The sequence below is a fragment of the Dyella ginsengisoli LA-4 genome (assembly GCF_000334915.1).
Taxonomy (GTDB): Bacteria; Pseudomonadota; Gammaproteobacteria; order Xanthomonadales; family Rhodanobacteraceae; genus Dyella_A; species Dyella_A ginsengisoli_A.
The window spans coordinates 1-111,745 of the sequence record NZ_AMSF01000056.1 but is presented as its reverse complement, the minus strand read 5'-3'; the positions used below and the strand labels follow the sequence as shown (position 1 = coordinate 111,745).

109 protein-coding genes and 2 pseudogenes (1 of these 111 cut by a window edge) are annotated in these 111,745 nt (G+C 68.8%); 27 read left to right on the top strand and 84 right to left on the bottom strand.

Features of this window, described 5'->3' with window-relative positions; genetic code table 11:
• From C693_RS0113700 to C693_RS0113570, 27 genes and pseudogenes are all read right to left on the bottom strand, one after another.
• On the bottom strand, positions 1-3,006 hold the 5' portion of the coding sequence (locus C693_RS0113700; protein WP_017462858.1) for a protein kinase domain-containing protein. 717 nt of this gene lie to the left of the window's left edge; 3,006 of the gene's 3,723 nt are visible here — the first part of the coding sequence; its start codon is at positions 3,004-3,006; its stop codon lies off the left edge, out of view.
• 160 nt (positions 3,007-3,166) lie between these two features.
• Positions 3,167-3,847, bottom strand: a complete 681-nt coding sequence (locus tag C693_RS0113695) for a glycine zipper domain-containing protein (protein ID WP_241762674.1) — start codon at positions 3,845-3,847, stop codon at positions 3,167-3,169.
• Between the two features lie 389 nt (positions 3,848-4,236).
• Positions 4,237-5,958: pseudogene (locus C693_RS21830) on the bottom strand (serine/threonine-protein kinase); the annotation flags it as partial.
• 17 nt (positions 5,959-5,975) lie between these two features.
• Positions 5,976-6,695, bottom strand: a complete 720-nt coding sequence (locus tag C693_RS0113685) for a PP2C family protein-serine/threonine phosphatase (RefSeq protein ID WP_017462855.1) — start codon at positions 6,693-6,695, stop codon at positions 5,976-5,978.
• A complete protein-coding gene (tagF, locus tag C693_RS22695) occupies positions 6,692-8,320 on the bottom strand; it encodes a type VI secretion system-associated protein TagF (protein ID WP_017462854.1) in 1,629 nt (542 codons plus the stop codon). The genes C693_RS0113685 and tagF overlap by 4 nt, the downstream gene beginning before the upstream one ends.
• A gap of 25 nt (positions 8,321-8,345) precedes the next feature.
• Positions 8,346-11,876: a type VI secretion system membrane subunit TssM gene (gene tssM, locus C693_RS0113675; protein WP_017462853.1), complete on the bottom strand. Its 3,531-nt coding sequence runs from the start codon at positions 11,874-11,876 to the stop codon at positions 8,346-8,348.
• 4 nt (positions 11,877-11,880) lie between these two features.
• Positions 11,881-13,245, bottom strand: a complete 1,365-nt coding sequence (gene icmH / locus C693_RS0113670; protein WP_017462852.1) for a type IVB secretion system protein IcmH/DotU — start codon at positions 13,243-13,245, stop codon at positions 11,881-11,883.
• Positions 13,246-13,411: 166 nt separating this feature from the next.
• Positions 13,412-14,752 (bottom strand): type VI secretion system baseplate subunit TssK, encoded by a 1,341-nt coding sequence (gene tssK / locus C693_RS0113665; RefSeq protein WP_017462851.1) that lies wholly within the window; start codon positions 14,750-14,752, stop codon positions 13,412-13,414.
• Between the two features lie 25 nt (positions 14,753-14,777).
• A complete protein-coding gene (tagH, locus tag C693_RS0113660) occupies positions 14,778-16,121 on the bottom strand; it encodes a type VI secretion system-associated FHA domain protein TagH (RefSeq protein WP_017462850.1) in 1,344 nt (447 codons plus the stop codon).
• A 58-nt stretch (positions 16,122-16,179) separates the two neighbouring features.
• Positions 16,180-16,719 (bottom strand): DUF6931 family protein, encoded by a 540-nt coding sequence (locus C693_RS0113655; protein WP_017462849.1) that lies wholly within the window; start codon positions 16,717-16,719, stop codon positions 16,180-16,182.
• Between the two features lie 11 nt (positions 16,720-16,730).
• Positions 16,731-18,764, bottom strand: coding sequence for a type VI secretion system Vgr family protein (locus C693_RS0113650; protein ID WP_017462848.1), 2,034 nt, complete (start codon positions 18,762-18,764; stop codon positions 16,731-16,733).
• Positions 18,765-18,787: 23 nt separating this feature from the next.
• Positions 18,788-20,083, bottom strand: coding sequence for a tetratricopeptide repeat protein (locus tag C693_RS0113645; protein WP_017462847.1), 1,296 nt, complete (start codon positions 20,081-20,083; stop codon positions 18,788-18,790).
• Between the two features lie 103 nt (positions 20,084-20,186).
• Positions 20,187-20,477 (bottom strand): PAAR domain-containing protein, encoded by a 291-nt coding sequence (locus C693_RS0113640; protein WP_017462846.1) that lies wholly within the window; start codon positions 20,475-20,477, stop codon positions 20,187-20,189.
• Positions 20,478-20,865: 388 nt separating this feature from the next.
• Positions 20,866-22,035 (bottom strand): lipase family protein, encoded by a 1,170-nt coding sequence (locus tag C693_RS0113635; protein ID WP_017462845.1) that lies wholly within the window; start codon positions 22,033-22,035, stop codon positions 20,866-20,868.
• Between the two features lie 27 nt (positions 22,036-22,062).
• The gene (locus tag C693_RS0113630) at positions 22,063-22,572 is read right to left on the bottom strand and encodes a DUF6795 domain-containing protein (protein ID WP_198506874.1); all 510 of its coding nucleotides are present in this window, start codon (positions 22,570-22,572) and stop codon (positions 22,063-22,065) included.
• 52 nt (positions 22,573-22,624) lie between these two features.
• On the bottom strand, positions 22,625-23,119 hold the full coding sequence (locus C693_RS0113625) for a hypothetical protein (protein ID WP_017462843.1): 495 nt from the start codon (positions 23,117-23,119) through the stop codon (positions 22,625-22,627).
• Between the two features lie 154 nt (positions 23,120-23,273).
• Entirely contained in the window at positions 23,274-24,377 is a 1,104-nt protein-coding gene (locus C693_RS21820; protein WP_017462842.1) for a hypothetical protein, read from the bottom strand.
• A gap of 315 nt (positions 24,378-24,692) precedes the next feature.
• Positions 24,693-25,706: a M35 family metallo-endopeptidase gene (locus C693_RS0113615; protein ID WP_017462841.1), complete on the bottom strand. Its 1,014-nt coding sequence runs from the start codon at positions 25,704-25,706 to the stop codon at positions 24,693-24,695.
• A 144-nt stretch (positions 25,707-25,850) separates the two neighbouring features.
• Entirely contained in the window at positions 25,851-28,586 is a 2,736-nt protein-coding gene (tssH, locus tag C693_RS0113610) for a type VI secretion system ATPase TssH (RefSeq protein ID WP_017462840.1), read from the bottom strand.
• Positions 28,587-28,682: 96 nt separating this feature from the next.
• Entirely contained in the window at positions 28,683-29,705 is a 1,023-nt protein-coding gene (gene tssG, locus C693_RS0113605) for a type VI secretion system baseplate subunit TssG (protein ID WP_017462839.1), read from the bottom strand.
• Positions 29,669-31,552 (bottom strand): type VI secretion system baseplate subunit TssF, encoded by a 1,884-nt coding sequence (gene tssF, locus C693_RS0113600; protein WP_017462838.1) that lies wholly within the window; start codon positions 31,550-31,552, stop codon positions 29,669-29,671. The genes tssG and tssF overlap by 37 nt, the downstream gene beginning before the upstream one ends.
• A gap of 7 nt (positions 31,553-31,559) precedes the next feature.
• Positions 31,560-32,063 (bottom strand): type VI secretion system baseplate subunit TssE, encoded by a 504-nt coding sequence (gene tssE, locus C693_RS0113595; RefSeq protein ID WP_017462837.1) that lies wholly within the window; start codon positions 32,061-32,063, stop codon positions 31,560-31,562.
• Positions 32,064-32,076: 13 nt separating this feature from the next.
• Positions 32,077-32,874 (bottom strand): type VI secretion system accessory protein TagJ, encoded by a 798-nt coding sequence (locus C693_RS0113590; RefSeq protein WP_017462836.1) that lies wholly within the window; start codon positions 32,872-32,874, stop codon positions 32,077-32,079.
• A 48-nt stretch (positions 32,875-32,922) separates the two neighbouring features.
• The gene (locus C693_RS0113585) at positions 32,923-33,423 is read right to left on the bottom strand and encodes an Hcp family type VI secretion system effector (RefSeq protein ID WP_017462835.1); all 501 of its coding nucleotides are present in this window, start codon (positions 33,421-33,423) and stop codon (positions 32,923-32,925) included.
• Positions 33,424-33,632: 209 nt separating this feature from the next.
• Positions 33,633-35,123, bottom strand: coding sequence for a type VI secretion system contractile sheath large subunit (tssC, locus tag C693_RS0113580; protein ID WP_017462834.1), 1,491 nt, complete (start codon positions 35,121-35,123; stop codon positions 33,633-33,635).
• Between the two features lie 6 nt (positions 35,124-35,129).
• Positions 35,130-35,648 (bottom strand): type VI secretion system contractile sheath small subunit, encoded by a 519-nt coding sequence (tssB, locus tag C693_RS0113575; protein ID WP_017462833.1) that lies wholly within the window; start codon positions 35,646-35,648, stop codon positions 35,130-35,132.
• A gap of 368 nt (positions 35,649-36,016) precedes the next feature.
• Positions 36,017-36,586: an ECF-type sigma factor gene (locus C693_RS0113570; RefSeq protein WP_017462832.1), complete on the bottom strand. Its 570-nt coding sequence runs from the start codon at positions 36,584-36,586 to the stop codon at positions 36,017-36,019.
• Between the two features lie 438 nt (positions 36,587-37,024).
• Here C693_RS0113570 and C693_RS0113565 point away from each other — a divergent pair, with 438 nt between their 5' ends.
• The 3 genes from C693_RS0113565 to ggt all read left to right on the top strand — a co-directional run bounded on the left by C693_RS0113565 (position 37,025) and on the right by ggt (position 40,795).
• Positions 37,025-37,546, top strand: coding sequence for a hypothetical protein (locus C693_RS0113565; RefSeq protein ID WP_017462831.1), 522 nt, complete (start codon positions 37,025-37,027; stop codon positions 37,544-37,546).
• A 46-nt stretch (positions 37,547-37,592) separates the two neighbouring features.
• Positions 37,593-38,873 carry a kynureninase gene (gene kynU / locus C693_RS0113560; protein WP_017462830.1) on the top strand — a complete coding sequence of 427 codons (1,281 nt, stop codon included), beginning with the start codon at positions 37,593-37,595 and terminating at the stop codon, positions 38,871-38,873.
• Positions 38,874-39,022: 149 nt separating this feature from the next.
• Entirely contained in the window at positions 39,023-40,795 is a 1,773-nt protein-coding gene (gene ggt / locus C693_RS0113555; protein ID WP_017462829.1) for a gamma-glutamyltransferase, read from the top strand.
• A gap of 158 nt (positions 40,796-40,953) precedes the next feature.
• On the opposite strand, the gene C693_RS0113550 is transcribed toward ggt, so the two are convergent.
• The 14 genes from C693_RS0113550 to C693_RS0113485 form a co-directional block, all read right to left on the bottom strand.
• On the bottom strand, positions 40,954-42,219 hold the full coding sequence (locus C693_RS0113550) for a glutamate-5-semialdehyde dehydrogenase (RefSeq protein WP_017462828.1): 1,266 nt from the start codon (positions 42,217-42,219) through the stop codon (positions 40,954-40,956).
• Positions 42,220-42,221: 2 nt separating this feature from the next.
• Positions 42,222-43,397: a glutamate 5-kinase gene (gene proB / locus C693_RS0113545; RefSeq protein WP_017462827.1), complete on the bottom strand. Its 1,176-nt coding sequence runs from the start codon at positions 43,395-43,397 to the stop codon at positions 42,222-42,224.
• A 125-nt stretch (positions 43,398-43,522) separates the two neighbouring features.
• On the bottom strand, positions 43,523-44,653 hold the full coding sequence (gene proB, locus C693_RS0113540; RefSeq protein ID WP_017462826.1) for a glutamate 5-kinase: 1,131 nt from the start codon (positions 44,651-44,653) through the stop codon (positions 43,523-43,525).
• Positions 44,646-44,993 (bottom strand): cupin domain-containing protein, encoded by a 348-nt coding sequence (locus C693_RS0113535; protein ID WP_017462825.1) that lies wholly within the window; start codon positions 44,991-44,993, stop codon positions 44,646-44,648. Before C693_RS0113535 ends, proB (C693_RS0113540) begins: the two co-directional genes overlap by 8 nt.
• A 12-nt stretch (positions 44,994-45,005) precedes the next feature.
• Entirely contained in the window at positions 45,006-46,301 is a 1,296-nt protein-coding gene (gene argH, locus C693_RS0113530; protein ID WP_017462824.1) for an argininosuccinate lyase, read from the bottom strand.
• A gap of 105 nt (positions 46,302-46,406) precedes the next feature.
• The gene (argC, locus tag C693_RS0113525; protein WP_017462823.1) at positions 46,407-47,366 is read right to left on the bottom strand and encodes an N-acetyl-gamma-glutamyl-phosphate reductase; all 960 of its coding nucleotides are present in this window, start codon (positions 47,364-47,366) and stop codon (positions 46,407-46,409) included.
• A gap of 16 nt (positions 47,367-47,382) precedes the next feature.
• Entirely contained in the window at positions 47,383-48,699 is a 1,317-nt protein-coding gene (locus tag C693_RS0113520) for an acetylglutamate kinase (RefSeq protein ID WP_017462822.1), read from the bottom strand.
• 40 nt (positions 48,700-48,739) lie between these two features.
• Positions 48,740-49,840, bottom strand: coding sequence for an acetylornithine deacetylase (locus C693_RS0113515; protein WP_017462821.1), 1,101 nt, complete (start codon positions 49,838-49,840; stop codon positions 48,740-48,742).
• Positions 49,837-50,280: a GNAT family N-acetyltransferase gene (locus C693_RS0113510; RefSeq protein WP_017462820.1), complete on the bottom strand. Its 444-nt coding sequence runs from the start codon at positions 50,278-50,280 to the stop codon at positions 49,837-49,839. The genes C693_RS0113515 and C693_RS0113510 overlap by 4 nt, the downstream gene beginning before the upstream one ends.
• A 3-nt stretch (positions 50,281-50,283) precedes the next feature.
• On the bottom strand, positions 50,284-51,477 hold the full coding sequence (locus tag C693_RS0113505) for an argininosuccinate synthase (RefSeq protein ID WP_017462819.1): 1,194 nt from the start codon (positions 51,475-51,477) through the stop codon (positions 50,284-50,286).
• Between the two features lie 31 nt (positions 51,478-51,508).
• The gene (locus tag C693_RS0113500) at positions 51,509-51,982 is read right to left on the bottom strand and encodes an OsmC family protein (RefSeq protein ID WP_017462818.1); all 474 of its coding nucleotides are present in this window, start codon (positions 51,980-51,982) and stop codon (positions 51,509-51,511) included.
• Positions 51,979-52,602 (bottom strand): FMN-binding negative transcriptional regulator, encoded by a 624-nt coding sequence (locus tag C693_RS0113495; RefSeq protein WP_017462817.1) that lies wholly within the window; start codon positions 52,600-52,602, stop codon positions 51,979-51,981. The genes C693_RS0113500 and C693_RS0113495 overlap by 4 nt, the downstream gene beginning before the upstream one ends.
• 10 nt (positions 52,603-52,612) lie before the next feature.
• Positions 52,613-53,620, bottom strand: coding sequence for an N-acetylornithine carbamoyltransferase (locus C693_RS0113490; RefSeq protein WP_017462816.1), 1,008 nt, complete (start codon positions 53,618-53,620; stop codon positions 52,613-52,615).
• Positions 53,621-53,985: 365 nt separating this feature from the next.
• Entirely contained in the window at positions 53,986-54,525 is a 540-nt protein-coding gene (locus tag C693_RS0113485) for a glycine zipper 2TM domain-containing protein (RefSeq protein WP_017462815.1), read from the bottom strand.
• A gap of 183 nt (positions 54,526-54,708) precedes the next feature.
• On the opposite strand from C693_RS0113485, the gene cysS reads away from it, so the two are divergent.
• Complete coding sequence (gene cysS / locus C693_RS0113480) at positions 54,709-56,076, top strand: cysteine--tRNA ligase (protein WP_017462814.1); 1,368 nt, start codon at positions 54,709-54,711, stop codon at positions 56,074-56,076.
• A 48-nt stretch (positions 56,077-56,124) separates the two neighbouring features.
• On the top strand, positions 56,125-56,553 hold the full coding sequence (locus C693_RS0113475) for a SufE family protein (RefSeq protein WP_017462813.1): 429 nt from the start codon (positions 56,125-56,127) through the stop codon (positions 56,551-56,553).
• A gap of 83 nt (positions 56,554-56,636) precedes the next feature.
• Here the strand turns inward: C693_RS0113475 and arsH are convergent, their stop codons facing one another.
• The 6 genes and pseudogenes from arsH to dksA form a co-directional block, all read right to left on the bottom strand.
• Complete coding sequence (arsH, locus tag C693_RS0113470) at positions 56,637-57,365, bottom strand: arsenical resistance protein ArsH (RefSeq protein WP_017462812.1); 729 nt, start codon at positions 57,363-57,365, stop codon at positions 56,637-56,639.
• Positions 57,362-58,432, bottom strand: coding sequence for an ACR3 family arsenite efflux transporter (gene arsB, locus C693_RS0113465; RefSeq protein WP_026107413.1), 1,071 nt, complete (start codon positions 58,430-58,432; stop codon positions 57,362-57,364). Before arsB ends, arsH begins: the two co-directional genes overlap by 4 nt.
• Positions 58,433-58,460: 28 nt before the next feature.
• The gene (gene arsC / locus C693_RS24030; protein ID WP_198506875.1) at positions 58,461-58,877 is read right to left on the bottom strand and encodes an arsenate reductase (glutaredoxin); all 417 of its coding nucleotides are present in this window, start codon (positions 58,875-58,877) and stop codon (positions 58,461-58,463) included.
• Positions 58,878-58,991: 114 nt separating this feature from the next.
• Positions 58,992-59,402: pseudogene (locus C693_RS24025) on the bottom strand (arsenate reductase ArsC); the annotation flags it as partial.
• On the bottom strand, positions 59,399-59,749 hold the full coding sequence (locus C693_RS0113455) for an ArsR/SmtB family transcription factor (protein WP_017462809.1): 351 nt from the start codon (positions 59,747-59,749) through the stop codon (positions 59,399-59,401). The gene C693_RS0113455 and the pseudogene C693_RS24025, both read right to left, overlap by 4 nt.
• Before the next feature lie 100 nt (positions 59,750-59,849).
• Positions 59,850-60,989 (bottom strand): RNA polymerase-binding protein DksA, encoded by a 1,140-nt coding sequence (gene dksA / locus C693_RS23450; RefSeq protein WP_100243718.1) that lies wholly within the window; start codon positions 60,987-60,989, stop codon positions 59,850-59,852.
• 124 nt (positions 60,990-61,113) lie between these two features.
• Between dksA and yidD the strand changes: the two genes are divergently transcribed.
• Positions 61,114-61,392 carry a membrane protein insertion efficiency factor YidD gene (gene yidD / locus C693_RS23070; protein ID WP_083868311.1) on the top strand — a complete coding sequence of 93 codons (279 nt, stop codon included), beginning with the start codon at positions 61,114-61,116 and terminating at the stop codon, positions 61,390-61,392.
• An 86-nt stretch (positions 61,393-61,478) separates the two neighbouring features.
• Positions 61,479-62,018 (top strand): DUF4339 domain-containing protein, encoded by a 540-nt coding sequence (locus C693_RS0113440; RefSeq protein WP_157798632.1) that lies wholly within the window; start codon positions 61,479-61,481, stop codon positions 62,016-62,018.
• A 25-nt stretch (positions 62,019-62,043) separates the two neighbouring features.
• On the opposite strand, the gene folE2 is transcribed toward C693_RS0113440, so the two are convergent.
• The 7 genes from folE2 to efp form a co-directional block, all read right to left on the bottom strand.
• Positions 62,044-62,997 carry a GTP cyclohydrolase FolE2 gene (gene folE2 / locus C693_RS0113435; protein WP_017462805.1) on the bottom strand — a complete coding sequence of 318 codons (954 nt, stop codon included), beginning with the start codon at positions 62,995-62,997 and terminating at the stop codon, positions 62,044-62,046.
• A gap of 118 nt (positions 62,998-63,115) precedes the next feature.
• Positions 63,116-63,964 (bottom strand): squalene/phytoene synthase family protein, encoded by an 849-nt coding sequence (locus C693_RS0113430; RefSeq protein ID WP_017462804.1) that lies wholly within the window; start codon positions 63,962-63,964, stop codon positions 63,116-63,118.
• Positions 63,961-64,638 (bottom strand): phosphoglycolate phosphatase, encoded by a 678-nt coding sequence (gene gph, locus C693_RS0113425; protein ID WP_017462803.1) that lies wholly within the window; start codon positions 64,636-64,638, stop codon positions 63,961-63,963. Before gph ends, C693_RS0113430 begins: the two co-directional genes overlap by 4 nt.
• Entirely contained in the window at positions 64,635-65,345 is a 711-nt protein-coding gene (gene ubiG / locus C693_RS0113420; RefSeq protein WP_017462802.1) for a bifunctional 2-polyprenyl-6-hydroxyphenol methylase/3-demethylubiquinol 3-O-methyltransferase UbiG, read from the bottom strand. Before ubiG ends, gph begins: the two co-directional genes overlap by 4 nt.
• A 22-nt stretch (positions 65,346-65,367) precedes the next feature.
• Positions 65,368-65,631, bottom strand: coding sequence for a YciI family protein (locus tag C693_RS0113415; RefSeq protein WP_017462801.1), 264 nt, complete (start codon positions 65,629-65,631; stop codon positions 65,368-65,370).
• On the bottom strand, positions 65,628-66,959 hold the full coding sequence (locus C693_RS0113410) for a TRZ/ATZ family hydrolase (RefSeq protein WP_017462800.1): 1,332 nt from the start codon (positions 66,957-66,959) through the stop codon (positions 65,628-65,630). Before C693_RS0113410 ends, C693_RS0113415 begins: the two co-directional genes overlap by 4 nt.
• 137 nt (positions 66,960-67,096) lie before the next feature.
• A complete protein-coding gene (gene efp / locus C693_RS0113405; RefSeq protein WP_017462799.1) occupies positions 67,097-67,666 on the bottom strand; it encodes an elongation factor P in 570 nt (189 codons plus the stop codon).
• An 85-nt stretch (positions 67,667-67,751) separates the two neighbouring features.
• Between efp and epmB the strand changes: the two genes are divergently transcribed.
• Complete coding sequence (gene epmB, locus C693_RS0113400; RefSeq protein ID WP_017462798.1) at positions 67,752-68,759, top strand: EF-P beta-lysylation protein EpmB; 1,008 nt, start codon at positions 67,752-67,754, stop codon at positions 68,757-68,759.
• 136 nt (positions 68,760-68,895) lie between these two features.
• Entirely contained in the window at positions 68,896-70,941 is a 2,046-nt protein-coding gene (locus C693_RS0113395; protein ID WP_017462797.1) for a GGDEF/EAL domain-containing response regulator, read from the top strand.
• A 91-nt stretch (positions 70,942-71,032) separates the two neighbouring features.
• Here the strand turns inward: C693_RS0113395 and rplS are convergent, their stop codons facing one another.
• From rplS to ffh, 5 genes are all read right to left on the bottom strand, one after another.
• A complete protein-coding gene (rplS, locus tag C693_RS0113390) occupies positions 71,033-71,416 on the bottom strand; it encodes a 50S ribosomal protein L19 (RefSeq protein ID WP_017462796.1) in 384 nt (127 codons plus the stop codon).
• 18 nt (positions 71,417-71,434) lie between these two features.
• Positions 71,435-72,208, bottom strand: coding sequence for a tRNA (guanosine(37)-N1)-methyltransferase TrmD (gene trmD, locus C693_RS0113385; protein ID WP_017462795.1), 774 nt, complete (start codon positions 72,206-72,208; stop codon positions 71,435-71,437).
• Between the two features lie 37 nt (positions 72,209-72,245).
• Positions 72,246-72,761, bottom strand: coding sequence for a ribosome maturation factor RimM (gene rimM, locus C693_RS0113380; RefSeq protein WP_017462794.1), 516 nt, complete (start codon positions 72,759-72,761; stop codon positions 72,246-72,248).
• Between the two features lie 2 nt (positions 72,762-72,763).
• Complete coding sequence (rpsP, locus tag C693_RS0113375) at positions 72,764-73,018, bottom strand: 30S ribosomal protein S16 (RefSeq protein ID WP_017462793.1); 255 nt, start codon at positions 73,016-73,018, stop codon at positions 72,764-72,766.
• A 135-nt stretch (positions 73,019-73,153) separates the two neighbouring features.
• On the bottom strand, positions 73,154-74,536 hold the full coding sequence (gene ffh, locus C693_RS0113370) for a signal recognition particle protein (RefSeq protein WP_017462792.1): 1,383 nt from the start codon (positions 74,534-74,536) through the stop codon (positions 73,154-73,156).
• 114 nt (positions 74,537-74,650) lie between these two features.
• Here ffh and C693_RS0113365 point away from each other — a divergent pair, with 114 nt between their 5' ends.
• Both C693_RS0113365 and purU read left to right on the top strand, forming a co-directional pair.
• Complete coding sequence (locus C693_RS0113365) at positions 74,651-75,451, top strand: cytochrome C assembly family protein (protein WP_017462791.1); 801 nt, start codon at positions 74,651-74,653, stop codon at positions 75,449-75,451.
• Between the two features lie 15 nt (positions 75,452-75,466).
• On the top strand, positions 75,467-76,330 hold the full coding sequence (purU, locus tag C693_RS0113360; RefSeq protein WP_017462790.1) for a formyltetrahydrofolate deformylase: 864 nt from the start codon (positions 75,467-75,469) through the stop codon (positions 76,328-76,330).
• Positions 76,331-76,349: 19 nt separating this feature from the next.
• On the opposite strand, the gene radA is transcribed toward purU, so the two are convergent.
• The 7 genes from radA to C693_RS0113325 all read right to left on the bottom strand — a co-directional run bounded on the left by radA (position 76,350) and on the right by C693_RS0113325 (position 82,345).
• Positions 76,350-77,726: a DNA repair protein RadA gene (gene radA / locus C693_RS0113355; protein WP_017462789.1), complete on the bottom strand. Its 1,377-nt coding sequence runs from the start codon at positions 77,724-77,726 to the stop codon at positions 76,350-76,352.
• An 84-nt stretch (positions 77,727-77,810) separates the two neighbouring features.
• The gene (gene alr / locus C693_RS0113350; protein ID WP_017462788.1) at positions 77,811-78,899 is read right to left on the bottom strand and encodes an alanine racemase; all 1,089 of its coding nucleotides are present in this window, start codon (positions 78,897-78,899) and stop codon (positions 77,811-77,813) included.
• Positions 78,900-78,975: 76 nt separating this feature from the next.
• Positions 78,976-80,373 carry a replicative DNA helicase gene (locus C693_RS0113345; RefSeq protein ID WP_017462787.1) on the bottom strand — a complete coding sequence of 466 codons (1,398 nt, stop codon included), beginning with the start codon at positions 80,371-80,373 and terminating at the stop codon, positions 78,976-78,978.
• 234 nt (positions 80,374-80,607) lie between these two features.
• Entirely contained in the window at positions 80,608-81,057 is a 450-nt protein-coding gene (rplI, locus tag C693_RS0113340) for a 50S ribosomal protein L9 (RefSeq protein ID WP_017462786.1), read from the bottom strand.
• Between the two features lie 107 nt (positions 81,058-81,164).
• Positions 81,165-81,395: a 30S ribosomal protein S18 gene (rpsR, locus tag C693_RS0113335; protein WP_017462785.1), complete on the bottom strand. Its 231-nt coding sequence runs from the start codon at positions 81,393-81,395 to the stop codon at positions 81,165-81,167.
• Positions 81,396-81,412: 17 nt separating this feature from the next.
• Positions 81,413-81,835 carry a 30S ribosomal protein S6 gene (rpsF, locus tag C693_RS0113330; RefSeq protein WP_017462784.1) on the bottom strand — a complete coding sequence of 141 codons (423 nt, stop codon included), beginning with the start codon at positions 81,833-81,835 and terminating at the stop codon, positions 81,413-81,415.
• 183 nt (positions 81,836-82,018) lie between these two features.
• Positions 82,019-82,345, bottom strand: a complete 327-nt coding sequence (locus C693_RS0113325; protein ID WP_017462783.1) for a HesB/IscA family protein — start codon at positions 82,343-82,345, stop codon at positions 82,019-82,021.
• 164 nt (positions 82,346-82,509) lie between these two features.
• On the opposite strand from C693_RS0113325, the gene asnS reads away from it, so the two are divergent.
• The 6 genes from asnS to can all read left to right on the top strand — a co-directional run bounded on the left by asnS (position 82,510) and on the right by can (position 87,415).
• Positions 82,510-83,925: an asparagine--tRNA ligase gene (asnS, locus tag C693_RS0113320; RefSeq protein ID WP_017462782.1), complete on the top strand. Its 1,416-nt coding sequence runs from the start codon at positions 82,510-82,512 to the stop codon at positions 83,923-83,925.
• 18 nt (positions 83,926-83,943) lie between these two features.
• Positions 83,944-84,738, top strand: a complete 795-nt coding sequence (locus C693_RS0113315; protein ID WP_017462781.1) for a MalM family protein — start codon at positions 83,944-83,946, stop codon at positions 84,736-84,738.
• Positions 84,738-85,061, top strand: a complete 324-nt coding sequence (locus C693_RS0113310; protein WP_017462780.1) for a hypothetical protein — start codon at positions 84,738-84,740, stop codon at positions 85,059-85,061. The genes C693_RS0113315 and C693_RS0113310 overlap by 1 nt, the downstream gene beginning before the upstream one ends.
• A gap of 19 nt (positions 85,062-85,080) precedes the next feature.
• A complete protein-coding gene (locus tag C693_RS0113305) occupies positions 85,081-85,869 on the top strand; it encodes an SDR family oxidoreductase (protein WP_017462779.1) in 789 nt (262 codons plus the stop codon).
• 4 nt (positions 85,870-85,873) lie between these two features.
• Positions 85,874-86,665 (top strand): endonuclease VIII, encoded by a 792-nt coding sequence (nei, locus tag C693_RS0113300; protein ID WP_017462778.1) that lies wholly within the window; start codon positions 85,874-85,876, stop codon positions 86,663-86,665.
• Positions 86,666-86,743: 78 nt separating this feature from the next.
• Positions 86,744-87,415 (top strand): carbonate dehydratase, encoded by a 672-nt coding sequence (can, locus tag C693_RS0113295; protein ID WP_017462777.1) that lies wholly within the window; start codon positions 86,744-86,746, stop codon positions 87,413-87,415.
• Positions 87,416-87,425: 10 nt separating this feature from the next.
• Here the strand turns inward: can and hutG are convergent, their stop codons facing one another.
• On the bottom strand, positions 87,426-88,217 hold the full coding sequence (hutG, locus tag C693_RS0113290) for an N-formylglutamate deformylase (RefSeq protein WP_026107410.1): 792 nt from the start codon (positions 88,215-88,217) through the stop codon (positions 87,426-87,428).
• A 181-nt stretch (positions 88,218-88,398) separates the two neighbouring features.
• On the opposite strand from hutG, the gene C693_RS0113285 reads away from it, so the two are divergent.
• Genes C693_RS0113285 through C693_RS0113275 form a run of 3 tightly spaced genes read left to right on the top strand, consistent with a single transcriptional unit; the run spans position 88,399 to position 90,656 of the window.
• Complete coding sequence (locus C693_RS0113285) at positions 88,399-88,782, top strand: BlaI/MecI/CopY family transcriptional regulator (protein ID WP_017462775.1); 384 nt, start codon at positions 88,399-88,401, stop codon at positions 88,780-88,782.
• 1 nt (position 88,783) lies between these two features.
• Positions 88,784-90,028 (top strand): M56 family metallopeptidase, encoded by a 1,245-nt coding sequence (locus C693_RS0113280; RefSeq protein ID WP_017462774.1) that lies wholly within the window; start codon positions 88,784-88,786, stop codon positions 90,026-90,028.
• A gap of 58 nt (positions 90,029-90,086) precedes the next feature.
• The gene (locus tag C693_RS0113275) at positions 90,087-90,656 is read left to right on the top strand and encodes a C40 family peptidase (RefSeq protein WP_017462773.1); all 570 of its coding nucleotides are present in this window, start codon (positions 90,087-90,089) and stop codon (positions 90,654-90,656) included.
• A gap of 72 nt (positions 90,657-90,728) precedes the next feature.
• Here C693_RS0113275 and C693_RS0113270 read toward each other — a convergent pair whose 3' ends face one another.
• Together C693_RS0113270 and C693_RS0113265 are read right to left on the bottom strand one after the other, a co-directional pair.
• The gene (locus tag C693_RS0113270; protein ID WP_017462772.1) at positions 90,729-91,214 is read right to left on the bottom strand and encodes an FKBP-type peptidyl-prolyl cis-trans isomerase; all 486 of its coding nucleotides are present in this window, start codon (positions 91,212-91,214) and stop codon (positions 90,729-90,731) included.
• A gap of 38 nt (positions 91,215-91,252) precedes the next feature.
• Positions 91,253-92,485, bottom strand: coding sequence for an MFS transporter (locus tag C693_RS0113265; protein ID WP_017462771.1), 1,233 nt, complete (start codon positions 92,483-92,485; stop codon positions 91,253-91,255).
• Between the two features lie 228 nt (positions 92,486-92,713).
• On the opposite strand from C693_RS0113265, the gene C693_RS0113260 reads away from it, so the two are divergent.
• On the top strand, positions 92,714-94,273 hold the full coding sequence (locus C693_RS0113260) for a M4 family metallopeptidase (RefSeq protein WP_017462770.1): 1,560 nt from the start codon (positions 92,714-92,716) through the stop codon (positions 94,271-94,273).
• An 85-nt stretch (positions 94,274-94,358) separates the two neighbouring features.
• Here C693_RS0113260 and C693_RS0113255 read toward each other — a convergent pair whose 3' ends face one another.
• On the bottom strand, positions 94,359-94,661 hold the full coding sequence (locus C693_RS0113255; protein WP_017462769.1) for an EF-hand domain-containing protein: 303 nt from the start codon (positions 94,659-94,661) through the stop codon (positions 94,359-94,361).
• Positions 94,662-95,037: 376 nt separating this feature from the next.
• Here C693_RS0113255 and C693_RS0113250 point away from each other — a divergent pair, with 376 nt between their 5' ends.
• Positions 95,038-96,372: a DEAD/DEAH box helicase gene (locus C693_RS0113250; RefSeq protein WP_017462768.1), complete on the top strand. Its 1,335-nt coding sequence runs from the start codon at positions 95,038-95,040 to the stop codon at positions 96,370-96,372.
• A gap of 45 nt (positions 96,373-96,417) precedes the next feature.
• Here C693_RS0113250 and C693_RS0113245 read toward each other — a convergent pair whose 3' ends face one another.
• The 3 genes from C693_RS0113245 to C693_RS0113235 all read right to left on the bottom strand — a co-directional run bounded on the left by C693_RS0113245 (position 96,418) and on the right by C693_RS0113235 (position 98,628).
• Complete coding sequence (locus C693_RS0113245) at positions 96,418-96,969, bottom strand: GNAT family N-acetyltransferase (protein WP_017462767.1); 552 nt, start codon at positions 96,967-96,969, stop codon at positions 96,418-96,420.
• Entirely contained in the window at positions 96,966-97,814 is an 849-nt protein-coding gene (gene fghA, locus C693_RS0113240; RefSeq protein WP_017462766.1) for an S-formylglutathione hydrolase, read from the bottom strand. The genes C693_RS0113245 and fghA overlap by 4 nt, the downstream gene beginning before the upstream one ends.
• 64 nt (positions 97,815-97,878) lie before the next feature.
• Complete coding sequence (locus C693_RS0113235) at positions 97,879-98,628, bottom strand: SDR family oxidoreductase (RefSeq protein ID WP_017462765.1); 750 nt, start codon at positions 98,626-98,628, stop codon at positions 97,879-97,881.
• 114 nt (positions 98,629-98,742) lie between these two features.
• Between C693_RS0113235 and C693_RS0113230 the strand changes: the two genes are divergently transcribed.
• The 3 genes from C693_RS0113230 to C693_RS0113220 all read left to right on the top strand — a co-directional run bounded on the left by C693_RS0113230 (position 98,743) and on the right by C693_RS0113220 (position 103,138).
• On the top strand, positions 98,743-100,572 hold the full coding sequence (locus tag C693_RS0113230) for a DEAD/DEAH box helicase (protein WP_017462764.1): 1,830 nt from the start codon (positions 98,743-98,745) through the stop codon (positions 100,570-100,572).
• Positions 100,573-100,704: 132 nt separating this feature from the next.
• A complete protein-coding gene (locus C693_RS0113225; protein WP_017462763.1) occupies positions 100,705-102,264 on the top strand; it encodes a tetratricopeptide repeat-containing sulfotransferase family protein in 1,560 nt (519 codons plus the stop codon).
• 85 nt (positions 102,265-102,349) lie between these two features.
• A complete protein-coding gene (locus tag C693_RS0113220) occupies positions 102,350-103,138 on the top strand; it encodes a dioxygenase family protein (RefSeq protein WP_017462762.1) in 789 nt (262 codons plus the stop codon).
• Here C693_RS0113220 and C693_RS0113215 read toward each other — a convergent pair whose 3' ends face one another.
• The 3 genes from C693_RS0113215 to ypfJ form a co-directional block, all read right to left on the bottom strand.
• A complete protein-coding gene (locus C693_RS0113215; RefSeq protein ID WP_241762673.1) occupies positions 103,139-103,696 on the bottom strand; it encodes a hypothetical protein in 558 nt (185 codons plus the stop codon).
• An 87-nt stretch (positions 103,697-103,783) separates the two neighbouring features.
• Positions 103,784-104,170, bottom strand: coding sequence for a YkgJ family cysteine cluster protein (locus tag C693_RS0113210; protein ID WP_017462760.1), 387 nt, complete (start codon positions 104,168-104,170; stop codon positions 103,784-103,786).
• Positions 104,171-104,306: 136 nt separating this feature from the next.
• Positions 104,307-105,188 carry a KPN_02809 family neutral zinc metallopeptidase gene (gene ypfJ / locus C693_RS0113205; protein WP_017462759.1) on the bottom strand — a complete coding sequence of 294 codons (882 nt, stop codon included), beginning with the start codon at positions 105,186-105,188 and terminating at the stop codon, positions 104,307-104,309.
• Positions 105,189-105,299: 111 nt separating this feature from the next.
• On the opposite strand from ypfJ, the gene C693_RS0113200 reads away from it, so the two are divergent.
• The gene (locus C693_RS0113200; RefSeq protein WP_017462758.1) at positions 105,300-105,695 is read left to right on the top strand and encodes an MAPEG family protein; all 396 of its coding nucleotides are present in this window, start codon (positions 105,300-105,302) and stop codon (positions 105,693-105,695) included.
• A 14-nt stretch (positions 105,696-105,709) separates the two neighbouring features.
• On the opposite strand, the gene C693_RS0113195 is transcribed toward C693_RS0113200, so the two are convergent.
• A complete protein-coding gene (locus C693_RS0113195; protein ID WP_017462757.1) occupies positions 105,710-107,275 on the bottom strand; it encodes a TerC family protein in 1,566 nt (521 codons plus the stop codon).
• A 150-nt stretch (positions 107,276-107,425) separates the two neighbouring features.
• Here C693_RS0113195 and C693_RS0113190 point away from each other — a divergent pair, with 150 nt between their 5' ends.
• The gene (locus C693_RS0113190) at positions 107,426-108,283 is read left to right on the top strand and encodes a CPBP family intramembrane glutamic endopeptidase (RefSeq protein WP_017462756.1); all 858 of its coding nucleotides are present in this window, start codon (positions 107,426-107,428) and stop codon (positions 108,281-108,283) included.
• 15 nt (positions 108,284-108,298) lie between these two features.
• On the opposite strand, the gene C693_RS0113185 is transcribed toward C693_RS0113190, so the two are convergent.
• From C693_RS0113185 to C693_RS0113155, 7 genes are all read right to left on the bottom strand, one after another.
• Positions 108,299-108,859, bottom strand: coding sequence for a Maf family protein (locus C693_RS0113185; RefSeq protein WP_017462755.1), 561 nt, complete (start codon positions 108,857-108,859; stop codon positions 108,299-108,301).
• A 24-nt stretch (positions 108,860-108,883) separates the two neighbouring features.
• Positions 108,884-109,330 (bottom strand): GNAT family N-acetyltransferase, encoded by a 447-nt coding sequence (locus C693_RS0113180; RefSeq protein ID WP_017462754.1) that lies wholly within the window; start codon positions 109,328-109,330, stop codon positions 108,884-108,886.
• Between the two features lie 54 nt (positions 109,331-109,384).
• A complete protein-coding gene (gene rlmH / locus C693_RS0113175; RefSeq protein ID WP_017462753.1) occupies positions 109,385-109,855 on the bottom strand; it encodes a 23S rRNA (pseudouridine(1915)-N(3))-methyltransferase RlmH in 471 nt (156 codons plus the stop codon).
• A 12-nt stretch (positions 109,856-109,867) separates the two neighbouring features.
• Positions 109,868-110,257, bottom strand: a complete 390-nt coding sequence (gene rsfS / locus C693_RS0113170) for a ribosome silencing factor (protein WP_043598754.1) — start codon at positions 110,255-110,257, stop codon at positions 109,868-109,870.
• A gap of 140 nt (positions 110,258-110,397) precedes the next feature.
• Entirely contained in the window at positions 110,398-110,733 is a 336-nt protein-coding gene (locus C693_RS0113165; protein WP_017462751.1) for a pentapeptide MXKDX repeat protein, read from the bottom strand.
• A 72-nt stretch (positions 110,734-110,805) separates the two neighbouring features.
• A complete protein-coding gene (locus C693_RS0113160; RefSeq protein WP_017462750.1) occupies positions 110,806-111,477 on the bottom strand; it encodes an NrsF family protein in 672 nt (223 codons plus the stop codon).
• A 1-nt stretch (position 111,478) separates the two neighbouring features.
• On the bottom strand, positions 111,479-111,745 hold a 267-nt coding region (locus tag C693_RS0113155; protein WP_017462749.1), incomplete at its 5' end, for an RNA polymerase sigma factor.

Genomic DNA, 111,745 nt, shown 5'->3' with positions numbered 1-111,745 from the left:
GGCTCCCGGATGCGTGGGGACACCCGCCGGCGTCACCGGCGTCGCCCCGGGTGCGGCGGACGGCGGTGCGGCGACCGGCGCAGCCGCCGACGGCGCAGCGGGTGGCTGGCTCGGCTTGAGGCTGTCCAGCAGCGCGGACAGGCTCCCCTGCTGCAGTTGCCCGCGCAGCTTCAGGTCCGATTCCAGCGCTTTCAGGGCATCGGGGTCGTCCTTCTGCACGCGTGCCAGCTGCTGGCGCAGACGCGACAGATCGGCAGAGGACACGCCGCTGGCGCGGGCCTTCATCGCATCGGCCACCAGGTCGTAGCGGGCCTTGGCCTGGCGCAGGTCGTCGCGGTTGCCCAGCGCCTTGAGTCCGCGCGCCAGGGTGTCCGCAGCCGACTGGAACCGGCCACGCCGCATCGCATCGGTCGCCTGGCCGAGGTAGGCATTGGCCAGCAGCTGCGGGCCCGTGCCGGCGAGGAAGGGATTGTCCGGCTGCAGCGTGCGGATGCGCGCCAGGGCTTCCTGCGCCTTGGCCACGTCGTTGGCGGCGGCGGCGCGCTTCATCGATTCGATGCGCGAGGTGACCTCGGCGGCCGCGCTCTCCTGCGCCAGTTGCGCCTGCACCTGCTGCTGCAGCGTGTCGATGCGACTGCGCTGGGCCAGCAGGGGCGCCGACTTCGGTGCGTAATGCAGACCCAGGTCGATCGCCCGCGAAGCCTGCGGCAGCTGCGACGGATCGTTCTGCGGGGCGACCGCGGTTGCGATCGCCGCCGCCAGTGCCTCGACCTGCTTCGGCGTCTGCGCATCGTGGGCGGTCGCGAGCGTGCTCATCGCCCGGGCCACCGCCGTCTGCCAATCGTTGTCCAGGGTCGGCCGGGCGATCAGCGCGGCCAGTGCCGCGTGCGCCTGTGGAACGCTCTGCGTGGTCGCCGGGGCGGCGCGGGCCAGTGCCGGCGCGGCCATCTGCGCCAGCTCGTTCGCACGCTGTTTCAGTCGCGTCGAATCCGGGAACACCGCCTGCGCCTGCTTCAGCTGCGCACGGGCCTCGTCCACGTGGTCCGCCGCCAGCGACTGGCCGATCGCGATGTCGTACTTCAGCTCCAGCTCGGCGTTCTTCAGCAGCCCGCTGGTGGGATCGATGGCGCGGATCGTGGCCAGGATCTGCACCGCGTTGTCCGGCTGGTCGGCGAAGATCGCGCCGTTCTCGATCGCCTTGCTCAGGCGCGTGTCGAGCTGGTTGAGCAGGTCGTTGCGTTCCTGCTCGATCGCGCTGCGCTTGAGGTCGAGCTTGGGCGAGAACAGCTTGAGCTGGTCACGCAGGGCGAACACGTGCTGCGCACCGGCATAGTCGTAACGCTTCTTGGCCGGATTCCAGTACGCATCGACGCGATCAAGCAAGAAGGTCTGGATCACATCGCTCTGGTCGACCACCACGCGCGTGCGCTGGTCGGCACCCAGCGCATCGAGCGCGCCGTAGGCCTGGTCTTCGGTGGTGTAGTGCTGCGGATCGGTCGGCGAGAAGCGCGCGACCACCTCGTTCACCTCGCGCTGCTGCAGGTAGTAGCGCGCGCCCCAGCCGCCGGCGACGAGGATCACCACGCCGATCGCCCCGACTACCACGAACGGGCCGGCGCGTTCGCGCAGGCTGATCTCGCGCAGGCCCTCGACCAGGTCGGCGGCGTTCTTCAGGCGCTTGTCGCTGGTGAAGGCGACCGCATCGCACAGCGTCTGGTACTGGCGCTTGGTCAGGCCCGGCACCGGCGGCGGCTTGCGCCCCTCGCGCATCGCCACCTCGGCACTGACCTTGTCGAACGGGTGCTTGCCGGTAAGCAGCTCGAACGCCACGCAGCCCAGCGCGTAGATGTCGTCGCTCGGCGTGGGCTCCTTGCCCTGGATCATCTCCAGGCTGGCGTAGGCCGGGGTGAGCGCGCCGAGCGTGCCGGCGTCGAACACGGTCTGTTCGCCGGTCGCCTCGCCCATGTGCTTGCCGGCGCGGGCAATGCCGAAGTCGAACACCTTCGGCATGCCGTCGCGGGTCACCATGACGTTGCCCGGCTTGAAGTCCGAGTGCACCACGCCCGCCGCATGCGCGCGCTTGAGCGCCCAGGCCATGCCTTCGATCAGCGGCCGCGCCCTGGCCAGCGGCATGCCGTTGTAGGCCTTCTCGCGGATCAGCGCCTTGAGATCGGAGCCGTCGACGTACTCCATCGTCATGAAGACGATGGTGCCGTCCTTGTCGAAGTCGTAGACGCGCACGATGTTGTCGTGCGCCAGCGACTGCGAGCGGCGCGCCTCGCGCTGCAGCGCGATCAGCGAATCGGGGTGGCGGCGGAACTCGTCGTTCAGCACTTTCACCGCGACGTAGGGATCGCGGTCGCGCGCCTCCACCTTGCGCTCGTCCAGCGCCAGGAACACCACGCCCATGCCGCCGCGGCCGATCTCCTTCTCCAGGTGGAAGCGGCCCTTGAGCACGCTGCCGACCGCCGCGTAGTCGCTGCCCTCGACGGACGCCATGCGTTGCCAGCTGTCGGAATTGAAGGTGCTGCTGGTGCCCGTGCCGGTGGCGCTGCCGGTCACGCTGGTGGCCTGGGTATCACGCGGGACGGGCGTCGAGGCCGGCTTGACCTGGGTCGCCTCGTCGTCCGCATGCGAGGGGCCCGAGGCCGGCTGCACCACGGTGGCATCGCCGTCATGCGCGGCCGGCGCCGTCGACGCCCCGCCCGGCTGGACCACCGTCGGATCGTCCGCGGCCGGCCGATGCGAGGACTGGACCACGGTGGCGTCCTCGCCCGTGACCGGCGCCGCCGCAGCGGCATCCTGCAGCGATCGCAGCGCCCCCAGCAGCGCCGCCGCCGTGTCCGGCGTCAGCGCACCCTCGGCCGCGAGCCGCTCGACCGTCGCCACCTCCTCGCGGTGCACGTCGGCGGGCTGGGCGCCACGCGAGCGCAATACGTCGAGCAGGGTCGACAACTGCAGCTTGTCGGCCTGAAAAGCGGCGATCAGTTCGTTGAGGAAATTCATGAATTGAGGGTCTTGGTCAATCCGGGAGCCGTACCGGGACGGCGAAGAAGTGCTTGCGGGCGTCGGGGATCAAGCCCGTTCGGTTCTGTCCGACGCCCGTGCGCCGCGATCGAGGCGACGCGGAAAAGGGGCCGGCGCAGTCGCCTGCGCCGGCGGGGTCTCAGCTCACCACCAGCATCGGCACCTCGTTGGTGCGCACCTGCTTGCCGTCCATGAACAGGGTCGAGCGCATGGTGTAGCGCCCCTCCTCGATGCCCTTGGGCAGGTTGAAGTTGAAGTTGGTTTCGTATTCGCCGGTGCCGTCGACGGCGGTGGCCGGCTTGCTCACCGTGGACAGCACCTTGCCCTCGGGCGAGTAGAGGGTGAGCTCTTCCTTCAGCTGCGGCGTCGCGTCGTGCGTCCCGTTGATCACGGTGACCCGCGACTGCATCTGCGCGGACGTTCCCGAGCGCACCGTGTTCGACGGCGTCAGCTCGCTGCGGTAGTCGGCCACCGTGTTGCTGGCCGGCAGCGCGCCGCGCTGGCGCGCGTACTCCTGCTCTACCGCCTTGGCGTCCCGCACCTTGCGGACGTGGTAGTTGTACGCGATGCACGCGAACGCGCCGATGCCGGCGCCGATCGCCGCCCCCGCCAGGTGCCCCTTGCCCTTGCCGAACATGGCGCCGGCAAGCGCGCCGAGGGCACCGCCCACCAACGGATTGCACGAGCCGGAGGAGCTTTCGGAACCCGCCGCGGTGCCGCCCGCCCCACTCTTGCTGGGCATCTGGGCACAGCCCGCAGTAACGGTAAGCACCAGGCTGGCCAGCACCAGGCTGGCCGCACGAAATCCACCTGTATTCATGTCCATGGCCCTCATTGGATGGAAATGCTGTTCATGGCCTGCTTCTGGGCCCGCTTGGCCTTGTCCAGCAGGCGTTGTGCCCGGGCGTCCCCCGGCTTCACCGCGAGTGCCGCCTGGGCATTGGCAATCGCCGCCGAATAGTTCTGTCGCGCAAAGTTGCGCTCGCCTTCACTGGTCAGCTTGAGCGCGACATCCTGCAGATGGCCGGAGTCCGGCGCGGGCGCGGGCGCGGGGCTGCGACGGTCGCCCGGCTCGCGGTCCGCCGCCGAAGCCACGCAGCGACCGTCCTGCGGTGCCGTTCCCGCCGGGCAGACGGGTGATCCGGCTTGCGCGCCCGTGCCGGTGGCCGGGGCATTCGCGGCAGCCGCCTTCCTCTCCGCCGCCAGCTGGCGCTCGGCCCGTTCCTTCTCGATCGCTGCCCGCCGGAGGTCCACCTGCGGCAGGTAGAGCTGCAGGCGCTCGCGCAACGCGAACAGGTGCTGCACCCGCGGGTAGTCGTAGAGGCCCTTGGCCGGATTCCAGTACGCGTCCAGCCGATCGAGCAGGTAACGCTGGATCACGTCGCCGTGCGCCAGCATCAACTGCTGGCGGTCGGCCTCGTCCAGACTGCCGAGCGCGCCCAGTGCCAGGTCTTCATTGCCGTAATGGTGCGGGTCATCGAGGTTGAAGCCGGCAGCGACCTGTTCCACGTGCCGGGCATGCAGGTAGCGCATGCCGGCGTAGGCGCCGATGGCCAGCACGGCAACCACCAGCGCACCGTAGGCCAGCAGCGGGCCGACGCGTTCGCGCAGGGTGATCTCGCGCAGTCCTTCAAGCAGCTGGTCGGCGCTCTTCAGGCGGTGCTCCCCGCTGAATGCCACCGCATCGTTCAGCGCCTGGCACTGTCGCTTGGTCAGGCCCGGCACCGATGGCGGCTTGCGCCCCCGCTTCATCGCCACTTCGGCGCTGACCTTGTCGAACGGATGCTTGCCGGTGAGCAGCTCGAACGTCACGCAGCCGAGCGCGTAGATGTCGTCGCTGGGGGTGGGCTCCTTGCCGTGGATCATCTCCAGGCTGGCATAGGCCGGGGTCAGCGCGCCGAGCGTGCCGGCATCGAACACGGTCTGCTCGCCGACCTGGTCGCCCATGTGCTTGCCGGCACGGGCGATGCCGAAATCGAACACCTTCGGCATGCCAGTGCGGGTCACCATGACGTTGCCCGGCTTGAAGTCCGAGTGCACTACACCGGCGTCGTGCGCGCGCTTGAGCGCCAGCGCCATCCCCTCGATCAGCGGCCACGCCTGCCTGAGCGGCATGCCGCCATAGGCACGCTCGCGGATCAGCGTCTTCAGATCGCAGCCATCGACGTACTCCATGGTCATGAAGACCGTGGCTCCGTCCTTGTCGAAGTCGTAGACGCGCACGATGTTGTCGTGCGCCAGCGACTGCGAGCGGCGCGACTCGCGCTGCAGTGCGATCAGCGAGTCGGGATGGCGGCGGAACTCGTCGTTCAGCACCTTCACCGCCACGTAGGGATCGCGGTCGCGCGCCTCCACCTTGCGTTCGTCGCGGGCCAGGAACACCACGCCCATGCCGCCACGACCGATCTCCTTCTCCAGCAGGAAGCGCCCTTTCAGCATGCGGCCGACCGCGACCTGGTCGGCCGGCCCGGCCTCCGCCACCCGCTTCCAGCTGTCTGCGCTGTCGCTCTGCGAGAGCGTCGGCTGGACGGTGCCGGTGCGGTCCGGCGGCGATGACGGCGCGCGGGGCTGCACGCGGGTGACGTCCTCGTCGCCGGGCGCGCCCGGTTGAGGACCCGGCTGCACCACGGTGGCGTCAGGATCGCGCTCGGCAGCTGCAGGCGAGCACGTGGAAGTGTGCAGCGGATGCACCACGGTGGCGTCATCCGGGTCGTCCGCCTGCGCGCCCTGCAGCTCGCGCAGGCGGGCCACCAGCAGATCCGCCAATGACGCCGCGAGCCGTCCTTCCGCGACCCACCCGGCGATCGCCGCCAGCTCCTGCTGGTGGGCGTCCGCGGGGCGGGCGCCCCGCGCAACCAGCGCGTCGAGCACCGCCTCCGGCGCGGGCTCGCCCGCCTGCAACGCCGCGGCGGCGTGCTCGAGCTCGCGCATGGAAGCGGCGGCCGGGTTCACGGCTGCAACTGCACGACTACGGCGGACACGTTGTCCCGCGCCGCCCGGCCGAGGGCCAGCGCGAACAACCCTTCCAGCAGCTCCTGGGGCGCGCCCCGCTGCCGGCACTCCGCCTCCAGCTCGGCGTCGGTCATCTCCTTGTTGACGCCATCGGAGCAGAGCACGAATTGCATGCCGGGCCGGCCGCCGGCCACCTGCCAGTCGACGAACAGCCGGTCTTCGGCGCCGATCGCGCGGGTCAGCACGCCGGCACCCGGCGACGGGGCCGCGGGCGCACCGCCGAACTGGGTGACGTCGTCCTTGGTGCCGTGCACGTGGTCGCGGGTCACCTGTTCCAGCACCCCGCCTTCGATGCAGTAGGCGCGACTGTCACCGACCCAGCCGCACAGCATGTAGTCGTGGTGGTGCACCAGCACCACCACGGTGGAGCCGATGATGTCCACGCCGCGCGCACGCGCCATCGCGACCAGATCGGTATTGACCTGCTCGAGCGCATCCTCGATCGCCTCGATGAAGTCGAACACGCTGCCGCTGCGAGTCAGTGCACCGAGCCGCTGCGCGATCAGCGCGCTCGCGTAGTCGCCGGCCGAATGGCCGCCCATGCCGTCGGCCACCACCCAGAGCCCCAGGTCGTCGCGCACCAGGATGGCGTCCTCGTTGTGGCGCCGGACCTTGCCGGTCACCGTGAGTCCCGCCGAAACGTAACGATCGGTCATGCTGCCACCTCGATGACGGCCAGCGGCCATGGCGCGGGGTCGGTGCCGAGCGCGGCCGCCTGTGCGATGTGGGCGCGCGCATGCGACGGGTCGGGCATCGCCAGTGCCCGGGCGAGCAGCGCCTGGTCCAGACCCATCAGCCGTCGCGTGGCGAGCAGCAGGAAGCGGTCGCCCGGCTCCACCGCGCAGACGATGTCCTCCGATTCCGGGGCGCCGGAACCGCCCAGCCCCACGGCAACGGCTGCGCGACGGGCGCCGAGCAGGGTATCGACGCCGGCGCCGGCCGATCCCGGGTCGCCTGCGAACACCGGGCGCATCTGCCCACGACGCCACTGCCAGACCTCGGCGGTCCCCATGCGCAGCACCGCCGCCCAGCGACCGGTGGTGTGCAGCGCCACCACGGCGGCATCCTCCATCACCGGGTCGATCAGGTCCTCGCTCGACGCCTGCAGCGCCGGGTGTCTTGCCAGCAACCGCTCGCGCAGCAGGTGCATGCCACCGGAAAACTCGCCCGGCGCCATCGACGCGGCGACCGCCTGCGCGGTGGCGGCAGCCCGGCAACGGGCGTCGTGTGCGCCGTCGTCGGCGGCCAGCACGGTCAGTGCACCGTCCATGCTGCGGTAGACCGCGCAGCGTGCCGGTGCGGTCGTCGACGCCGGCGACTCCACCGCGGGCGTGGGTGCAGGTGAAGGTGCGGTCTCCGGGGTGCCGCGACCGAAGCCGGGCACGGTCACGTCGTCGGGCACCCGCGCGGCGGCACTGGCCAGCACGCGCGACGCCGTGGTGTCGCCCTCGACGTGCGCCGGCGCACCGGGCGGGGGCGACGGCGGCGTCATGGCCGGCGCGGGTGCCGGCGGCGCCGGTGCAGGCGCCGCGGCAACACCGGCATTCGCGCCCGGGGCGAACGAGCGCAAGGTCCGCCAGCCCTCCTCGCCCTGCCCCGCGTCGAGGAATGCGGCGAAGCCCGACGGGGCCGGCAGCCCCTGGGTGGCCATCGCGCTGGCCGGCACCATCGCGGCTCCGTGCGTCCACCACAGGCACCACGATGGACCGGAGGCCGCCAGTTGCGACCACAGCACCTCGAGGAAACGCTCATCGTGGCCGTGCACCCGCAACGGCATCCGCCACTGCGGGGCACCGCGCCAGTCGATCCCCGCGAGCGCGGCGGACGGATCGCTGCGGGTGACCTCCTGTGGCCCCGGCAGCGCGGCCAGGCGGGCGTCGAACGCATCGGCTCCCCAGGCCTGCCGGCGCGCCTCGGCATGCGCCACCTCGAGCACGTCGAACCAGCGCTGCGCCTCGCGCAGGGTGCGTGGGCAGGCCGCCGGGTCCATGCCCAGCGGCGCAGCCATCACCATCGGGAAGCAGCGACCGACGCGGTCGGCCGCCGGCGCCATCACGCCGGCCCAGGCCGACTCGCCGCACACGCCCGGCGCCAGCACGAAGCGCCAGGCCGGACTGGCGAACCAGCGCTCCTGCCAGCTGGCACCGAGCCGCTCCCGGCTGGCCGCCACCGCATGCTCGAAGTGCCGGTCCCAGCGCTCGACGAAATCGCCGGGCAGCCGCCGCTGCACGAAATCCCCGGCACCCGGCAGCTTGCCGAAGAACCCCACCGATGCCGTCATCCCCCCTGTCGGATTCGGCATGGCCTCAACCCCCGCAGCGGAAGCGCTGTACGTCGGAATCGAGGAACGGGTTCTTCAGGTTGGCCGCCTGCAAGGTCACGCGGGCGCTCTGGCTGCCGAAGCGGAAGGTCGCGGTGTAGCGCAGATCGGACTGCTTCGTCAGATGCGCCGCCTGCAGCGCGCGGAAAAACGCCCAGTCGCCCTGGTAGTCCACGCTGCTGATCAGGTTGCCGGCAGTGTCGTAGGCACTCACCGAGACCTGCCCCGGTTGCGGCCCGGGCCACTTCATCGCGGCGCTGGTCGGGCCACCGGGGGCGTACTCGAACTTCTGCCCGTCGACCTGGATCACCAGCTTGCCGATGCCCGCATCGAGCTGCGGCGCCATCCAGGTGAAACCGACCTCGGGCGTCGGACTGCCGTTGCGGAAGAACGACTGCTTGATCGAGTCGGCCAGCTGCATCTGCGCCAGCATGCCGGGCGGACCGCTGACCGCGCCTGGGCCGTCCTTCCATTTCCAGGTGCGCCCGCTGGCGTCGACCAGTTTCTCCAGCGTCTGCTTGTAGAAGCTGTCGAACTCGCCGCCGTAGCCGAACAGCTCGGAAAAGTTCTGGATCGGGATCTCCGACCGGCCGTTCGGCGCGAACGGATAGCGCCCGCGGGTGAAGTCGGCGCAGTCCTTGGCCACCGCCTGCTGGAACTGGTCGCCCAGCGCGCCCTTGGTGCCGCTGGCCACCAGCGCCTCGCTCTTGCCGGTGAGCGCAGCGACCCAGCCGGACACCGGCGGCGGCAACTGCGCCGCGGCCTGCTGCGCCAGCAGCAGCTGCGGGTTCGGCTGGCCGGCGGCATTGCTGAAGTCGGTCATCGTCAGCAGGGTCTTGCTGAGCTGGTCGAGCACGCCGAGCGTCTGGTCGATCGGCGCTGCCCCCGGCGCCCCTTCGCTGAGCTTGTCGAGGGTGTCGAAGTGCTCGCTGATCGCATCGCCCGGCTTGGCCGCCGGCGCCGCCGGCGCCGAGCCCGCCGCCGCGGCCAGTGCGCGACTCAGTGCGCTCTGCGTGGCCTTCTTCTCGGCCGCCTTCTTCGCCGCGGCCAGTGCCTTGTCCGCACCGTCCTCGGGCGGCGCACGCAGCAGGTCATGGGTGTTGTCGCGCACCACGCCGAGCAGCGCCTTCAGCGGCGAGCTGGGGCCGGCCAGCTTGGCGGCGATCGCGCTGGCGTCCTGGATGCTGGCGATCGGCTGCAGTTCCAGGTCGTTCAACAGGTCGTCCCAGGCCTTGATGTAGTCGGTCTGATACAGGCCCAGCACCTGCTGCTGCAGACGCGCCTTGCCGATCGCGTCGATGCCGCTGGCACCGAACACCCAGTCGTCCTTGGTGAAGTTGTCCACCGCCTGGGCGATTCCCTTGTTCACTTCCTCGGCGAACACCGGCTGGGTGAACAGCGCCGGCAGCGGCGCCGACAGCGGCGTGCCGCTCCTGCGACGGAACACGTTGCCGAGCAGGCCCAGCGCCTTGTCCAACTGCAGCGGCGGCGCATCGGAGGCGGTGGCCGAGAGCTTCATGCTGCCGTAGACCAGCGACGACAGATCGGCGGTGCGCAGGGTCGCCCGCGCCTGCTCGACCAGATCCTTGTCCAGCCCGATGGCGCGCATCCGGTCCGGCTCGCCCACCAGCGCCTTGAAGTGCTTGGCGATCGCGTCCTGCAGCACGGTATCGCCGGGGAACACCTTCGGCCACTCCAGGTCGGTCAGCGCGACCAGCTGGCCGGGGTCGCGATGCTTCGGCTCGCCGAGCATCAGGTAACCCTTGAGGTAGTAGTACAGCGCCTGCGGGTCGCCGGCACTGGCGCTGAGCCCGGCGCGGAACTGCGAGGCCACCCCGGGCAACAGCAGCCCGTTGAGTTCGCGCAGGTAGGCGTCGTGCACTTCACCGCCGACGGCATGCCCCTGGTACAGCCCGAAACGCATCAGCCACGGCACGTGGCTGCGGTACTGCTCGGCCACGCCGCTCACCGCACCGAGTCCCTCCAGCCGCTCGAGCACCAGCGCGAAGTAGGCCTTCTGGGTCGGCGCGTCGTCCAGCGAAGTCTTCGCCGGATAGGCGGTCAGCGCCTTCTGCACGTTGTCCAGGTAGGTGCGGTTGCGGCCGTAGCTGATCGCCATGCCGGCGAACAGCAGGCCGGTGAGCAGCAGCACGCCGGTGTAGGCCGCCGCCTGCAGCAGGATCTTCTGCCGCTCCAGCTTCGGGTTGGTGCCGGCGAAGCCGGACTCCTTGAACAGCACATCCTTGAGCAGTCGTTCGACGAAGAACGTGCGTTGCTGCGCGCCCTTGGCCTGCACGCGCGCCGCGTCCACGCCGAAGGTGCGCGCCACCGCGCTCATCATGCGGTCGATCGGCGTGCCTTCCTGCGTGCCGGAGGTGAGATAGACGCCGCGCAGCAGCGTCGGGCTGCCGTAGGGGTTGGGCGCGAACACGCCCTCGACGAACTGGCGCGCGACGTCGCGCAGTGCGGCCAGCTGCTGCGGGAACGACAGGATCGCGGCACGGCGCATGCGATCCGGTTCGGCGTGCACCCGCTCGAGCACCCGCGTGTTGAGCCGGTCGAGCAGCCGCTGGAATTCGTCGGCGAACGCCTTGGCGGCACTGCCGTCCATGGTCTTGGCGACCGGGAAGGACATGCCCCAGACCTGGCTGCGCAGTTCCGGCGAGAAGTCGTCGAAGAACTCGCTGAAGCCGGCCACCAGGTCGCACTTGGTCAGCACCAGGTACACCGGCACGCCGATGCGCAGGTGCTCGGCCAGTTCGTCCAGGCGCCGGCGCACCGCCTGCACGTGTTCCTGGCGGGCGTTCTCGTCCAGCACCAGCAGGTCGGACATGCTCATCGCGATCAGCACGCCGTTGATCGGCCGCCGCTTGCGGTACTTGCGCAGCAGCTTGAGGAACTCGCCCCAGGCCGAGGCATCGGCCTGGCGGTCGGAATCCTGCGTGGTGTAGCGCCCGGCGGTATCGAGGAACACCGCTTCCTCGGTGAACCACCAGTCGCAGTTGCGGGTGCCGCCGATGCCGCGCAGTGCTTCCTTGCCGAAGCGATCGGACAGCGGAAAGTTCAGTCCCGAGTTCTGCAGCAGCGTGCTCTTGCCCGAGCCGGGCGGACCGATCACCACGTACCACGGCAGCGTGTACAGGTTGCCGCCGCCCTGGCGGCGCTTGCGCAGCGTGTCCACCGCCTCCTGGAAGCGCGAGGCCAGCTGGGCGCGCTCGCTGGCGCTGCGGTCGTCGCCGGCCGGAACCGGGGCCGCCGCACCGCCCTCCTGCTGGGCCAGGTCGCCGGACATCTGCGCGGTCTTGCTGCGCAGGCGCATCTGCTGAATCTGCAGCACCACGCCCCAGATCACCAGCAGCACGATGATCACCACCAGCCGCGTCACCGGACTGGCCAGCGGCTGGCTGTCGCCAATGCCCAGGTATGGTCCGCCGAGCCAGATCAGCAGCGACAGCAGCAGCAGGCCGACCAGGGCGATGAACCAGCCGGACTTGAGCAGGGAAAGCACTTTCTTCACGAGCTCAGCCCTCCGGGATGTACTTGATTTCCACGCGACGATTGCGCGTGCGGTTGGCCGGCAGGTTCGGCGGCAGCGCGATCGGCTGCGACGCACCCGCGCCGCTGGACTCCAGCCGCGCCGGGTTGTCCAGCCCCTGGTCGAGGATCTGCACCACCGCGCGTGCGCGCGCCGCGGACAGCTCGAAGTTGTCCTTGAAACGCAGCGAGTGGATCGGCTGGTCGTCGGTGTGGCCGACCACGATCACCCGCCCCGGCACCTGGTTCAGCGCGGCGGTGATCTTGTGCAGCAGCGGAATCTCCGCGGCGCTCACGTCCACGCCGCCGGAGGCGAACATGTCCGAACCGCCCAGCCGCACCAGCTCGCTGCCGTCGCTCTGGTCGATCACCTCGAGCCGGCCGGCCTGCGCCTCCGGTGCCAGCAGTTCCTTCAGCGTCTTGTGCGGCGCCGGCGGCGTGGCCCGGTTCAGGCGCGTCGTATCCGGCGGCGTGGCGCTCTCCAGGCCGATCTGCGCGATCTGCGCACTGGCCGGCGCGGACAGCGTGTTGAGCCGCGTGTAGAAGAACAGGAACGCCACCAGCAGCACGCAGGCGGCCGCGGCCGCGATCACCCACAGCGGCACGTAGCGGATCAGCGGATTGCGCCGGTCCTCGATGCCGCGCCAGTGCGGCGCCAGCTCATCGGCGGCCGGTGCGCGCTGCGCCTTGATCCGGCGGTACAGGTCTTCCTGGATGTCGGCCAGCCGGGCGCGACCGCCCGCCTCGATCTGGTAGCGCCCGCCGAAGCCCAGCGCCAGGCACAGGTACATCAGTTCGATCAGGTCGATGTGGCGGCTGAAGTCGGCGCACAGCCGCTCCAGGATCTGGAAGAACTTGGCGCCGCCGTACGATTCGCCATGAAAGGTCACCAGCAGGGTCTTCTGCGCCCAGCCGCTCTGCTCGCCCCAGGGCGCATTGAGCACCGATTCGTCCAGCATCGCGCAAAGCACGTAGCGCGCGGCGGTGACCGTCTGCACCGGCAGGCCGGCGGCATTGGCGTGGCTCTCGAAGCGGCGCACCTGGGTGGTCACCTGCTCGCGCAGGCGCGTGGCATCGGGCGGCGACACGCTGTGACGCAACTGCACGCCCAGCAGCAGCAGCGGCGCGGCAGCCTGCACCAGCGGATTCATGCCGCCGCCGAGGAACTCGCTGATGTCGGCCCGCGGTGCCGGTGCGGCCGGTGCGGGCGCATAGGCGGGAGCTGCCGGCGGTGGCGCGTAGGGCGCAGGTGCCGGAGCGGAGGGCTGGGTGCCGCGCGGACGCACGATGGTGGCGTCGTCGGGCACCGGCGGATAACCGGGCGGATGACCGGGACCGTTCGGCGTATTCATGGCTGGACCTGCGAGTGGCTTGCGGATGCCCCGCGCCGCAGGCGGCAGGCGCGTGCACCCATGGAGGAGGACGACATGGCGGGGCGTGCGACCGGAGGCCGTTCCGCCAGCGCAGGGTCGTGGCCGCTGAATGGCAACGCAGTTCTGAAGGAGGCCATGATCCGACTCACCCTCCCCGGATCGCCCAGAGCTGCAGGTCCAGTCCGGCGAACTCGCTGCCGAAATGGAACGCGATGCCGCCGGAGGTCTTCAGTTCCCGCCACATCGGCGAGTGCCGGTCGAATTCGAAGTACAGATAGCCTGCGTTGTAGGGAATCTGTCGCGGCGCCACCGGCATCGGTGCCAGGCCGATGCCCGGCAGCTGCAGGTTGACCAGGTCGCGGATCTTCTCCACCGGTCCGATCTTGGAGACCGCCGGCAGCTGTCGGCGCAGCTCCTCGGACTTCAGGTCGGCCTTGGCCGCCAGCACGAAGGCGGCGGTGTCCAGCAGCGACAGATCCGGCACCACCGCCACCCACACGCCGAACTTGCGCTGCTGCAGCGGGATCGCCAGGGCGGTCTGTTCCATCACCGCGCTGAGGCTGGCGCGCAGCGCGGCGATCACCGGCTCGAAGCTCTCGCGCAGCGCCTCGTGGCGATACGCCGGGAACGCCGGCGGCCGCTTGCCCGGCGCGGTGAACGTGGCCAGCTCGCCGGCCATCGCCACCATCAGCCGGTACAGCTCTTCCGGATGCGCCAGCGGCGCTTCGGCCAGGTGGGCGACCAGCGGCTGGTAGCGGTTGACCACCTGCAGCAGCAGGAAGTCGGCGATCTCGGCCGCGCCGCCGCGGTCGGTCAGCGCCACCCGGCTGGCCAGCGCCTCGCCGCGCTGGTGCAGCAGGCCGAGCAGTTCGGTGAGGAAGGTCACCAGCCGCGGGATCGCCTCGCAGCGCAGGCCGGTCGGCATGAAGCCCTCGTCGAGCATCACCCGGCGATCCGAGCGGCATTCGACGATGCGCGCCAGCGGCAACCGGGTCAGGCCCTCCAGCGGCTGCGACTCGGGCAGCAGCCGGCTGGTCATGCCGCCGACCTCCAGCACCGCGGTGCCGTCGGTGCTGCCGGAGGCATCGCGCACCTCGGCCTCGCGCACGCGGAAGCGGAACAGCTTCTCCGCCGGCGCCTCGGGCCGGCCACTGTCCGGCTGGGTCGGCGAGCGCAGCGGCAGCGTCAGGTAGATGGTCTGGTCGCGCCAGTTCGCATCGACCTCCAGTGGCGGCGGCAGCGGATCGTCGGACGGCATCGCGAACGGCGTGCCGTCGGGCAGCACGCCCCGCGCCCGCTTGATGCCCAGCTTGCCCACCGCCAGCAGGTCGGCCTCCAGTTCCAGCTCGGTGAAGCCGAAGCTGTACGGCCGCAGCGCACCGGCGCGCAGCTCGACGAAGCGCTCGAGGTAGCGCTCGTTCTGCTGCAGGTGCTGCGGCCGCAGGAACAGGCCTTCGCTCCAAACCACTTTGTTGTTTTGCGTCATCGGATCGATGCCCGTGTCTGAAATGTCATCGCCGCGCGGCGTTGCGGCGCGCCGACTTCAGGCGCGCCAGCTGCTCTTCGTAGGCCCGCGCGAATTCGTCGCCGAACAGGCGGCGGAAGCATTCGTCGGGGTTCTTGGCCAGCCCTTCGAAATGCTCGCGGTACTTCTCCCAGTAGCGCCCCTTGCCGGCGAACGCCGAGCGCTTGCCGCCGTCGGCCTCCTGCTCGAAGCGGTCGGGGTTGAAATGCGACAGCAGCGATTCGAACGCAGCGCGCACGCCGGCGAGCATCGCCATCTGGTGGCAGCGGATATCGTCGAAGGCGTCGTCGAACGCGGAGGGGCCGGAAAGGAATGCCGCGTTCGGTGGCGAGAGGATCTTCTGCAGCGCTTCCTCCGCGTTCGGCGCGAACTTCAGCGGGTTGTTCTCCGAGCGCTGGATGATCGTCACCGGCAGGCGGAAGGTGTTCTTGATCTCGGCGCGTGCGCGCAGCACGTCCATCACGCCGTCGACCACGATCGACAGCATCTGCTGGATGTCCGCCGGCATCGCAGCACCGGTCGACACGGATGCGGGAGCCGGTGCCGGCGGTGTCCAGGCGGCGGGCGGGGGGGCCGGCACCGGAGCAGGCGCCGGGTCGGGAACCGGCGTCGATGCCGCCGGCGCGCCGAAGTCGCCCACGGTCAGGTCCCAGTTTTCCGGCAGCATCTGGGCGGCGCGCTGGCCTTCCGGCAACGGCGGCCGGAAGTGGTCGGAGACGCCCGGCGTGTGGTTCCAGTCCGGTGACGGTGCAGCGGGAGACGGCGACGGCGCGAACGGCTCGTCGAGGAAACTCAGCGGATCGAGCGAGCCCCCGGCCGGCGCCACCGGATCGGGGATCAGCCCGGCATCGGCCGGCGGCCGGGAGCCCGGGCCTGGCCCCAGATCGAGGAAGTCGTCGAGCGGGTCGCGCCCCATCGGCATCGGGGCGGCCGGCGGCAGCGGCGAGGTGGAGAACACGTCCTGCGGCGCCGGCGGCATCGGCGCGGCCGGAGCTGGCACCGCACCGGCCGCCTGCACGCTCACGGATACCTCGAAGGTATCGATCTGCAGGCGGTCGCCATGCTTGAGCGCTGACGGGTCGCCCTTCACCAGCGGCACGCCGTTGAGAAGCATGCCGTTGGTGCTGCGGTCCTCGATGAAGTAGATGCCGTTGAGGCAGCGGATCATCGCGTGCACCCGCGACACGCCCGAGGCGCTGAGCACCCAGTCGCAATCCTCCGAGCGACCGATACTACCGTCGCGCCCCTCGAAAGACTTCTGCCCGCGCGCGCCGAACTGCGCCGCGTGCACGCCGGTGACCGCCAGGACCAGAGTGGGAATCGACGACACGCTCAGCGCTCCTCTTGATGAGGGAAGTCGGACCGATGCGGATGGGCGGGGCAGCGGCTCATGCCTCCCCTCCCCCGGCCTGCAGCAGGCTGGTCGCACGCTCGATGAAGGCCTTGCGCCGGGCATCGAACTCGGCCGGCTCCAGCGCCGCCAGCAGGTTGATTGCCGCCACCGTGGCGCGCGCGGTGAGATGCTCGGGCGGCGGCACCGGCGTCTCCTGCGCGGCCGGCGCCAGGCTGCCGCCGGACCAGCCGGCCGAGGCGGCGATCCATGCGCCCAGCGACTTGTAGCCGCCGGCGTGGGCGAACTCGAACGCGGCGCGCCGATTGCTTTCGCTGGGTTCGCGCACCCACTGCTCGGCCAGCGAGGCGCCGGCGCGGTCTTCCTGGGAGAGCGCCTGCTCGCGCGCGCACTGGCAGACCCAGGCCACCGCGTAGCGCTTGGGCAGCAGGCGGGCCAGCAGGGTGAGCGCGTCCTGCGGGCGACCGGCGGCGAGCAGCGCCTGCACGGCCACCTGCGGGGTCATCTCCGCGCGAAGCACCGCATTGGCTTCCGCGGGAAGCTCCATCTGCACCGAGGCGTGAATGACTGCCGACATGTGCGCCCCCGTCAGCCGATCATGATGATGGCGCCGGAGACCTGGGTCATCGCGTCGCCCTTGATGGTGGTCATCGCTCCCTTGACCGTGGTCATCGCACTGCCGGCCACTTCCAGCATCGCGTCCGAGTGCGCCTTCAGGCTGGCGCCGGCGCCGATGTCCATGGTGGCACCCGCCTTGATCCCGACCTCGACCTGCCCCTCCACCTTCACACCGACGCTGCCGGTGATCTTGATGTTGACGCCCTTGATCTCGATGGTGCCGTCGCTCTTCATGGTGATGCTGGACGCGCCGGTGACCAGCTCGATCTCGGTGCCGGCGCTGAGCTTGAACTTCTGCCCGATGCTGGTGGTGCCATTGGCGGTGACGTCGAGCTTGTCGTCGTTCTGCACGGTGACCTTGCGGTCGTGCTTGACGGTCTCGGTCTGGTCGTTGCCGACCTCCAGCGTCTGGTCGTTCTTGATCGTCACCTTCTCGTCATGGTCGATGGTGACGGTGTGGTCGTTCTCGACCTCCTCCAGCATGTCCTTCTGCGCGTGGATGAAGAACTGCTCGGAACCCTTCTTGTCCTCGAAACGCAGCTCGTTGGCGTCGTCGGCGCCGCCGAGCAGGCTGCGCGATTTCACGCCGGACTGGGTCTTGTTGTCCGGCAGCGCGTAGGGCGGCATGTTGTCGGCGTTGTAGACGCTGCCGATGATCAGCGGGCGGTCCGGATCGCCCTCGAGGAAACTCACCACCACTTCCTGGCCGACGCGCGGGATGCTGACCGCACCCCAGGTCTTGCCGGCCCACGGCGAGGCCACGCGCACCGGACAGGAGCTCTTGGCATTCGGCTTGTCCGGCTTGTTCCAGGGGAAGGTCACCTGCACGCGGCCGTACTTGTCGACCGCGATGTCCTCGTCGGTGTCGCTGCCGCAGACCACTGCGGTCTGCAGGCCGGCGATGCGCGGCTTGGCCGCGGCAGCCAGGCTGCGGAACGGCTGGCTGCTGGGGATCGCCTGCAGGTCGCAGCGGAACGGCTCCTGGCTCGCATCCGCGCCGCCGTAATAGCCGGGGTCACACAGCTCGATGCGGGTGCCGGTGACCAGGTACTCCCGGTTGAGCGCCTGCAGCGGAAAATCCTGCAGCGTGAACAGTGCGCCGCAGGCGATGCCGAAGGCGTCGGTCTGTCCGTGGCAGGCCTTGTGCAGCGCGTTACGCGCCTCGACCTGCACCTGCGCGTAGCGGTTGCCGTCCGCCGCGGTCTCGTGCGGGCCGGGATAGTCGAACACATCCAGGCCGCCGACACCGTGGTATTCCGAGCCGCTCAGCGTGGCGGTGCCCAGCAGCGAGGTCTTCGGCGTGAGCGGGTTGTAATCGGTGAGCTGCACCTTCAGCGAACGCACCTGTTCGGCGGTGCGCCACTGCGTCATCGAGCCGGCCTGGCGTCCGCCGCGCTGGGTCGGCGGACAGTACGGCACATGCTCGAAGCCGCTGGTGGCTGCGTGCGCGCCCAGCGCGTCGGCCAGCACCAGGGTGTGCGCGTTCGCCGCATGGGTGAAGAAGTAATAGATGCCTTCCTGCTCCAGCAGGCGGCTGATGAAGTTCAGGCCGCTCTCGCGGTACTGCACGCAGTAGTCGCGCTGCGGGTAGTTGCCGGTGAGACTGAGCTTGACGTCGGCGTAACCGATGTCGCCGAGCACCGCCTTGACGATCGACGGCACGTCCATCTCGGTGTAGATGCGGCAGTCGATCTTCTGCGACAGCAGCCAGGGCTTGGGCACCAGCTGCATGCGGTAGGCGGCGTAGCGCACCTTGGAGATCGTCTCGAAGCCGGTCTGCTCGGCCTCCGCCACGATGCCGTGGAAGTAGCGCGTGGTGCCATCCTCGTCGACCAGCTTCACCGCCATCGGCGTGCCGAGCAGCTTGCGCAGGTCGACTTCGGCGTTCTCACTGAGCAGGTGCAGTTCGAACGAGAACAGCTGCCCGAGTCCCTCGGTCGCACTCATGCGGACGAACAGGAGGGTGCTCTCGACGTCGCTGGTTACGGTGATCGCATGTGCCATGGGCGGAGTCCGTCGTAGTGCGCTCAGGCGCCGTCGGGTGAGTGGCTGCGGCGCGCCCGGACGACCCAGCCGTGCACGGGCTTGCCCGCCTCGCGACGCAGGGTGTCGCCGCGCACGGTGACGGCTTCGAACCCGCTGCCCGCGAGCAGGTGCTCCACGTAGGGGCGGGAGTGGCGGTAGCGGCCGCTGGAGGTGAGCTCGGCCACCTCGTCATCGCCCTCGACCGCCTCCAGGGTGAAGCCCAGCCAGCCACCGGGACGCAGCGCCCCGGCGGCGGCGGCGAGCACCGGGCCGAGCTGGCCGAAGTACACCAGCGTGTCGGCCGAGACGATCAGGTCGAATGCCTGCGGATGCGCCTCCAGCCAGGCGGTGAGTTCGGCCACTTCCAGCGCGTCGTAGCCGCCTCGCAGGCGCGCCTTGTCGACCATGCCGCCGGACAGGTCCACCCCGACCAGCCGCTGCGCACGCGCGCGCAGCAGCGGCGCGCACAGGCCGGTGCCACACCCGGCATCGAGCACGTCGAGCGAGGCGCCGTCGACGGGCGTCACCTCGTCGAGCATGCCGACCAGCACCTCCGGCGCCCGGTAGCCCAGGTTCTGGATCAGCTGCTCGTCGAAACTCTCGGCGAAGCCATCGAAGACATCGCGTACATAGTCGTCGGCAGCGCGCGGTGGCGCCTCGGTGGCGCCGCAGGAGGCCAGCATGTGTCGCGGCACCGGGTTGTCCGGCTCGCGCTCCAGCCACTGGCGATAGACGTCGGCGGCCTCGTCATGCCGATGGAGCATGTACAGCGCCACGCCCACCCCTTCGAGCGCGCGCACGTTGGCCGGGTCGTGCTCGTAGGACTGGCGGAAACATTCGGCCGACTGCTGCAGATGCTCTTCGTTCTGCGCGTAGTTGCGCAGGAACAGGCCGAGCCGGTAGTAGCCGTGCGCGTAGGTCGGCGCCTGCTGGATCAGCTTCGAGTAGGCCTCGAAGGCCTCGTCCAGCCGCTCCTGCGCCTCCAGTACCACGGCGAGATTGCTCTGCGCCTGGTAGTGCTCCGGTGCGCAGGCCAGCGCCCTGCGGTAGCAGCGCTCGGCATCGGCCAGCCGGCCGCACTCCTTGTGCACGTTGCCCAGGTTGTTGTGCGCGTCCGGGTGTCTGGGGATGATCTTCAGCGCCGAGCTGATCAGCAGCACCGCCTCATCGCTGCGCCCGCGCTGATGGGCAAGCACGCCCAGGAAATGCAGCGCGTCCGGCTGGGCGGCATGCAGCTCCAGCACTTCGCCGTACAAGCGCTCGGCCGCGTCCAGGTCGCCGGCCTGGTGTACCCGCATGGCTTCCTGCAGCTGGCTCGCAAATGCCCGGCCCGCCGGGGACAGCGGCTGGGCCTTGCGACGGGAAGGGATCGAGCGGGTCGCGGATCGCATGGAGTCCCCCTCAACCGATCAGCACGGTGAAACAACCCAGCACGATGGTGCCGCCATGCGAGCAGGTGTCCCCCATCCGCGCGGCGGGCTGGCCGCCGATCAGTACGGTCGGCGCACCCATCACGATCGTGTCCGGCGGCCCGACGCAGATGGCCATGTCACCCATCCGGGCGGCAGGCAGACCGCCGATCAGCACAGTCGGCTTGCCGGGAGGGCTGACCGGCCCACCGACGTGCGGCACCACGCCCGTCACCATCGGGCAGACGTGCATATCGCTCACGCGGGCTGCGGGCTGCGGCATGGCTCAGCGCCCCGCATCCGCGTCACGAAGCGCGGCGAATGCAAGCGAACGGCACGACTGGAACATCCGGCACCTCCCCCATGGCTGCGCGCCCGGGCCCGTCTGCGACGACCGGCCGGCATGGCGCTCCATGGTTAGGTGCGTAAAAGATCCGCGGAATTGATCACGCCGTCACAATCGCCCACGCCCGCGCCCGCGGGCGAGGCCGGCCGCCCCGCGCGCGAGGGCCGGCACAGCCGCGGGCCGCGTCGGGTACGGGCGCCCGGGGCTGGCCAGGGCCGCCCCCTTCCCCGACCCCGGGGTCATACCGCCGCTTCCGTCCGGGTGGCGGAGAAGCCCACCTAGGACGCCCCGCGGGGCACCCGCCGGCGGATGCCCCGCCCGCGCCCTAGTCCAGCACGGAGAGCGCGAGCCGGGCGACATTGCCCAGGCTGCTGTAGAGCAGATCGAGCACCCAGCGGACAAAGGCCATCGTCATCGACACGCCGGTCATGACGGTACGGCCAAGGAACCGGAAGATCGCGGCGATGAGCGTGCCAACGTAGGAAGACACGCTGATCGACAGCTGTGCCGCCTGGCTGATCATCCAGGCCAGCTGGTCGAGCACCGTCATCCCCACCGTGGCCGCCGTTCCCAGCACGCCCACCAGGACATTCCGCACCTGCCGCAGCAACCAGCCCAGCGCGCGACCGATCATCTGCAGGGCACGGGCGCCGAAGGGGATGATCCCACCACCGCCTCCGGCGACCTGGTCGAGCCAGGATTGCGTGTGCGCGTCGGCCATCGCGTCCTGTCCCTGACGGGCCAGCGCCAGCCAGTCCAGTTCGTCGACGCCCGGCATGTAGCTGCCCAGCATCGAATGCGCCTGGCTGTTGATCAGCCCCGTGTGCCGGCCGGTCAGCTCGTACATGGTCCCGTGGACAGGCGCGTGCTGGAACGGAAAAACGGGGATCATCGGCACCGGATCCGAACGGTGGTGGACACGGTACATGTGGGCGGCTCCGACCCGCCGGGTCAGCGCGCGGGCAAATGGCACCGTACCGGCACGTGGCGCACCGAAGGTGTACAGGCGCACGCTGCCGACTCCCTTGCTGGTCAGGTAATCCGCGTTGAGATTGGCCAGTGCGCCGCCGAGGCTGTGCCCCACGCAGTGGACCACCGACGGATTGCGCCCGCGCAGGAATTCGGCGATGTCGGCGGCGAACGATTTCCAGATGTCGTGGAAACCGGCATGAACCAGGTGCCCGCCCGGTCCGATCTGTACGCCGATGTTGAAATTGCTGAGCCAGTCCAGCGGCATGTCGGTGCCGCGCGTCGCGATCAGCACCTCGCCCTGCCGGCGTCCCTCGCCGGCGGCGATGTAGCCGAAGCCGGTGAGCTTCTTGCACACGACCAGGCCGCCGGAGCGGCCGACGAAGCGTGAGCTGTCGTCGACCGCGAACATGCCCTCGCAGCCCAGATCGCGGTGATTTCGTGCCAGTCCCGATACGGTTTCGGTGCGCAGGCCGTAGACGCCCCTGGCGATGCGTGCTGCTTCTGTTGGCGTGAAGTCCGTCATGACAGTGTCCATTTGTCCGGAGGTTGTTCAGGGCAGTTCGCAGATCCCGAAAATGTCGTGCTCAACATGATCTTCCTTGAGCCGGTGCTTGACCGGCTCGTTCTCGAGCGGGCAGCGCAGTTCCAGCGGACGCCCGAACAGCTCGTCGTTTTCCTGGTACGAGCCCTTCATGAAACTCCACGCGACGTAGCTCCTGCCGCCGTACTCGATGGATATCTGCTGTTCCACCACCGGCTCGTGCGGCAGCAGCGCGCCGAACAGCGAGCTGCGCCATATCGCGGGCAGTGCGAAGCGCCCCTGCTCGTCGGTCGTGGCCTCGTCCGAACCGCGCTCGCTCTTCCAGTGCCAGAAGAAGCCGCGCCGGATCACCGCGCCCTGCACCGGCTTGCCGTGCTCGGTCACCACACCTTGCACCGCGGAAAACATGCACATCTTTCCCATCGCCTGTACCTCTCCCATCGCAGCCAGTGCCAGCAACGCCAGCCATACCGGCGACCATCGCCGGAATCCCCGCCTGTCCGCTGATTTTCCCATCATCCGGCTCTCCCTATCCGCCTTGTCGCGCGCTGTCTGCGCGACGCAGCCCGTGCTACGCCATCGAGTGGTAGGTGAACGCACCGTTGTCCATTTCGAAGATCCACTGCCGCTGGGCGGCGTCGGCAACCGGGTGGGCAAACGGGGCAACGCCCATGTAGGCATTCATGCCCAGGCCCGGAAGCCAATCCTGGACGCCCCCGCCGAAATACAGGATCGGCAGGTTCGCCTGGAAGCCCGCGGCGGTCATCGCCGCCACGAACTGCACCGTGTCGTAGGGCACGCCGGAGGCGAACATCGAGAAGTGGGCACCTCTCAGCAGCCGGTTGTCGGCGATCTGGATGGCACCGAGGCATGAGTCGATCTTGGAAAAGGCGATGACGCGACCGGAGGCGTACTCCCACTCGCGGATGATCGGTATGCGACTCGGGTCGGTTTCCTTCACCGCGCGCCGCCCACCGGCCACGCAACGCGCGCCGGGGTCGTCATGCGGATCGGCCGAATTTCGAGCCCCCCTGGCCACCTCGTATTCGAAGCTGTCTGCGGCCATGCGTTTTCCCCTCCCTACTCCCTGGAACCACCTGCGCCCGAATCATCCCGCGCCTGCCCTTCACGGATGTGGGCGGGTGCCGGGATGCCGGATACCGGCGCATGTCCCGAAACCCGCGGCGGGGCCCTCACTGCGAGGCCCCCGCCCTCCACTCTCAGGCCTGGCGGATACGGTGCTGGCCGAGACCGAAAGCGTCCACCATCACCGTAACCGGCGTCGTGTTGAGCTCGAAGATCTCCCCGCATTTCGTCGGGTCGGCAAAATCGATCATCACGAAATTGGGCAGGAACGCCTTCAGCCGCTGCCCTCCGCCAAAGCCATTGATCTGCGCGTACTTGCCCGCGCGATCCTGGATCGCCTGTTCCAGCCCCTGGGACCACATGCGCTTGAGCTTGTCCACGTTGGGCTGCGTCCACATGCCGTCGTTGCGATCCTTGATGCTCTCGAACAGGCCCGTGCTCGTCCAGTACATCATGCCCATGACCGCAGGGTTGCCCTGGCCACCCTTCTTCATCAGATCGGACTGCTTGGTGACGTTCTGCTTGGTTTTCTTGAACGGGCTGAAGGGACTGGTGCCACCCTTGCCGTAATACTGGATGCCTTCGTAGCGGTCGTTGTAACCACCCTTGTCATCCTTCATGTTCTTGATGCCCAGGATGCCGATGCCCGGCCCGTTGACGTTCGCGGAGCGCAAGGCCTGCATGCCGGACTCGACGAACAGCGGGACGACCTTGCCACGAAGGTCGCGCAGGGTCTTGGTATTGAGATTGCCGCCCCCGGTGTACAGCGCGCTGTCGAGATAGTTCACGCAGGCCTCGGCGATCAGCAGCCAGTTCGTCGACTTGTCGAACTTCAGCAGCAGGAACTCGTTGGGATTCTCGTCGACGAAGCGCTTGGCCTGGGTGAGCATGTTGCTCAGGTTCATGCCGAAGGCGCCGCCTCGCAGCTTGCTCCGCTCGACCTGCTGGGTGGTGCCCAGGCTGCCCACGTGGCGGGTGGTCGTCCTGTTCGACACCAGCTTCTTGTCGGCATGGAAGGCCTTCAGTTCGGCGAGCTTTGCGCCGTCGTGCGTTCCTCCCGTCGTCGCCAGCGCGATGCGCAGGTCAAAGATGCGGACGCCGGCCTTGGCCTGCTCGTAGATGTCCCGGTCCTGGGTCTGCACGTTGCTCCCGCCGCCGGTGATGCCGGCGTCGTGGCTGCCGGCCATCACGATTTCGTTGAGCTTCTTGTCCGGTCCAAGGTCGTAGTATTCGATCACGGCTATCACCCCATGGTTGGCGTCTGCAGCAGGCGTTCTGATCGCCGGCCCGACATGCATTGCTTGGCACCTCGCGCCAACAACCGCTGGCACCGGCCCGAATTCCCTTGGCTCCCTGCCGGCATCCAGGCCCTGGAGCGCTCATTCCAGCAACCCTCCATGGAAAGCTCGGCCGGGTTGCCGCCGGAGGCTGCGGAACCGGGTGCATCCGTCCGGCTCTGATTCCTGGACTCCAAACACCCCGGCACCGCGGTAACGACACGTGCTGAAGGATGAGCGCGGCCAGCGATCTCCCTGCACGCCCTCGCCCGGTCACTATCCGAATGCGGCCTCGACGAAGAACTTGTAGCTGTCGGCATTGGCCAGTGCCTTTGCCGGATGGCTGATCGCCAGCTGCTTGCAGGGATCGTTGCGGTACTTGTGATCCTTCGTTCCGGCAAAGGTATGCGTGCACTCGTGCACGATGGTGCCGGCCTCGCTGGCAAGCCCCTCCTTCACCTTGGTGAAGAACTGACCGCCGACATGGATCTTGGTGGGATTGGTTTTTCCGCTGACGTAGGCATACGTGCCGTCGTCGATGCTGCGTCCACCGAAGTAGATGCGGATGGATTGCCGCACGAAGTTCTTGCAGACCCTGCGCATCACCTCCCGGACCACCTCGAGCCGCGTCTGGTTCGACGGCATCCATACCGGCTTCGACGCGTCGCTGAACGGAAGTGCCGACGTATCGACGATCGCGGACGGATCTCCGAAATACGCCCTGAAAGCGGTGTCGAGGGTTCCCGTCAACGCGGTGCCACCCACCAGGAAGCGCATTTCGCATTGAAGGAGCATGTCGTGCGTCTTCGAGTACGCATCCTCGATCTCGTGCTTCCAGATGCTTGCACGCGTACCGGCGCTGGAAAAATTCTTCATCTCCAGCTTGGGAAATTTCCGGGACTGGACCACGTCGCCCTTCTTGAGCGTCACGCGCAGCTCGGACAGAACCGCCGACTGGTTCAGCTTGCGCAGGCGTGCGTACTGGCTGGTCAGTTCGTTTTCACTCATGTCCCGAATGATCGACATCGCCAGAAGCGCAGCGGCGCGGGCCCTGAGATCCGCGTTTTCCGGCGCGTCCAGGGTTGAGGCCTGGCTCGAGTTCCGCGGCCTGAGCCCGGCCACCCGCAGGGCCCGGTTCGCCATTTCCCTCACGTCACCGCGATCGTTCGACGGGTTGTCCAGCTTCTCGTGAAAGTAGGTGTAGAGGTCGCGGGTCGACTCTCCCGGCGAGACCGGAGCCAGCAGCGCCTGGGCCTCGATAAACTTCATCAGCTTCTTGTAGTCGTTCATCGCTCTTCCCTCGGGCGCAGACTGCGCTCCTGAAGACTCCCCGCCTCGCGCATCCAGTCATCCACCGGCCGGCCCGGCGATATGCCCAGGCATCCATGCCCGGAAGACCTGCCCGGACCGCGTCCGCCCGCAGACGGGGTCGACTCAGAATGCATAGCTGAACTCCCCGTCCTTCACGCTCACGCTTGCCTTCTCGATCGGCTTGCCCTCGATGGTGCGGTTGAGGAACTCGCGACTGATGTCCGGCAGCATCGAGTTGGTCAGGATGGCGTCGATCATGCGGCCACCGGATTCGCTCTCGGTGCAGCGCTCGACCACCAGCTTCACCACGTCATCGCCGTACTCGAACGGGATCCTGTAGCGACCCTCGATGCGCTTCTTGATGCGATTCAACTGCAGCTTGACGATCTCGCCGAGCATGGCCGGGCTCAGTGGGTAGTACGGGATGGTGACCAGGCGACCGAGCAGCGCCGGCGGGAAGATCTTCAGCAGCGGGTCGCGCAGCGCCTTGGCCATGCCATCCGGGTCCGGCATCAGGTCCGGGTCGCTGCACATGCTGGCGATCATCTCGGTGCCGGCATTGGTGGTGAGCAGGATCAGGGTGTTCTTGAAGTCGATGCGGCGGCCTTCGCCGTCCTCCATCACGCCCTTGTCGAACACCTGGAAGAAGATCTCGTGCACGTCCGGGTGGGCTTTCTCCACCTCGTCCAGCAGCACCACGGAATACGGCTTGCGCCGTACCGCCTCGGTCAGCACGCCGCCCTCGCCGTAGCCGACGTAGCCGGGAGGCGCGCCCTTGAGCGTGGAGACGGTGTGCGCCTCCTGGAACTCGCTCATGTTGATGGTGATGATGTTCTGCTCGCCGCCATACAGCGCCTCGGCCAGCGCCAGCGCGGTCTCGGTCTTGCCGACGCCGGAAGTGCCGGCAAGCATGAACACGCCGATCGGCTTGTTCGGGTTGTCCAGGCCGGCGCGGCTGGTCTGGATGCGCTTGGCGATCATCTCCATCGCGTGGTCCTGGCCGATCACCCGCTTGCCCATCAGGCCGGCCAGGTTCATCACGGTCTCGAGTTCGCTCTTGACCATGCGGCCGACCGGGATGCCGGTCCAGTCCGACACCACGGCACCGACGGCGATCATGTCCACGGTCGGCAGGATCAGCGGATTCTCGCCCTGCAGCTCGGTGAGCTGGGTCTGCAGGGTCTTCAACTCTTCCAGCGCGGCGGCGCGCGCCGCGTCGTCGAACTCGACCGCCACCGCCGGATCCTCGGCCACGGCGGCCGCCTCGGCCGAGGCTTCCAGCTTGCTGCCGGTGCCTTCCACCGGCGCACTGTCGCCACGAAGCTTCGCGCGGATGGCGAGGATCTGCTCGACCAGCACCTTCTCGGCGGCCCAGTCGGCTTCGAGCTTCTCCAGCCGTTCACGCTGGACGACCAGCTTCTCGTCGACCGAGGCCTCGCGCTCGGCGACGTCCACGCCGACGGTCTTCTCGCGATGGATGATCGCCAGCTCCGTCTCCAGCGCCTCGATGCGCTTGCGGGTGTCGTCCACTTCCGGCGGCACCGCATGCTGGCTCACCGCGACGCGGGCGCAGGCGGTGTCGAGCAGGCTGACCGCCTTGTCCGGCAGCTGGCGCGCGGGGATGTAGCGATGCGACAGCTTCACCGCCGCCTCCAGCGCCTCGTCGAGGATCTGCACGCGATGGTGCTTCTCCATCACGCTGGCGACGCCGCGCATCATCAGGATGCCCTTCTCCTCGCTCGGCTCGTCGACCTGCACGGTCTGGAAGCGGCGGGTCAGCGCGGGGTCCTTCTCGATGTGCTTCTTGTACTCGGCGAAGGTGGTGGCGCCGATGGTGCGCAGCGTGCCGCGCGCCAGCGCCGGCTTGAGCAGGTTGGCCGCATCGCCGGTACCGGCCGCGCCGCCGGCGCCGACCAGCGTGTGGGTCTCGTCGACGAACAGGATGATCGGCCTGGGGCTGGACTGGACCTCTTCGATCACCGAGCGCAGGCGCTGCTCGAACTCGCCCTTCATGCTGGCGCCGGCCTGCAGCAGGCCGACGTCCAGCGTGCGCAGCTCCACGTCCTTCAGCGAGGGCGGCACGTCGCCGCGCACGATGCGCTGGGCGAAGCCTTCCACCACCGCGGTCTTGCCCACGCCAGCCTCGCCGACCAGGATCGGGTTGTTCTGCCGGCGGCGCATCAGGATGTCCACCACCTGGCGGATCTCGTCGTCGCGGCCGACGATGGGATCGAGCTTGCCGCTGCGCGCCTGCTCGGTGAGGTCGACGGTGAACTGGCGCAGGGCCTCCTGCTTGCCCATCTGCGCCGGCCCCATCGCGCCGCTGGCTTCGCCGGGCACCGCGCCGCCCATCTTGAAACCATCCGAAGCGGTCTGGTTGTCCTCGGGCGAACCGTCGACGACCTCGGCGAACTTGTCGGTCAGCGTCTCCAGCTTGACCTTCTCGAACTCCCTGGAGATGCCCACCAGCACGTTGCGCAGGCTGCGCGTCTGCAGGATGCCGACGATCAGGTAACCGGTGCGCACCTGCGCCTCGCCGAACATCAGGGTGGCGAACACCCAGGCGCGTTCGACGGCTTCCTCGACGTTGCTGGAAATGTCCGAGATGCTGGTGGAGCCGCGTGGCAGGCGGTCCAGTGCGTCGGTGACGTCGCGCACCAGGTTCGACGGATCGAGGTTGAACTGCTTGACGATGTGGTGCAGGTCCGAGTCCTGCAGCTGCAGGATCTGGTGGATCCAGTGCACCAGCTCGATGTAAGGATTGCCGCGCAGTTTGCAGAAGACGGTGGCACTCTCGATGCCCCGGTAGGCGAGCTTGTTGAGCTTGCCGAAAAGGGCGCTGCGGCTGATGTCGGCCATGGCGTGGATCCTTGCGAGGTTAGCGGTAGGCACCCGCGCGCGGGGCGCAGGGCGGGAATCGGAAATCGGTGGTGATCTTCGGCATGCGCGTCACCCTCAGCCCGCAGGACGCAGCACGACGTCGTCGGCATCGGTGAGCTGGTCGCGCCGGCCCAGCCAGGTGGTCAGCCCCATGCGGCCGGACTGGCCCAGGCGCGTGACCGGCACGTCCTCGCGCTGGAGCACGAGCTGTACATCCCAGGCCTTTTCCTCGCCGACGTAGGTCTTCACCGCGGCAACGAGCTGCTGCAGTGCCTCTTCGCCGGGCAGGAAATGGCGGAACTGCGCGGCATCGAGCGGCCCGATGCGCAGGCGGAAGCGCTGCTGCGCCTCCCATACCGCATCACCCAGCACCGCCGTGCGGCCGAGTCCGGCGACCTGCGGCGACGCCCCCAGCCGCAGGTGCGACTCGTCCGGCAGACGCATCCACTCGGCGACGTACTCCAGCACCCGCACCGGCACGCGGAAGAAGTCCTGCAGCAACTGGCGCAGGCCTTCCGGACTGCGCGCCTGGGTCAGCAGGCGACCGGCGAAGAAGCGCTTGAAGCGGTCGGGCATCGCGTCGCGATCGCCGGCATGCGGGGTCGCCACGCCGACCAGCGCGCCGACGTAGGCACCAAAGCGGTCCTGCTTCGGCCGGTCGTACTGCACGGTGGGTTGTGCGTCCGCCCAGGCGCGGTAGAACAGGCTCATCATCCGGTGGTGGAAGATGTCGGCGAACGCACTGAACGTGCGATCGCGCGCGTTGATCTGGCGATCGATGGCGTACTCGGTCAGGTGCAGCGGCAGCGGTGCGTTCGGGCCGAACAGGCCGAGAAACCGACCGTACAGGCGATGGGGCTGCTCGCCGGAAGCCGGCTCGAAGCGGTCGAGGGTGCGTGGCGAAAAGGCCAGCGAAGGCGTATGGCGCAGCCGCACCGGATCTTCCGACGGCTTGGTCGACTCGCCCAGCCGTGGCTTGTCCGGATGCGCGCACTCGATCCGCCGCACCGCGTCGAAGAAGTCGAAGCGCTCCGGCTCGGCCTGCAGCGCCGCGAGCGGCGCTACAGGATCTGGCGCTTGCCCAGCTGTGCCGGCCATCGGGCCACCTCGTTGCGTTCCAGGGTGCGCAGCACGGTCTCGGTGAAGGAATTCACCGAGACGTAGCGCGCGAAGAAGTGCTGCATCACCGACGCGAGCAGGTAGGCACCGGTGCCTTCGAACGCGCTGTCGTCACAGGTCAGCGTGATCTCCAGCCCGCGGCCGAAGCTGATCGGTCCGGGCACCGGGATGCGCCGCACGATCGGCGCCGAGCGCACCGACTTCACGCCCTCGATCTGCCGGCGGGCGCCGGAATCGAACTCGTCGCAATACAGCGTGAGCATCTCGCGCAAGGCGGTGGCGCCCTGATCGGCGCCCTCCCCCAGCAACGAGGTGTAATTGAGCTGCAGGTGGCTGAGCAGGCGCCATGCGGTCTCGCCGGTCGCCGTCGGTGCGCGCGGCTTGGTCGGCCCGGCCACGCAGCGGATCGCCTGCACCGGAGCCCCGGCTTCCATGGTGAAGTCGGTCGTGCCCTTGCCCACCGGCATGTGCAACGGCAGATCGCGGTTGGTGCACAGCAACTGCATGCCGATCTGGCGCAGCGAGGTCGAGTAAGGCGCGTCGCGCGCATCGACCAGCGAGACGAACAGCTCGTGCCCGACGTAACTCGAACGCGCACCGTGCAGCTGCTGGCGCGAGGAGAGCAGGCGCGGCTCGCGGCGCACCGTGTAGAAAGCGGCCGTGCCGCTGTGCCAGCTGCGCTCGTCGCAGCCGTAGAAGGGCTGGAAGCGCAACTCGGGTTCCTGCCGGTCACCGAAGCCGTCGACCTCGCTGATCGAGTGGATCTCGAAATCCATCGGCCGGGTGCGGTCGGCCAGTACGTGGTATTCGCTCTTGCCGGCCTGCAGATGGATGCGGTCGGCACGACGCGGAAACAGGTTGATCGCCGGCGTGCAGAACAGTCTGAAATTGCCGGCATCCACGGCGTTGTGGAGACGCGGCACGCTGCGGTCCAGCAGTACGTCGATCTCGAACTCGCTGCCCTGCGAGCGCGCCAGTACCTGGCGCAGTCCGGTGAACTCGGCGAACAGGAAACGCTCCGGGCAGGCGAAGTATTCCTGCAGCAGGCGATAGCCACTGAACGAGCGCGCCGTATAGGGAATCAGCGCCTCCTCGTCGGCGAACCCGCGCGGCTGGATCGCCTCGGCCGGATAGCTGGCGCTTACCGGTCCGGAGGCACCCGGGGCCCGCACCAGGTAGCCCACCGCATTGCCGAGCACCTGCTCGTACAGGCGCTTGGGCAGCTCGTCGGCGCCGGCAATGAAGATCGGCAGCCGGTCCAGCGCCAGCGCATGGGCCGGTACGCCGGCGGTGACGCGGAACTTGAGCCGCAGGCCGGCGCGGACCGGCTTGCCCTCGGGGATCGGGATGCCGGCCGCTGCGACCGCGGCCGGCGTCTCGAAGTACTTCGCCTCGGCCAACTCCAGCGGCCACAGCGTGACCTCATGCGCGGTACGGTATTCGCAGGCGGTACGGTCGTCGCGGCCGGTCTGGCTGCGCAGCGCGGTGTGTCTGGGCACGACGTGCCCGCCGGCCAGCGCGGACTCCTTCAGGTCCGGCTGCAGCTGCACCACCGCCATCGACGGCACCGGCGCGAGGTAGTGCGGGTAGACCATCTCCAGCAGATGCTGGGTGAACACCGGGTACTGCGCATCAAGCTTGAGCTGCACGCGCGCGGCGAGGAAGGCGAAGCCCTCCAGCAGTCGCTCGACGTAGGGGTCGGCGCACTCGAAACCTTCCAGGCCCAGGCGGCCGGCGATCTTCGGGTACTCGCGGGCGAACTCGCCGCCCATCTCCCGGACGTGCTGCAGCTCGCGGTTGTAGTAGCGGATCAGGCGGGGGTCCATGGCACGCTCAGCCGAAGCCCTCCGAGACGTGGAAGGTACCTGTCTCCAGGTCGACCTCGGTCTTCAGATAGAGCTTCAGCGGGATCGGCTGCGCCCACATGTCGGACTCGATGTTGAACACCAGCGACTGGCGATCCATGCGATCGGTGTCCATGTTGACGGTGACCTGCAGCGTGCTGGCGATCAGCCTCGGCTCGAACGCCACGATCGCCGCGCGGATCTGCCGCTGCAGCACGGCGGCGTCGACGCCGGAAAGCGCCGAGCCGGTGAGATCGGGAATACCGAAGTTGACCACCGAGCGGGTCACTTCGGGAAAGTCGGCGAGCTCCTCGTCGGCGCCGAGGTTCACGCAGTTGAGCAGCCAGGACATGTCGCGGGTGACGCACTCGCGCAGCCGGCTGGCGGAGATCACGCGCTTCTCGCGGCTCTCCTCGCGCTGGCCCGGCTCGTCGTCGGTGAGCCGATCGAGCAGCGATGGCTGCAGCCGTTCCTGGGTGGTCAGTTCGGCCACGGCGGTCTCCCGCTCAGTCGTGGTCGAAGGTGATCGAGCGGACGTCCAGCAGCGGGTAGTCGCCCTCGTCGGTGGCCAGCATGCGCTGGCCCGCACCAATCTGCAGGTCGTGCCCGAGGTCGATCCAGTCGGTGCGCCGACCCAGCGCCAGCGCCGGCTCGGACGCCGATTCGGCTCCCGGATAGCGGCATGGCACGAAACCGACTGCCTGGCCGCCGTTGGTCCAGGTGATCTGCACCGGCGACCACACCTTGTCGCGCAGGTCGCTCGGCTCGTCGAACGACAGCGACTGGATGCGCGAGAACGGAGCCCAGGCGTAGCCGCCCTGGGTGATCACCTCCAGACACGGACCGAAGCGCGGATCGGCGTCGGCGATCCATTCGAACGGCACGCCGTCGATGCTGCCGGCCGCTGTCGGCGCCTGTTCGAAGGCTTCGCCGCGCAGCGCCTGCGCCTCGGCGACCCGGCCTTCCGCGGTCAACTTCAACGCCTGCAGCAGCAGGGCGATCCAGGGTTCGGGCTCGCCGATCATCACTGGCGAGCGACGCCCGGCCATGACTTCGGCGCGCTGCATCTCGCCGGCCAGCGCCACGCGGTAGGCGCCCACCATCAGCGTGTTCGCCGGATCCAGCTCACCGGCCACTTTCAGCTGGTTCTGTGCCCGCTCCCACTGGCCGAGCACGGCCAGCAGCTGAAACATGAAAACGCGGTGCGGCGCATCGGAAGGATGCGACCGCACCTGGGTGGTGAGGGCCTGCAGCGCCTCGTCCAGCCGGCCGTCCCGGAGCAGGTTTTCCGCGGAATTTTCCACTTGAAGAATGCCTTGGTCAGCAGGAAGGACGCGTGCAGGCCCGGGCCGTCAGGCCGCGGCCACCGCCTGGATGTCGAAGGTGAAGTCCTTCGAACCGCCCTGTGCGGCACCCTTGTCGTCCTGCGGCTGGAACGAGTACTTGAACTTGCCGAAGTGCAGGGTGATGTTCTCGGTCAGACGGTCTTCGCCGCCGCTGCCGCCGGTGGAGTACGAGGTGACCAAGATGCCCTCGCTCAGCTCCATCGTGAGGAAGTCGGTCTGCTCGCCGGTGGCGTTGGTGACGTACAGCCAGGCCTGGTCGATGCGGCCGCCCGTGCACACCGCGTTGAGCAGCGCGCTGGAGCTGGTGTCGACGTACTTGGTGACGGAGATGTCCTGCACGTGGGCCTTGCCGCCGCTGGCACCGGAGCCACCGTGCAGGTCGCCGGTGTTGCTGGCACCCCACGACCACGCGAGGATCGGAATCTCGCCGGTGTGCTTCTTGTGCTTGGACGAGCCTTCGATCTTGACCTTGCCCGAGCCGAACTTGATGTGCATGTCAAATGCCATGGAACCTCTCCTCGATCACCTGTGATGGATGGATGACGCCGTTCGGGAACGCACCCGCACCGGTCGATCCGTGGTTGCTTGAAGGGAACGTCGCCGGCCCCCTGGCCGCCGTGGGCACTGCAGGAAGCGACCGTCCCCCGTCGCATCCGTGAACTGCTTCTGCCGCATGCCGGCGCGGCGGGGGACCGATCCCCCGCCGCGCCGCCGGATCAGGCCTTGGCCGCGGACGGCAGGCGCGACACCAGTCGCAGCGAGACGGTGAGTCCCTCGAGCTGGTAGTGCGGCTTGAGGTAGAACTTGGAGGTGTAGTAGCCGGGAGCTCCCTCGACCTCCTCCACCACCACCTCGGCGGCCGACAGCGGCTTGCGCGCCTTAGTCTCCTCGCTGGAGTTGGCCGGGTCGCCGTCGACGTAGTTCATGACCCAGTTGGTCAGCCAGCTCTGCATCTGGTCGCGGCTGGAGAACGAGCCGATCTTGTCGCGCACGATGCACTTCAGGTAATGCGCGAAGCGGCTGGCGGCGAACAGGTACGGCAGGCGGCAGCTGAGCGCGGCGTTGGCGGTGGCGTCCGGATCGTCGTACTCCTCCGGCTTGGCCAGCGACTGCGCGGCGATGAAGGCAGCCATGTCCGAGTTCTTGCGGTGGACCAGCGGCATCAGGCCCATCTTGTCCAGCTCGGCCGAGCGGCGATCGGTGATCGCGATCTCGGTCGGGCACTTCATGTCCACGCCGCCGTCGTCGGTCGGGAACGCATGCACCGGCAGACCTTCCACCGCGCCGCCGGACTCGATGCCCCGGATGCGCGAGCACCAGCCGTATTCCTTGAACGAGCGGTTGATGTTCACCGCCATCGCGTAGGCCGCGTTCTGCCAGGTGTACTTGGACGAGTCGGCACCGGCGGTGTCTTCCTCGAAGTCGAACTCTTCCACCGGATTGGTGGACGCGCCGTACGGCAGGCGCGCCAGCGTGCGCGGCATCGCCAGACCGAGGTACTTGGCATCCTCCGATTCGCGCAGCGAACGCCAGGAGGCGTAGTCCGGCGTGGAGAAGATCTTGGCCAGGTCGCGCGGGTTGGACAGCTCGTTCCAGCTCTCCATGCCCATCAGGCTGGAGTTGGCCGCAGCGATGAACGGCGCGTGTGCGGCCGAGGCCACCTGCGCGATGCCGGCCAGCATCTCCACGTCCGGCGGGCTGTGGTCGAAGTAGTAGTCGCCGACCAGGCAACCATAGGGCTCGCCACCGAGCTGGCCGTACTCTTCCTCGTACACCTTCTTGAAGATCGGGCTCTGGTCCCAGGCGGTGCCCTTGTAACGCTTGAGCGTCTTGCCCAGCTCCTTCTTGGAGATGTTCATGACGCGGATCTTCAGCAGCTGGTCGGTCTCGGTGTTGTTGACCAGGTAGTGCAGGCCGCGCCACGCGCTCTCCAGCTTCTGGAAATCCTCGTGGTGCATGACGTGGTTGAGCTGCTCGCTGATCTTGCGGTCGAGCTCGGCCACGTAGGCATTGATCGTCTGGGTCACATCGTCCGAGACGATGTCGGCCTTGCTCAGCACCTGCTCGGCGAGGGTGCGGACGGCGGACTCGACCTCTTCCTTGGCACGCTCGCTCTTGGGCTTGAACTCCTTGTTGAGCAGCGCGGCGAAATCGCCCGCTTCGGCAGTGGCGGCAGCGCCCTGTTCGGCCAGTTTCTCAGTTGCCATGTCTGCTTACTCCCCGTCCTTGCCTTCGTCGCCGGGCTTGGGCGCCGACGCCAGTGATTGCAGCAGCGCCGGATCGTTGATCGCCTGGGCGATCAGCTTCTCGGCACCGGCCTTGCCGTCCATGTAGGTGGCCAGGTTGGCCAGCTGGGTCCGCGCCTCGAGCAGCTTGGCGATCGGCGCGACCTTGCGGGCCACCGCGGCGGGCGAGAAGTCGTCCATGCTCTCGAAGGTGATGTCGACGTTCAGGTTGCCCTCGCCGGTGAGCGTATTGGGCACCGCGAAGGAGACGCGCGGCTTCATCGACTGCAGGCGCTGGTCGAAGTTGTCGACGTCGATCTCGAGCGCCTTGCGGTCCTCGACCGGCGCGAGTTCGGCGTTGTTGGCGCCGGACAGGTCGGACATCACGCCCATCACGAACGGCACCTGCACCTTCTTCTGCGCGCCGTAGACCTCGACGTCGTACTCGATCTGCACGCGCGGCGCGCGGTTTCTCGCGATGAATTTCTGACTGCTTTGCTTGGCCATGCGATGTCTCCTTCGAAGAGGGTCTACCGGTGATGTGGACGGACCCGGGCAGGCGCGCACGACACGACCGGAACGCCGCGGAAGCCCGCCGCATCTCCAGTACCTGACGCCATGCGATGCCCCCCTGGCTGCAGAAATGGAACCGACCGCCACCGGAGTCCCGCCGACCGCTGCGGAACGTGCCCTAGCGAGCGTGTTCGTCGGGGCGTTGCGAGCCCCTCCACCGGGTTAGTGCGCGGCGGAGCCGCGGTCTTGGTCACCCCACGCCAGCCAATATTCAGTCTTCGTTCATTTTCTGGGATGCAGCAGGCACGACGACGGAACCCCGCGCATCGCGCGCGAGGCGGAAGGTCGTCCGGGAGAAACCCTCAGCCTTCGAGTTCGCGTTGCAGCCAGGCGCGGGCCATGCGCCATTCGCGTTGCACGGTGGCGGGGGAAATGCCCATGGCCGCCCCGATCTGCTCGGCGGTCAGGCCCACGAAAAAACGCATCGACACGATGCTGGCCTGGCGCGGGTCGATCTGTTCCAGCGCCTCCATGCACTCCAGCAGCGCGGCGTAGTCGATCTGGTGCGCCAGCGCACCGGAAATCTCCGACAGTTCGATGCGGTCGACCGACTGCGGCCGCTTGGATGCCTGTCGCCGGCGGGCGGAATCGACCAGCACCTCGCGCATGGCGCGGGCAGCCACGCCCAGCAGGTGGCCGCGATTCTCCCACTCCGGAGCGCCGCCGCCGCCGAACACCTTCAGGTAGGCCTCGTTCACCAGCGCGGTGGCGCTGAGCGTGCGCTCGCTGCTGTTCTGCCGTAGCTGGGCGCCGGCCAGTCGGTGCAGGGCGCCGTACATCTGCCGCAACGCCTCATCCAGCGCATCCGCATCGCCGGCCTGTGCCGAATGCAGCAGACGGGTCACTTCGGCTTGCTTTTCCAGCGTATTCATCGGTCGATCAATCCGTTCATCGCAAGACAACACGGGGCTCCACCCCGCGCGGAAACCGGTCCGGAGAAGAGATCCGATGCCGGAAAACGCGGACAGCCCCCTGCCACGCGTCGCCGGGCGCGTCCGGCGACGGGGCGAGGATGCAGTCACATGCGGACGCTGTCCGCTGCGATCCTCCGGGCGAGCCGGCGCGCAAGGCCGCCATCACCGCGTGCAGCGGGATCGGCCCGGCCCTGCGGATAGCGCTACCGCCGCGATCGCTCACGGATCCCCCTCTCCAAGTCCAGCCGGCCGAGTATACGCCGCAGCCGACGAGCCTATCCTGCCCCGGATGACCTCCCGGTTGTGACGGGCATCGGCTCGCAAGGTGTCCCGCAGCGGCTATGCTGTGGAATACCCTTCCCGACCCGGCCGAACCCGGCCCCGCCCGGAGCCTGCATGCACCTGTCGCGCCTCGCCCTGATCGCCACCGCCCTGCTCGCCAGCGGCCCGTTGTTTGCCACCGACGTCACCATGGCCAATGGCACCGTCTCCTTCAGCACCCCGGACAACTGGATCGGGATCATGGAGACCCAGGGCGATCCCGAAGTGCGGGTGTTCCAGGTGCCCGATCCCTCGCCCACCGCGCGCAACACGCTCGCCCGCGTCTCGGTGACGGTCAAGCAGGTCGGCGACATGGGCGGCTTCCAGCAGTACGTGGGACAGGCCAGCGCCAAGGCACAGGGCCTGCCCGGCTACCAGGCAATCCGCAGTGTCAGCAACACCGGCGGCCCGGACAACTTCCTCTACACCGCCAGAGAGGCCGGCTCGACGATGGCCTACGTGGAGCACTACTGGTACCGCGATGGCCACGCCATCCAGTTGCGCTGCCTGCGTCCGGCCTCCACCCAGGCCGGTGTGGCCTGGCAGGCGGCGTTCGACAAGGGCTGCCAGGGGATCGCCGACCGGCTGGGGAAATAGGCGTCGACGCGGTAACCTTCGGGGCTGTTTTTGCCGGAACCGCGTCATGTCCCCAACCTACGAAGCCACGTCCGCCTGGGCGCAGGCGCAGGATGCCGCCGACCCGCTGGCCGGCTTCCGCGACGAATTCCTGATCCCGCCGCACGAGGGCCGCGAAGGCCACTATTTCTGCGGCAACTCGCTGGGCCTGCAGCCGCGCGCCGTGCGCCCGGCGCTCAGCGCCGAGCTCGACTACTGGGGCGAGCTGGCGGTCGAAGGCCACTTCAAGGGCCGCGCGCCCTGGCTGAACTACGAGGATTACCTGCGCGACAACCTCGCCGCGCTGGTCGGCGCCCTGCCCGTCGAGGTGGTGGCGATGAACACCCTGGGCGTGAACCTGCACCTGATGATGGTCAGCTTCTACCGCCCCACCGCCGAGCGCCCGGCGATCCTGATCGAGGCCGGTGCCTTCCCCACCGACCGCTACGCGGTGGAGTCGCAGATCCGCTACCACGGCTTCGATCCGGCCGACGCGCTGATCGAGCTGGAGGGCGACGGTCCTCACGGCACGCTGACCATGGAAGCCATCGAGCGCGCGTTGGCCGAGCACGGCCACCGCATCGCGCTGCTGCTGCTGCCTGGCATCCAGTACCGCACCGGCCAGGCGTTCGACTTCAAGGCGATCACCGCGCTGGCGCACGCGCGCGGCTGCAAGGTCGGCTTCGACCTGGCCCACGCGGTGGGCAACCTGCCGCTGGCGCTGCACGACAGCGGCATGGATTTCGCCGTGTGGTGCCACTACAAGTACGTCAACTCCGGCCCCGGCGCGGTCGGCGGCGTGTTCGTGCACGAGCGGCACGCGCAGGCCGAGCTGCCGCGCTTCCACGGCTGGTGGGGCAACCGCCGCGACAACCGCTTCCAGATGGCGCCGACCTTCGATCCCACCCCGGGCGCGGAAGGCTGGCAGCTGTCGAATCCGCCGATCCTGGCGATGGTGCCGCTGCGCATCTCGCTGGAGATCTTCCGTCGCGCCGGCATGGACCGGCTGCGCGCCAAGTCGCTCAAGCTCACCGGCTATCTGGAGTGGCTGGTGAACACGCAGCTGGCCGACCTGCTGGAGATCATCACGCCGGCCGACCCGGCGCAGCGCGGCGCGCAGCTGTCGATCCGCGTGCGCGGCGGGCGCGAGCGCGGCCGCGCACTGTTCGACTATCTGGTCGATCGCGGCATCATCGGCGACTGGCGCGAGCCCGACGTGATCCGCATCTCGCCGGCCCCCCTGTACAACCGCTTCGCCGACTGCCTCGCCTTCGCCGAAGCCGTGCGGGCGTGGAGCGACGCGGGCTGAATCGACGCGGGGACGTCCGGCCGTATGGACGTCCCGCCAGCAGGAACATCGCAGGAACGTGCAGGGATGCAGGCAGGGAGGCACACCGTGCCGGTGCCGGTTACCATCGGGAACCGGCACCCCGTCCCCACCACCTTCCGGAGCCACCGATGCGAAACACCTTGATCCACGGCCTGGCGGCGGCCCTGCTGCTGGCCGCGCCGCTGGCCTGGGGCCAGTCCGCCGCCGTGCAGGACAACATCCCCAAGCAGGCGCTCGACGCCACCGCCGCCCCGACCACCCTGGCCGACCTGTCGAAAGACCAGCCGGTCACCGCGAAGCACGCCATGGTCGTCTCGGCCCAGCACCTGGCGACCGAAGTCGGCGTGGACATCCTCAAGCGTGGCGGCAACGCCGTGGATGCCGCGGTGGCGGTGGGCTACGCGCTGGCCGTGGTGCATCCGTGCTGCGGCAACATCGGCGGCGGCGGCTTCATGCTGATCCACCTGGCGCACGGCAAGGACGTGTTCCTCGACTTCCGCGAAAAGGCGCCGCTGAAGGCGGGCCCGACCATCTTCCAGGACGACAAGGGCAACGTCGTGCCCGGCAAGAGCACCGGCACCTACCTCGGCGTGGGCGTGCCCGGCACCGTGATGGGCATGGACGAGGCGCTGCGCAAGTACGGCCACCTCTCGCGCCAGCAGGTGATCGCCCCGGCGATCAGGCTGGCGAAGCAGGGCTTCGTGCTGCAGCAGGGTGACGTGAACATCCTGGGCGAGCGCACCAAGGACTTCCAGAAGTACCCGAACGTCGGCGCGATCTTCCTGAAGGATGGCCAGCCCTACCGGGTCGGCGACCGCCTGGTGCAGCCGCAGCTGGCGAAGACCCTCGAGGAGATCAGCAAGGACGGCACCAAGGCGTTCTATCACGGCGACATCGCGCGCAGGGTGGTCGCCGCCAGCGAGGCCAACGGCGGCCTGCTGACCATGAAGGATTTCGCCGACTACACGGTGAAATGGGACACCCCGATCAAGTGCGGCTACCGCGGCTACACCGTGGTCTCCGATCCGCCGCCCAGCTCCGGCGGCGTCACCGTCTGCCAGATCCTCAAGCTGCTCGAGCCCTATCCGCTGAAGGACTGGGGCTACGGCTCGGCCCGTGCGCTGCACTTCACCATCGAGGCCGAGCGCCGCGCCTTCGCCGACCGCAACAACTACCTGGGCGATCCGGCGTTCGTGAAGAACCCGATCGACGTGCTGCTCTCGGACAAGCATATCGACCAGCTGCGCTCGACCATCGATCCGGACAAGGCCACGCCGTCGACGCAGATCAAGGGCAGCCTCGGCGCCACCGAGGGCATGGACACCACCAGCTACGCCGTGGTCGACAAGCACGGCAACGCCGTGTCGGTGACCTACACCATCAACTACCTGTTCGGCGTAGGCCAGATCGCCGGCGACACCGGCTTCTTCCTCAACAACGAGATGGACGACTTCACCTCCAAGCCCGGCGTGCCGAACACCTTCGGCCTGGTGCAGGGCAAGGCGAACCAGGTAGAGGGCGGCAAGCGCCCGCTGAGTTCGATGTCGCCGAGCATCGTGCTGAAGGACGGCAAGCTGTTCATGGTCACCGGCAGCCCCGGCGGCTCGACCATCATCACCACGGTGATGCAGAGCATCACCAACGTGATCGACTACGGCATGAACATGCAGCAGGCGGTGAACGCCCCGCGCATGCACCACCAGTGGTATCCCGATGCGGTGATCTACGAGCCGGGCCTGTTCACCGATGCGGTGAAGAAGGAACTGGAAGGCATGGGCTACAAGTTCAAGCAGGTGCAGTCCTGGGGCGCCGACGAGGCGATCCTGCGCAGCCCGAAGACCGGTCTGCTGGAAGGCGCCAACGATCGCCGCCGTCCGTCGGGACTGGCGGCCGGCTACTGATCCGCCGCCGTCACCGGAAACAAGAAGGGCGCCCGTCGGGCGCCCTTCTTTTCTGTAGGAGCGCGCTTGCGCGCGATGCTCGTCGTCACGCACCAGAGGAAAGCATCGCGCGCCAGCGCGCTCCTGCCTGGATGCGATCGGCGGGTGTCTGGATGCGATCAGCGGGTGCGGCTCTCCGGATGCCGCACCTGCCCCTCACCATGCACCACGAAGCGCTCGATGGTGAGCGACTCGGCGCCCATCGGCCCGTAGGCGTGCAGTCGGGTGGTGGAGATGCCGATCTCCGCGCCCAGCCCCAGCTCGCCGCCGTCGGAGAAGCGCGAGGAGGCATTGACCATCACCACCGCCGAACGCAGCGCGTGGACGAACTTCGCGGCCGTCGCCTCGTTGCGCGTGGCGATCACCTCGGTGTGGTCCGAGCCGTAGCGGCGGATGTGGGCGATCGCGTCATCGAGACTGTCGACCACGCGAACCGCCAGGATCAGGTCGAGGAACTCGGCGGCGTAGTCGTCCTCGGTGGCCACCTTCATCTCGCCGGCCACGGCGCGGCTCGCCTCGTCGCCTCGCAGTTCCACACCCTTCGCGCGCAGTGCCTCGGCCGCCCGCGGCAGGAACTCGCCGGCGATGTCCTTGTGCACCAGCAGGGTTTCCAGCGCGTTGCACACGCCGGTGCGGGTGGTCTTGCCGTCGAGCAGCAGCTCGAGCGCCAGGCCGGGGTCCGCCTCGCGGTCCACGTACAGGTGGCACACGCCCTTGTAGTGCTTGATCACCGGTACGCGCGCGTGTTCGGTGACGAAGCGGATCAGCCCCTCGCCGCCGCGCGGGATCGCCAGGTCGACGATGTCGCTCAGCTGCAGCAGCTCGAGCATCGCCTCGCGACGCAGGTCGTCCATGATGGTCAGCGCGTCGCGCGGCACCCCGTGCCTGTCCATCGCCTCGTGCAGGGCGGCGGCGATGGCAAGGTTGGAGTGCAGCGCCTCGGAGCCGCCGCGCAGGATCACCGCGTTGCCGGCCTTCATGCACAGCGCGGCGGCATCGGCGGTCACGTTGGGGCGGGCCTCGTAGATCATCGCCACCACGCCGAGCGGGATGCGCACGCGTTCGATCGCCAGGCCGTTCGGCCGGGTCTCGCGCCGGGTGACCTGCCCCACCACGTCGGGCAGGTCCGCCACCTCGCGCACCGCGTTGGCGATGGCGGCGACGCGGCCGGGGTCCAGCTTGAGGCGATCGAGCATGGCGCCCTGCACGCCCTTGTCGGCGGCACCGGCCATGTCCTTCGCGTTGGCGTCGAGGATGGCCGCGGCATGCGCATCGACCGCGGCGGCCATGTCGCGCAGCAGCGCGCGGCGGGCCTCGGCGTCCAGCATGGCGATCGCCGGAGCGGCGTCGCGGCAGGCCAGGGCTCGGGTTCGGATGTTGCTCATGCTCAGATATCTCCTGTGGTCAGGTCCAGCTCGCGCACCAGCGCGAGATCGTCGCGATGCACGACGTTCTCGCCGAAGCTGTAGCCGAGCCGGGGCTTGATCTCGCGCGTGTGGCAGCGCGCGATGCGATTGATTTCCATGGCGCTGTACTGACTGATGCCACGGGCGAAGGACTGCAGCGAACCGTTCTCGCCGGGACCGACGATCTCCACCATGTCGCCGCGCTGGAACTCGCCGTCGGCCGCAAGGATGCCCTTGGGCAGCAACGAGGCGCCCTCCTCGTTGAGCGCGCGCATCGCGCCGGCATCCACCTCGATATGCCCAGGCACCGCCGGCACGTGGCGCAGCCAGTACTTGCGCGCCTGCAGGCGGGTGGCCTTGGTGCGCAGCAGGGTTCCATGCAGCAGGTCGCGCGAGAGCAGGCTCACCACCTCGCTGTCGCGGCCGTTGAAAAGAATCGTTTCGATGCCGGCCGCACCGGCTTTCTCCGCCGCCTCCAGCTTGGTGCGCATGCCGCCGGTGCCCACCGCGCTGCCGGCCGCACCGGCCATCGCCATGATCTCGGGAGTGAGCTCGGGCACTTCGTTGACCGGCTCGGCGTCCGGATTGCTGCGCGGGTCGGCGGTGTACAGGCCGTCGATGTCGGTGGCGATCAGCAGCATGTCCGCATCGACCAGCGCGGCGATGATCGCGGCGAGGTTGTCGTTGTCGCCCAGGGTGAGTTCGTCCACCGCCACGGTGTCGTTCTCGTTGACCACCGGCATCACGCGATGCTGCAGCAGTTCGCCGAGCGTGGCGCGGGCATTGAGGTAGCGTCGCCGGTTGCGCAGGTCGTCATGGGTCAGCAGCACCTGCGCCAGCGGGATGTCGAGCAGGCGTTGCCACAGGCCTACCGTCTGGGTCTGGCCCAGCGCGGCCATCGCCTGCCTGGCCGCATTGCTGGTGTCCTCGCTGGAATGGTCTTTCAGCAGCACGCGCCCCGCGGCAACCGCGCCGGACGAGACCAGCACGATCTCGCGGCCACTGGCGTGACAGGACGCGATGAACTGCGCCAGCCCGAGCGCATAGCGCGTGCTGAGCCCACCGCCATCGGCGGCGATCAGGCTGCTGCCGACCTTGAGCACGGCGCGCCGCCACGGCGGCACGGATTGCTGCCGAAAGGCCCTGAGTAGCGTCATTTCCCCGACATCCTCCACTTGATACAACCCTTAGAGGATCTGGGCAGGCTCCCGCATTTCAACCCCTTGCGGGGAAATCCGCCATTCACGTGACACGATTAAAGCCGTATGGACGTCCAAACGCATCAACCTGTAACCAGGGCAAGGTCGTCCCGGTGCACGATCGCCGGGCCATAGCTGTAGCCGAGCAGATCATCGATGTCGCGACTGTGCCGGCCGGCAAGCCGGCGCACGTCCATCGCGCCGTACTGGCTCAGGCCACGCGCCACCAGGCGGCCGGCGGGATCGATCACTTCCACCAGGTCGCCACGATGGAAGTCGCCCAGCGCCTCGACCACGCCTCCCGGAAGCAGCGAGGCGCGTCCCGCGGCGAGCGCGCGGGCTGCACCCGCATCGACCTGGATCGACGAGGCGTCACAGGGCGCGTGCAGCAACCAGTACTTGCGCGCCTGCATCCGGCTCTGTCCGGCGATGAACAGCGTGCCGCGCAGCTCGCCCTGCCCCAGCGCCTGCACGGTGGCGGCATCACGCCCGTTGAACAGCGCCGTGGCAATGCCGGCCGCCGCCGCCTTCTGTGCCGCCTGCAGCTTGGTGCGCATGCCGCCGGTGCCGACCGTGCTGCCGCTGCCGCCGGCCATCGCCAGCACCGCCGGGGTGATCTCGTCCACGCGCGGAATCGGTCGCGCGTCCGGATCGCGACGCGGATCGGCGCTGTGCAGCGCGTCGATGTCCGAGGCGATCAGCAACAGGTCGGCATCCACCAGCGCGGCGACAATGGCAGCGAGGTTGTCGTTGTCGCCGAGCTTGAGCTCGTCCACCGCCACGGTGTCGTTCTCGTTGATCACCGGCAGCACGTCGATCGCCAGCAGCTGGCGCAGCGTGGTTCGGGCGTTGAGGTAGCGGCGACGGTTGCGCAGGTCGTCGTGGGTGAGCAGCACCTGTGCCACGGCGCGGGTCGACAGCGATTGCCACAGCGCGATCATCGGCGCCTGGCCGAGCGCGGCCAGCGCCTGGCGTTCGGCCAGGTCGCCCATCGGGACGGCGCGCGCGCGCAGCAGGGCGCGACCCGCCGCGACCGCGCCGGACGACACCAGCACCACTTCCCTGCCCTGCGCCTGGCTGTCGGCGATGAATGCGGCCAGAGCCTGTGCGTAGTCGGGCGTAAGCCCACCGCCATCGGCCGCCAGCAGGTTGCTGCCGACCTTGAGCACCGCGCGTCGCCATGCGGGCAGCGGCTGACCGGGCAGCTCAGCCATCGACCACCTCGCGATCGCCGTGGCTTCGGGGAGAGGACACCACGAGGAAGCGCAGCTCCTCGCCGGAATCGTTGCGCATCTGGTGCGCGGCGCCGGGCGGAACGTGCAGGCCCTGCCCCGCGGCGAGGCAACGCACGATGCCGTCCAGTTCGAGCGAGGCGCGGCCTTCCAGCACGTAGAAGAACTGGCGCGCACGCACGTGCCGGTGGCGCACTTCGCGGGTGCCGGGCGGCATGCGCTCCTCGATCACGCTGAGGTCGTCGCCGGCCAGCAAATGCCAGCCGTCGCACTGCTGGCCCCAGACGTAATGTGCTGCGTTGGCGGTGCTGACGGCGGTCATGGCTGCGTTACCTCACTGGCCGAGCGCGGCGAGCCGCGCGCGCAACTCGTCCAGCTTCAGCTGGTCACCGGCGCCGGGCGAAGTACGGGCAGCCAGGCTGCCCTCCGGCGTGCGTCCCTTGCCCGCCGAAGCGGCGGTTTCGGCTGCGGCGCGGTAGGCGTCGCGGAACGGCACGCCGGCCGCGGCCTGCTCGATCGCCACGTCGGTGGCATACATCGCCGGCTCGATCGCCGCGCGCATGGTCGCCTCGTTCCACTGCATCTGCGCCAGCAGGCCCGGCACCAGCTCCAGCGCCATCAGGCCATGGCGCACGCCGTGGAAGATCGAGCCCTTGGAGAACTGCAGGTCGCGCTGGTAGCCCGAGGGAAGCGACAGCAGCTGTTCGATCTCGGTGCGCGCCGCCGCCACGCTGGCGTAGCTGGCCCGCAGCAGTTCCACCACGTCTGGATTGCGCTTGTTCGGCATGATCGAGCTGCCGGTGGTGTACTGCGCCGGCAACTGCACGAAGCCGAATTCGGCGGTGGTGAACAGCGACAGGTCCCAGGCCAGCCGGCGTACGTCGAGCATCGCCGCGCCGATCGCCTCCAGCACCGCCATCTCGTACTTGCCGCGCGACAGCTGCGCGTAGATCGGGCTGACCTGCATGCGGGCGAACCCCAGCGCCTGCGTGGTGTGCGCGCGGTCCAGCGGCAGGTTGACGCCGTAGCCGGCGGCGGTGCCCAGCGGATTGGCGTCGATCAGCGTGTGGGTCTGCCGGGCGCGCAGCGCGTTGTCGATGAAGCCCTCGGCGAAACCAGCGAACCACATCGCGGTGGACGAGACCACGGCACGCTGCAGGTGGGTGTAGCCCGGCATCGGCAGGGCCGGCTTCGCGGCGCGCTCCAGGCAGACCTCGGCCACGGCGCGGCAGTGCGCCTCCAGCTCGGCCAGCTGGTCCTTCAGCCACAACCGCGTGGCGACCAGGATCTGGTCGTTGCGGCTGCGCCCGGTGTGCACGCGGCGACCGGCATCGCCCAACCGCTCGGTGAGCCGCGCCTCGATCGCCGAGTGGCAGTCCTCGAAGCGCTCGTCCAGCACGAAGGCGCCGGAACGGAAATCCTCCGCCAGCACGTCGAGCTCGCGCTTGAGCGCCGTCGCCTCGTCGGCGCTGACCACGCCGATGTGCTGCAGGCCTTCGACGTGCGCCTTGCTGGCGGCGATGTCGTACAGGAAGAACTCGCGATCGAGGATCACGTCGTCCCCGGCGAGGAACTGCATGATGCGCTGGTCGATCTGGATGCCGGATTTCTGCCAGAGGGGTTGGGTCATCGTTGATGTCCTGGGCCATTTGTAGGAGCCCGCTCGCGGGCGATGCTTTTGGCTTTGATGGAGATCAGGAGCAAAGGCATCGCCCGCGAGCGGGCTCCTACGTCGTCATGGGGTGGCGGGGATGGCGGTGAGCTCGTCGACGCCGATCGCCCGGTTGATGTTCTGCAGCGCCTGGGTCGCGGCGCCCTTGAGCAGGTTGTCCAGCGTGGCGACCACCACCACGCGCTTGCCGTCGACCGAGAGCGCGAAGCCGCCGATGTCGACGTGGTGCTTCCCGGCGATGGCGCTTACCCACGGCGCCTCGTCGAGCACCTGCACCAGCGGTTCGGCGTCGTAGGCGTGGTGGAAGCGCTGCATGACCTCATCGCGGGTCATCTTGCGCGCGAGGTAGAGGTTGGTGGTGACGGTGAGGCCGCGGAAATGCGGCGCCACGTGCGGCATGAACTCCACCGGCACGCCGAGGTGGCGGCTGGCTTCCTTCTCGTGGGTGTGGCCGGTGAGCGAGTACGGCATCAGGTTGTCGCGCAGCTTCTCGGGGTCGTTCTTGTCCGAGGGCGTGGTGCCGGCGCCGGAGTAGCCGGACACGCCAAAACACACCGGCGGTGCGGCCAGCAGATCCTTCAGCGGCGCGATCGAGAGCTGGATCGCGGTGGCGTAGCAGCCCGGGTTGCTGATCCGCTTCTCGCCGCGCCATTTGTCGCGGGTGAGCTCCGGCAGGCCGTAGTACCACGTGCTGTCGAAACGGTAGTCGGCCGACAGGTCGAGGATCAGCGTATCGGGCTTGGCCTTGTCGATCGCCTCGACATAGGGCGCCGCCTTGCCGTTGGGCAGGGCCAGCACCACCACGTCCGCGCCCTGCGCCGCGACGGCGTCGGCATCGAGGCTGGCGTAGCGCAGCTCGCCGGTATAGCCGTCCACGTGGTCGGCCACGCGCTGGCCGTCCAGCTCGCGCGAGGAAACGAACACCAGCTCCAGCGCCGGATGCGCGGCGACCAAGCGGATCAGCTCCGCGCCGGTATGGCCGCGGGCGCCGACGATGCCGAGGGTTTTGCGTGAGACAGTCATGACGGTTCCCGTGAGGTCAGTCGACCAGCGTCGGCTGGCGGGTGGCGCAGTGGGCGACGCAGCGCTCGATGGTGTCGAAGCCGTCCAGCCCGTACCAGAACACCTTCCAGCGCTCCTGCTTGAAGCAGCCGTCGGACTCGGCGTAGTAGAACGGATTGACGGGATTGCCATGGCGCGAGCGCCAGAACAGCTGCGGATGCTGCTCGCGCACCACCTGCCACACGGCGCGGCCCAGGCCCTCGCCCTGCGCGTCGTCAAGCACGGCGAACTTGTCCAGGTACGGCAGGCCTTCGTCCAGGGTGAGGATCATCGCCGCGCGGTAGTTCTCGCTCACGTACACGCGATACGGCACGGTGCGCTCGAAGTAGTCGTCCACCACCTTGCGGCCGAAGCTCGACTCGATCAGTTCGCGCAGCCGCGCCTGGTCCACGCCCGCCCAGCTGTCGAAGGTCAGCACCTTCTCGCCGCGCCGGACCAGGGTGCCGGAGCCCTTGTGGGTGAACAGCTCCTTGGCCAGCTCGGACGGCCGCGTGATCGACACCGAGGACGACAGCGGCAGCTTGTCCAGGAGGTCGGCGATCTGCTCGATCTTCACTCGCATGCCGCCGTTGATCCACGGCTGCGCCATCAGGTGATCGAACTCGGTGGACAGGTTGATCGAGTCGATCAGCCGACCCTGGTCGTCGAGCAGCCCACCGGTGCCGGTGAGGAACACGATCTTGTACGGCTGCAGCACCCGCACCAGCTCGTTGGCGGCGAAGTCGGCGTTGATGTTGAGGAACTGTCCTTCATCCGTCTCGCCCAGGCTGGCGATCACCGGGATCGAGCCCGCGCGCAGGCTGGCCTCGATCGGCGCCAGGTTGATGCTGTCGACCTTGCCGACCATGCCGTAGGTGTCGCGGTCCAGGAAGCTGGCCATGAACACGCCCGAGGGCACCGAGGTGGCGCGCGTGTCCATCGACTGCAGCGCCTCGACCAGCTTGAGGTTCTGCTGCTGGAACACGCGGCGCACGATGCCCAGCGCCTTCGGGCTGGTCACGCGTAGGCCGTTCACCGTCTGCTTCTCGATGCCGGCCGCGGCGAGCTCCTCGTCCAGCTGCGGGCCGGCGCCGTGCAGCACGATTGGCGTGAGGCCGACCTGCTGCAGGAAGGTCAGCGAGGAGGTGAGGTCATTGAGCTCGTCGCGCAGCACCGCGCCGCCCACCTTCACTACCGCGAAGCGGCTGGCGTCGAGCTGGGAAAAGCGCTTGAGGTACTGCTGGATCTCCTTCGCGCTGCCCATGGCCGAGAGCAGGCGAACGATGGTCTTGCGGGTGTGGGAACCGTTGGTCATGGCATCGATCGGGGAATGGTCGGGGAACGTGGCTGTCGTCTCACGCGTGGCCGCGTGCGACCAGCCCGTGGATGGTGGCGGCGTAATGCTGCAGCTGGTCGAGCGCCACCCACTCGTCGGCGGTGTGCGCCTGGGCGATGTCGCCGGGGCCATAGACGAACGCGGTATAGCCCGCGGCGGAGAACAGCGCCGCCTCGGTCCAGAAGTCCACCGCGTTGCCGACCGGGATATCCAGTTCGTCGGCGAGGTCGCGCGCGGCCAGCCGGCGAGCCTCGGCGGTGGCGGTGTCGCCGGCCGGCAGCGAGTCGCCGCGGAACGTCTCGGTGAACTCGGCGGGCGCCGGCTCGACCAGGGTGCGCAGGGTCTCCAGCATGCGGTCCGGATCCATCGTCGGCAGCGGACGGAAGCCGAAGCGCACCTCGGTGGTCGGCGCGATCATGTTGGCCTTGATGCCGCCGTCGATGCGGCCGATGTTGAAGCGCAGGCCGGTCAACCCGCCGAAACGTTCATGCGACTGCGCCGCGGCGAAATCCAGCGCCGCATCGCCCCAGCGCACCGCCTGATGCAGCGCGCTGTCGCTGGGCTTCTGCTCGCCCGAGGCGTGGCCGGCATGGCCGGCAAAGCGCATCAGCACCGAGTGGATGCCGCGGTGCGCCAGCACAGCTTCGCCCTTGGTCGGCTCGGCCACGATGATCGCGTCGTAGTCGTGCTTCGTTCCCAGGAAGCCGGCGATGCAGCGCGCATCGTTGGCCTCCTCGTCGGTGGAGAACAGCATCGCCATCGGGCCGTCGGTGACGTTCGCCACGGCGAGCAGCGCCGCCGCGGCGCCCTTGATGTCGCAGGCGCCCAGGCCGATCGCGCGATCACCGGTGATGCGCAGCCGGTGTGGGTCGGCGCTCCAGTGCGGCGAGTCGGGCACGGTGTCCAGGTGCACGTTGAACAGCCGCTTCGGCGCACCACGCACCGCATGCAGCGTAACCGCACCGGCACCGTAGTCGGTGACGGTGACGTCGAACCCGGGCAACTGCGCGCGGATGTAGTCGAAGATGCCGCCGGTACCGATGGCGCGCGGCGGATTGCGCGTGTCGAAGCCGACCAGGGCCTTGAGGTGTTCCAGGGTGTATTGCAGAAGAGGTGTCATGGCCTGCCTGGCTGTCGGGTGTAGATGTCCGGATCGAGCTTTTCCATCAGGTTCTGCGGCCGACTCGGCGCGGTGAAGCCGAAACCGGCATACAGCGCGTGCGCATCAAGGGTGGCCAGGCTGAAGCGGCGCAGACCCTGCAATTGCGGATGCGCCATCACCGCCGCCATCAGGGTCTTGGCATGGCCTCGCCCGCGATGCTCCGGCAGCACGAACACGTCGGCGAGGTAGCCGAAGGTGGCGCCATCAGTGACCACCCGCGCGAACGCGACCTGGTGCCCGTCGAGGTAGCCGCCGAAGCACAGCGAGCCTTCGATGGCACGCTCCACCGTCTCGCGCGGGATGCCGCGGCTCCAGTAGGCCTGCTCGGCGAGGAAGGCGTGGATCATGTCCCGATCCAGCGCCTCCCGTGACGTATCGATGCGCAGCGTGCCGTCCATGTGTCAGCGGTTGACCTCGGCCCACAGCGTCGAGCTCATGCCGAACAGCTTGATGAAGCCTTCGGCCTCTTCCACGCCCCAGTCGGCGGACTGTGCGTAGATAGCCCCCTTGGCGTTGAGGATGTGCGGCGAACGCACCTCGACCGCGGTGACCTGGGCGCCGGACGTTTCCAGCACCACCTCGCCGTTGACGCAGGCCTGGCTGGAGGCGAGGAAGGCTTCCAGGTCGGTCTTCACCGGGTCGTGGAAGAAGCCTTCGTAGACCACCTCGACCCACTTGCGCGCCACCTCCGGCTTGAAGCGGTTCTGCTGCTTGGTCAGCACCGCCTCCTCCAGTGCGCGGTGCGCGGCCAGCAGCGAGACCAGCCCCGGCGCTTCGTACACGATGCGGCCCTTCAGGCCGATGGTGGTGTCGCCGGTATACATGCCGCGGCCCACGCCGTACGGCGCGAACAGCGCGTTGAGCTTCGCCAGGATCGCCGCGCCCGGCAGCTTCTCGCCGTCGAGCGACACCGCCTCGCCCTTCTCGAAGCCGAGCGTGACCTGCAGCTTGTCGGACGGCCATTCCGCGCGCGGCTTGCACCAGCCGCGGGCGCCCTCGCCCGGCGCCTTCCAGTGGTCGATCTCGCCGCCGGACAGGGTCACGCCGAGCAGGTTCTCGTTGATGGTGTAGCTCTTCTGCTTCGCTCGCACTTCGAAGCCGCGCTCTTCCAGGTAGGCCTGCTCGTAGGCGCGGGTCTGGGTGTGCTCCTTCTGGATCTCGCGGATCGGCGCCACGATCTGGTAGTCGCCCAGCGCCTTCACCGCCAGGTCGAAACGCACCTGGTCGTTGCCCATGCCGGTGCAGCCGTGGGCGATCGCCTTGGTGCCCAGCTCCTTCGCACGCGCGATCGCCGCATCGACGATCAGGTAGCGGTCGGACACCAGCAGCGGGTACTGCCCCTGGTAGCCCTCGCCGGCCCACACGAACGGCTTCACGAAGCCGTTCCAGATCGCCGGGCCGCCGTCCACGGTGACGTGGCTGGCGACGCCGAGCTCTTTCGCGCGCGCCTCGATGTAGGCGCGCTCCTCGGCATCCACGCCGCCGGTGTCGGCGAACACGGTGTGCACGGCCCAGCCGCGCTCTTTCAGGTACGGGACGCAGAAGCTGGTGTCGAGGCCGCCGGAGAAGGCGAGGACGATGTCTTTCTGGCTCATGGTGCGGGGATCCTGGGGCGGAGGTGGACGGTCAGTCGGAAGCGACGACGGTGCGCGGCTCGCAGCGCACCGGGAAATTCACGGAATTGGCGATGAAGCAGGCGTGGTGTGCCGCCTCGTGCGCGGCCTCGGCCTTGGCCGGGTCGCTGGCGGCGGTGATGGTGACGACGGGACGCAGCACCACCTCGGTGAAGCGGCCGCCGTCGCCCTCGGTCACCATCGTGCCCTCGGCCGAGTCGCAGTAGTCGGTGACCACCACGCCGGCGACGGTCGCCATGTGCAGGTACGAGAGCATGTGGCAGGTGGACAGCGCGGCCACCAGCATGTCCTCCGGGTTGTACTTCGTGGCGTCGCCGCGGAAGGTGGGGTCGGCCGATCCGGCCAGTTCCGGCTTGCCGGGCACGCGGATCACGTGGTTGCGGCTGTAGTTGCGGTAGCCGTCGGTGCCGGTACCGCGGTTGCCGGTCCAGACCACGTCGACGCGGTAGCGATGCGGGCGGTTCATGCGCGTGCTGCCTCCTGCGCCTGCATCAGCGCGGCCAGCGCCAGGTCGTCGCCCTGCGCGCGACGGGTCAGGCCGTCGACCACGCCGGCACGGTTCGCCGCCGGGTGGTTCTGGCTGAGCTTGAACTTGCCCTCGATGCGCTCGATGGCGATCTCGATGCCGGCGATGGCACCGAGCAGCTTCTGCACGTGGTCGGCCGGGGCATCGGCGACCTTCCAGGGCGCCGGCTCGGTCGCCTCGAAGCGGTCGGTCAAGGCGTCCAGCAGATCGCGCAGCCAGCCGGCGTCGCGGACTACGCGCAGGCGCCCGTGCACGTGCGCCACGGCGTAGTTCCAGGTCGGCACCTCGCGCCCGGTCTCGTGCTTGCTCGGGTACCAGTTCGGGCTCACGTAGCCCTGCGGGCCGTGGAACACCGCCACCACGGCGGCGCCGTCCATTGTGGCCAGCTCGTTGCCGCCGGCGACATGGCCGCGCAGCACATCGCCCTGCCGCAGCAGTGGCAGATGGTTCACGGCGACACCCGATGCATCCGGCACCAGCACGGTGGCGAACGGATGCGCATCGACCAGCCCATGCAGGGCCTGGTCACGGGTCTCGGAAAAATGTCCGGGGAGGTACATGGGTGACGGCTCAACCCTGCCCGATCAGCGACGCCATCACCGCCTTCTGCACGTGCAGGCGGTTCTCGGCTTCGTCGATGGCGATGCAGTACGGCGCGTCCATCACCGCGTCGGTGGCCTTGACGTTGCGGCGCAGCGGCAGGCAGTGGCTGAACAGGCCGTGGTCGGTCAGCGCCATCTTCGCCTCGTCGACGATGAAGTGCTTGTTCGCCTCGCGGATCGGCTTTTCCTGCTCCCAGCGGCCGAAGTACGGCAGCGCGCCCCAGCTCTTGGCGTACACCACGTGCGCGCCGGAATAGGCCTCCTCGATGTCGTGGCTGACCTTCAGCGAGCCGCCATTGGCCTTCGCGTTCTCCTGGCCGGCCTGCATGTAGCGCTCGTCCAGCACGTAGTCGGGCGTGGGACACAGCAGGGTCACGTCCATGCCCATCTTGGTGGCGATCAGCAATGCCGAGTTGGCCACCGCGGTGTTCAGCGGCTTGGGGTGGTAGGTCCAGGTCAGCACGTATTTCTTCTTCGTGAGGTCGCCCAGGTGCTCGCGCATGGCCAGCGCGTGTGCCAGTTCCTGGCAGGGATGGGTGATCGTCTCCATGTTGATCACCGGCACCGTGGCGTACTGGGCGAAGGCCTTGATGACCTTGTCCTCGCGGTCCACCTGCCAGTCCTGGAACTTCGGAAAGGCGCGCACCGCGATCAGGTCCACATAGCGGCTGAGCACGCGCGCCACTTCGGCGATGTGCTCCTCGGTATCGCCGTCCATCACGCTGCCGACCTCGAACTCGATCGGCCACGCGTCCTTGCCCGGCGCGAGCACGATGGCGTGGCCGCCCAGGTGGAATGCACCCAGCTCGAAGCTGGTGCGGGTGCGCATCGAGGGATTGAAGAACAGCAGCGCCACCGACTTGCCGGCCAGCTGCTGCCCGCGCGGCGAGCGCTTGAACGCGGCCGCCTGCTCCAGCAGCGCGTCGATCTCGGCGCGGCTGTAGTCCTGGGTGGTCAGGAAGTGTCGAAGTGCCATGCGTTCGGGATCCTGTGTCGAGGGGTGGAAAAGCTGGAAACCGTGGAGTGGAAACGAAAAAACCCGGCGCGAAGGCCGGGTTTTTCAGTCGGTGCTCGTGGACAACAGCGCGCGACAGCCTACCCGGCCGGATGTTCGCCCAGCGGTCGGCGCGCACGCGACGTCATGCCAGCAGCCATGCGGGCGCTGGTGAGGACGTTGGCGGTATAGACGGCTGTGGACATGGAGGACTCGGGAAGCGGAGACCGAATCATGGCGGCAATTCCGCTGCCGTGCAACAAAAAAAGAAGACTCGGGGAACCGCGGGGCCAAAAACGGGACCGCCGCCCGAAGGCGGCGGTCGGTGGGGTCTTTCCCGCGGAAATTCAGTCCGCCGGCTCGACGCTGACGCGCACCCGCAGACGCTCGCCCGGGTCGTAGCTCAGGCGCGATACGTAGACCTCGCCGCGATAGCGGTATTCCACGTCGTAGCTGGTGATGCGGCGCTGCTCGCTGACCTGGCTGACCTCGCGGCAACGGGTCTCGGTGGTCTGGTATTCCGAACCGCTGCCCGCCGCCCGGTGACCGATCGCGCCGCCAGCCACGGCACCGGCCACGGTCGCCGCCTTGCGGCCATCGCCCTTGCCGATGGTGTTGCCCAGCACGCCGCCGACGATGGCACCGAGCACGGTACCGGCGGTGCTGTTGCCACCTTCGCGGCGTACCACCTGCTGGTCGTAGCACTGCTGCTGCGGCGCCTCGGTGCGCACGATGGAATAGTTGGGATCCACGCGCAGCACATCCGCCCAACCGTAATGCGTATTGTCGTCGCCCCCCTGGGGCGGCGGCGGCCCGTAACGATCCTGGGCGTGCGCGGCACCGAACATCAGGGTCAGTGCCAATGCGGGGAGCAACATCTTGTTCATACGAACTCCGGACGGAGAGGTTCTCTGGACCCACTGCTGGGCCGTCGCATTCGAACAAATTCACACTGAATCGACGCTTAGAACCTCCGCCCCGCGCCCGGCCCGGCTTAGCGCTTGTTAATATGCCCGGCCGATCCCCGTCCGGCGGCCCTGCCGGACGCCCGCCCCGTGGATGCCCTGCCGATGCCGATTTCGCTCTACAACAGCCTGAGCCGCCAGGTCGAACCCTTCGCACCGCTCGATCCGGAGCGGGTGACGATGTACCTGTGCGGCCCGACCGTGTACAGCTACGTGCATATCGGCAACGCCCGCGGCCCGGTGGTGTTCGACGTGCTGGTGCGGCTGCTGCGCCGGCATTATCCGAAGGTGGTCTACGCACGGAACATCACCGACGTGGACGACAAGATCAACGCCGCGGCGCTCGACCAGGGCGTGCCGATCTCGGCGATCACCGACCGCTTCACCGCCACCTACCGCGAGGACATGGCGAAACTGGGCATCGCGCCGCCGGACATCGAGCCGCACGCCACCGCACACATCGGCGAGATCATCGCGATGATCCAGACGCTGATCGCCAACGGTCACGCCTACGAGGCCGAGGGTCACGTGCTGTTCGACGTCGCCTCTTATGCCGCCTATGGCGCGCTGTCCGGCCGCGATACCGAGGAGATGATCGCCGGCGCCCGCGTCGAGGTGGCCCCGTACAAGAAGAACCCGGTCGACTTCGTGCTGTGGAAGCCTTCCACGCCGGAGCTGCCGGGCTGGGACAGCCCGTGGGGCCGCGGCCGCCCGGGCTGGCACATCGAGTGCTCGGCGATGAGCGCGGCGCACCTGGGCGAGACCATCGACATCCACGCCGGTGGCGTCGACCTGCAGTTCCCGCACCACGAGAACGAGATCGCGCAGTCCACCTGCGCCCACGGCGGCAAGGTCTTCGCCCGCTGGTGGCTGCACAACGGCATGCTCACCTTCGGCGGCCGCAAGATGTCCAAGTCGCTGGGCAACGTGCTGCACGTCCACCAGCTGCTGCAGCAGCACCCGCCGGAAGCGCTGCGCCTGCTGCTGATGCGCGGCCACTACCGCCAGCCGCTGGACTGGTCCGACCAGGCGATCGCCCAGGCGGTCAGCACGCTGGACGGCTGGTACCGCGTGCTGCGCGACCTGGCCGACGTGACGGTCGAGGGCGCACTGCCGGTGCCCGCCGCGGTCGAGGCCGCGCTCTGCGACGACCTCAACACGCCGCAGGCGCTGGCCGAGCTGGCCACGCTGGCCGACGCCGCCCGCCAGTCGGGCACGGCGGCTGCCAAGGCGGCCTTGCTCGGCGGTGGTGCCCTGCTCGGCCTGCTGCAACAGGATCCGGAGGCGTGGTTCCGCCACGGTGCCGACGCGGTCGACGCCGGGCGGGTCGAAGCCTTGCTGGAAGAGCGCAGGGCCGCCCGCGCCGCCCGGGATTTCGCCCGCGCCGACGCCATCCGCGCCGAGCTGACCGCGATGGGCGTGGTGATCGAGGACGGTGCGCAGGGCACGCGCTGGAGCGTCGTCAAGGCATGAATGCCGCGGGTCCGGGCAGCACGCGCCCGTCCGCGCGATAATGTGCCGATGACCGATACGACCCAGACCGCCCACGACGCCCAGCAGCAGATCGCCGAGGAATTCGGCTTCTTCAGCGACTGGACCGAGCGTTACCAGTACCTGATCGACCTCGGCAAGCAGCTGCCGGCGTTCCCCGAGGCCTCCAAGACCGACGAATGGCGCGTGCATGGCTGCCAGTCGATGGTCTGGCTGGTGCCGAGCGGCGATGCGGCGAAGATGCACTTCGACGCGGCCAGCGATTCGGCGATCGTCTCCGGCCTGCTCGCCTTGCTGCTGCGGGTGTACTCCGACCGATCCGCGGCGGACATCGTGGCCACCGAACCGGAGTTCATCCAGGCGATCGGCCTGGCCAAGCACCTGTCGCCCACGCGCTCCAACGGCCTGGCCGCCACGCTCGCCAAGATCAAGAGCTACGCCGCGGCGGCGCTGGGCTGACCCCCGGTAGGAGCCCGCTCGCGGGCGATGCTTCTGGCTTCGGTGGCGATTCAGAGCAAAAGGCATCGCCCGCGAGCGGGCTCCTACAGCTTGGCGAGGAGGGTGTCGGACACGGGCCGGTCAGTCTCCCGGCGTTCCGAGTAACGATCGACCAGCGGTGCCGCATGGGGCCGAAGCAGCACGGTGAAGCGCACCAGCTCCTCCATCACGTCGACGATGCGGTCGTAGTAGGCCGAGGGCTTCATGCGCCCGGCCTCGTCGAACTCCTGCCACGCCTTGGCCACGCTGGACTGGTTGGGGATGGTGAACATGCGCATCCAGCGCCCCAGCAGGCGCAGCGTGTTCACCGCGTTGAACGACTGCGAGCCGCCGGAGACCTGCATCACCGCCAGCGTGCGCCCCTGGGTCGGGCGGATCGCGCCGATCGACAACGGCAGGTGGTCGATCTGTGCCTTCATCACGCCGGTGATCTGGCCGTGCCGCTCCGGACTGCACCACACCTGCCCTTCCGACCACTGCGACAGCTCGCGCAGCTCCCGCACCGCGGGATGGTCGTCGGCGGCAACCTGATCGGGCAGCGGCAGGTCGGACGGATCGAAGATGCGCGTCTCGGCACCGAAGAAGCGCAGCAGGCGCGCGGCTTCCTCCACCGCCAGCCGCGAAAAGGAGCGCTCGCGCAGCGAGCCGTACAGCAGCAGGATGCGCGGCGGCGGCTCGGCCGGGCCGAACCCTGCGGCGGGTCGGCGATGGGCGAAGCGCACATCCAGCGCGGGCAGATGATCCGGATCGGCCAGCGTGCGCAACCGGCTCATGCCCGCGCTCCCGCAGACGCGCCGAAGCGTGCCTGCATCGCCCGCGCGGCGTGCACCAGCAACAGCAGGACCGGCACCTCCACCAGCGGACCGATCACCGCGGCGAACGCCACCTTGGAAGCCAGCCCGAACGCGGCGATCGCCACCGCGATCGCCAGCTCGAAATTGTTGCCGGCCGCGGTGAAGGCCACCGCCGTGGTGCGCGGATAGTCCGCGCCGACCCAGCGCGCCATCGCGAAGCTCACCCCGAACATCACCACGAAATAGACCACCAGCGGCAACGCCACGCGCAACACGTCGAGGGGCAAGGCCAGCAACTCGCCGCCCTTCAGGCTGAACATGGCGACGATGGTGAACAGCAGCGCAGCCAGCGTCAGCGGGCCGATCCGCGGCAGGAAGCGTTCGCTGAACCAGTGTTCGCCGCGCGTACGGATCAGCACGCGACGACTGAGCCAGCCGGCCGCGAACGGAATACCGAGATAGACCAGCACCGCCCCGGCGATGGTGGTGAAAGCCACCGGCACCACCTGCCCGGCCAGCCCGAACCACGGCGGCAGCACCGACAGGAAAAACCAGGCGTAGCCGCCGAAGGTGAGCAGCTGGAAGATCGCGTTGAAAGCCACCAGCCCGGCGACGTACTGGTTGTCGCCTCCGGCCAGCTGGTTCCACACGATCACCATCGCGATGCAGCGGGCCAGCCCGATCAGGATCAGTCCGGTCATGTACTCGGGCCGGTCGCGCAGGAAGACCACCGCGAGCAAGAACATCAGCACCGGGCCGATCACCCAGTTCTGCAGCAGCGACAGCCACAGCAGCCGACGGTCGGCAAACACGCGGTGCAGCTCTTCGTAGCGGACCCGCGCCAGCGGCGGATACATCATCAGCACCAGGCCGATGGCGATCGGCAGGTTGGTGCTGCCGACGCTGAGGCGATCCAGGCCCTTCGGCAGGGCGGGAAACAGGGCGCCGAGCGTCACGCCCAGCGCCATCGCAGCGAAGATCCAGAGGGTCAGGTAGCGATCGAGGAACGAGAGGCGCAGTCGCGGACTCGGGGTGGCGGCGGTCATCATGTTGCCTTCGGGAGATGGTGAGCGGTCAGCCGACGCGGCGGCCCCGGGCATCGAGCACGGCTTCGCCGTCTTCCTTGACGAAAGCACCGCGTGGACGTAGCGGCAGCAGATCCAGCACGCGCTCGGAGGGGCGGCACAGCGCCACGCCCAGCGGCGACACAACGAGCGGGCGGTTGATCAGGATCGGGTGGGCGATCATCGCATCGAGCAGCGCGTCGTCCGACAGCGCAGCATCGCCCAGCCCGAGTTCGGCATACGGCGTGCCCTTTTCGCGGATCAGTGCCCGCAGCGGCTCACCGGTGCGTGCTGCCAGCTGGGCCAGCAACGCACGGCTGGGTGGCGTCTTGAGGTACTCGATGACGTGCGGCTCGAACCCGCAGTGGCGGATCAGCGCCAGCGTGTTGCGCGAGGTGCCGCAAGCGGGGTTGTGGTAGATCACCACGTCGACCGGAGCCGCTGCCGCGCTGGCGCCCTCGGCATGTCCGATGTGCTGAATCTGCGCACGCAACGATTCACGCTCCAGCCCCGCCAATGGCAGCGCGATGAATGCGCGGATGCGATGGGCCAGCAGGCGGAAGGCGGTATGGAAAGCCTGCTCGCGCTGCTCGGGCGTACCGGTAACGGCCGCCGGGTCTTCTATACCCCAGTGCGCCGTCATCGGATGTCCCGGCCAGATCGGGCAGATCTCGCCGGCGGCGTTGTCGCAGACGGTAAAAACGAAATCCATCACCGGCGCATCGGCACCGGCGAACTCGTCGACGTGCTTCGAGCGCAGCCCCTCGACGGGGTGGCCGAGCTTGCGCAGCAGCCCGAGTGCGAGCGGGTGCACTTCGCCCTTCGGCTGGCTGCCAGCGGAAAACGCGCGGAAGCGACCCGCGCCAAGCTGGTTGAGCAGGCTTTCGGCAAGGATCGACCGCGCCGAGTTGCCGGTGCACAGGAACAGGACGTTGAAGACGCGATCGGTCATGGCTTCGCCTTGGCAGGTGGGCAGCAGGCCAGGTCGGCCAGCAGCGGGGTACACAGTTCGGGGTGGGCGCTGCAGCAGTCGCGCGCCAGGAACACCATCAACGCGCGCAGCGCATCGAGATGGGCGCGATAGATGATCGAGCGCCCCTGCCGCTCGGTCGCCACCAGCCCGGCCCGCGCCAGCACGGCGAGATGGGCGGACATGGTGTTCTGCGGCACGTCCAGCGCGCTGGCCACGTCGCCGGCGGGCAGGCCGCGCGGCTCGCGGCTGACCAACAGGCGGAACACCGCCAGCCGGGTCGGCTGGGCCAGGGCGGCCAGGGCAGCAAGGGCGACACTTTCTTCCATATATCCAGAATTATCGATATTTAATCGTCGCGCAAGTCCCGGAACGACGAAGCCCCGCCGGGGCGGGGCTTCGCACGGACCTCCAGGCAGTGCCTCGAAGTCAGTCGCCCATCTGCTTCTGCAGGTGCTCGCGACGCTCCTGCGCATCGAGCGACAAGGTGGCAATCGGGCGGGCATCGAGCCGGTCGACGCCGATTTCCTCGTCGGTTTCCTCGCAGTAGCCGTAGCGGCCTTCCTCGATCCGGCGCAACGCCTTGTCGATCTTGGAGATCAGCTTGCGGTAGCGATCGCGCGTGCGCAGTTCCAGCGAGTTCTCGGTCTCGCGGGTGGCGCGCTCGGCCTCGTCGCCGACGTCGCGGACTTCGTCGCGGAGGTTCTCCATGGTCTGGCGCGACTCCTCGACGAGCTGGTCGCGCCAGTCGCGGAGCTTGTTGCGGAAGTACGCCAGCTGCCGCGGGCTCATGTACTCCTCGTCGGCGGAGGGACGGTAGCCCTTGGGCAGGTCGATGGTGACGCTGGCAGGCAGCGCGTAGCGCCCGTCTTCCTTCGTCACGCCATGGTCGTTGTTGGCTGCAGCTTTATTCATTGAGGACGGCTGGGACTTCTGTTTCTTGGGAGGAGAGTGACTAATGGTAGCGGTTGCCACCTTCGGCGTCGCGATCGAGGTGGCACTGGCTACCTTGCCTGCTGGCGCCGGCGCTGCCTTTGGCACAGCCGGAGCCGGCTTGGCGACCACCTGCGCAGGCTTGGCCGGAGCCGTCTTGACGGGAGCCGCCTTGGCCACCGCCTTCTTGGCAGCCTTCGGCGCGACCGCCTTCTTCGGCACCGGCGCGGGTTTCAAAGCCTTCTTTGCCGGGGCTTTCTTGGCCACGGCCGGTTTGGCGACCACCTTCCTGGCAGGTGCCTTGGCCGGTACCTTCTTCGCGACGGCCTTCTTTGCCGCGACCTTCTTCACCGCAGCCTTCTTGGCGGCCACCTTCTTCGCAGGCGCCGTCTTGGCGGGTGCCTTCTTGGCGGCTGCAGGCTTGGGCGCCGCCTTCTTCGCGACCGGCTTCTTCGGCACAGGCTTCTTGGCTGCGACCTTGGTTTTCCCGGCTGCAGGCTTGGCGATGGTCCGGGACGCACCACGCGATGTGGCTGCGACGGGCTTTGCCTTCCCTGTCTTGGTGGACTTCGCCGTGGCCGCAGGCTTGTTCTTCTGCGCCTTGCTGGCGGTCGAACTACGCGTGGTTTTCGCCATTTCCCTTCACCATTTTGGCCGTGGCGGCCGGGTGTTATAGCCCATGTGCCTTACACCAGCAAGCGAGCTTTCTGGAATACTGGGGCATTACAAACCGCCAGCCGCTTCGGCCGCGTGAAGTGCCTTGACCCGATTCCTGCTTCTTCTGCTCCGCTTGTACAAACGCTGGCTCAGCCCCTTGCTGGGACAACGCTGTCGCTTCTACCCCAGTTGCTCGGATTATGCACGGATTGCGGTGGCCCGCTTCGGGCCGTTGCGAGGGAGCATTCTCGCCGCGTGGCGTATTGCCCGCTGCCAGCCGTTGTGTTGCGGTGGCGAGGATCCGGTGCCGGAGACGTTCGAGCTGCGCCGATGCCGCCACGAGGCCCCCACGGGCACCGACGACTCCCGCCCTGCCCGCTGAGCGAACATCCGTACCGCGAAGATGCCCGAATCACCCGCCATGCCCCTCCACCCGTCGTCCCGGCAATCACCGGGACCGTGCTGCTGATGCCCCCGACCGCCTGGCACTACCAGGACGGCCAGCGTGCCGTGGGACCGGTCGAGGAGGAGGTCATCCGGCGGCGCCTGAGCGAGGGCCGGATGCAGGCCGGCACCCTCGTGTGGTGCGAGGGCATGTCCGGCTGGGCACCGGTCGAACAGACACTGTTCGCCGCCGATGTGCCTCTCCGGATCACACCGGCCGCGGCATCGGCACCGGCGTCGGTTCGAGTGAGTCCGGCCGTGGCCTGGCTGATCGCCTGCCTGCCGTTTGCCCTGTTGCTGCTGTCGCCAGTGCCGGGCTCCGGACTGATTGGCATGGTGGCCTATATCGCGCTGGCGCTGCATGACCGGCGCCAACTGCAGCGTGCGGGCCGCCCGCTGCCTCATGCCGGGTGGTGGCTGATCCTGCTCGGTGGCGTGGGTGCGCCAATCTACCTGTCCCTGCGCGCGGGGATGCTCGGCGACCGGCGGGACTACGTGCTGGTCAGCCTGCTTGCGATTGCGGTGTTCTTCTTGTTCGCGCTGCAGGGCGGCATGCCGGCCTGAATCCCGCCGCGATCGCGAGTTCAGATCAACGCGGGCCGCTGCCGAAGCCTCCGGGCACGCCCTTGCTGGCGTAGGCCACCGCATCGTGCGGATGCAGGCTTTCCTGGTGCTCCACCCGCACGTGGAAGTCCGCCAGGCGATCGTCGGTCTCGAGGGCCCGCTGGATGCGTCGCGCGGCGTCCTCGCAGAACATCAGGTTGCCGCCGTTGGCGAGCGCGAAAGCCTGTTCGTCTTCGCGCTTCACCGCGGTCTGCACCGGCGTGCCGAGCGCGCCTTCCACGCGATCGAGGGTATCGAGCAGATCGAACGACACGCCGTCGTTCAGCCGCACCAGCAGCCGCGCGACGCTGCGCTGGGCGTGCGGGGTGGCGACGATACCCTGCTCGCTACCGAGCCAGGCCACCACGGCCGCATGGTCGATCGGCCGGTCGGCGGCGAAGTCCTGGGCGAAGCGCTCCTGGATCAACTGCCGCGACAGTGCCGCCGAGGCCGGACAGGTCGAGGAGTAGACCACCTCGGTGCCCAGCTCCAGCGCGAAACCGTCCGGCCCGAGGCTGGCCTCGACCGACACCGGATAGCTGCGCCAACCGCTGTTGCCACTGCGCAGCGCCGCCCGACGCACCAGCGCATCGAAGCGGATGCTCAGGCGTGCGCGGTCGGAGAGATCCTTGTGCGACTCGAGGAAGGCTTGCAAAAGACCTTCCAACCCCTTCGCGCTGAGCGGCTCGCTGCCGCCGAGATGGCGATCGACCAGCAGGTACAGGCGCGACATGTGGATGCCGCGCTTGTCCGGTCGCGTAAGGTTGACGAAGGCGCCGACCTGGGCGCTGGCACGCTGCACCTCGCCATCGCCGGCATCGAAGCGGACCGGCACCTCGATCCCGTCCATGCCGACCCAGTCGAGTGCACCGGCCAGGTGCGGCTGGGCCTGATGGGCGACATCGGGCATCAGGCGGGCGGTGTTTTCGTGACTGTGCATGGGAGACATCCTGGAACGGGCTGCGAGCGCACTCGCCTGGAACTGCCAATGTAGGGGCGGGATCGCCCGTCGCAACAGTTGCGCCAGGGAAACGCTGCGTCCTGCGGCCGGCGCCGACTCAGCCCTCGGCGAGGCGCCAGCGGCGTGCGGCACGCCATGCCGCCAGGGTCAGGCCGAAGCCGTTGCCCGGCAGGCCGCGCTGCAGCGTCGCCAGCGGGTCGCCGGCACGCGCCGCTGCCTTTGCCAACCGCATCGACTCGCGTGCCTCCAGCGTGCGGAACATGCCGAGCGGGCCGGCCAGCGCCATCGCCTCGCGCCACGCCTCGGCGAGATCGCCGAGCTGGGCGCGCAGGGCCTGGTCGCGCGCCGCGCCTGGCGAGCGCAGATCGGCGCGCGACAGGCCGAAACGGGCCAGCCGCGCCATGGGCAGCGGCAGCCGGTCGCATTCGGTATCGTCCTGCAGGCGGCGCAGGGCGTGGCACAGGTGAGCCAGCACGGCCACGCGACCCGCTCGCCGCGGATCGGCATCGATGCCGAACCACCATGCGGTCTCCAGTGCGGCCAGGGCGCCGTGCAGCGGCTCGGCGGTAACCAGCTGCGCGCCGAAATCGGCCGCGGTACCGGCCTCCAGCTGCGCGATCGCCGCGCGCACCGGCGCCAGCCACAGCTCGGCCGGCAGCTTCCGCGCGCGCGCATCGTCGAACAGCACCTGGGTCAGCGGATGACGCCCGCCGCCCTGCGCCGCCCCTGCCAGCTCCTCGGCCCACCAGTTGAGCTTGACCGCCGCCACCTGCGGCTCGCGGATGCCATACGCGGCGGCCAGCAGCTCCTGCTCGAGTGCGGCCAGCGCGATGTGCCCGGCATGACGATGCGGATCGACGAACACCAGCGCCACGCGCTGCTGCGGCTGCACCGCCAGCCACTTGTCGACATAGCTCTGCAAGGGACCGTGCGGCGCGTCGCTCATGCGGAGACCTCCGGCGCCAGCAGGCGGAGAAGCTGCCCGGGGTGGTCGATCACCGCGTCAGCCTGCCATGTGTCCGGATCGCCGCCGTCGAGGTAACCCCAGCGCACGGCCACGGTATAGAGGCCGGCGGCGGCCCCGGCCAGCACGTCGCGGCGGTCGTCGCCGACGAACAGGCAGCGTGCCGGATCGATGCCCGCCGTCTCGCAGGCCAGCCGCACCGGCGCTGGATCGGGCTTTTTCACCGGCAGCGTGTCGCCGGAGACCACCGCCGAAGCACGCGCGGCCCAGCCGATGCGGGCCAGCAGCGGATCGGTCAGGAAGCCCGGCTTGTTGGTCACCACGCCCCAGCGGATGCCCCGCCGCTCCAGCGCGGCCAGCAGCGCCTCGACGCCGTCGAACGCATGGGTGTCCTCGGCGACCGCCTGCTCGTACAGCGTGAGGTAGCGCGGCACCAGTGCCTCGACTGCAGCCTCGCCGCGATCGCCGAACGCGCAGCGCAGGATCGCCCGCGAACCGCGCGAGACCACCTCGCGCACGGGCGCGAAATCCGGCGGTGCGACACCCTCTTCCGCACACTGACGCACCAGCGCGGTGTAGAGATCCGGTGCGCTGTCCAGCAAGGTACCGTCGAGGTCGAACAGCACGCCATCGACGCGGTCGGGCAAGGCGTTCATGCCGGCTTGCGTGCGCACAGCAGGTAGTTCACCGCGGTGATGCGGCTGAGCCACGCCTTGCGGCTGAGCGGGTTGTAGCCGAGCCCGGAGACGTCCTCCAGCTCCAGTCCGGCGTGGCGGAGCAGCCGCGCCAGCTCCGACGGCTTCAGGAACTGCGCGTAGTGGTGGGTGCCGCGCGGCAGCATGCGCATCAGGTATTCCGCCCCGAGGATCGCCGCGCCAAAGGCGACCGGGGTGCGATTGAGGGTGGACATGAACAGCCTGCCGCCGGGCTTGAGCATCGCCGCCAGGTCGTGGACCAGCGCCTCCGGGTCCGGCACGTGCTCGATCATCTCCATGCAGCACACCGCGTCGAAGCCGGCCGGCTCGGCCGCCGCCAGCTCCGCCGAGGACTGCACACGGTAGTCGACCGCGAGGTTCGATTCGTACAGGTGCAGCCGGGCGATCTCGATCACCTTCTCGCCGAGGTCGATGCCGGTGACCTGCGCACCGGCCGCCGCCAGGGCTTCGCTGAGCAGGCCGCCGCCGCATCCGACGTCGGCCACCTTCGCGCCCTTCAGGGCGACGCGATCGGCGACATAGGCCGTGCGCACCGGGTTGAGGTCGTGCAGCGGTCGCGATTCGCCGTCCGGATCCCACCAGCGGTCGGCCAGCTTGTCGAAGCGGGCGATCTCCTCGGGGCTGACGTTGGCGTGCGTGGTCGGCATGGTGATGACTCCCGGCGTGCGCTCAGCGCGCCTGCCACTCGTGGATGGTGACGTCCCAGCCGCCACTGGTGCTGGCCGGGTCGCGGTCGACGATCGCCTGCGCGGCGGCGTGATCGTCGGCATGGATCAGGTAGGCGCCGCCACTCTTGTCGGCGAACGGCCCCGAGCGCTCCAGCACGCCCTGCGCGCGCAGCGCCTCGAGGAACGCCCGGTGAGCCTCGATCGCCGCCGGATCGACCACCGGACGGCGCTTGAGCAGGACGAGATACACCGGCTTGGGGCTCATACCGCGGCGATCCGCTCGCGCCACTGGCGGGTACGGGCCAGCATGGCCTCCAGATCCATTCCGACCAGCTCGCGCCCGGCCAGCTTGCGGCGGCCGGCGATCCACACGTCGGTGACCTGATGGCGACCGGTGGCGTAGACCAGCTGCGAGGCGACGTGGAACAGCGGCTGGGTCTCCAGGTCGCTCAGCCGCACCGCGGCGAGGTCGGCCTGCTTGCCCGGCTCGATCGAGCCGATCAGCTCCTCCAGCCCCATTGCGCGAGCGGCGTTGAGCGTGCCGGCACGCAGCGCCGAGGCGGCGTCGAACGCGGCCGCGTCCTGCGCCACCGCCTTGGCCAGGATCGCCGCGGTGCGCATCTCGCCGAACATGTCCAGGTCGTTGTTCGAGGCGCAGCCGTCGGTGGCGATCGCCAGGTTCACGCCGGCGCGGCGGAACTTCTCCGCCGGGCAGAAGCCCGAGGCCAGCTTGAGGTTCGACTCCGGGCAGTGCACCACCGAGACGCCGGCCTCGGCGCAGGCGGCGATCTCGCCGTCGGTCGCCTGGGTCATGTGCACGGCGATCAGGCGGTCGTTGACCAGCCCCAGCTTCTGCATGCGCTGGAACGGACGCAGGCCGCTCTTCTTCTTCTCTTCCTCCACCTCGTGCGCGGTCTCGTGCAGGTGCAGGTGGACCGGGATGTCGAGCTGGTCGGCCAGCACGCGGATGCGCTCGAAGCTGGCGTCGGACACGGTGTATGGCGCATGCGGCGCGAACGCGGTACCGACCAGTGGATCGCCGAGGAAGCTGTCGTGTACCTCGGCGGCGCGCTCGAAGTACTCGTCCTGGGTCTTCGCCCAGGCGGTGGGGAACTCGATCACCGGCAGGCCGACCAGGGCGCGGAAGCCCAGCTTGCGGTAGGTGGCGCCGATCGCATCGGGAAAGAAGTAGTTCTCGTTGGCGCAGGTGGTGCCGCCGCGCAGCATCTCGGCCACCGCCAGCTCCACGCCGTCGCGCACGAACTCCGGTCCGATCACCTTGGCTTCGGCCGGCCAGATGTGCTCCTGCAGCCAGGTCATCAGCGGCAGGTCGTCGGCCAAGCCGCGCAGCAGGGTCATCGGGTTGTGCGTGTGGCTGTTGACCAGCCCGGGGATCAGCGCGTGCTCGCCGAGCTCCACCCGTTCGCGCGGCGCATAGGCGGCACGCGCCTCGGCGATCGGCAGCAGCGCCACGATACGGTCGGCATCCACCACCACGGCGTGCTGCTCCAGCACGACCGCGTGCGGCTCCACCGGTACCACCCAGCGGGCCTCGATCACCAGGTCGACGGATTGCGGGGGCGTGACACTCATCTTCACCTCACTGTGCGGGATGGGCAGGCGGCCATGGCCTGCGCGCTTGATGCAAAACGGTTCGATGCAAAAACGAGAAAGGGCGGTACCTCGCGGCCCCCGCCCCTCTCGTCGATCACCTGGCGGGATCGAACGGCTTACTTGCCGACGCGGCTGACGTACTCGCCGGTGCGGGTATCGACCTTGATCACCTCGTCGGTGCCCACGAACAGCGGCACGCGGACCACGGCGCCGGTCTCCAGGGTGGCCGGCTTGCCGCCGCCGCCGGAGGTGTCGCCACGCACGCCAGGATCGGTCTCGGTGATCTTCAGCTCGACGAAGTTCGGCGGCTGCACGGCGATGACTTCGCCGTTGAACAGGGTCACCACGCACTCCTCTTCGCCCTTCAGCCACTTGGCGGCGTCGCCGACGCCGACCTTGTTGGCCTGGTGCTGCTCGAAGGTCTCCTGCTGCATGAAGTGCCAGAACTCGCCGTCGGAGTAGAGGAACTGCATGTCGGTGTCGACCACGTCCGCGACCTCGAACGAGTCGGACGACTTCATCGTCTGCTCGGTGGTGCGACCGGTCTTCAGGTTGCGGATGAAGATGCGGGTGAACGCCTGGCCCTTGCCGGGCTTGATGAAGTCGGCGTCGGTGATGACCCACGGGTCGTTGTTGTGGAGGATCTTCATCCCCTTCTTGACGTCGTTCAGACCAGCGGTGGCCATGCAGTGCGCTCCAATCGAAGAATCCGCCCGTACGAGCGGCTAAAATGATCAATCACCCGGGCTCACGCCCGATACAAGGCCGTACATGATAACCGCAAGCCCCGGCACCCGCATAACCCCGGCCGGCGACTGGCGCCAGCAGTGGCGCGATGCCGTCACCGACCCGCGCGAGCTGCTCGCCCTTCTGGGGCTGGAGCACCTGGCTGGCCGGCTGCCGGAGACGGACGCCGGGTTCGCCCTGCGCGTGCCCAGGGCATTCGTGGCACGCATGCTGCCGGGGGACGCCCGTGACCCGCTGCTGCTCCAGGTGCTGCCGCAGATGGCGGAGCTGGACGAGGTGGACGGCTATGCCACCGACGCGGTCGGCGACCTGGCCTCCCGCGAGGCGCAGGGTGTACTGCACAAATACCGGGGCCGCGCCCTGTTGATCGCCAGCGGCAGCTGCGCGATCAACTGCCGCTACTGCTTCCGGCGGCACTTTCCCTACGGCGAGGAAATGGCGGCCGCGGGTCAATGGCGCCAGGCGCTGGACCATCTCCGGCGCGACCCGGGGATCACCGAGCTGATTCTCTCCGGCGGGGATCCGCTGGCACTGTCCACCCGCAAGCTGATCGAGCTGACGGACGGCCTGGCGGACCTCCCCCAGGTCACCCGCCTGCGCCTGCACACCCGCCTGCCGGTGGTGCTACCCGACCGGATCGACGGGCCACTGGTCGAGTGGCTCTCCGCCCTGCCGCTCCAGAAGGTGGTCGTGCTGCATGCCAACCACGCGCGGGAGATCGACCACGGCGTGGCCGAGGCCTGCCAGCGGTTGCGCGGGGCAGGATGCACCCTGCTCAACCAGGCCGTGCTGCTGCGAGGGATCAACGATCACGCCGGCACGCTGGCCGAGCTTTCCGAGGCACTGTTCGCCATCGGCGTGCTCCCCTACTACCTGCACCAGCTCGATCGGGTACAGGGAGCCGCCCATTTCGAGGTGGACGACGCAGAAGCGCTCGCCCTGATGGAAGAGCTGCGCGGCTGCCTCCCCGGCTATCTGGTGCCGCGGCTGGTCCGCGAGGTGCCCGGCGCGCCCTCAAAGCTTCCGTTGTGAGCCCCCGGTCGCCACACCATGGCCTCGCCCCGCTGGCGGCCACCGCGGGAATCCGTTACAACCGTTGGGAGTGCGCCAGGATTGGCGCGCGTCGGTCGCAGCCGGCCGGCGCCTCCCAGAACCGACCGATGTGTCCATGAAAAAAGATTCCGTGATCAAGATCCTGTTCGTCGAGGCCTCGGTGGAGGACGCCGAACAGATCATCAGTCTGCTCCGCAATGGCGGCATCGCCGTGCGACCGGCACGAGCGACCACCCCGGAGGAAATCCAGGCGGCGCTGGACGAACTGATCCCGGACATCGTGCTGTACGACCCGGCGCCGGCAAAGCTGCCGCTGCGCGACGTGGCGCAGCAACTGGAGGCACATGGCCGCGACCTGTCGCTGGTCGTGCTGGTGGCCCAGGCCGACAACCAGACGATCGCCGATCTGTTCAATACCGGCGTGCGCGGCATTGCCATCCGCAGCCAGCCCCGGCAGATGATGACCGTCCTGCAGCGCGAGCACGAGGCGCTGCAGACGCGCCGCCAGGTGCGCCTGCTGGAGGCCGCGCTACGGGAGTCCGAGCGTCGCGCCGACGCCCTGCTCGACTCGTCGACGGACCCCATCGCCTTCGTTCACGATGGCATGCACGTGCGCGCCAACAAGGCGTACCTGGAAACCTTCGGCTACGACGATTTCGACGACCTGCTCTGCCTGCCGGTACTCGACCTGATCAGCAGTGCCGACGCCGAGCCCTTCAAGAACCTGCTGCGCAGCCACGCCCGCAACGAGAAGGCCGCGGCGCACATCGATCTTCAGGCGCGCCGCTCCGACGGCAGCAACTTCCAGGCAACAGTCGAGTTCGCTCACGCCACGTTCGAGGGCGAACCCTGCCTGCAGATCGTGTTCCGACGCCAGCAGATCGATCCGCAGCTGATCCAGCAGCTGCATCGCGACCCGGTCACCGGCCTGTACAACCGCGCGCGCACACTGGAAAGCATCGACGACGCGGTCACCGCCGCCGCCAAGGGCACCAAGGGGCAGAGCCTGCTGCTGATCGAGCCGGACAACTGGCAGTCGCTGCTCGACAGCGTGGGCATGGGCAAGGCCGACGAGCTGATGGCGTCCTTCGCCAACCGCGTCAGCACCGAGGTCGGAGAGGACGACGTGGCCGGCCTGTTGTCCGAGCACACCATCGGCGTGATCCTGCGCAACCGCAATGACGAATCGGTCAAGCAGTGGATCAGCGACCTGCAGGCGCGTATCGCCAGCGAGATCTTCGACCTCGGTTCACAGTCGATTGCCGTCTCGGCCAGCGTCGGCGGCAGCCTGCTCGGCGAGAAAAACGCGAACGCCGAGCTGCTGCTCAACCAGGCCGGCCAGGCGCTGCGCAACGCACTCAGCCAGGGCGGTGGCAAGGTCGAGCTGCACGATCCGGCCGCCCGCGAAAAGGCCGACGCCGAGCGCGATCGCTACTGGCTGCAGTTGCTCCAGCATGCCCTCGCCCACAACGGCTTCGTGCTTTACCACCAGCACACCATCAGCCTGCAGGATGCCGAGGGCGAGTATTCGGAAATCCTGTTGCGCATGAACGGACCGCAGGGCGAGGTCCTGCCCGGCTTCTTCATGCCGATCGCGGAGAAGCACGGCCTGACCACCTCGATCGACCGCTGGGTGCTGGCCAAGGCGATCGAGACGCTCCGCGCCCGCGACGGCCAGGGCATCAAGACCACGTTCTTCGTGAAACTCACCGCCGACTCCATCCAGGACGGCACCCTGCTGGCCTGGCTCGGCGAGCAGCTGCGCAAGGCCGGCCTCAAGAACGGCCAGATCGTGCTGGAGATGACCGAGAGCAAGGTGGTGACACTGCTGCGCCCGGCACAGGAATTCGTTACCGGCTGGAAGAAACTCGGGGGCCGCTTCGCACTGGAGCAGTTCGGCTCCGGGCTCAACTCGTTCCAGCTGCTCAACCACGTCGACGCGGATTACCTGAAGATCGACCGCTCGTACATGGCGCAGCTGCCGCAGCATCCGGAAAACCAGAAGAAGATCGCCGAGATCTGCCACCACGCGCGCGAACTGAAGCGACTCACCGTGGCCGAGTGGGTGGAGGATGCCAGCAGCACGTCGCTGCTGTTCGCCTGCGGCGTGGACTTCGTGCAGGGCAACTTCCTGCAGGAACCGCAACGCCTGGTCGACTGAGGCCCAACGGCCCCGACGCCCCTCCGGGAGACACGAAAAAGCCGCGGAAGCATGCTTCCGCGGCTTTTCGTTTTGCCCTGCGTGAGCGGACTTACTCGGCGGACTTCGCGGCCTTCGCGGCGGCAGCCGCGGCGATGTCTTCCTTGATGCGCGCAGCCTTGCCCTCGAGATTGCGCAGGTAGTACAGCTTGGCGCCACGCACCTTGCCCTTGCGCTTGACCTGGACCGACTCGATGGTCGGGCTGTGCGCCTGGAACACGCGCTCCACGCCGGTACCGTGCGAGATCTTGCGCACGGTGAAGGCCGAATGCAGGCCGCGGTTGCGCTTGGCGATGACGACGCCCTCGAACGCCTGCACGCGCTCGCGGTTACCTTCCTTCACCTTGACGTTGACCACCACCGTGTCGCCGGGGCCGAATTCCGGCAGCTGGCGGGTGATCTGCTCGGATTCGAACTGTTCGATGATCTTGTTCATGGCAACACCTGTGTCGATTCAATTACCGCGGTCTGCGACGGCCGCTTCGTGGTGCCGCAGGTAGTCGCGGCGGAATTCTTCCAACAGCACGGCGGACTCTGCATCGAGGTTCCGTCGCGCCAGCAGATCGGGACGCCGCAACCAGGTCCGTCCCAGCGACTGCTTCAGGCGCCAGCGGCGGATAGCCGCATGATCGCCGGACAGCAGCACCGCCGGCACGTCACCCAGTGCGTCATGCACCGGTTTCGTGTAGTGCGGACAATCCAGCAGGCCGTCCGAGAACGAATCCTGCTGCGCCGACTGCGCGTCGTTCAACGCGCCGTCCTGCAAGCGGCCCACCGCGTCGATGACCACCGCGGCACCCAGCTCGCCGCCGGACAGCACATAATCGCCGATGGAAAGCTCCTCGTCGACCTCGCGCGCCAGCAGACGCTCGTCCACTCCTTCATAACGTCCGCAAAGCAGGGCGATCCGCGGCATTTTCGCCAGCGACGCCACCCTGTCCTGCGTCAGCCGCGCTCCCTGCGGGCTGAGGTAAATCACGTGCACCGGCTCCGGTGCCGCCTCCCGCACCGCCGCAAGGGCGGCACGCAAGGGCTCGATCAGCATCACCATCCCCGGTCCGCCGCCGCAGGTGCGGCCATCCACGGTCCGGTAGTTGTCGGTGGCGAAGTCGCGCGGGTTCCAGGTTTCCACCTGCAGCAGCTCGCGCTGCTGCGCGCGTCCCACGACACCGACGGCGGCGCACTGGCGCATGAAGTCGGGAAACAGCGTAACGACATCGATGCGCATCAAGATCCTCCGGTCGGCGGCCTGCCTGGCGCGGGCTCTAGAACTCGGGATCCCAGTCCACCACCATGCGCCCGGCTTCCAGATCCACCGAACGCACGTAACTGCCCTGGATGAAGGGAACCAGCCGCTCGCGCTCGCCGTCCCTCACCACCACCACGTCGTTGGCTCCGGTCGCGAACAGGTGACTGACCCGCCCCAACGCCACGCCTTCGGTGGTGACGACCTCAAGCCCTTCGAGGTCGACCCAGTAGTACTCATCCTTGCCGGGTGGCGGCAACAGCTCGCGGGCGACATGGATGTCCTTGCCCACCAGCGCCGCGGCCTGCTCGCGGGTGTCCACGTTGGGCAGGTGGCAGATCAGCCCCTTGCCCTGTGGACGCCCCTTGATGCCCGACACCTCGACCATGTCGCCCGGCGCCGATGAGAGCTGCCAGGGCTGGTAGTCGAAAATCCGCGTGCGGGGCTCGGACCAGGATTCGATCTTGAGCCAGCCCTGCACCCCGTACAGCCCGACGATGCGTCCCATCAGGACGCGCCGACCGGCTGCCGTCATGCTCAGGCAGCCTGCTGCTTGCCGGCTTCCTTGACCAGGGCGGCGACCTTGTCGGTCAGCTGCGCACCCTTGCCCACCCACTCGTTGACGCGCTCGACGTTGAGCTCGAGGCGCTTGTCCTTGCCGGACGCGACCGGGTTGTAGAAGCCCACATTCTCGATGCTGCGGCCGTCGCGCTTGCTGCGCTGATCGGTCACGACGATGTGGTAGAACGGACGGCCCTTGGCGCCACCGCGCGAAAGACGAATCTTGACCATAGTAAAAGCTCCAGAGATGCCGGAATCGCCGGCCGCACGCACGAGACCGTGCGCGGTAAACGCGGCATTTTAGCCGGTTTCAGGGAAAAAGGAAGACCCGTCAAGCGTCTTCCCCGAAAGCTCTCGCGCCCGCGGTCAGCGCATCGGCGGCATGCCGCCGCCCATCCCGCCCATGCCCTTCATGGCGCCGCGCATCTGCCGCAGCAGGCCCTTGGAACCACCCTTGGCCAGCTTCGACATCATCTTTTCCATCTGCATGTACTGCTTGAGCAGGCGGTTGACGTCGGCCGGCTGGGTGCCGGAGCCGCGGGCCACGCGGGCGCGGCGCGAACCGTTCAACAGGTCCGGATGGCGACGCTCCTTCTTGGTCATCGACTGGATGATCGCGACCATCTTCTTGAGCTCGCCGTCGTTGACCTTGGATTTCACGTTGTCCGGCACGCTGGCCATGCCGGGCAGCTTGTCCATCAGGCCGGCCAGGCCGCCCATATTCGACATCTGCTCGAGCTGATCCTTCATGTCGTTCAGGTCGAAGCGCTTGCCCTTCATCACCTTGGTGGCGAGCTTCTGCGCCTTTTCCTGGTCGACCTTGCGCTCGACCTCCTCGACCAGCGACAGCACGTCGCCCATGCCGAGGATGCGCTGGGCCACGCGGTCCGGGTGGAACGGTTCCAGCGCATCGGACTTTTCGCCGGCGCCGAGGAACTTGATCGGCCGGCCGGTGACATAGCGCACCGACAGCGCCGCGCCGCCGCGGGCGTCGCCATCGGTCTTGGTCAGCACCACGCCGGTGAGCGGCAGTGCCTCGGCGAAGGCCTTGGCCGTGTTGGCCGCGTCCTGGCCGGTCATCGCGTCGACCACGAACAGGGTCTCGACCGGAGTGATCGCGGCATGCAGCGCCTTGATCTCGTCCATCATCGCCTGGTCGACGCTGAGGCGGCCGGCGGTGTCCACCAGCAGCACGTCGATGACCTCGCGGCGGGCGGCGGCAATCGCTTTCTTCGCGATGTCGACCGGGTTCTGGCCCGCCTCGGAGGGGAAGAAGGCCACGCCGACCTGTTCGGCCAGCGTGCGCAGCTGCTCGATCGCCGCCGGACGGTAGACGTCGCAGCTGACCACCATCACCCGCTTCTTCTTGCGCTCGGTCAGGAAGCGGGCCAGCTTGCCCACCGTGGTGGTCTTGCCCGCGCCCTGCAGGCCGGCCATCAGCACCACCGCCGGCGGGGTCTGGGCGAGGTTGAGCTCAGTGTTCACCGTACCCATCACCGCGGTCAGCTCGTCGCTGACCACCTTCACCAGCGCCTGGCCAGGCGACAGGCTCTTGAGCACCTCCTGGCCGACCGCGCGCACCTTCACGCGCTCGATCAGCGCCTGCACCACCGGCAGGGCGACGTCGGCCTCGAGCAGGGCAATGCGCACCTCGCGCAGCGACTCGCGGATGTTCTCCTCGGTCAGGCGACCACGACCGCGCAGGCGGTTGACGGTGGTGGAGAGGCGTTGGCTGAGCGACTCGAACATGCGGGGGAAACCAGGGTGGAAAGCGTTCGATTATAGCCAACCGCCCGGCATCCGACAGGATCGTCCGCCGCACCCCTGCCCGAGCCGCGGATGGCTGTGCGACACTGCCCGGCCATGATCCTTTCCGCGCTCAACCTGCTGGCCGTCGCCCTCTACCTGATCGCCACGGCCGCGCTCGCCTGGCCGCTGCTCGGCGAGGGCCGGCCTCCCGGGGGGCGCATGCCGCTGGTGGTGGCCGCTGCCGCCGTCCTGCTGCACGCCACGGCGCTGCTCAGCATGCACCGCGGCGCGCTGGACCTGCACTTCTTCGCCGCGCTTTCGCTGGTCGCCTGCGTGGTGTCGGCGCTGACCCTGCTGGTGAACCTGACCCGGCCGGTCGCGATACTCGGCGTGGCGGTGTTTCCCCTGTCTGCCCTGCTGGTGGCCATCGACGGTTTCATCGCACCGCCCACCGTGCCTACACCGATGGACTGGCAGATCAAGCTGCACGTGACGATCGCCCTGCTCGCCTTCAGCGTGCTGTCGATCGCCGCGGTGCTGGCGATCGGCCTGGCAGTGCAGGAACGCGGCCTGCGCCATCGCCAGTTCGGTCCCTGGCTGCGCGCCCTGCCGCCGCTGACCCTGACCGAGTCGCTGCTGTTCCAGCTGATCGGCGCCGGCTTCGCCCTGCTGACCCTGACCCTGGTTACCGGCGCGCTGTTCGTCGACAACCTGTTCGGCCAGCACCTGGTGCACAAGACGGTGCTGTCGATCCTCGCCTGGCTGGTGTTCGGCGCGCTGCTGTTCGGCCGCTGGCGCTACGGCTGGCGCGGCCGTCGCGCGGTGAACCTCACGCTGTCCGGCACGGCACTGCTGGTGCTGGCGTTCTTCGGCACCAAGGCCGTGCTCGAACTGGTTCTTCATCGCAGCATGTAGCGGAGTGGAGGGGAGATGGAAGCCGCGCAGTTCGTCCTGACCCTCTCCTGCGCCGACCGCCCCGGCATCGTGGGCGCCGTCTCCAGTCACCTTGCCGCCCAGGGCAGCAACATCCTCGAGGCGCAGCAGTTCGGCGATGCCCAGACCGGGCAGTTCTTCATGCGGCTGGTGTTCCGCCCGTGCACGCCGGACGTGGAAGCGGACGACCTGCGCGCCGGCTTCAAGGTGGTCGCCCAGCGATTCGGCATGCAGTGGACGCTGCGCCCGCGCGACCGGCGTCGCCGCGTCCTGCTGATGGTGTCGAAGTTTGACCACTGCCTGGCCGACCTGCTCTACCGCTGGCGCATCGGCGAACTGCCGATGGACATCGTCGGCATCGTGGCCAACCATCCGCGCGAGACCTATCGCCACCTGGACTTCGACGGGATCCCCTTCCACTACCTGCCGGTCGGCCGGGCCAACAAGGCGGAACAGGAAGCGCAGGTGTGGGCAGTGATCGAGCAGTCCGGGGCGGAGCTGGTGGTGCTCGCCCGCTACATGCAGGTGCTCTCCGACGAGCTGGCCGGCAAGCTCGCCGGACGCTGCATCAACATCCATCACTCGTTCCTGCCCGGCTTCAAGGGCGCCAGGCCCTACCATCAGGCGCACCGCCGCGGGGTCAAGCTGATCGGCGCCACCGCGCACTTCGTCACCGCCGACCTCGACGAAGGCCCGATCATCGAACAGGACATCGAACGGGTCAGCCACAGCGACACCCCCGAGGACCTGATCCGCATCGGCCGCGACATCGAGCGCCGCGTGCTGGCGCGTACCCTGCGGCTGGTGCTGGACGACCGCGTGCTGGTCGACGGCCACAAGACGGTGGTATTCGCCTCCTGACGAAGCGGCCCGACGGGCCTCAGCGGCAGGCGTCGATTGCCTCGGACAGGCGCTCCACGCCGACCACCTCCATCTCGCCCACCCGCCCTCGCTTGGGCGCGTTCGCCTTCGGCACGATGGCGCGGCGGAAGCCGTGCGTGGCCGCCTCTTTCAGGCGCTCCTCGCCGTTGGGCACGGGACGGATCTCACCGGACAAGCCAACCTCGCCGAAGGCGATGGTCTTGTCCGGCAGCGGCCGGTCGCGCAGCGAAGACAGCACTGCCAGCAGCACCGGCAGGTCGGCGGCGGTCTCCTGCACGCGGATGCCGCCGACCACGTTGACGAACACGTCCTGGTCGTAGGCCGCCACGCCGCCGTGCCGATGCAGTACGGCCAGCAGCATCGCCAGCCGGTTCTGCTCCAGGCCCAGCGCCACGCGACGCGGGTTGCCGAGCGAGCTCTGGTCGACCAGCGCCTGCACCTCCACCAGCAGCGGCCGGGTGCCCTCGCGGGTGACCATCACCGCGCTGCCCGGTGTCGGACCGCTGTGTGCGGAGAGGAAGATCGCCGACGGGTTCGGCACTTCGCGCAGGCCCTTCTCGCTCATCGCGAACACGCCCAGCTCGTTGACCGCGCCGAAGCGGTTCTTGAACGCCCGCAGCACCCGGAAGCGCGAACCGGACTCGCCCTCGAAGTACAGCACCGCATCGACCATGTGCTCGAGCACGCGCGGGCCGGCGATGCCGCCCTCCTTGGTCACGTGGCCGACCAGGAACACCGACGTGCCGGTCTCCTTGGCGAAGCGGGTGAGCTTGGCCGCCGACTCGCGCACCTGGCTGACCGATCCCGGCGCCGCCGTAAGCAGCTCGGTCCAGATGGTCTGGATCGAGTCGACCACCAGCACGCGCGGCCGGCTGGCGACGGCCTGCTCGAGGATGCGCTCGATGCAGGTTTCGGCCAGGCCGTGCAGCGGCGCCAGGGGCAGGTCCAGCCGCTGCGCGCGGGCCGCCACCTGGGCCAGCGATTCCTCGCCGGACACGTAGACGCTGGGCAGTTGCCCGCCCAGCGTGCCGAGCATCTGCAGCAGCAGCGTGGACTTGCCGATGCCCGGATCGCCGCCGATCAGCACCACCGAGCCGTCGACCAGGCCGCCGCCGAGCACCCGGTCCAGCTCGCCGATGCCGGTGAGCGTGCGCGACTCGGCGGTCACCGCCACCTCGGTCAGCGGCGTCACCTTCGTCGCGCCGGCCGCCTTGCCCGCGTAGCCGCCACGCGCCGCGCCGGCCGACTTCACCGCCGGCTGCAGCACGATCTCGCTCAGCGTGTTCCACACCCCGCACTCGACGCACTGCCCCTGCCACTTGGAGTGCTCGGCACCGCATTCGGTGCAGACATAGGCGGTCTTGGCCTTGGCCATCGGTGGTTCCTGCCGGATCGACGAAGCGGCAAGCTTAGCCGGCACGCATCGCAGCCGACGAGACGAGCCCACCCCCGGTTCGTGTCAGCCCTCGTCCTCGACGAACAGCACGCGACGGGTCATGCCGCAGGTGAGGTCGTAGCTGATCGTTCCGGCCTGGGCGGCGACAGTCTCCACCGGCAGCTCCGGCCCCCACAGGGTGACGCGGTCGCCGACGCGGGCATCCGGGGCCTCGCGCAGGTCCAGGGTGATCAGGTCCATCGAGACGCGGCCGACCAACGGCACGCAGCGGTCACCGACCAGCACCGACGTGCCCGCCGCGGCACTGCGCGGATAGCCGTCGCCGTAGCCGATCGCCGCCACGCCGACCGGCATGTCCTCGGGGCAGGTCCAGGTACCGTTGTAGCCGATGCGTTCCCCGGCGCGGACGCGGTTGATCGCGATCAGCCGGGTGGACAGTGTCATCGCCGGGCGATAGCCGAAATCGCTGCCGCTCCGGCCGTCGACCACCGACAACCCGTAAAGCAGGCCGCCGGTGCGGACCCAGTCGGCACGCGCCTCGGGCCAGCCGAGCAGGCCGGCGGAGTTGGCCAGCGAGCGCGGGCCGTCGAGACCGGCCGTGGCGGCGTTGAAGCGGTCGATCTGGGCGCGGGTCACCTCGCCGCCGAACACCTCGGACTCGGCGAAATGGGTGAGCAGGCCGATCTGCGGATCGATGCCGGGCATGGCCGCCAGCTGCGCGTGCACGGCGACGACCTTTTCCGGCGCGAAGCCCAGCCGGTGCATGCCGCTGTCGACCTTGATCCACACCCTGAGCCGCCCGCGCCGCGGCGAGGCCTCGGCCAGCCAGGCCAGTTGGGCCTCGTGATGGATCGCCGCATCCAGACCCAGCCGCTGCATTTCGGCGATATCGCCCGGCTGGTCCGGCCCGGACAACACGGCGATGCGCTGCCGATGCCCGGCCGCGCGCAGGCGCAGGCCGTCCCCCAGCGCGGCCACCGCGAACGCCTCGGCCTGTCCGTCCAGCGCCCGCGCCACCCGTTCCAGCCCGTGGCCGTAGGCGTCGGCCTTGACCACCGCCATCACGCCCGCCGGCGCGGCGGTGCGCTGGATCAGCGCCAGGTTGTGGCGCAACGCGCCCAGGTGGATGGTGGCGACAGTGGTACGGCTCATGGTCGTGGATCGACGGGCAGCGACGCCTGCCTGCCGGGGACGGAGGCCCCGACCGGCCGCGCCGGAAAGAGGGAAATCACTCGAACGCGCCGACGAACGAATCCGGCGCGTAGTTCTCGAACTTGGTGTAGTGGCCGAGGAAGGTCAGCTTCACCGTGTCGGTAGGGCCATTACGCTGCTTGCCGATGATGATCTCGGCCAGGCCTTTGTCCGGCGACTCCTTGTTGTAGTACTCGTCGCGGTAGATGAACATGATCACGTCGGCGTCCTGCTCGATGGCGCCCGACTCGCGCAGGTCGGACATCATCGGACGCTTGTCCGCGCGCTGCTCCAGCGAGCGGTTCAACTGGGAAAGGGCGATCACCGGCACGTTCAGCTCCTTGGCGAGGCCCTTGAGTGAACGCGAGATTTCTGAAATCTCGGTGGCGCGGTTCTCCTTGTTCCCGGGCACCTGCATCAGCTGCAGGTAGTCGATCACGATCAGGCCCAGCCCGCCGTGCTCGCGGTGCAGGCGGCGCGCGCGCGAGCGCAGCTCCACCGGCGACAGGCCCGGCGTGTCGTCGATGAAGATCTTCGCCTCGGAGAGAATCGCGATGGCATTGGTGACGCGCGGCCAGTCCTCCTCCTCCAGGTCGCCGTTGCGCAGGTGCTGCGCATGGATGCGGCCGATCGAGGAGATCAGGCGCAGCGCCAGCTGCGAGGAAGACATTTCCATCGAGAAGATCACCACCGCCTTCTTGCCGCGCAACGCGGCGGCCTCGGCGATGTTCACCGAGAACGCGGTCTTGCCCATCGAGGGACGCGCCGCGACGATGATCAGGTCCGATGGCTGAAGACCCGAGGTCAGCTCGTCCAGGTCGTTGAAGCCGGTGGAGATGCCGGTGAGCTGACCGCGGTTCTGGTAGCGCTCGTGCAGCAGGCGGAACGCGTCCTTCACCGCCTCGCGCATGGACACCGAGTCCTTCTTGCCGCGCGAGCCGGACTCGGCGATCTTGAACACGCGCTGCTCGGCGCTTTCCAGCACCTCCTGCACGCTCTTGCCGTCCGGCAGGTAGCCGTCCTCGCTGATCGCCACGCCCGCGTCGATCAGCTGCCGCAGGATCGACTTCTCGCGCACGATGTCCGCATAGGCGCCGATGTTCGCCGCACTCGGCGTGGTATTGGCCAGCTCGGCCAGGTAGCTGGCGCCGCCGACCATCTCGGCCAGGCCGTTGGCCTCGAACCAGTCGCCCAGGGTCACCGCGTCGCAGGGCATGCCCTTGTTCGCCAGCTCGGTGATCGCGCGCCAGATCAGGCGATGGTCCTTGCGGTAGAAATCGCCCTCGGAGAGCCGGTCGGCAACCTTGTCCAGCGCGTCGGGTGCCAGCATCAGGCCGCCCAGCACCGCCTGTTCGGCGTCGATGGAGTGCGGCGGCACGCGCAGCGACTCGATGCTGGGCGCGCGCTCGCCTTTGCGCTCGGAAACGAAGGACATGGAGCGATACCTCACAGGGAAACAGCCGCGCGGGTGACGCACGCAGGCGAAGGGTACTGACGGGCCAGCATACGCGGGCGCGTCGCGCGGAACGAGACAACAAGTCTGTGGCCAGCCTGTGGATAAGCTGTGGCCAGCCGTGGATAACCCGGTCCGGCAACGCCCGCCATCCAATGGTCGCCAACGAAAACGGGCGCCTCGCGGCGCCCGTTTCCAAACCCGGGAAGGGTGGACTTACTTCTCGCCGACCACGATCACCTTGACGGTGGTCTGGATGTCGGCGTGGAGCGACACCACGACCTCGTACTCGCCGGTGTTGCGGATCGGGCCTTCGCCCTGGATCACTTCGTTCTTGTGCACGTCATGGCCGGCCGCCTGCAGGGCGTCGGCGATCTCGCGCGGACCGACCGAGCCGTACAGCTTGCCCTCGGGGCTGGCATTGGCTTCGATGGTCACCTCGGCGCCTTCCAGCTTGGCCTTGCGGCCCTCGGCGCCCGACAGCTGCGCGGCAGCCTTGGCTTCGTACTCGGCACGGCGCTTCTCGAAGGCTTCGAGGTTGGCGGCGGTGACCGGCACGGCCTTGCCCTGCGGCAGCAGGTAGTTGCGGCCGTAACCCGGCTTCACGCTGACCTTGTCGCCCAGGTTGCCGAGGTTGCGGACTTTCTCGAGAAGAATCAGTTCCATGGTTTTTTCCTTTCGTTAGCACCGGTGTGGCCCGGCGCAGCCGTGGACGGTTGTCCGAAGAGTGAGCGCCCGCGCGCCGGACCGGAGCCCGGCACGCGGGATACGACTTAGACGTCGTGGTTGTCGGTGTACGGCAGCAGGGCCAGGAAGCGGGCGCGCTTGATCGCGGTCGCCAGCTGGCGCTGGTATCGGGCCTTGGTGCCGGTGATGCGGCTCGGCACGATCTTGCCGTTCTCGGTCACGTACTGGCGCAGCGTGTTGAGATCCTTGTAGTCGATCTCCTTCACCTTTTCGGCGGTGAAGCGGCAGAACTTGCGGCGGCGGAAGAACTTGGACATGGCTTGTGTGCTCCTGATCAGTCGTCGCTGTCGCGATCGTTGTCGCGGCTGCCGCGGCGGTCGTCGCCTTCGTTGTCGTCGTCACGGCGACGCGAACCCTTGGCGTCGTCCTTTTCCTTCGACTTCAGGATGAAGGACGGCTCGGTATCGGCCTCGTCGCGGCGGATGCACAGGTGGCGCAGCACGGCGTCGTTGAAGCGGAAGCCCGACTCGAGCTCGTTCAGCGCGTTCTGGGTGACCTCGATGTTCAGCAGCACGTAGTGCGCCTTGGCCAGGTCGACGATCGGGTACGCCAGCTGGCGGCGGCCCCAGTCCTCGAGGCGGTGGATCTTGCCGCCGTCGGCCTCGATCAGCGCCTTGTAGCGCTCGATCATCGCCGGCACCTGCTCGCTCTGGTCAGGGTGGACCAGGAACACAACTTCGTAATGACGCAGGGTCATTGTTCGGTAACTCCTTGTGGATGCGGCCTTTTTCAGGCCTGGCAGCCTCCCGTCGGTGCGGTGAGGCAAGGTTCCGCCCGCGGCCTGTTCGCCGTGGACAGAAGCGGAATTGTACGGCGCACCGGGCGGCGGCCGCAAGCAATTGATTTGCAGGAAATCGGCGCAGAGACGCCGAGGGACCGTTCAGCCGACCGTGAAGCTCTCGCCGCAACCGCACTCGCCGGTGGCGTTGGGGTTGTGGAACACGAAGCTGGCGTTGAGCCCCTGGCGCTGGAAGTCGATCACGGTGCCGTCGACCAGCGGCAGACTCCTGGCGTCGACCACCACCGGCAGGCCGTCGATCTCGATCACCTGGTCGTCGGCGGCGACCTCGTTGGCCAGATCCACCACGTAGGCAAAGCCGGAACAGCCGGTGCGCTTCACACCGAAGCGCACGCCAGGCGCCGTGGGCGTCTGGTCGAGGAAGTGGCGCATCCGCTGGCTGGCGGCGGGGGTGATGGAAATCGTCATGGCGTGCAACCGTTTACGTGGCGACCGGCAAAGGCTCGCGGGTCCGTCGGAACCTACATTATCATGCGGGTTTGGCCGGTTCCGATCCTTTCGGCATCCCGCCCGGCCATCTCTTCCCACAGTTCATGCGTCCAGATGCGGCGCGGCAGCAGGAGTTTCAATCCATGGCGTTGGTCAGCACGACGGTGTGCAGCGTGAAGCAGGCCCTTTCCGGCCAGGTCGAGGCCGGTCAGAAGGTGACCGTGCGCGGCTGGGTGCGGACCATCCGCGAGTCCAAGGGCGGGCTGTCCTTCGTCAACGTCACCGACGGCTCCTGCTTCGACCCGATCCAGGCCGTGGTCACCGACCAGGTGGCCAACTACGAGACCGAGGTGAAGCGCCTGACCACCGGCGCCGGCCTGATCGTCACCGGCACCCTGGTGCCGTCGCAGGGCAAGGGCCAGCGCTTCGAGATCCAGGCCGAGACGGTGGAGGTCACCGGCTTCGTCGACGACCCGCTGACCTACCCGATCCAGCCCAAGCCGCACACCATGGAATTCCTGCGCGAGGTCGCCCACCTGCGGCCGCGTACCAACCTGTTCGGCGCGGTGACCCGCGTGCGCCACACGATGATGACGGCGATCCACCGCTGGCTCACCGAACAGGGCTTCTTCTGGATCAACACCCCGATCATCACCACCTCCGACGCCGAGGGCGCCGGCGACATGTTCCGGCTGTCCACGCTGGACCTGGCCAACCTGCCGCGCCTGCCGGACGGCAAGATCGACTTCCGCAAGGACTTCTTCGGTCGCGAGGCTTTCCTCACCGTCTCCGGCCAGCTCAACGTCGAGGCGTACTGCCTGGCGATGAGCAAGGTCTACACCTTCGGCCCGACCTTCCGCGCCGAGAACTCCAACACCCCGCGCCACCTGGCCGAGTTCTGGATGGTGGAGCCGGAGATCGCCTTCGCCGACCTCAATGACAATGCCGACTGCGCCGAGGGCTTCCTCAAGGCGATCTTCAAGGCGGTGCTGGAAGAGCGTGCCGACGACATGGCGTTCTTCGCCGAACGCGTGCTGCCGGAAGCAGTGACCCGCCTGGAGAACTTCATCGCCCAGCCGTTCGAGCGCATCGACTACACCGACGCCATCGAGATCCTGAAGAACGCCGACCAGAAGTTCGAATTCCCGGTCGCCTGGGGCGTGGACCTGCAGACCGAACACGAGCGCTACCTCGCCGAGAAACATATCGGCCGCCCCGTGGTCGTGATGAACTACCCCGAGGCGATCAAGGCCTTCTACATGCGCCTGAACGACGACGAGAAAACCGTGGCGGCGATGGACGTGCTGGCCCCCGGCATCGGCGAGATCATCGGCGGCGCGCAGCGCGAGGAACGCCTGGACTACCTCGACACCCGCATGGCCAAGTTCGGCCTGGATGCCGAAACGTACAGCTGGTACCGCGACCTGCGCCGCTACGGCACGGTGCCGCACGCGGGCTTCGGCCTGGGCTTCGAGCGACTGCTGGTCTACGTCTGCGGCCTGTCCAACATCCGCGACGCCATCCCCTACCCCCGCGTGGCCGGTTCGGCCGAGTTCTGATCCTCACGAGTCCCAAGCATGCGCCTGCTGTTCAAGCTTCCCGCCCTGCTCGTCGCCCTCGGCCTGTGCCTGGCCCTCGGCGCGTGCCACAGCGCCAAGGTATTCGTGCCGCCCAACCTGCGCCCGCCGACCGACACCGGCGATGCGCTGAAGCTGGCCCAGCAGCATCTGCAGGACGCCACGCCGTGCTGCACCAGCTTCGCCGACTTCTCGTACGGCACCCTGCTGCCCTGGCGGCCGAAGAAATTCCAGCTTGGCCCGAACAGCCCGGTGGCCAACCTCAACGGCGTGCGCAGCCACTTCCTCGCGTTCAAGCTGCCGCCGGACCTGAAAATGCCCTACCGGGTGGCGATCAAGTCGGAATTGAACGGCCGCTGGCTGCACTCGGCCTACCTGTTCGCCCCGACCACGGTCGTGCTCGACGAGGCGTTCCAGCCGATCGACGGCAAGGACATCCCGCTGTGCGAATACATGGGCTGGAGCAAGTCCACCACCGGCGCATTCGGCAGCACCACCATCGACAACCCGAAGGCCCGCTACCTGGTGATCTATTCCTCGTCCGACCAGCAATCCGGCAACACCTACTGGGAGCAGTCGCCTGCGGCCTTTTCGGCCGAGGCGCCGGTCAACATGACCTCGACGGGCAGCTTCAAGATCCCGCACGGGCCGGATGGCACGATCTGGGTCGGGCTGATGAACGATGGCTACAAGACCGCTGTCGACCAGGCCGTCTGTGGCGAGGCACCCAAGGGCGACGGCCTGCTCAAGACGCTGAGCACGCTGCCCAGCCACTGGACCGGGAGCGCCCCCTGATGCCGCTCGGCCTGCTCTACCTGGGTCTGCTGCTGGCCGGTGTGGCCAGCTTCCTGCTGCACTACGTGGCACTGGGCCGGCTGGCCAGCCGCCTGCGCCAGCAGCACCCGGACAAATGGAAAATCATCGCGCAGGACGAGCGCGGGCTCGCGGTCAGTCCGCCGATGCGCTGGATGCGGCTGCAGAATGCCCTGCGCTCGCCGGTGATGCCCGCACTGGAGGATCCCGTGCTCAACCGCTGGCGGCGGCTGTGGCGGATTCTTCCCCTGCTGGCCTGGGCTTTTCTGATCGCCGCTTTCGCGCTGCGCTGGATCACTCGCTGACCCGACCCGGAGGCATCCGATGCATCTCAGCCTGGAAGGACGACACGCACTGGTGTGCGGCGCCTCGCAGGGTATCGGGCGTGCCACGGCGGTCGAACTGGCCCAGCTGGGCGCCCGCGTGAGCCTGCTGGCACGCTCGGCCGACACGCTCGAAGCCCTGGCACAATCACTGCCCTGCCGGCACGGCCAGCAGCATGCGTGGCACGCAGTGGACATGGCCGACACCGCGGCACTGGCGGAAGCAGCCGCAGCACTGGTGGCAACCGGTCCGGTGCACATCTTGGTCAACAACACCGGCGGCCCGCCCGGTGGCAGCGCGCATCAAGCCGACCGCGCCGCCTACGAGGCCGCTTTCCGGCAGCATGTGCTGGCCGCGCAGACGCTGTTGCAGGCGGTGCTGCCCGGCATGCGCGCGGAAGGCTACGGCCGCCTGGTCAACGTGATCTCCACTTCGGTGAAAGAGCCGATTCCCGGCCTGGGCGTGTCCAACACCATCCGCGCGGCCATGGCCGGCTGGGCCAAGACGCTGGCCGGGGAGCTCGCCGCCGAAGGCATCACCGTGAACAACGTGCTGCCCGGCTACACCCGCACGGCACGTCTGGAGAGCCTGCTCGCTGCGAAAGCCGCCGCATCGGGCCGCCCGCTCGAGGAGATCGCCGACGAACTGGCCGCGTCGGTGCCGGCGCGCCGCTTCGGCGAGGCCTCGGAAGTGGCCGCCATGGTCGCCTTCCTTTGCACGCCTGCCGCCGCGTACATCAACGGCACCAGCATTCCGGTCGATGGCGGCCGCACCCGCGCGCTGAACTGAAGCCATGCCTGAAGGCCCCGAGATCCGTCGCGCCGCCGATGCACTGGCCAAGGCCGTGGCCGGCGAACCGCTGGTGCAGGCCTGGTTCGCACCTCCGGCGCTGAAGCGCCACGAGAAGAAACTGGTCGGGCGCCGCATCGAGGCCATCACCCCGCACGGCAAAGCCCTGCTCACCCGTTTCGACAACGGCCTCACGCTCTATTCGCACAACCAGCTCTACGGCGTCTGGCGCGTGGCCGGCGCCGGCGAGCGGCCGGCCACCGGACGCAGCCTGAAAGTCGCACTGGAGACGTCACGCAAGGCGATCCTGCTGTACAGCGCCACCGACATCGAGATGTGGCCGACCGAGCAGGTGCACGAACATCCGTTCCTGCAGCGGCTGGGGCCGGATGCGCTCGACCCCTCGCTGGACGTCGGCACGGTCGAGGCAAGGCTGTTTGACCCACGCTTCGCCCGGCGCCGGCTCGGCGCACTGCTGCTGGACCAGGCCTTCGTCGCCGGACTGGGCAACTACCTGCGGGTGGAGATCCTGTGGGAGGCCGGACTGGACCACGATCGCCGCCCCTGCGATCTCGACGACACCGAACGCGCCCTGCTGGCCGAGGCGATCCTCGACCTGCCGCGCCGCTCGTACCGCACCCGCGGCCGTCGCGGCGCCGGGCACCTGCAGGACACCCCGTTCCGCTTCCGCGCGTACGAGCGCGCCGGCGAGGCCTGCGCGCGCTGCCTCACCCCGATCGAGAAATCGATGGTGGCCAGCCGACCGTTCTACGCCTGCCCACGCTGTCAGCGCTGAGCACGCGCCGGCTCGGGTTACCATGACACCTCAAGCGCAGGGCGTTCCGCCTTCCGGCGCGCCCGCCCAGGAATTTCCATGAGTCACAATCCGCTGCAGGACCTGATCGACAGCAACCGCCGCTGGTCGGCCAACGTCCGCAAGGAGGATCCCGCCTTTTTCGAACGGCTGGCCGGGCAGCAGTCGCCCAAGTACCTGTGGATCGGCTGCTCCGACTCGCGCGTGCCGGCCACCCAGATCGTCGACCTGCCACCGGGCGAGATCTTCGTCCAGCGCAACGTGGCCAATGTGGTCTCGCACACCGACCTGAACTGCCTGAGCACGATCCAGTTCGCCGTCGACGTGCTGAAGGTCGAGCACATCATCGTGGTGGGCCACTACGGCTGCGGCGGCGTGCAGGCGGTGCTGGACCAGCGCCGGATGGGGCTGGTCGACAACTGGTTGCGCCACGTCGGCGACGTCGCGCACAAACACAGCCAGATGCTGGTTGGCCTTCCGAACATGGTCGACCGAAATGTGCGCCTGTGTGAGCTCAATGCGCTCGAACAGGTGTTGAACGTGTGCCACACCACGATGGTGATGGACGCATGGGAGCGCGGCCAGAACCTGGCCGTGCACGCCTGGTGCTACAGCCTCACCAATGGCCACATGAACGACCTCGGTGTGCACATCCGCGATCACGGGGCAATCTGGCCTACCTACCACGAGGCGCTTGAGCGGCTGACCCGCCGGGTTGGCGAACCGGCCTGACCCGGGCCACTCAGGCTGCGTCGAGGCAGCCGCGCAACAGTTCGCCGATCAGCGCCTGCACCGGCGCAGCCAGCTCCGGCCGGTACGCCAGCGTGTCCTCGTCCATGTAGTTGCATTGCGCCAGCTCGAGCTGGACCGCCTGCACGCCTTCGGCGGGACAACCGTACTGCCGCGTGATGTAGCCGCCCTTGAAGCGCCCGTTCACCACGTAGGTGTAGCCATCCTGGCCCGCGAGGCGCGCGGCAAGCCGCTGCTGCAGGGCCGCGCCGCAGCTGGCGCCGTCGGCGGTGCCCAGGTTGAAGTCCGGCAGCCGTCCGTCGAACAGCATCGGCACCACGCTGCGGATGGAGTGACCCTCCCACAGCACGACACGACCATGCTCGGCCTTCAGTCGCGCGAGCTCATCCTGCAGCGCCTGGTGATAGGGGCGCCAGAACGCATCGACCCGCCGGCCGGTCTCGGCCGCATCGGGCTCGGCCCCGTCGGGATACAGCGGTGCGCCGTCGAAACCCATGGTCGGCAGCAGCCCGGTCTCGCGACGGCCCGGGTACAGCGCATGACCATCGGCCGGACGGTTGAGATCGACCACGTAGCGCGACATCGCCGGGCGCAGCAGGCTCGCGCCCAGCACTTTGGCCAGCGGGGCGTAGAGCTGGCCGACGTGCCAGTCGGTGTCGACCGAGCCCCGCGCCGTGGGGAGCATGCGCGCGGCGATGTCGTCGGGAATCGTGCTGCCGTCGTGCGGCAGGCTGATCAGCAACGGCGCCGTACCGCGCTCGAGAGTGAAGATCGGAGTATCCATCGGCGCAGTGTAACGGCGCGCTTGCGCAGCCATGCCCCGGCGGACCGCGCAGTCCGTCCAGGACACACATCGCCACCCTGAGAAGACATCGGCCAGCGCCAGCAGCCCCGCCGGTTGCAGGCAAAGGATTACGAGCGTAATCTTCAAATAGAATTACATACGTAATCCCAAGGAGTCCGCGATGGGCAGTGCGATCCCCAGCATCACCGACGCCGAGAGCCAGGTCATGACCGTGCTGTGGGACCAGGCCCCGCGCAGCTCGGAAGAGATCGTCGCCGCGCTGGCCGACACCGGCTGGCACGAAAAGACCATCCGCACCCTGCTCAACCGCCTGCTCGGCAAGCAGGCGGTGGCCGCCGACCGCGATGGCCGCCGTTACCTGTACCGGCCGCTGTTGAGCCGCGAGCAATGGCAGTCGCAGGAGAGCCGCAGCCTGCTCGACCGCGTATTCGGCGGCCGCGTCGCACCGTTGCTGGCGCATTTCAGCCGTCACGAAAAGCTCAGCGAGAAAGACATCGCCGAACTTCGCGCGCTGATCGACGCCATCGACCGCAAGGAGCGCTGAGATGGCCGCAGTCCTGCTCGACGTCACCCTGGGACTGGCCGTCGCGCTCGTCCTGCGCCGCCCGGTACGGCGCCTGCTGGGTGCCGGCCCGGCCTTCACGCTGTGGCTGTGGCCGCTGCTGCTCGCACTCGTGTCGTGGCTGCCGATGCGGGCGATGCCGGCGTACGCGCTTCCGCCGGTGCTGGCGCATGCCCGCGCGAGCGCTGCCGCCGCACTCGCGGCAGCGCCCCGCACGCACGACGCCTGGCTGCTGCTGTGGTCCGCCGGGGCTGCCCTCGCGCTGCTGCGGCTGGTCATTGCCTATACCCGGCTGCGTCGCGCGGCCCGGCCGGCACCGCCGTCGCTGCGGGCGCGGGTGGCCGAGGTGGCCCCCGGGCTGGATCCGCGTCGCCTGCGCCTGCACCCGCAGGGGCCGGCCGTGCTGTGGGCACCGCGCAGCCTCGTGCTGCTGCCGGCCGGGTTCGCCCGCGACAGCGACCCGGCGCGCATGCGGATGGTGCTCGCCCACGAATGCACCCACCTGCGCCGGCTCGATCCGCTGTGGACGCTGCTGGCGGAGATCGCCGTAGCCCTGCTGTGGTTCCACCCGCTGGCCTGGCTGGCCCTGCCCCGCTTCCGCCTCGACCAGGAACTGGCCTGCGACGAGCGCACCCTGCGCACCCACGATGCGGACGCCCCCGCTTATGCGCGCACCCTGCTTTCCAGCGCCGGCATGGACGCTGCGCCGGTGCTGATCCCCTGGCTCGCCGAGCCGCAGCTGAAGGAACGACTGACCATGATCCGACGCCACCGCACCCGCACCCCGCTTCGCATCGCCGGCACGCTCGGCCTGGCATTGGCCGGCACCGGCCTCGCCCTGGCGGCACGCACCATGCCCCCTGCCCAGGCACCGGCAGGCGCCTCGCAGGACCTGGCCTTCAACGCCCGCGTGCAGCCGCACTATCCAAAAGCCTCCATCGCGAACAAGGAGCAAGGCACGGTGGTGCTCAAGATCCTGGTCAACCCGGATGGCTCGGTGAAACAGGTGGATTACGACCCCAAGGGCAGTAGCACCACGTCCGGCAACCTGATCGCCGCCGCCAGCGAGGCGGCCATGCAATGGCACTTCAACCCAGCCATGCGCGGCGGCCACGCCATCGAGAGCTACGCCCGGGTTCCGGTCAACTTTTCGTTGGACGAATTACCCACGCCCGTCAGCAAGGCCGAAGCAGAGAAAAAGGCTTCGGAATATGCAAAAAAGCACTGATTTGAAAGTGTTTTGATGCCTTTGGTAGGCTCACGCCATCCAGGTAAGGGCCTACCGCATGATGCCGCTCACCACCGCCTCGCCAAATCACCCCGCACGGCCATCCGGTCGCTGGGCGCTCGGCGCGCTCGCATGCCTTGCACTGGCCGCCTGCTCCAGCGCGCCGCACCGCCGCGAGCCGACCTTCAAGGCATCGCACTCCGACCTCGCCGACCTGCCCGCACGCGCACCCTCGGCGGCCACGGCGCAGGTCGCCAACGATGTGCTGTTCCGGGCCATGGCACTGGTCGGCACGCCGTACAAGTGGGGCGGCAACACGCCGGAATCCGGTTTCGACTGCAGCGGCCTGGTCGACTACATCTATCGGCACGCCGCCGACATCCTGCTGCCGCACAGTTCGCGCGAGATGGCCGCGATGGACGGACGCAAGATCCGGCACATGACCGACCTGGCCAGCGGCGACCTGGTGTTCTTCGGAAGCCGTGGCGGCGTGAGCCACGTCGGCGTCTACGTCGGCAAGGGCCGCTTCGTGCATGCCCCGAACAGTGGCGGCACGGTGCGGCTGGACGATATCGATGGCCCGTACTGGCGCGACCACTTCGAGTTTGGAAAACGCCTGCTGGACTGACCGGACGCGTGTCGCTGAAAAAAAAACGGCGCCCGTGGGCGCCGTTTTTTTCATCCCGCAGATGGGACGAGCTCAGTGAGCCGCGCCGCCCGGCGGATGGGCGTGACCGTGCTGGATCTCTTCCTCGGTGCCCTCGCGCACCTCGTTGACGGTGACGTCGAAGGTGAGCGCCTTGCCGGCCATCGGGTGGTTCAGATCCACATCCACCGTGGTCATGCCCACCTTCTGCACCACCACCACGCGGTGGCCGCCCTGCTTGAGCGCCAGCGTCGTGGCCATGCCCGGCTTGAGCTTGTTCGCCTGCTGGAAGTACTTCTTCGGCACGCGCTGGGTCTGGCCCTCCTGGCGCTCGCCGTAGGCTTCCGCCGGCGGCACCTCGACCTGGAACGACTCGCCCGCCTCGCGCTCTTCCAGCGCCTTCTCCAGCCCCGGAATCAGCTGCCCGTGGCCGAGCAGAACCCACAGCGGCTCGTTGCCGTCCAGCGAGCTTTCCACCTTCTCGCCGTCCACCGTGAGGGTGTAGTGCAGCGAGATCACCTTGTCCTTGCCAGCCTTCATGTCGTTCTCTTTCGGGTCGTGCAAAGCGGGCGATTGTATCAGGCCTGCCCACCACCGAAGCGCACGCCCCGCACCTCCGGCCCGAGCCAGGCCAGCAGCGCCAGCAGCACCGCCACCGCAGCCATCCACGGCGCCATCACCATGGCGTAGTTGCCGCCATGGGCCTCGGCCAGCCAGGCCTGCGCGTAGGCGGTACTGGCCGCCAGCAGGTTGCCGAGCTGGTAGGCGAAACCGGGCAGCGTGCCGCGCACCTCGTCCGGAGACATCTCGTTGAGGTAGGACGGCACCACGCCCCAGGCCCCCTGCACCATCACCTGGATCAGGAACGCCCCCAGGCCGAGCAACACCAGCGAGCCGCCGAAGGCCCACAACGGGATGCACGGCAGCGCCAGCAGGGCCGCAACCACCATCGCCCGGCGCCGCCCCACCCGCTCCGACCACGCGCCGAAGAACAGGCCACCGACGATCGCGCCGGCGTTGAGCAGCATGGTCAGCAGGGTGACCTCGCCGGTGCCCAGGTGCAGCTGCGACTTGAGGAAGGTCGGATACATGTCCTGCGAGCCGTGGCTGAACATGTTGAACGCCGCCATCAGCAGCATCATGTAGACCAGCCGCTTCCAGTGCCCGCGCATCGCGTGCAGCACGTGGCGCGGCGGTCCGGCCTGCCGACCCGATTCCCACACCGGCGACTCGGGCACCCTGGCGCGCAGGTAGAGCACCAGCAGCGCAGGTAGCGCGCCGACCACGAACATCGCCCGCCAGCCGAACCCGAACACCCCGAACACCAGCCAGTACGCCAGCGCCCCCAGGAAATAGCCGCAGGGATAGCCGCTCTGCAGCAGGCCCGACACCGCACCGCGCGACGACGCCGGGATCGACTCCATCACCAGCGACGCGCCGATGCCCCATTCGCCACCCATCGCGATGCCGAACAGGAAGCGCAGCACCAGCAACACGGTGAGCGAAGGCGCGAAGGCACAGGCCAGCTCCAGCACCGAGAACAGGAGTACGTCGACCATCAGCACGGGCCGTCGACCGAAGCGGTCGGCCAGGCGGCCAAACAGCAGTGCCCCGATGGGCCGCGCCGCAAGCGTCAGCAGGATGCTGAAGGCGACCTCTTTCGTCGCGACCCCGAACTCCCCGGCAATGTTGCCGATCACGAAGACCAGCAGGAAGAAGTCGAAGGCGTCGAGGGTCCAGCCCAGGAAGCTGGCCAGCACCGTGTGCCGCTGGCGGCTGTCGAGCTGGCGGAACGCGGCAATCAGGGACATGCGGCAGCAGCTCCGGCGTAATGCAGCCGCTGAGGCTAGCACGGCCTTGCCGGGGCCGGCCCGATCTAGGCGCCCTCGGAATTTCCGGTTGACTCGCAATTAATTGCGAGCGCAGATTCATGCGGCCGCCGCCGGATGAAGGGGATCACCCGGCGAACCCGGCCCGTCGTGGCCCGCACCTTCCGGGGGGACGGCCACCAACATCATTTCACGGGGAGAGTTCTGCTCATGATGCAAAAGCCGATCGTCTGCGCGCTGCTCGGCGCGCTTGGCCTGGTGGCCTTCTCCGCGGCCCAGGCCGCCACGCCCGCAACCATCCACGCCGGAGCCATGGGCAAGCTCGCACCAGCCGCCCTGGCCAACCGCCTGGGACTGGATTCGCACGGATCGCTCGCTGCACAGGCGCAAGGACGCACCATCCGAGGAACCCTCAAGACCCGCGAACAGCAGATGTTCGGCAACGTGCCGGTCTATGGCCGCGCGGTCGTCGTCGAGCGTGACGGCAGCGGCAACGTGCTCAGCGTCGAAGGCCACCTGGCCCGTGGCGTGGGTTTCGACCTGGCCTCGACCACACCGTCGTTCAGCGGTGACCAGGCCATTCAGATGCTGCGCCAGCATGCTGGCCTGCTGCCGTTCGGCATCGGCGCAAACGCCGTGTCGCCGGACAGCCTGCAGAACGTCAAGCACGATCTCTTCGTCTATGCCGACGGCGGCAAGGCCCGACTCGCCTACCTCGCCTCGTTCTTCACCGACGCCCAGGGCAGACCCACCCGCCCGACCGCGCTGATCGACGCCAACACCGGCGAGGTGCTCCAGAGCTGGGAGGGCCTGACCACCAAGGGCAAGCCTGGCGGTGGCGGTGGCGGTGGCGGTGGCGGCACCACGCCGACGACGGCGACGGGCCCGGGCGGCAACCAGAAGACCGGCCAGTACTTCTACGGCACCGACTATGCGGCGCTGAGCGTGCTGCAGTCCGGCAGCACCTGCACCATGCAGAACACCGACGTCGCCACCTACAACATGAACCAGCGTCGCACCGGCGGTTCGCTGTGGACCTTCACCTGCCCCACCAGCAGTGGCGACAGCATCAACGGTGCCTACTCGCCGATCAACGACGCGCACCATTTCGGCGGCGTCGTGCACGACATGTACAACAACTGGTTCGGCGCCCCGCCACTAGCCTTCCAGCTGCGCATGAACGTGCACTACAGCCGCAACTACGAGAACGCGTTCTGGAACGGCTCGTCGATGAACTTCGGCGACGGCGCCAGCTATTTCTACCCGCTCGTGTCGCTGGACGTGACCAGCCACGAGATCAGCCACGGCTTCACCGAGCAGCACTCCAACCTCGCCTACTCCGGCCAGTCCGGCGGAATGAACGAGGCCTTCTCGGACATGGCCGGCGAAGCCGCCGAGTATTACGACCGCGGCAGCAACGACTGGCTGGTGGGCGCCGAGATCATCAAGAACGGCACCGCACTACGCTGGATGTGCACGCCCACGCTGGACGGCCGCTCGATCGACAACGCCGCCAGCTACACCTCGGGCCTCGACGTGCACTACTCCAGTGGCGTCTACAACAAGGCGTTCTGCACGCTGGCGAAGAAATCGACCTGGAACACGCGCAAGGCGTTCGAGGTATTCGAACGGGCCAATGCGCTGTACTGGACATCGAACGCCACGTTCAGCTCCGGCGCCTGCGGTGTAGAGAGCGCAGCGGGCGATCTGGGCTACTCCAGCAGCGACGTGGCCTCAGCCTTCACGGCCGTGGGAGTCACCTGCCAGTAGCACGACATCGGCGAACTGGAAAAGCCGGCCCGAACGGGCCGGCTTTTTTGCGCCCGGCACGATCGCGCCGATCCGGAATGGCCGATCAGACGCCCCCGGCAATGATGTTGGACACGTAGCGCTGGTACTCCTCCTTCGACAACGAGCCATTGCCGTCCAGGTCCGCCTCGTGGAAATGCGCGCGAAGCTGCTTGAGGGAAGGCTCATCCCTGGGGATCTCGCTTCGCACCAGTTTGCCGTCGTGATTCTTGTCCAGGTCCTCGAACGAAGGTGCATCCGTGGCGCCGGGGTTCCGCACACCCGGCTGCACCGTCGGCGCCGCCATCAAGGGGACCGAGCACATCGCGCACCACAGGGCCACCAACAGACCTGCTTTGGCATGGTTCATCGTTGCCTCCTTTTCACGTCACTGTGGAAAGATCTTCAGACGGACTGCCCGCATCCCGATCCGGATGCCTGGCCATTCTGGCCCATCCACCGCGCCGGCGCCCCGCCATGGTCACACCCCGACAGGAAGGCCAACGCCCCGACTGCCGGCACCCCGGCACGAGCAACCGCCCCCGTGATGGGCTACACTACGCCGGCTCGTAGACGCCCCCGACTCCCTAGCGGAGATCGTGGCGAGGGTCGAACCCTTGCCAATTTCCCCACCCCGGTAGCGCGCGCGACACCCGGCCAGCCCACCTTCCCCGGTGCGCAGCCGCTGATCTTCATTGCCTGGCGCGCGGTATCAGGGAGCGCGGAGGGCCATCTCAGGAGTTTCCATGTCCTTCGAATCGCTGGGCCTTGCGCCCGCGTTGTTGCGTGCGTTGACCGACCAGGGCTACGCCGAACCCACACCGGTACAGGCCGGCTCCATCCCGCTGGTGATCGCCGGCCACGACCTGCTCGCCGCCGCCCAGACCGGCACCGGCAAGACCGCCGCGTTCGCCTTGCCGGTGATCCACAAGCTGATCGGCGCCGGCGCCACCCAGACCCGCCGCCCGCGCGTGCTGGTGCTGACGCCGACCCGCGAACTGGCCGCCCAGGTCAACGACAACTTCCGCGACTATGCCAAGTACGTGCGCGTGTCCACCACCACCATCTTCGGTGGCGTCGGCATGGGCCCGCAGATCAACGCGCTGCGCCGCGGCGTGGACGTGGTGATCGCCACTCCGGGCCGGCTGATCGACCACATGCAGCAGCGCACGATCGACCTCGGCGGCATCGACACGCTGGTGCTGGACGAGGCCGACCGCATGCTCGACATGGGCTTCCTTCCGGCGCTCAAGCGCGTGCTCTCGGCCCTGCCGAAGCAGCGCCAGACGCTGCTGTTCTCGGCCACCTTCGCCCCGGCGATCAAGGCGCTGGCGATGCAGTTCATGCGCGAGCCGAAGGAAGTCTCGGTGACCCCGCCGAACACCGTGGCGCCGCTGGTCAGCCACCACGTGCACCCGGTGGACGCGGCGCGCAAGCGCGACCTGCTGCTGCACGTGCTGGCCGGCGACAGCCGTCGCCAGACCCTCGTGTTCAGCCGCACCAAGCACGGCGCCGACAAACTGGTGAAGTTCCTGGAAGTGTCCGGCGTGCGCGCCGCGGCGATCCACGGCAACAAGAGCCAGAATGCACGCACCCGCGCCCTGAGCGACTTCAAGAGCGGCCGGATCACCGTGCTGGTGGCGACCGACATCGCCGCCCGCGGGATCGACATCGACCAGCTGCCGATGGTGATCAACTTCGACCTGCCGATGGTCGCCGAGGACTACGTGCACCGCATCGGCCGCACCGGCCGCGCCGGCTCCACCGGCCTGGCGGTCTCGCTGGTGAGCCACGACGAATCGGGCCTGCTGCGCGACATCCTCCGGCTGGTCAAGCAGGAGATCGCGATCGATCCGGTCGCCGGCTTCGAACCGTCGGCGCCGCTGCGGCTGGATGCCGGCGCGCCCAAGCCGGCGCAGGGCGGCCAGCGTCAGGGCCGGCCAGGCAACCGACCCTCGGGCCAGGGCAAGGCCAACCCGAGCCACCGCCCGCACGGCCACGTGCAGGCCGGAGCCGCCGGCGAACATGCCGCGGGCAACCGCTCGCGCCGTCGGCGCGGGCGTCCGGCGGCCAAGGCCTGAGATCGGTCCATCGCGTGGCGGCACGGCAACGTGCCGCCACGCCGTTCAATCCGGTGCCAACTTCGCCGTGAGCACGTGGTCTTCCCACACGCCGGCGATCTGCAGGTAGCGCCGCGCCAGCCCCTCCCGCTCGAACCCCAGCGCGGCCAGCAACCGGCCGCTGCGCTCGTTGCGTGGCAGGTAGTTGGCCATCACCCGGTGCAGGCCCAGCGTGCCGAACGCCCAGTCCAGCGCAGGCGTCAGCGCCTCGCGCATCAGTCCCCTGCCCTGCAGTCCTGCCGCCAGGCCGTAGCCCAGCAGACAAGCCTGGAAGGGACCTCGCACCACGTTCGAGAAGGTGAAGCTGCCAAGCATTTCGCGCTCGTCCGGATCGAACATCAGGATCGGATAGGCACGATCCTGCGCCACGCCGAGCATCCACTCCTCCAGCGTTCGCCGACTGTGGGCGGACGTGTAATAGGCCTCGTCGCGCAGGGGCTCCCACGGCGCCAGATGTTCGCGATTGGCCGTGCGATAACGCCACAACGCCTCGGCGTCGTCCGGTCTGGCGAGGCGGCACGACAGCCGCGCCGTGCGCCAGGCGATCGCCCCGCTCACGCCAGCCCGAGCGCCTGCGCATGGTGGCGCAGGTGATCTTCCATGAAGGTGCTGATGAACCAGTAGCTGTGGTCGTAGCCGGGGTGCCGGCGCAGCAACAGCGCCTGCCCCGTCTCCGCGCAGGCCTGGTCGAACAGCTCCGGCCTGAGCTGGCCTTCGAGAAATTTGTCCGCCTCGCCCTGGTCGATGAGGATCGTGCCGGGAAAGGTCTGCCGCGCGACCAGCTCGCAGGCGTCGTAGTCGGCCCAGGCCGCACGATCCTCGCCCAGATAACGCGGCAGCGCTTTTTGCCCCCACGGCACCTGGCTGGGCGCCACGATCGGCGCAAACGCCGACACCGAGCGGTAACGTTCCGGATAGCGCAGAGCGATGGTGAGCGCACCATGGCCGCCCATCGAGTGGCCGAAGATGCTGCTGTGCGACGCGTCGACGCGGAATTGCCGCTCGATCAGCGCGGGCAGTTCCTCGACCACGTAGCTGTGCATGCGGAACCGTGCGGCAAACGGCGCCTGCGTGGCGTCAACGTAGAAACCGGCCCCCTCGCCGAACTCCCAGTCGCCGGTCGCCCCCTCGATGCCGGTGTCGCGCGGACTGGTGTCCGGCATCACCAGCACCATGCCGTACTGGGCGGCCAACCGTTGCGCGCCGGCCTTGATCGTGGCGGTTTCCTCGGTGCAGGTGAGACCGGCCAGGTAGTACAGCACCGGTCGCCGTCCCTGCACCGCCTGCGGGGGTTGGTACACGGCGAAGCGCATCGGCCCTCCGCACACGACCGAATCGTGCCGGTAGAAGCCCTGCACGCCGCCGAAGCATGCCTGCTCGGAAAGGGTCTCGAAGCCGCTCATCCTTGCCTCCTGAGGCCTGGCCAAACACCGATCATACCCCTGCCACCCGAACCGCCCCTTGCGGTCAACGCTCCTGGTCGGTGGGTCGCATCAGCAATTCGTTGATGTTCACGTGCGGCGGGCGCGTGACGCAGAACGCGATCGCCTCGGCCACGTCGCGCGACTGCAGCTGTCGCATGCTGTCGGCCCATGCGTTCAGCGCGTCCCTGGTCGCAGCGTGGCCGATGTGCTCGCGCAGCTCGGTCTCCACCACGCCTGGCTCGATCACGCTGACCCGGATGCCGTGCTTGTAGACCTCGCGCCGCAGCGCCTCGGAAAACGCCACCACGCCGAACTTGGTCGCCGAGTAGGCGGCCGCGTTGGGGTTGGCGACGCGCCCGGCGGTGGAAGAGATATTGACGATGTGGCCATCGCCCCGCGCGGTCATGCCGGCCAGCGCCGCCTGCGTCGAGGCGATCAGGCTGAGCACGTTCAGCTCCAGCATCCGGCGCCAGCGGCCAAGGTCGGCTTCGGCCACCGGCTCCAGATACATCACGCCGGCATTGTTGATCAGGACGTCCAGACGGCCAAAGTGGGCCTCGGCGTCGTGCACCACCCGCTGTGCCTCGGCCTCGTCGAGCAGGTCCGCCTCCAGCACCAGCGGTTCGGCCCCCAGCTCGGTCAACCGGGCGGCCAGTGCCTCCAGCCGGTCGCGCCGACGCGCGGTGACCGCGACGCGGGCCCCCTCCTCGGCCAATGCAACCGCGGTCGCCTCGCCGATACCGGAAGACGCCCCGGTCACCAGCGCCACCTTGCCCACCAGACGCTTCGCCATGTCTCGATTCTCCTGTGCCCTGAATACATTACGGGGCGGGCCGGCGGCCCGCGGACTGCTACAATAGTCGTCATTCTCCCGCACGCCGACCCGCGTGCCACCCCGAGGTTCCCCATGTCATCCCCGTCTTCCGACTCCGCACCGGCAGCCGCCGGCTTCACCGCGCTTGGCCTCGCACCGGACCTGCTGCGCGCCCTCGCCGACGTCGGCTACGAATCGCCCTCGCCGATCCAGGCGGCCACCATCCCGCCGCTGATGGAGGGCCGGGACGTGCTCGGCCAGGCGCAGACCGGCACCGGCAAGACCGCGGCCTTCGCGCTGCCGATCCTCTCGCGCATCGAGCTCAAGCCCGGCAAGCCGCAGGCACTGGTGCTGGCGCCGACGCGCGAGCTGGCGATCCAGGTCGCCGAAGCGTTCCAGCGCTACGCCACCTATCTGCCCGGCCTGCAGGTGCTGCCGATCTACGGCGGCCAGAGCTACGGTCCGCAGCTGCAGGCGCTGCGCCGCGGCGTACAGATCGTGGTCGGCACGCCCGGTCGAGTGATCGACCACCTGGACAAGGGCACGCTGGACCTGTCGGAACTGAAGTACCTGGTGCTCGACGAAGCCGACGAGATGCTGCGCATGGGCTTCATCGACGACGTCACCAAGGTGCTCGAGGCGACCCCGCCGACCCGCCAGGTGGCGCTGTTCTCGGCCACCATGCCCACGGTGATCCGCAAGATCGCGCAGCAGCACCTGAAGGATCCGGTCGAGGTCACCATCAAGTCCTCCACCACCACCGCGGCCAACATCCGCCAGCGCTACTGGTTCGTCTCCGGCCTGCACAAGCTGGACGCGATGACGCGCATCCTGGAGGCCGAGCCGTTCGACGCGATGATCATCTTCGCGCGTACCAAACAGGCCACCGAGGAGCTGGCCGAGAAGCTGTCCGCGCGCGGTTTCGCCGCCGCCGCGATCAACGGCGACATCGCCCAGCCACAGCGCGAGCGGGTGATCCAGCAGCTCAAGGACGGCAAGCTCGACATCCTGGTCGCCACCGACGTGGCGGCGCGCGGACTCGACGTGGAGCGCATCAGCCACGTCATGAACTACGACATCCCGTACGACACCGAGAGCTACGTGCACCGCATCGGCCGCACCGGCCGCGCGGGCCGCAACGGCGAGGCGATCCTGTTCGTCACCCCGCGCGAGAAGGGCATGCTGCGCGCGATCGAGCGCGCCACGCGCCAGCCGATCGAGGAAATGAAGCTGCCCACCGTCGAGGCGGTGAACGATGTGCGCATCGGCAAGTTCAAGCAGCGCATCAGCGACACCCTGGCACAGGGCGGGCTGGAGTTTTTCCAGCAGCTGATCGAACAGTACGAGACCGAGCACAACGTGCCGGCGATCGAGATCGCCGCCGCGCTGGCGCGTATCGCCCAGGGCGACCAGCCGCTGTTGCTCACCCCTCCGCCCAAGCGCGAGTTCGAGCCGCGCGAACGGCCGGCCCGCGCCGAGCGCGAGCACCGCGAGACACGCGACAGCCGTGGCCGGGACGGCTCGCCGCGCGAGGGCTTCCGCCCCGCCGTGCGCGCCCACGTCAGCGAGCCGGGCAAGCGCACCTACCGCATCGAAGTGGGCCACGAGCACGGCGTGAAGCCGGGCAACATCGTCGGCGCCATCGCCAACGAGGCCGGACTGGAGAGCAGCCACATCGGCCGGCTGAGCATCCGCGGCGACTACAGCCTGGTCGACCTGCCCGACGGCATGCCCAAGGAGATCTTCGAGCACCTGAAGAAGGTGTGGGTGGTACAGCGCCAGCTGCGCATCCACGAATGGGACGGCCAGGACGACGGCGCCGCCGACCGGCCGCCGCCCCGCCGCAGCGGTCCGCGCCCGGGCGGCTTCAAGGGCAAGCCCCGGCCGGGCGGACACGGCAAACCGCCGCGCCGTCAATCCTGAGCTTCCGGCACCGCGCTCTGGCGCGGTGTCTTTTTCTGGGGCACGGGACTCGCCGACAACGACACGCGGCACGTAACATCGTGCGATGACCTGCTCTCGCCATCCCGCATGAACGCCGCTCCGGATCCGCGCATGCACGGCCTCTCGGCTTCCGAGCGCGAACGCCTGCACGCCGCCGCCCGCGCGATCCGCGACGGCCAGCTCGATGCGGCGGACCGCCTGCTCGACCAGTTGCACCGGCTGGTCCCCCGGCAGGCCGAGGTGCTGCGGCTCAAGGGCATTGCAGCGACCCGCCGCGGCCGCTTCGACGACGCCGTCGTCGTCCTGCGCAGGGCGCTGGCGCTGGTTCCCGACGACGCGCTGGCGATGAACGACCTGGCCAGTGCGCTCGCCCAGCGCGGCGACACGGACGACGCGCTGACCACCTGGCGCCAGGCCTGTATCGCGGCCCCCGACTTCCCGATGGCCTGGTTCAACCTCGGCCGCAACCTGCAGCAACTCGGCGACAGCGAGGAAGCCGTGCGCGCGCTGGAACGCGCCGCCGCGCTGGCGCCTGACCTGCTGCCCGCGCACATCCTGGCCGGCGACGCGCTGGTGCACCTGGGCCGCTTCGGGGACGCCGCCGCGCATTACCGCGCCGCGCTCGCCGTGCACCCGGCCTGCGGCGACGCCTGGCGCGGGCTGGGCAACATCAAGACACAGCCGCTCTCCGCCGGGGACATCGCGGCACTGCAGGCGCAGCTGGCGCGGCCAGATCTCGTCGACAGCGACCGCATCGCGATGGGCTTCGCGCTGGGCAAGGCGCTGGAGGACCATGGGCGCCATCCCGAGGCGTTCGCTGCGCTGGCCGAGGCCAACGCGCGCATGCACCGGCTCGCGCCGTGGCAGGCGCCTGCCTTCAGCGCGCACGTGGCGCGGCTGGTCGAGGCCACGGGACACCTGCCCGCGCCCGTCGATCCGGCGCTGGGCGAAGAGGTGATCTTCATCGTCGGGCTGCCGCGTTCGGGCTCCACGCTGTTCGAGCAGATCCTCGCCGCGCACCCGCAGGTCGAGGGCGCCAGCGAGCTGGACGATCTCGACGCGGTGATCGCCGAGGAGTCGAACCGGCGCCGTCAGCCCCTGCCGGCATGGCTGCCTGCGGCAAGTGCCGAGGACTGGGCACGGCTGGGCCGGCGCTACCTCGAACGCACGGCGCGCTGGCGCACGCGTCGCCGGCGGCACACCGACAAGCTGCCGGAGAACTGGCTGCACACCGGCCTGCTGGCCGCGATGCTGCCGGGTGCGCGCATCGTCGACGCGCGGCGCGACGCACTGGAAGCGGGCTGGTCGTGCTTCAAGCAGCAGTTCTACCGACTGCCGCACTTCGCCTGCGACCTGGCCGACATCGCCGCCTACACGCGCGACTACCAGCAGGCGATGGCCGCCTGGCAGGCGGCCCGGCCGCAGCGCGTGCGGGTGCAGCGCTACGAGGCGCTGCTGGAGCGGCCGGAGGACGAAATCCGCGCCCTGCTCGACTTCTGCGGCCTGCCATTCGACCCGGCCTGCCTCGACTTCCACCGGGCCATGCGCAGCGTGCGCACGCCCAGCGCCTCGCAGGTGCGCCAGCCGCTGCGCCGGGACACGGCGCGCGCCGGCCACTACGGCACGCTGCTGGATCCGCTGCGCCAGGGACTGGCCGCGACCGCCACCTGACGCCGAGGCCGGTGTTCGCGCGGGGCAACAGTCTGTGCGCGCCGCCAGCCGCGCACGCGCCGCGATCCGCCCCCATCATGCGGGCATGAACCTGCCCAGCCTCTATATCTCGCACGGCTCGCCGATGACTGCGCTGCAGCCGGGCCTGACCGGGACCCGACTGACCGAGCTTGCCGCGGCGCTCCCGCGTCCGCGCGCCATCGTCGTGGCCAGCGCCCACTATCTGGCGCGGCAGCCCCTCGTCGGTGGCGCGGCGCAACCGCCGACCGTGCACGATTTCGGCGGTTTTCCCCGCGCGCTGTACGAGCTGCACTACCCCGCACCGGGCAACCCCGGACTGGCCGCGCGCATCGCGGAACGGCTCGATCAGGCAGGACTCGCGGCGCGGATCGATCCGCAGCGCGGGCTCGATCACGGCATCTGGGTGCCGCTGCGGCTGATGTACCCCGAGGCCGACATTCCGGTCGTACCGCTGTCGATCCAGCCGTTGCTCGGGCCGGCGCACCAGTACGCCGTGGGACGTGCACTGGCCGGTCTTCGCGACGAGGGCGTGCTGCTGATCGGCTCCGGCTCGATCACCCACAACCTGCACGATTTCCGCGCTGGTTACGACGCTGGCCACGAAGCCCCCTACGTACGCCCCTTCATCGAGTGGGTCGAGCAGCGGCTCGCGCAGGGCGATACCGATGCCCTGCTCGACTACCGCCGCCAGGCGCCGTTCGCCGAACGCGCCCATCCCACCGACGAACACCTGCTGCCGCTGTTCGTGGCCCTGGGAGCCGCCGGCGAAAGGGCAAGAGCGCAGCGGCTGGATGCCGGCGTGGACCTGGGCTTCCTCGCCATGGACATCTACCGCTTCGATACGGCGGACTGATCAGCCGGCGGCGAGCTTGTCGCCCGCGCTGACCTGCGCGCGGCCGCTGTGGCAGGTGAAGCGGAACACGTAGTCCAGGCTGAAGGGCTCGGTACGGCTGTCCACCACGTGGCTCTCGCCGTTGGCGTCGGCCGACCAGTGGCTGATCTGCAGCGGATCGAACCGCCATTGCAGTGCCGCCTCCCGGGTCGCGGCGAGGAAAGGCCGCAGATCCGCCGCCGCGGCATCTGAGTTGCCGGGGCGTACCTCGGTGACCTTCCCGGAGGTATCGACGATCAGCTTCGCGATGACTTCCACCACCGGTACGCAGGCCTGCAGCCGCGATGCGGGGTAGGCTGGCGTCACCCGCGCCAGCGGCTTGCCGCCGCTGGATACCTCACCCAGCGCCAGCTGGTAGTGCACCGTATCCGGCTGTTCGACCGCCTGCCAGGACGCGTCGCCCCGGTTGGCAGGGTGCGCGTCCGGGCGTACCGTCTCGTGCGCGCAGGCACCGAGCGCCATCGCAAGGAGGGCAACTGCCAGCTGCCGTCCCGCCCCGCTCACCCGTCCGCGGACCATCGATGCCTCCAAAGGATTACGCCCGTAATCCTCGTGGAGATTACGGGCGTAATCCATGTGACGCAAGCGCGGCGCCCGGCGCGCCGATCAGGCGCTGCGAGGGAGCGGCGGCAGGCCGGCACCGGAGGGATCGATCCAGTCCTGCGGGGACAGCGGCGCCAGCCCATGGGCGAGACGGGCCTTGTCGCATTGCGGGCTGACCTCACCGAACTCCCACGACGGCGCCACCTCGCGGCACACCGAGGGACGCTGCGGGTAGATGCCGCAACTGGCCTGCACACCGACCTCACCCTGCAAGGCCACGCAGCGCACCGGCCGGGCCTCGGTGCCACGCATGGCCAGGCGGTGCGGATCGAGCTTGGTAGTGAGCGCTTCCGGCACGCTGCCGCCGAGGAACGACTCGGCCTCGGACCAGTGGAAGGCCACCCGGAAGTAGGCGCAGCAGGCGCCGCAGGCGAGGCAGGGATGGACCATGGAGCGGACCGGGAGGGCGCACCCCTCGGCGCGCAGCCGGCGGATTCTATCCAGACCGCCGGCCGCCGGAACATGGTTTGTCGATGGGGCCGGATGCGCCCTTTAGCCGGCGTTGCCGAACGTCGGGCCGAGGCGCTCAGATCGGCCCGGCAAAGGTGTTGCAACGGGCCATGTCGCCGCTCTGGAAACCGGTCCTGAACCACTTCACGCGCTGCGCCGAGGTGCCGTGGGTGAACGAGTCGGGCACCACCGTGCCGCGGGCCTCGCGCTGCAGGGTGTCGTCGCCGATCTGGCTGGCGGCGTTCAGGGCCGACTCGATGTCGCCCTGCTGCAGCCAGTTCAGCCGCTGCTGGCTGCGATTGGCCCAGACACCGGCGAAACAGTCCGCCTGCAGTTCCTGGCGCACCGACAGACCGGTCGCCCCCTGCATCGCCGCCCCCTGGCGGCGCGCCTGGTCGGCCTTGTCGAACACGCCGATCAGCTTCTGCACGTGATGCCCGACCTCGTGCGCGATCACGTAGGCGCGGGCGAAATCGCCGGCGGCGTGGAAGCGGTCCTGCAGCTCCTGGAAGAAGTCCAGGTCGAGGTAGACCTTCTGGTCGCCCGGGCAGTAGAACGGCCCGACCGCAGTCGACGCCGCACCGCAGGCGGTCTGCACGCTGCCGTGGAACAGGTGCAGCTTCGGCTGCACGTACCGGGCGTTGTGCTCGGCGAAGATCTGGCCCCAGGTGTCCTCGGTGGCGCCGAACACCCGGCAGACAAAATCGATCTGCTGGTTGGCCGGGTTGTGGCAGTCCACGGCCGTGGTGGGCTGGATCTGGCCGCTGGCCTGCTGGGATCCGGTGCCATCGCCGGACAGGAACGGCGTGATCAGGTCGCGCTTGAACACCAGGCTGAGGATGACCAGCACCACCAGCCCGCCGAGGCCGAGCCGGCCACCGCCGCGCGGGGAGAACCCGCCGCCGCCACCGCTGCCCTGCTCCACGTTGTCGCTCGAACGCCCCTTGCCCCAGTCCATCGCCCACTCCGTTCCCGCATCGTTGGCGGCGACGATAGCCGCTTGCCAACACACTCGCCACGCCAACGGCTAATGTAGGTGACAAGACCACTGACCGGATGCGACCCCAGCATGCTCGCCCAATTGCCCGCCCTCGTGACCTTGCTCAACGTCCTGCTGCTCTCCGCCACCGCCTTCGCGGTGGGCAAGGCCCGCGCCACATACGGCATCAAGGCACCTGCCACGACCGGCCACGAGGGCTTCGAGCGCGCCTACCGCGTGCAGATGAACACGCTGGAGCAGACGGTGATGTTCCTGCCGGCGCTGTGGCTGGCCGCCACGCACGGCTTCGCCGGCTGGGCGGGCATCGCCGGACTGGTCTGGATCGTCGGTCGCGTCTGGTACATGGCCGGCTATCTGCGCGACCCGGCCAAGCGCGAGGGCGGCTTCGCCGTGGGCATGCTGGCCTGGCTGGCGGTACTGGTGCTCGCCGGCATCGGCGTGGTCCGGGCGATGCTGGCCGGCTGAGCCGCCGGCCTCGCCTAGTCGGCTGCAGGCACCACCCGCAGGCGGCCGATGCGGGCCCCGTCCATCGCCACCACCTCGAAGCGCCATCCGTCGGCGGTCACGCTGTCGCCCACCTCCGGCAGGCGGCCGAGGCGCTCGAGCACCAAGCCCGCCAGGGTGGAAAAACTGTCGTCCACCTGCAGGCGCCGGCCAAGCAGTTGCTCGGCGCGACGCACATCCAGACCCGCGTCGAGCAGCCAGGCACCGTCCTCGTCCTGACTGGCCGAGGGGTCTCCCCCCAACGCATCCGGGAACTCGCCCGCGATCACCTCCAGCACGTCGCTGGGCGTGACCAGGCCGAGCAGGCTGCCGTATTCGTCCACCACCAGCGCCACCTGCAGCGGCGCACGCCGGAACTCCTCGATCAGGCGCAGCACGCTCAGCGACTCGAGCACCATCAGCGGCTTGCGCGCCACCGGTTCCAGCTCGATGCGGCCGTGGTCGAGCAGGCAGCCGAGCAGGTCCCGGGTGGAAGCCACGCCCAGCAGTTCGTCCAGGTCGTCGTGGGCCAGCGGCAGCCAGTCGTGGCCGGCCTCGGCCAGTTCGCGGCGCACGGTGGCGACGTCGTCACGCGGATCGATCCAGCGGATCTCCGGTCGCGGGGTCATGATCGAACGCACCGGACGCTGGGCCAGGTCGAGCACGCCCTGAACCATGGAAAGCTCGTCCTTGCCGAACACCGCCACCGCTGGCGCGTCCTCGTCGATGCCGGCGGACGGCTTGGCCGGCTCGCCGTCTTCTTCCACGCCACCGGCGCCGAGCAGCCGCAGTACCGCCTGCGCGGTGCGGTCGCGCAGATGCCGTGCGCTGCCGAGAAGGCTCCGCTGGCGGTTGCGGCGCATGGTCTGGTTGAACGCCTCGATCATGATCGAGAAGCCGATCGCCGCGTACAGGTAGCCCTTCGGGATGTGGAAGCCGAAGCCCTCGGCAACCAGGCTGAAGCCGATCATCAGCAGGAACGACAGGCACAGCACGATGACCGTCGGTCGCGCGTTGACGAACGCGGTCAACGGCTTGCTGGCGCTGATCATCAGCACCATCGCGGCGACCACCGCGATCATCATCACCGACAACTGGTCGACCATGCCGACCGCGGTGATCACCGAGTCCAGGGAAAACACCGCGTCCAGCGCCACGATCTGCGCCACCACCAGCCAGAAACGCGAAGGTGCGCGGCTACCGTGCTCGCTGATGCCGCCGGACTCGAGCCGCTCGTGCAGCTCCAGTGTGGCCTTGAACAGCAGGAAGGCGCCGCCCAGCAGCAGGATGATGTCGCGCCAGGACAACGCGAAACCGTGCCACTGGACGATCGGCGCGGTCAGCTTGACCAGCCAGCTCATCGCGCCGAGCAGCACCAGCCGCATGACCAGGGCGATCGCCAGGCCACTCACCCGCGCCCGGTCGCGCTGCCCCGGTGGCAGGCGGTCGGCAAGGATCGCCACGAAGACGAGGTTGTCGATGCCAAGCACCACCTCCAGCACCAGCAGGGTGAGGAGGCCGGCCCAGGCGGTGGGGTCGGCAAGCCAGTCGAATGCGAACATGGGTGGCGCGCGGGCGCCCGGGTCCTCCGTGCTCAGGAAACCACACTATACAGGCAGGGCCGGATCGGCCATGACCGATGGCAGGGATTGCCGGAGCCCGAACCGTCCGGCTAGCTTGGTCGCGTCCATCGTCTCCCGGAAAGCCCATTCGTGAATGCCGCCGCCGACGCACTGGCAGCTCCGCCGCCGTTGCCGCCGCACCTGTCCCGCCCCGTGCGCGCCCCGGGCGTGGGCGAGGCTCTGGCGCTGCTGGTGTTCTATTTCTGCCTGCAACTGGTGATCGGCTTCGGTGCCGCTTTCGTCGCCGGCCTGGCGCTGGGCACGGCCCCGGGCGAGCACTTCGGCAGCCCGCTGCAATCGGCGATGGCGGACCCCGACGTGCGCACGGCGGTGACCGCGATCACCCTGCTGCTCGCCGCCGGCATCACCTTGTGGCTGGTGCATCGTCGCTGGCCGAACCAGTGGCGGCTGGCCCTGGCCTGGCAGGGCTTCGGCTTTGCACCCAGCGCCCAGCCGGCGTTCTACGTCGCGGCACTGGCGCTGGGCGTGGCCGTGCCGGTGATCGGCGGCCTGCTTACCCACTGGCTGGCCGGTGACCATCCGGTCACCCAGACCATCTCGCAGATGGGCCACGAGGCCGCGCTGCCGGGACGGATCGCCCTGGCCGCGCTGGCGGTGACGCTCGGCCCGCTGGTGGAGGAGACGATGTTCCGCGGTGTGCTGTTCTCCTCGCTGCTGGGTTTCCGGCAACGCACGTCGATCCAGCGCGACCTCGGTGGCACACGCGTCGCTGCCGCCATGCTGCTGAGCGCCGCGCTGTTCGCCACGGTGCACCTGCCCGACCTGGGTTGGCGCTGGTACGCCCTGCCCAACCTGGCCCTGCTCGGGCTGGGCTGCGCCTGGCTGCGTCTGCACTCCGGTTCGCTGTGGCCCGCGGTGATCGCCCACGGCGTCAACAACGCACTGGCCGTCGCCGGTTGGTTTCTCGTGCTGCACCCGGGCGCCTGAGCGCAGGGCGAGATCTCAGGCGCCGAAGCGCGCCAGCAGCCGGGCGGTCTCGAACAGCGGCAACCCCATCACGCCGGAGTAGCTGCCATCCAGATGCTCGACCAGGGTCGCACCGCGCCCCTGTATCGCATAGGCGCCCGCCTTGCCGAACGGCTCGGCGGTGGCGACGTAGGCGGCGATGGTGGCCTCGTCCAGCCCGGCGAAACGCACGCGCGACACGCACAGCTCGCTGTCCTCGTGCCGCTCGCCGACCAGCCACACCGCCGAGATCACCTCGTGCGTGCGTCCGGACAGCCGGCGCAGCATGGCTGCGGCATCGGCGGCATCGACCGGCTTGCCGAACACCTCGTCATCGAGCACCACCTCGGTGTCGCTGCCGAGCACGACCGCCTGCGGATCGCCGACGCGAGCCAGCCCTGCCAGCGCCTTGTCGCGCGCGACCCGGCTGACGTAATGCCGGGGCGACTCTTCCGGCGAGCGCTGTTCGGGTACGTCCACGTGCACGACTTCGAAGTCGACGCCGATCTGCTCGAGCAACTGGCGGCGGCGCGGCGATTGCGAGGCGAGATAGAGCATGGGCGGTCGGGATTGCCTGGGGGTTCAGAGGGTGAGGCCGTACTCGCAGAACTGCGTGTCGCGCACCCAGCCAAGCGATTCGTAGAGCGCCTGCGCCGGCGCATTGTCCAGCGCGGTGGACAGGCTCAGGCTGGCTGCGCCGCGCGCCCGCGCCTGCTCCGCGGCCGCCTGCAGCAGTGCCCTTCCGGCGCCGCTGCGACGCGCCGACGGAGCCACGAACAGATCGTTGAGCAGCCAGGTCCGCACCGTCCGCACGGAGGAGAACAGGGGATAGAGCTGGGTGAAGCCGATCGCCTCCCCGTCCAGCTCGGCCAGCAGTACCAGCGACTCCTGCCGGGCCATGCGTTCGGCGAGGAAATCGCGCGCCCGCACCAGATCGGCCGGCTGGCGGTAGAACTGGCGGTAGGCGTCGAACAGCGGTGCCAGGCGATCGAGATCGTGCGTGTCGGCGATACGGACAGAGAGCGTCATCGGCGGAAGGTCGTCGAGTAAACCGGCAGCATAGCCGCCGGGCGCCCGGCCGGCCTAGGCACGATGGTAGGGATGTCCGGCCACGATGGTGGTGGCCCGGTACAACTGCTCGGCCAGCACCAGCCGTACCAGCATGTGCGGCAGGGTCAGCGGCCCCAGCGACCAGCGCTGGTCGGCCCGCGCCAGCACGTCGGGCGCGTGGCCGTCCGGGCCACCGATCAGGAAGGCCAGGTCGCGACCGGCCATGCGCCATTGCTGCAGCTGGGCGGCGAGATCCTCGCTGGACCAGGTCCTGCCTCGGCCGTCGAGGGCCACCACGTGGGTGTCGCGACCGATCGCTGAAAGGATCGCGGCGCCCTCGTCGAGGATCGCCTTCGCATCGTCGCGGCCCTTGCCGCGCGCCCCGGGCTTCAGTTCGACCAGCTCCAGCGGCAGCTCGTGCGAGAGTCGCTTGCGGTATTCGGCGAAGCCCTCGGCCACCCAGCCGGGCATGCGCTCGCCGACGGCGATCAGCCGCGCGCGCATCGATGCGGGGAATCAGCCGACGCTGGCGGCGCCGGCATCGGGCTCGCGGTCGCCCACCGTCCACAGCCGTTCGAGCCCGTAGAACTCGCGGATACGCGGCAGCATGACGTGGACGATCACGTCACCGAGATCCACCAGCACCCACTCGGCCTCCTGCTCGCCTTCCACGCCCAGCGGCATTACGCCGGCCTTCTTGGCGAACTTCACCACCTCGTCGGCGATGGACTTCACGTGCCGGGTGGAGGTGCCCGAGGCGACCACCAGCAGGTCGGCGATCGAGGTGCGGCCGCGGACGTCGATCTCGCGGATGTCCTTGGCCTTCAGGTCCTCCAGCGCCTGCAGCACTTGCTGGCGCAGCCTGGAGGTGGAAACCGGCGTGTCGTTGCGGGCGGGATTAGCCAAGAGGAGAGGCCTCGGTACGGAGAGCAGCGCGGGATCGCGCGCCGCCATTATAGCGCTCCGCCCCGATCGGGATCGGCTCCTGCCCGGAATCGTCGGCCCCGGGGGCGCGGCCTGTCGGCGCCGGCCCGGGGCCGGACGCATCACATGCCGCCGCTCATCGCGTCGTCATGCTTCATCGAGTCGCCCTTCATGGCGTCATGCTTCATCGAGTCGTGCTTCATCGAATCGCCCTTCATGGCGTCGTGCTTCATCGAGTCGTGCTTCATCGAATCGCCCTTCATGGCGTCGTGCTTCATCGAGTCGTGCTTCATCGAATCGCCTTTCATGGCATCGTGCTTCATCGAGTCGCCCTTCATGGCGTCGTGCTTCATGCCGCTGTCCTGAGCCATGCTGTCCTGCGCGAGTGCAGAGCTGGCGAAGCCTCCGGCGAGGCCGGCGAAAGCGAGACCGAGGGCGAGCTTGGCGAGAATTTTCATGCGACGTTCTCCTGGAAAATGGATGTGCGACCGATGCCGCACGCCAGCCTTTCGCCAGAAGTCCACCCGCGGTTACCTCACGGCGACCGGACGGCGCGGACGCAGCAGCCGCCCGCCGCAAAGCGCATTCACGCCGATCACCAGGCCCACCGCCAGCGCATGCACCGCCAGGTCGGTCGCCGCCGCATCGAACTCGTGGCAGATCTCCAGCAGGCTGGCCGAGCCGGCGGCGCTGGCCACGCCAATCATCGCCGCGGTCAGCACCGGGCGCAGCGGATACGCACGCCGCAGCAACCACACCAGCACCGCCGACAGCGGCAACGAGAAGGCAAGGATGAACTCCAGGCACCCTCGTGCACCGGCCATCGTGGCCACCACGGTATCCGGCGCCACCCAACTGCGCAGACACCCCACACCGCTGGCACCGATCCACAGCAGTGCCGGCGGCAGCACCAGCCAGGCACGCGTCACCGGGCGTCCCGGCACACCCAGCGAGAACGCCGCCCAGCCGGCCACCAAGGCGGTGAGCACGGCACCGACACCCGCCCAGGCGAGGTCGGGTGCGCCGCGCCAGCGGGTCAGCATCGGCGTGAGCCCGTAATGCCAGACCAGCAGCGCAGCCATCGCCGCCAGCAGCAGCGTCCAGGCCAGCGCGCGCCAGAGCGGCGGCCGCAGGCGCCGGACCGGCGCCAGGTCGGCGCCCAGCGCGTGGATCAGCGACTGGTGGTTGGGCGCGTCGGCCACGTCAGTGTTCTCCGTGGAGTCGGTTGCGCAGCGCCTTGAGAGCGCGGTGCAGGTTGACCTTCAGGGCGCCGGTGGATCGCCCGGTCAGCGCCGCCGCCTCGGCCAGCGAGTGTTCTTGGAGCCCCAGTTGCTCGACCGCCTCGCGCTGGCCCGGCGGCAGCGTGGCGATCGCCGCGCGCAACGCCGCCGCGCGCTCGGCCTGCTCCGCGGCATCGTTCGCCTGCCGCTCGTCGGCATGCTGTTCGACGGCCAGCGGCTCCCGCCACCC

What these genes read in the sequence shown, in the direction of transcription:
- C693_RS0113695 (WP_241762674.1), bottom strand. Translation starts at nt 3,847, where the DNA reads ATGAATACAGGTGGATTTCGTGCGGCCAGCCTGGTGCTGGCCAGCCTG.
- C693_RS0113685 (WP_017462855.1), bottom strand. Translation starts at nt 6,695, where the DNA reads ATGACCGATCGTTACGTTTCGGCGGGACTCACGGTGACCGGCAAGGTC.
- tagF (WP_017462854.1), bottom strand. Translation starts at nt 8,320, where the DNA reads ATGACGGCATCGGTGGGGTTCTTCGGCAAGCTGCCGGGTGCCGGGGAT.
- icmH (WP_017462852.1), bottom strand. Translation starts at nt 13,245, where the DNA reads ATGAATACGCCGAACGGTCCCGGTCATCCGCCCGGTTATCCGCCGGTG.
- tssK (WP_017462851.1), bottom strand. Translation starts at nt 14,752, where the DNA reads ATGACGCAAAACAACAAAGTGGTTTGGAGCGAAGGCCTGTTCCTGCGG.
- C693_RS0113655 (WP_017462849.1), bottom strand. Translation starts at nt 16,719, where the DNA reads ATGTCGGCAGTCATTCACGCCTCGGTGCAGATGGAGCTTCCCGCGGAA.
- C693_RS0113650 (WP_017462848.1), bottom strand. Translation starts at nt 18,764, where the DNA reads ATGGCACATGCGATCACCGTAACCAGCGACGTCGAGAGCACCCTCCTG.
- C693_RS0113645 (WP_017462847.1), bottom strand. Translation starts at nt 20,083, where the DNA reads ATGCGGGTACACCAGGCCGGCGACCTGGACGCGGCCGAGCGCTTGTAC.
- C693_RS0113640 (WP_017462846.1), bottom strand. Translation starts at nt 20,477, where the DNA reads ATGCCGCAGCCCGCAGCCCGCGTGAGCGATATGCACGTCTGCCCGATG.
- C693_RS0113635 (WP_017462845.1), bottom strand. Translation starts at nt 22,035, where the DNA reads ATGACGGACTTCACGCCAACAGAAGCAGCACGCATCGCCAGGGGCGTC.
- C693_RS0113630 (WP_198506874.1), bottom strand. Translation starts at nt 22,572, where the DNA reads ATGATGGGAAAATCAGCGGACAGGCGGGGATTCCGGCGATGGTCGCCG.
- C693_RS0113625 (WP_017462843.1), bottom strand. Translation starts at nt 23,119, where the DNA reads ATGGCCGCAGACAGCTTCGAATACGAGGTGGCCAGGGGGGCTCGAAAT.
- C693_RS0113615 (WP_017462841.1), bottom strand. Translation starts at nt 25,706, where the DNA reads ATGAACGACTACAAGAAGCTGATGAAGTTTATCGAGGCCCAGGCGCTG.
- tssH (WP_017462840.1), bottom strand. Translation starts at nt 28,586, where the DNA reads ATGGCCGACATCAGCCGCAGCGCCCTTTTCGGCAAGCTCAACAAGCTC.
- tssG (WP_017462839.1), bottom strand. Translation starts at nt 29,705, where the DNA reads ATGGCCGGCACAGCTGGGCAAGCGCCAGATCCTGTAGCGCCGCTCGCG.
- tssF (WP_017462838.1), bottom strand. Translation starts at nt 31,552, where the DNA reads ATGGACCCCCGCCTGATCCGCTACTACAACCGCGAGCTGCAGCACGTC.
- C693_RS0113585 (WP_017462835.1), bottom strand. Translation starts at nt 33,423, where the DNA reads ATGGCATTTGACATGCACATCAAGTTCGGCTCGGGCAAGGTCAAGATC.
- tssC (WP_017462834.1), bottom strand. Translation starts at nt 35,123, where the DNA reads ATGGCAACTGAGAAACTGGCCGAACAGGGCGCTGCCGCCACTGCCGAA.
- tssB (WP_017462833.1), bottom strand. Translation starts at nt 35,648, where the DNA reads ATGGCCAAGCAAAGCAGTCAGAAATTCATCGCGAGAAACCGCGCGCCG.
- C693_RS0113570 (WP_017462832.1), bottom strand. Translation starts at nt 36,586, where the DNA reads ATGAATACGCTGGAAAAGCAAGCCGAAGTGACCCGTCTGCTGCATTCG.
- C693_RS0113565 (WP_017462831.1), top strand. Translation starts at nt 37,025, where the DNA reads ATGCACCTGTCGCGCCTCGCCCTGATCGCCACCGCCCTGCTCGCCAGC.
- kynU (WP_017462830.1), top strand. Translation starts at nt 37,593, where the DNA reads ATGTCCCCAACCTACGAAGCCACGTCCGCCTGGGCGCAGGCGCAGGAT.
- ggt (WP_017462829.1), top strand. Translation starts at nt 39,023, where the DNA reads ATGCGAAACACCTTGATCCACGGCCTGGCGGCGGCCCTGCTGCTGGCC.
- C693_RS0113550 (WP_017462828.1), bottom strand. Translation starts at nt 42,219, where the DNA reads ATGAGCAACATCCGAACCCGAGCCCTGGCCTGCCGCGACGCCGCTCCG.
- proB (WP_017462827.1), bottom strand. Translation starts at nt 43,397, where the DNA reads ATGACGCTACTCAGGGCCTTTCGGCAGCAATCCGTGCCGCCGTGGCGG.
- proB (WP_017462826.1), bottom strand. Translation starts at nt 44,653, where the DNA reads ATGGCTGAGCTGCCCGGTCAGCCGCTGCCCGCATGGCGACGCGCGGTG.
- C693_RS0113535 (WP_017462825.1), bottom strand. Translation starts at nt 44,993, where the DNA reads ATGACCGCCGTCAGCACCGCCAACGCAGCACATTACGTCTGGGGCCAG.
- argH (WP_017462824.1), bottom strand. Translation starts at nt 46,301, where the DNA reads ATGACCCAACCCCTCTGGCAGAAATCCGGCATCCAGATCGACCAGCGC.
- argC (WP_017462823.1), bottom strand. Translation starts at nt 47,366, where the DNA reads ATGACTGTCTCACGCAAAACCCTCGGCATCGTCGGCGCCCGCGGCCAT.
- C693_RS0113520 (WP_017462822.1), bottom strand. Translation starts at nt 48,699, where the DNA reads ATGACCAACGGTTCCCACACCCGCAAGACCATCGTTCGCCTGCTCTCG.
- C693_RS0113515 (WP_017462821.1), bottom strand. Translation starts at nt 49,840, where the DNA reads ATGACACCTCTTCTGCAATACACCCTGGAACACCTCAAGGCCCTGGTC.
- C693_RS0113510 (WP_017462820.1), bottom strand. Translation starts at nt 50,280, where the DNA reads ATGGACGGCACGCTGCGCATCGATACGTCACGGGAGGCGCTGGATCGG.
- C693_RS0113505 (WP_017462819.1), bottom strand. Translation starts at nt 51,477, where the DNA reads ATGAGCCAGAAAGACATCGTCCTCGCCTTCTCCGGCGGCCTCGACACC.
- C693_RS0113500 (WP_017462818.1), bottom strand. Translation starts at nt 51,982, where the DNA reads ATGAACCGCCCGCATCGCTACCGCGTCGACGTGGTCTGGACCGGCAAC.
- C693_RS0113495 (WP_017462817.1), bottom strand. Translation starts at nt 52,602, where the DNA reads ATGTACCTCCCCGGACATTTTTCCGAGACCCGTGACCAGGCCCTGCAT.
- C693_RS0113490 (WP_017462816.1), bottom strand. Translation starts at nt 53,620, where the DNA reads ATGGCACTTCGACACTTCCTGACCACCCAGGACTACAGCCGCGCCGAG.
- C693_RS0113485 (WP_017462815.1), bottom strand. Translation starts at nt 54,525, where the DNA reads ATGAACAAGATGTTGCTCCCCGCATTGGCACTGACCCTGATGTTCGGT.
- cysS (WP_017462814.1), top strand. Translation starts at nt 54,709, where the DNA reads ATGCCGATTTCGCTCTACAACAGCCTGAGCCGCCAGGTCGAACCCTTC.
- C693_RS0113475 (WP_017462813.1), top strand. Translation starts at nt 56,125, where the DNA reads ATGACCGATACGACCCAGACCGCCCACGACGCCCAGCAGCAGATCGCC.
- arsH (WP_017462812.1), bottom strand. Translation starts at nt 57,365, where the DNA reads ATGAGCCGGTTGCGCACGCTGGCCGATCCGGATCATCTGCCCGCGCTG.
- arsB (WP_026107413.1), bottom strand. Translation starts at nt 58,432, where the DNA reads ATGACCGCCGCCACCCCGAGTCCGCGACTGCGCCTCTCGTTCCTCGAT.
- C693_RS0113455 (WP_017462809.1), bottom strand. Translation starts at nt 59,749, where the DNA reads ATGGAAGAAAGTGTCGCCCTTGCTGCCCTGGCCGCCCTGGCCCAGCCG.
- dksA (WP_100243718.1), bottom strand. Translation starts at nt 60,989, where the DNA reads ATGGCGAAAACCACGCGTAGTTCGACCGCCAGCAAGGCGCAGAAGAAC.
- C693_RS0113440 (WP_157798632.1), top strand. Translation starts at nt 61,479, where the DNA reads ATGCCCCCGACCGCCTGGCACTACCAGGACGGCCAGCGTGCCGTGGGA.
- folE2 (WP_017462805.1), bottom strand. Translation starts at nt 62,997, where the DNA reads ATGCACAGTCACGAAAACACCGCCCGCCTGATGCCCGATGTCGCCCAT.
- C693_RS0113430 (WP_017462804.1), bottom strand. Translation starts at nt 63,964, where the DNA reads ATGAGCGACGCGCCGCACGGTCCCTTGCAGAGCTATGTCGACAAGTGG.
- gph (WP_017462803.1), bottom strand. Translation starts at nt 64,638, where the DNA reads ATGAACGCCTTGCCCGACCGCGTCGATGGCGTGCTGTTCGACCTCGAC.
- ubiG (WP_017462802.1), bottom strand. Translation starts at nt 65,345, where the DNA reads ATGCCGACCACGCACGCCAACGTCAGCCCCGAGGAGATCGCCCGCTTC.
- C693_RS0113415 (WP_017462801.1), bottom strand. Translation starts at nt 65,631, where the DNA reads ATGAGCCCCAAGCCGGTGTATCTCGTCCTGCTCAAGCGCCGTCCGGTG.
- C693_RS0113410 (WP_017462800.1), bottom strand. Translation starts at nt 66,959, where the DNA reads ATGAGTGTCACGCCCCCGCAATCCGTCGACCTGGTGATCGAGGCCCGC.
- efp (WP_017462799.1), bottom strand. Translation starts at nt 67,666, where the DNA reads ATGGCCACCGCTGGTCTGAACGACGTCAAGAAGGGGATGAAGATCCTC.
- epmB (WP_017462798.1), top strand. Translation starts at nt 67,752, where the DNA reads ATGATAACCGCAAGCCCCGGCACCCGCATAACCCCGGCCGGCGACTGG.
- C693_RS0113395 (WP_017462797.1), top strand. Translation starts at nt 68,896, where the DNA reads ATGAAAAAAGATTCCGTGATCAAGATCCTGTTCGTCGAGGCCTCGGTG.
- rplS (WP_017462796.1), bottom strand. Translation starts at nt 71,416, where the DNA reads ATGAACAAGATCATCGAACAGTTCGAATCCGAGCAGATCACCCGCCAG.
- trmD (WP_017462795.1), bottom strand. Translation starts at nt 72,208, where the DNA reads ATGCGCATCGATGTCGTTACGCTGTTTCCCGACTTCATGCGCCAGTGC.
- rimM (WP_017462794.1), bottom strand. Translation starts at nt 72,761, where the DNA reads ATGACGGCAGCCGGTCGGCGCGTCCTGATGGGACGCATCGTCGGGCTG.
- rpsP (WP_017462793.1), bottom strand. Translation starts at nt 73,018, where the DNA reads ATGGTCAAGATTCGTCTTTCGCGCGGTGGCGCCAAGGGCCGTCCGTTC.
- ffh (WP_017462792.1), bottom strand. Translation starts at nt 74,536, where the DNA reads ATGTTCGAGTCGCTCAGCCAACGCCTCTCCACCACCGTCAACCGCCTG.
- C693_RS0113365 (WP_017462791.1), top strand. Translation starts at nt 74,651, where the DNA reads ATGATCCTTTCCGCGCTCAACCTGCTGGCCGTCGCCCTCTACCTGATC.
- purU (WP_017462790.1), top strand. Translation starts at nt 75,467, where the DNA reads ATGGAAGCCGCGCAGTTCGTCCTGACCCTCTCCTGCGCCGACCGCCCC.
- radA (WP_017462789.1), bottom strand. Translation starts at nt 77,726, where the DNA reads ATGGCCAAGGCCAAGACCGCCTATGTCTGCACCGAATGCGGTGCCGAG.
- alr (WP_017462788.1), bottom strand. Translation starts at nt 78,899, where the DNA reads ATGAGCCGTACCACTGTCGCCACCATCCACCTGGGCGCGTTGCGCCAC.
- C693_RS0113345 (WP_017462787.1), bottom strand. Translation starts at nt 80,373, where the DNA reads ATGTCCTTCGTTTCCGAGCGCAAAGGCGAGCGCGCGCCCAGCATCGAG.
- rplI (WP_017462786.1), bottom strand. Translation starts at nt 81,057, where the DNA reads ATGGAACTGATTCTTCTCGAGAAAGTCCGCAACCTCGGCAACCTGGGC.
- rpsR (WP_017462785.1), bottom strand. Translation starts at nt 81,395, where the DNA reads ATGTCCAAGTTCTTCCGCCGCCGCAAGTTCTGCCGCTTCACCGCCGAA.
- rpsF (WP_017462784.1), bottom strand. Translation starts at nt 81,835, where the DNA reads ATGACCCTGCGTCATTACGAAGTTGTGTTCCTGGTCCACCCTGACCAG.
- C693_RS0113325 (WP_017462783.1), bottom strand. Translation starts at nt 82,345, where the DNA reads ATGACGATTTCCATCACCCCCGCCGCCAGCCAGCGGATGCGCCACTTC.
- asnS (WP_017462782.1), top strand. Translation starts at nt 82,510, where the DNA reads ATGGCGTTGGTCAGCACGACGGTGTGCAGCGTGAAGCAGGCCCTTTCC.
- C693_RS0113315 (WP_017462781.1), top strand. Translation starts at nt 83,944, where the DNA reads ATGCGCCTGCTGTTCAAGCTTCCCGCCCTGCTCGTCGCCCTCGGCCTG.
- C693_RS0113310 (WP_017462780.1), top strand. Translation starts at nt 84,738, where the DNA reads ATGCCGCTCGGCCTGCTCTACCTGGGTCTGCTGCTGGCCGGTGTGGCC.
- C693_RS0113305 (WP_017462779.1), top strand. Translation starts at nt 85,081, where the DNA reads ATGCATCTCAGCCTGGAAGGACGACACGCACTGGTGTGCGGCGCCTCG.
- nei (WP_017462778.1), top strand. Translation starts at nt 85,874, where the DNA reads ATGCCTGAAGGCCCCGAGATCCGTCGCGCCGCCGATGCACTGGCCAAG.
- can (WP_017462777.1), top strand. Translation starts at nt 86,744, where the DNA reads ATGAGTCACAATCCGCTGCAGGACCTGATCGACAGCAACCGCCGCTGG.
- hutG (WP_026107410.1), bottom strand. Translation starts at nt 88,217, where the DNA reads ATGGATACTCCGATCTTCACTCTCGAGCGCGGTACGGCGCCGTTGCTG.
- C693_RS0113285 (WP_017462775.1), top strand. Translation starts at nt 88,399, where the DNA reads ATGGGCAGTGCGATCCCCAGCATCACCGACGCCGAGAGCCAGGTCATG.
- C693_RS0113280 (WP_017462774.1), top strand. Translation starts at nt 88,784, where the DNA reads ATGGCCGCAGTCCTGCTCGACGTCACCCTGGGACTGGCCGTCGCGCTC.
- C693_RS0113275 (WP_017462773.1), top strand. Translation starts at nt 90,087, where the DNA reads ATGATGCCGCTCACCACCGCCTCGCCAAATCACCCCGCACGGCCATCC.
- C693_RS0113270 (WP_017462772.1), bottom strand. Translation starts at nt 91,214, where the DNA reads ATGAAGGCTGGCAAGGACAAGGTGATCTCGCTGCACTACACCCTCACG.
- C693_RS0113265 (WP_017462771.1), bottom strand. Translation starts at nt 92,485, where the DNA reads ATGTCCCTGATTGCCGCGTTCCGCCAGCTCGACAGCCGCCAGCGGCAC.
- C693_RS0113260 (WP_017462770.1), top strand. Translation starts at nt 92,714, where the DNA reads ATGATGCAAAAGCCGATCGTCTGCGCGCTGCTCGGCGCGCTTGGCCTG.
- C693_RS0113255 (WP_017462769.1), bottom strand. Translation starts at nt 94,661, where the DNA reads ATGAACCATGCCAAAGCAGGTCTGTTGGTGGCCCTGTGGTGCGCGATG.
- C693_RS0113250 (WP_017462768.1), top strand. Translation starts at nt 95,038, where the DNA reads ATGTCCTTCGAATCGCTGGGCCTTGCGCCCGCGTTGTTGCGTGCGTTG.
- fghA (WP_017462766.1), bottom strand. Translation starts at nt 97,814, where the DNA reads ATGAGCGGCTTCGAGACCCTTTCCGAGCAGGCATGCTTCGGCGGCGTG.
- C693_RS0113235 (WP_017462765.1), bottom strand. Translation starts at nt 98,628, where the DNA reads ATGGCGAAGCGTCTGGTGGGCAAGGTGGCGCTGGTGACCGGGGCGTCT.
- C693_RS0113230 (WP_017462764.1), top strand. Translation starts at nt 98,743, where the DNA reads ATGTCATCCCCGTCTTCCGACTCCGCACCGGCAGCCGCCGGCTTCACC.
- C693_RS0113225 (WP_017462763.1), top strand. Translation starts at nt 100,705, where the DNA reads ATGCACGGCCTCTCGGCTTCCGAGCGCGAACGCCTGCACGCCGCCGCC.
- C693_RS0113220 (WP_017462762.1), top strand. Translation starts at nt 102,350, where the DNA reads ATGAACCTGCCCAGCCTCTATATCTCGCACGGCTCGCCGATGACTGCG.
- C693_RS0113215 (WP_241762673.1), bottom strand. Translation starts at nt 103,696, where the DNA reads ATGGTCCGCGGACGGGTGAGCGGGGCGGGACGGCAGCTGGCAGTTGCC.
- C693_RS0113210 (WP_017462760.1), bottom strand. Translation starts at nt 104,170, where the DNA reads ATGGTCCATCCCTGCCTCGCCTGCGGCGCCTGCTGCGCCTACTTCCGG.
- ypfJ (WP_017462759.1), bottom strand. Translation starts at nt 105,188, where the DNA reads ATGGACTGGGGCAAGGGGCGTTCGAGCGACAACGTGGAGCAGGGCAGC.
- C693_RS0113200 (WP_017462758.1), top strand. Translation starts at nt 105,300, where the DNA reads ATGCTCGCCCAATTGCCCGCCCTCGTGACCTTGCTCAACGTCCTGCTG.
- C693_RS0113195 (WP_017462757.1), bottom strand. Translation starts at nt 107,275, where the DNA reads ATGTTCGCATTCGACTGGCTTGCCGACCCCACCGCCTGGGCCGGCCTC.
- C693_RS0113185 (WP_017462755.1), bottom strand. Translation starts at nt 108,859, where the DNA reads ATGCTCTATCTCGCCTCGCAATCGCCGCGCCGCCGCCAGTTGCTCGAG.
- C693_RS0113180 (WP_017462754.1), bottom strand. Translation starts at nt 109,330, where the DNA reads ATGACGCTCTCTGTCCGTATCGCCGACACGCACGATCTCGATCGCCTG.
- rlmH (WP_017462753.1), bottom strand. Translation starts at nt 109,855, where the DNA reads ATGCGCGCGCGGCTGATCGCCGTCGGCGAGCGCATGCCCGGCTGGGTG.
- C693_RS0113165 (WP_017462751.1), bottom strand. Translation starts at nt 110,733, where the DNA reads ATGAAAATTCTCGCCAAGCTCGCCCTCGGTCTCGCTTTCGCCGGCCTC.